This is a genomic window from Geodermatophilus sp. SYSU D00758, assembly GCF_054049955.1.
In genome coordinates, this window is the sequence record NZ_JBJGYK010000004.1 from 112,915 (window position 1) to 214,524 (window position 101,610).

Genomic DNA, 101,610 nt, shown 5'->3' on the forward strand with positions numbered 1-101,610 from the left:
TCAACGCCGCCGTCATGGCCGACGGCACCGTCGGCGGGCCGCTCAAGCAGATGGTCGCGACCGTCGTCTCGGGCGCCGCCGGGTGCGCCTACTGCCAGGCGCACACCGCGCACGTCGGCGAGCGGCGCGGTGCGGACCCCCGCAAGCTGGCGGCCGTCTGGGAGTTCGAGACGAGCCCGCTGTTCACCCCGGCCGAGCGGGCGGCGCTCCGGGTGGCCCGCGGCGCCGGCGTCACCCCGAACGCGGTCACCGACGAGGACGTCGAGGAGCTGCGCCGGCACTTCGACGACGACCAGGTCGTCGAGATCGTCGCCGTCGTCGCCAACTTCGGGTTCCTCAACCGGTGGAACGACACCCTGGCCACGCAGCTGGAACGCTCGCCCCTGGCCTGGGCGGGGCAGCACCTGCAGCCCGCGGGCTGGGACGCCGGCAAGCACGCCGCCCCCTGAGGACGGCGGGCTCCGGGCAGCGGCGGGACGGGTTCCCGTGGCCGCCTCGCCAACCGGGGGGACGCGTTTCGTGCCTCCTGGGAGCCGTGGCGGCGCCCGATGTCGACCGGGGGCGTCCGCCCAGCACCGCGGACGGACTTGTGCCGGAACCCGGCCGGCGGGACAGTGGTCCCATCGCCGCGGACGCCGGGGGAACCGTGCTCGCGCGGCGGCCTCAGGGGAGGGGCCGTCATGGGCTGGGCGATCACCACCGCTGTCGGGTTCGTGCTGGCCACGGCGCTGGTCGTGTGGTTGGGGCGGAGCGTGACCGCCCGCTGGGAGCTGGACCGCCGTGGCCGCGGGACCGCGAGGACCGGGGCGGGCGCCGAACCGTCGCCGGGGCGACCGGGCCGACTGCGGGCGCGGCTCCGCGGCGGCCTCCCCGAGGCCGCCCGGCGTCTCGTCGGGCCGGGCGCCACCGGGCGGCTCGTCCGCCCGCACGGGCCCGGGCGGCGGGTGCGCGTCCCGCACCTGCGCCGGCCGCGGCTCCGCGCACCCCGCCTCCACATGCGCCCCCTGCACATGCCCCACCTGCACATGCCCCACCTGCACATGCCCCACCTGTCCGCACCTCGTCTGGCGATGCCCCACCTGCACCTGCCGCGGGTCGCCGACCGCGCCGTGCACCGGTCCGGTGGACGCACGCGGCACGTGCCCGGGCTGCACGCGCTGCGCCCGCACGCGCCTCGCCGCAGCCGGCACCGGGACGACGAGGGCACCGCGACCGAGCCTCCCTCCTGAACTGCTCCCTCCAGGGGCCCGGGCGTCTCGTGCCTCATGTCGAGACAGGCTCGACAACGAGGAGGTGGCCGGCGAGGAGGCCGCGGTACCCCGGGTCGACCCCTCGGGTGGGCCTTCTCGTGCGTCCGTGACCGTCGGGTTTCCTTCGCCCACAGCCGATTCCCGTGACGCTCGTTCGAACGCATGATCGATGCATGCCATCCGTCGTCGACCCGGTCGCCGCACCTCCGGTCGCTCCGGTGGGCGGGGAGCTGGACCACACCCGCGCCTGGCCCGACGGGCCCACCGCCGCGGCCGACCTGGCCGGCTACTGCACCACCCACCACCGCGGCAAGCACCAGGCCCCGGGCTGGACCCACACCCAGCACCGGGACGGCACCCTCGCCGTCACCACCCCCAGCGGCCTGACCGCCACCACCGACCCCCCGCCCTGCTGACCGTGAGCGAGGCGCCAAGCGGGGGAGGACGACCGCGCGTACCGGTGCGGGGCGGGCTCAGCGCACCACCGGCCGCCGGTACCGGTGCGGGGCGGGGCGGGTTCAGCGCACCACCGACCGGAACAGCTCGACGAGGCGGTCGGCGTGCCCGTCGAAGGTGTGCCGCTCCCGGGCCGCGAGCGCGGCCGCGGCTCCCCGCCGGGTCGCCACCTCCCCGGCGAGGACGGCGGCCACCTCGTCGGCCGACCGGTAGAACAGCCCGGTCCCGTCACGGCGCAGCACCCGCTCCACCGACACCGCGTGCCCCGGGTTGGTCGGCTGCAGCAGCGGCAGCCCGGCGGCGAGGCACACCGGCAGCCGGGCGGGGGAGTTGAGGTCGTCCCAGACCGCCCGGCGCAGGTCCCCGCCGTTGCTGCTGGCGAAGCGGTGCAGCCAGCCGGCGTCGTAGCGGGAGAGCACCCGCACCCAGTCCTCCGGCCCCACCGCGGGGTGCACGTGCACGAACCCCGGCGCCGCGGCGAGAGCACGGTCCAGCCAGCCCGTCCACGACCCCTTCGGTCCCGGAGCACGCACCTGCCCGTGCAGGTGCGTGTGCACCCCGCACCGGGCGAGCTCCAGCACCCACTCCAGGTCCAGCCCGGAGGGGCGGCCCACGACCGCCGCGTGCGGCCGGCCGTCGCGGTCGGAGAGCTTCGCCGACAGCGGGGCGTCGAGCCACTCCCGCGCGGGGAGATCGCCGTCCAGGACGCCGAGCCGGGCGGGATCCACGCGACCGGCCAGCGCGAGCGCGAACCAGTCGCGCTCCTCCTCGGTGGCCAGCAGGCAGGCGTCGGCACCGCAGACCAGGTCCGCCAGCAGCGGCCACTCGCCCCGCACGACGCTGCGCTGCGGCGCCTCCTTGAACGTCCACACGAACGGCAGGTCCGGGAACGCCGACCGCACCGCGTGCGCGAACGGCACCGCCCGCCAGTTCAGCTGCGCCCACACCACGTCCGGGGCGAGCGCGGCCACCTCCTCCCGCCAGCGGTCCCGGTCCAGGTCCGGCACGTGCCCGAACGGCAGCGGCCCGACGGTGGCGTCGCCGAGGCCGTCCCGGGTCCACAGCCCGGTGAGCCGGTGCCCCCGCGCCGCCAGGGCCAGCACCCGCTCCGGGTTGAACGCCAGCTCCCCGACCAGCAGGACCGACAACCCGTCGTCCGCGGGCGGGTAGGAGCGCGCCCGGAACCGCGCGTAGCGCGCCACCTCGTCGACCTCGCCGCCGTCGCTCGAGGAGAACCGCAGCGGCCCGGCCACCCGGTACCGGCCGCGGAAGACGTTGAGCCCGCCGTCGAAGGCCTCGCGCAGCGCCCGGGACCGCTGCCCCGGGTGCCGCGTCCACGAGCAGGTGACCCGCCCGGTGCCGGCCGACCGGCCGCCCGCGCGCATCCGGTCCCACATCAGCCGGCCCAGGTCGTCGCTCTCCAGCTCCGCCCGCTCCGTCCACCGGTCCGCCGTCCGGCGGTGGGCGACCTGCACCAGCTGCTCGTACGGCGTGCCCGACGGCTCCGCCAGGTCCGAGCAGGCGAGCACCACACCCGGGTCGGCGAGGGCCTCCAGCAGCGCCCCCAGGTGGCCGGGGAACCAGACGTCGTCGGCGGGCAGGTAGGCCACCACCGGGACGTCGAGGGCATCGAGCCCGGCGTTGAGCGTGGCACCCAGCCCCCGGTTGACCGGCTCCCGCACCAGCCGCACCCGCGGGTCGTCGACCGCGGACACCACGGCGGCCACCGCGTCGCCGTCCCGCGAGCCGTCGTCGAGCACCAGGGCGGTCCAGTCCGCTCCCACCTGCGCGCGCAGCGACTCCAGCGCCCGCGGCAGGAACGCCGCCTGGTCGTGCACCGGGACGAGGACCCCGACCCTCATGCCGGGCCCCTCATGCCCGGCGCCTCATGCCACCGCCTCGACCGCCGGGAGCCCGCACACCCGCCCGTAGACCGCGGCGACCCGCGTGGCGAGCGCGGGCCACGCGTACGCCGCGGCCCGCTCCCGCGCCCCGGCCGCCAGCCGCGCCCGCAGCCGCGGGTCGCCCGCCAACCGGTCGAGCGCGGCGGCGAGGGCGTCGACGTCCCCGGGGGGCACCAGCAGCCCCGTCTCCCCGTCCCGCACCACCTCGGGGATGCCGCCCACCGCGCTGGCCACCACCGGCAGCCCGGCCGCCATGGCCTCGGTGAGCACGGAGCCCATCTCCTCGTACGCCGACGGCAGCGCCAGCACGTCGAGCGCGGCCAGCACCCCCGGCACCTGGTCGTGGGGCAGGAACCCGGCCAGGGTGACGCGATCGGACGCCGGGCTCTCCCGGACGGCCCGGCGGACCAGGTCGGCGTCCGGACCGTCCCCGACCACGACCAGCGCGGCGGGGCAGCGCATGCGCCCGAACGCCGCCACGAGCAGGTCGGCCCGCTTCTGCGGCGCCAGCCGCCCCACGTAGCCGATCCGCGGCCGCCCGGCCACCGGGAACGGGTCGGCGGCCACCCCGGTGAACAGCGCCGGCTCGAAGCCCGACGGGATGGTCGACACCCGCTCGGCGGGGACCCCGTCGGCCACCAGCGCCGCCGCGGCTCGCGTGGTGAGGACGACCACCGCGTCGGCGCGCCGCAGCGCCGAGCGCTCGACCAGCCCGCCGAGCCGGCGCAGCAGCCGGGCCCGCGGGGAGCCGCCGGTGAGCGTGTGCCCCACGCTGCAGTGCACGGTCACCACCAGCGGGCAGCGGTGCCGTCGCGCCGCGAGGCGGGCCAGGGGGAGGGCCGCGAGGTCCTCGCCCTGGTGGGCGTGCACCACGTCCACCGGCCGCCCGTTTCGGCGGAGCACGACCGGCAGCGCGGCCAGCGCCCACAGCTGCCGCAGCCGGCGCACCGGCACCCCGGTGCGGTGGACGGCGGCGGCCCGCCCGAGCCGGCTGGTCCCGCGCGGCGCCGCCAGCCGGGAGGTCACCACCGTCTGGGTGTGGCCCGCGGCGTCCAGGCACCGGGTGAGCGAGGCCGTGTGGTTCTGCATGCCGCCGATCGGGTCGAAGCGCGCCGCCCGCCCGTCGAGCCCCCCCGGCGCGGGCGGCGGCTCGAAGACGCTGCACAGCCGCAGCACGTGGAGGGGGCGCACACGGACCTCCCCTGGGGCGGGTGGCTGCCGGGACAAGGCGGGACCCGCAGTGAACCAGAGTTACGGAGCAGCGGCCGCCGGGAAGGAACCGCAGGTGGACGCCCCGCTCGCCGACCCCGCCACCCGCCGGGTGGCCCTCGTCCGGCTGCGGGTCGGGCTCGGCGACCTGCTCTGCTCGGCACCGGCGGTGCACCGGCTCCGGGCCGCCCGGCCGGACCTCACCGTCACCCTCGTCGGCTGGCCGGAGACGGCGCCGGTCGTGGAACGGCTCGGCGGCGTCGACGAGCTGCTGCCCTTCCCCGGTGCCGAGGGCATCCCCGAGCGGACGCCGGACCCCGCCGGGTGGGCCCCGTTCGTGGCCGCGGCCCGCGCCCGCCGCTTCGACCTCGCCCTGCAGGTCTACGGCGACCGCCCGGCGGCCAACCGGGTGACCGCCGTGCTCGGCGCCCGGCTCACCGGCGGGTTCGCCCCGACCGGCTGGACCCCGCCGCCCGGTACCGCGCCGCTGCACCTGCGCTACCCGGTGCACCTGCACGAGGCCGAGCGGCACCTGCGGCTGCTGGAGCACCTCGGGCTGCCGCGGCGCGAGCGCCTGCCCGCGGCCGGTCCCCCGGAGCTGGCCTTCCCGCTGAGCCCGGCCGACGAGGCCGGGCACCGGGCCACCCTCGCCGCGCACGGCCTGGTGCCCGGCCGCTACGTCGTCCTGCACCCGGGCGCCTCCTCCCCGACCCGCCGCTGGCCGGCCGGGTGCTACGCGGAGGTCGGGGACGCGCTGGCCGCCGAGGGGCTGGCCGTGGTCGTCACCGGCGTGCCCGCCGAACGGGAGGTCACCGCCGCCGTCGTCGCGGGCATGCGCGCGCCGGCCGTCGACCTCACCGGCACCACCGGCCTCGGCGGGCTGGCGGCGCTGCTGCGCGACAGCGCGCTGCTCATCGGCAACGACACCGGCTCGGCGCACCTGGCCGCCGCCGTCGGGGCCCGCAGCGTCACGGTGTTCCTCCCCGGCGACCCCGTCCGCTGGGCCCACCGCGGGCCCGGGCACCGCGCGGTGGTCGCCGACGTGCCCTGCGCCCCGTGCCCGCACCTCGAGTGCCCCATCGACTTCCGCTGCGCGGCCTCGGTGCGGCCCCCGGACGTCCTGGCCGCCGCGCGCGCCGTGGTCGGGGCCGCCGCGTGAGCGGGCGGGTGTCCCTCGTCTGCGACTCCGACGCCTGGGGCGGCGCCGAGGTCTACCTCACCCACCTGCTGCGCCGCGCCGCCGGGCTGGGGTGGACGGCGTCCCTGGTGGTGGCCGAGCCCGTGGCGGCCGGCTTCGAGCGCGTCGTGCCCGCGGAGCGGACGGCGGTCGTCCCGCTCTCCCGGCACCGCGGCTCCGCGCCCGCGACCCGTGCGGCCCTGGCCGGGCAGCGGCCCGACGTCGTCCTCGTCAACCTCGTCGACCCCGGCTCCAACGCCGCGGCCGTCGCCGCCGCGCTCACCGTCGCCCCCACCGTCGGGGTGCTGCACCTGGCCGGCGACACCGGCGAGGGGGAGCGGGGCCGGTACCTGGCCGGCCTGTACGGCGCCATGGCCGCGGTCCTCACGCCCGCTGCGGAGGCCCGCGACCAGCTGCGGGCCGACCACGGGGTGGGCCGGGTGCACGTCGTCCCCAACGGCGTCGACGTGCCGGCCGACCCGGCCGGGCCGGCCGGGCACGCGGTGCCGCGGATCGGCGCGCTCGGCCGGCTCACCGCGCAGAAGGGCTTCGACGTCCTCCTCGACGCCGTCGGGCGGCTGGTGGGCGAGGGGGTCGCCCTGGAGGTCGTCGTCGGCGGCGCGGGCCGGGACGGCGACCGGCTGCGGTCGGCGGCCCGCGGCCTGCCGGTCACGTTCGCCGGCTTCGTCACCGACGTCCGCGGCTTCCTCGCCGACCTGGACCTGTTCTGCCTGCCCTCGCGGCGGGAGGCGCTGCCGCTGGTGCTCCTCGAGGCGATGGCCGAGGGGCTGCCGTGCGTGGCGACCGACGTGGGGGACGTCGACATCGCGGTGGGGCGGGACGCCGTCGTGATCCCGCCCCGGGACCCCCTCGCCCTGGCCACCGCCCTGCGGGACCTGCTCGCCGACCCGGAGGGCCGGGCCGGGCTGGGCCGGCGGGCGCGGCGGCGGGCGGAGGCGTGCTTCGACGCCGCGCTCATGGTCGAGCGGACCTTCGCCGTCCTGGCCGCCGCCGCGGGTGTGCCGGGCGCGGTCGCGGGGAACGGCAGGGCCATGCCGAAGAAGACCGACCAGCAGGAGCACTCGGGCGCGCGGGACGAGGGCAAGAGCTAGATCCTGTCCCCACCGACGACGACCGCGCAGCGACCCCGGGAGGACCCCATGGCCATCGCCACCGTCAACCCCGCCACCGGCGAGACCCTGCAGACCTTCGACGAGCTCTCCGAGGAGGCCGTCGGGGAACGGATCGCCCGGGCCGCGGCCGCCTTCGCCGGCTACCGGCTGACCTCGCCCCAGGAGCGGGCCGGCTGGCTGCGCTCGGCCGCCGACGTCCTCGACGCCGACGCCAAGGCCGTCGCCGAGCTGATGACCACGGAGATGGGCAAGACGCTGGCCGCCGCCGAGGCCGAGGTGGCCAAGTGCGCCAAGGCGCTGCGCTACTACGCCGAGCACGGGCCGCGGATGCTCGAGCCGCAGCGCGCCGACGCCGAGGCGGTCGGCGCGACCGAGGCCTACCTCGTGCACCAGCCCCTCGGCGTCGTCCTCGCGGTCATGCCGTGGAACTTCCCGCTCTGGCAGGCCATGCGCTTCGCCGCGCCGGCCCTCATGGCCGGCAACGTCGGGCTGCTCAAGCACGCCAGCAACGTCCCGCAGACCGCCCTCTACCTCGAGGAGCTCTTCCGCAAGGCCGGCTTCCCGGACGACGTCTTCCAGACCCTGCTCATCGGGTCCTCGGCCGTCGAACGGGTGATCCGCGACGACCGGGTGGTCGCCGCCACCCTCACCGGGAGCAACGCGGCCGGGCAGGCGGTGGCGCGGGTCGCCGGCGACGTCATCAAGAAGACCGTGCTGGAGCTCGGCGGGAGCGACCCGTTCATCGTCATGCCCTCGGCCGACCTGGACAAGGCGGCCGAGGTCGCGGTCACCGCCCGCTGCCAGAACAACGGGCAGAGCTGCATCGCCGCCAAGCGGTTCCTCGTGCACGCCGACGTCGCCGAGGAGTTCACCCGCCTGTTCGCCGACAAGCTCGCCGCCCTCACCGTCGGCGACCCCATGGAGGAGGGCACCCAGGTGGGGCCGCTGGCCACCGAGTCCGGCCGCGACGACGTCGAGCGCTACGTGCAGGACGCCGTCGACAAGGGCGCCACCGTGGTCACCGGCGGCGCGCGGGTCGACCGGCCGGGCTGGTTCTACGAGCCGACCCTGGTCACCGGCGTGACCCCGGAGATGGACATGTACTCCGAGGAGGTGTTCGGACCCGTGGCGGCGCTGTTCACCGTCGCCGACCTCGACGAGGCGCTGCGCATCGCCAACGACCACGTCTACGGCCTCGGCGCCAACCTGTGGAGCGAGGACGCCGACGAGCGGGCGCGGTTCGTCCGGGACGTGCAGTCCGGCATGGCCTTCGTCAACGGGATGGTCACCAGCTACCCGGAGCTGCCCTTCGGCGGGGTCAAGCAGAGCGGCTACGGCCGCGAGCTGACCGAGCTGGGCATGTTCGAGTTCACCAACGCCAAGACCGTGTGGATCGGCCCGCCGAGCAGCCGGCAGGCCGAGGGCGACACCAGCACGGCCAGCGAGTGACCGGCGCGCACCGGGGGCGGCCGGCCCGGCCGGGTCCGGCGTGACGACGTTCGTGCAGGCGGTCCGCTACGGCGGGCCGGAGGTGCTCACCCTCGCCGAGGAGCCGGTGCGCGCGCCCGGCCCCGGCGAGGTGCGGGTGCGGGTCCGGGCGGCCGGGGTCAACCCGGCCGACTGGAAGACCTACAGCGGCGCCTTCGGGACCGACCCCGCCCGGCTGCCGCTGCGCCTGGGCTTCGAGGCCGCCGGCGTGGTCACCGCCGTGGGGGAGGACGCCGCGGGGCCGGCCGGCCCCGCTCGCGGTCGGCGACGAGGTCATCGGCTTCCGGCTCTCCGGGGCCTACGCGTCCGACGTCGTCGCCCCCGGGTCGGCGTTCCACCCGCGGCCGGGCACCCTCCCGCCCGAGCAGGCCGCCGGCCTGATGCTGGCCGGCGCCACGGCGGTGCACGCGCTGACCGCCACCGGCGTCGGGGCCGGCGACACCGTGCTGGTGCACGGCGCCGCCGGCGGGGTGGGCCAGATGGTGGTGCAGCTGGCCGGGGCCCGCGGCGCGCGGGTGATCGGCACCGGCGGCGCGGCGAGCGACGAGGTGGTCGAGCGGCTCGGCGGCGAGCCGGTCCGCTACGGCCCGGGGCTGGCCGACCGGGTGCGCGCCCTCGCGCCCGCCGGCGTCGACGCCGCGGTGGACACCGTCGGCGCCGACGAGGCCGTCGACGTCTCGCTCGCCCTGGTGCCCGACCGCGGCCGGATCGCCACCATCGCCGCCTTCGAGCGGGGCGCCGCGGAGGGGATCCGGCTGCTCGGCGGCGGCCCCGGTGCCGACCCCGGCACCGAGCTGCGCGACGCGGCCCGAGGCGAGCTCGCCCGGCTTGCCGGGGAGGGCCGGCTGGCGGTGGCGGTGGCGGCCACCTTCCCGCTCGCCGAGGCCGCCGAGGCGCACCGGCTCGGCATGCAGGGCCACACCCACGGCAAGATCGTGCTCGTGCCCTAGGTGCTCAGACCTCCTCGACGGGGAAGGTCCGGGAGGGGGCCACGACCTCCTCCTGCGCGTCGACCAGGAGGATCTCCCGCGACCCGGCGTCCTCGGTCGCCTTGAGCAGGCCGTACACCGAGGCCGCGGCCCGCCCCAGCGCGGTGCCGGCGTCGCGGGTCTCCAGCCAGTGCGCCAGGAAGAGGGCGGCGATCGCGTCGCCGGCGCCGTTGACCGAGACCCCCAGCCGCGGGGTCCGCACGCGGTGGTGCCGGCCGCCCTCGCTGGCGAGCAGGTCGACGGCCCCGTCCGGGGTGTCGTCGGTGACCAGCGAGGTGGTCAGCACGACCCGGGGGCCGAGCGCCTGGACGGCGGCCACCGCGTCGCGCACCGACGCCAGCGACCGGGTCTCCGCGCCGGCGAGCAGGTCGAGCTCGAAGTGGTTCGGGGTCACCACGTCGGCGGCGGGGACGGCGACCTCCCGCATGAACTCGGGGATCCCGGGCCGCACGAACACGCCCCGGCCGACGTCGCCGATGACCGGGTCGCAGCAGTACACCGCGCTCGGGTTGGCCTCCCGCACCCGCCGGACCGTGCCCACGACGGCGTGCCCGATGTCGGCCGAGCCGAGGTACCCCGACAGCACCGCGTCGGCGCTGCCGAGCACCCCGCGCTCGGCGATGCCGTCGACGACCTCCTCGATGGCGGGGCCGTCGAACACCCGGCCGCGCCAGGCGCCGTAGCCGGTGTGGTTGGAGAACTGCACGGTGTGCACCGGCCACACCTCGATGCCGAGGCGCTGCAGGGGGAAGACGGCCGAGGAGTTGCCGACGTGGCCGTAGGCGACGTGCGACTGGACGGAGAGGACGGCGACCATGCGCAGAACGGTCGCACAGCGGCGGCTCCCTCAGCCCAGCAGGGCGGCGAGGCTCGTCCCTCCCGTGTACAGCGCCACGGCGACGAGCAGGACGGCGAAGGCGCGGGTGAGCGCGCGGGCCGGCAGCCGGTCGGCGACCCGCGTGCCGGCCAGGGCACCGGCGATCGCGGCCAGGCTGAACGGCGCGATCACCGCCCAGTCGACCGCTCCGGCCCCCGCGCGGGCGAGCAGCGCGATCCCCGAGTTCGCCGAGATGACGACCAGCGAGGTGCCCACGGCCACCGGCATGGGCAGCCCGATGGCCAGGGTCAGCGCCGGGACGAGGACGAAACCGCCGCCGACGCCGAAGAAGCCGGTCAGGAGGCCCACGACCAACCCGGCCGCGGCCACCTCGGCGGCCCGGCGCCACCGGGACCGGCCGGGGCGCGGAGGTGGGGCACCGGCCCCGCCGACGGGGACCGGCTGCTGCGCCGCCGACCGGGTCTGGGCGAGCATGGCCGCGGCCGCCAGCAGGAGCACGCCGGAGAAGGCGAGCAGGAGGACGTCGCCGTCGGCCTGCCGGTTGAGCGCCGTGCCGGCGATCCCCGCCGGGACGCCGGCGGCGGCGAACCCCGCGGCCACCCGCCAGTCGACCCGGCCGCGGCGGGCGTGCCCCGCGGCCGCCGCGACCGCGCTGGTGCCGACGACGAGCAGGCTCCCGGTGGTGGCGGCCTGGGCGCTCTGCCCCAGGCCGTGGACGAGGGCGGGGACGGTCAGCACCGCACCGCCACCGCCCAGGGCGCCGAGCGTCAGGCCGACCAGCAGGCCGAGGCCGACCGCGATCACGCGACGGTGCCCGGCCGGCCCGCGTCGGTGACCACCGGGCGGCCGGAGGCGGCCCAGGCGCGCATCCCCCCGGTGAGGTTGTGCACCGGGATGCCGGCCGCCCCGAGGAGGTCGGCGGCACGCCCCGACCGGTTGCCGGAGCGGCAGACGGCCACGACCGCCCGCCCCGGGGGGACCGCGTCCGGCCGCAGCGCACCCAGCGGCACGTGGACCGCGCCCGGCGCGTGCCCGGCGGCCCACTCACCCGGCTCCCGCACGTCGAGCAGCAGGGCCCCGGCCACCACCAGGGCGGCGGCCTCGTCCGGTCCGACGTCGGGGCGGCGGGCCGGACGGCTGTCCGGGGGCACGGCGCCCGGGGGAACGGCGCCCGGGGGAACGGCGCCCGGGGGCACGGCGTCTGCGGTCATGGCGTCCCCTCGCTGGGTCGGCGCCGGGCCCGCCGCAGGGGACCCGGCCGTGCACCCCGAGGTGAGCACACGTACCCCCTGGGGTACAAGGGGCCTAGGGGACCGGCGCGGCGGGGACCCCTGGCCCGCACCCGGAGCCGGTCTAGAAGGGGACGCCGCTGCAGTGGGCCGCCGTCACCGCGGCCGACAGCCGGCGCCACAGAGGGGCGCGGGCGGCAGCGGGCGCGGCTGCCGCGGGCGGGGCGGCAGCGGGCGCGGCGGCCGGGGCGGTGGGGCGGGGCAGGGCAGCGGGCACGGTGCAGTCGGTCACGGTGGGGTCCTCGGGGCCGGGGAGCGGGCGGGCGGAGCCCGCGAGCGGCGCTCAGCGGGCGGGCGGACCCGTCGGACACAGCCGGTCGTCGACCGTCAGCGGGGTCACGGCGAACAGGCAGACGCAGAAGGCGTCGCGGCCCGCGCGGGATCCCGGGTTCACCCGTCGAGGGAAGCACGCCGTCCGTGCCCCCGGCAACCGCCGGGGCCGGCCGGGCAGGATGGGCGGCATGGCAGTGCCTCCCCTGACCTCCTCCGGTGTCGTCGGCGCGGCCGGCCGGGTCGGCGACCCGGTCGAGCTGCGCACCGGTGACCTGCGGCTGGCCGGGCGGCCGTTGCCGGTGACCGGCCCCGCCCGCGTCTACGTCTGCGGCATCACGCCCTACGACGTCACCCACCTCGGGCACGCGGCCACGTTCGTCTGGGCCGACGTCCTCGCGGCGGTGCTGCGACTGTCCGGCGTGGAGGTGGTCAGCAGCCGCAACGTCACCGACGTCGACGACGTCCTGACCCGCGCCGCGGACGCCCGGGGCCGGCACTACGACGAGTTCGCGCTGTCCCAGGAGTTCGCCTTCGAGCAGGACATGCGGGCGCTCGGCGTCCGCCCGCCGACGCACGCCCCGCGGGCGCGCCACCACGTCCCGCACGTCCAGCAGCTGGCCGCGGCGCTGCTGCGCACCGACCGCGCCTACGTCCGCGAGGGGCACGTGCTGTTCCGGGCCGGGGACGTCGTCGCCCGGGCCGGCCTCGACCCCGACCGGGCGCGGCAGCTGTCGGCGGAGTTCGGCGACACCCCCGAGGGCGACCCGGCCGACGGGCTGCGGGAGGACCCCTTCGACGTGCCGGTGTGGCGGCCGTCGGGCGAGCGCGACCCCGCGTGGCCGAGCCCCTGGGGTTGGGGGCGACCCGGGTGGCACGCCGAGTGCGCCGCGATGGCCACCGCCACGCTCGGCCACGGCGTGGACGTCCTCGTCGGCGGGGCGGACCTCGCCTTCCCCCACCACGCGCACCAGACGGCCATGGCCGAGGCCGCCTCGGGCATCGCTCCCTTCGCCCGGGCGCAGGTGCACGTCGGCGCCGTGCACCGGGACGGCGCGAAGATGGCGAAGTCCACGGGCAACCTCACCCTCGTCTCCGACCTGCTGCGGCAGACGACCGGCCCGGTGCTGCGGCTGCTGGTGCTCGACCGCCCGTGGCACGACCCCTGGGAGTACCGCCCCGGGCTGCTGGAGGGCGCGCAGGACCGGCTGGACGCGCTGTTCTCCGCAGCGGGCCGGCCGTCCTCCTCCCCGGCCGCCGCGCGGGCCGTGGCCGACCGGCTGCTCGACGACCTCGACGTCCCCGGCGCTCTCGACGTGGCCGTGACCGAGGGCGGTGACGCCGCCCGGCTGCTGGTCCGGGTGCTGGCGCTGGGCTGACGCCGCCGGGACCCCCGGCTCCCGAGGTCAGGACCTCCGACCCGGCCGGTGCGCATACCCCCCGGGGGTCAGCTCTCGTGTACGCGCGCCGCCGGAGGAGGTCCCCGTGATCTTCACCCAGTACTACCTGGACTGCCTGTCCCAGGCGTCCTACCTCGTCGCGGACGAGACGACGCGGCAGGCGGTCGTCGTCGACCCGAGGCGCGACGTCGGCGAGTACCTCGCCGACGCACACGCCCACGGGCTGGCGATCGTCGGCGTCATCGACACCCACTTCCACGCCGACTTCCTCGCCGGACCCCTGGAGCTGGCCGCCGCGACGGGCGCGTGGATCGGTTTCGGGCGGCGGGCGCAGGCGGACTTCCCGATCCGCCACCTGGCCGACGGCGAGCGCATCCCCCTCGGCGACGTCACCCTCGAGGTCCTCGAGACGCCGGGCCACACCCCGGAGTCGATCTCGGTCGCCGTCCACGAGCACGCCGACGACCCGGTGCCCTACGGGTGCTGACCGGCGACGCCCTGTTCATCGGGGACGTCGGCCGCCCCGACCTGCTGGCCTCCATCGGCGTACCGGCCGACGAGCTCGGCCGGATGCTGTACCACTCCGTGCGCAAGACCACTCCGTGCGCAAGCTGATGGCGCTGCCGGACCAGGTGCGGGTGTTCCCCGCCCACGGGGCCGGCTCGGCGTGCGGCAAGAACCTCTCCACCGAGCGCCGGTCGACCATCGGGGAGCAGCGGGTCACCAACTACGCGTGCCGGCCCATGACCGAGGACGAGTTCCTCGCGATCGTCACCGCCGGCCAGCCCTCGGCGCCGGACTACTTCGTGCACGACGCCCTGCTCAACCGGCGCGAGCACCCGGTGTTCGACCCCGCGGCCGCACCGGTGCCCCTCGACCTGGCCGAGGTGCTCGAGCGGCAGGCCGCCGGTGCGGTCGTCCTCGACGCCCGGGACCCGCAGGAGTTCGCCGCCGGCCACCTCGCCGGCTCGGTCAACGTGCCCGCCGACGGCCGGTTCGCCGAGACGGCCGGCAGCGTGGTGCGGCCGGACGGGGAGCTCGTCGTGGTCGTCCCGCAGGACCGCGAGGAGGAGGTCGTCGTCCGGCTGGCCCGGATCGGCTTCGACCGGGTCGCCGGTTACCTGCGCGAGCCGGAGGGCGCCTTCCTCGAGGCCCCCGACCGGGTGGTGCCGGCCAGCCGGCTCACCGTCGGCCGGCTCGACGAGGCGCTCCGGCGGGAGGTGCCGCCGGCGGTCGTCGACGTCCGCAACCGCGGGGAGCTGATCACCGGGACGATCCCCGGCGCGGTGAACATCCCGCTCGCCGAGCTGCCGCGCCGCATGGACGAGGTCCCCACCGACCGCCCCGTCGTCGTCCACTGCGCCGGCGGCTACCGGTCCAGCGTCGCCGCCTCGCTGCTGCGCACCGCCGGCCACACCGACGTCTCGGACCTGCTCGGCGGCTTCACCGCATGGGCGGCGGCCGACCGCCAGCCGGCCTGAGGGAGAGGAGCACCGCCATGCCTCCCACCGACGCCCACCACGACGTCCTCGTCGTCGGCGGCGGGACCGCCGGCATCACCGTCGCCGCGCGGCTGCGGCGGGCCGGGCTCGACGACGTCGGCGTGATCGAGCACTCGGCCACCCACGACTACCAGCCGCTGTGGACGCTGGTCGGCGGCGGTCGCGCACCGATCGCCGAGAGCCGCCGTCCCGAGGCGGGCGTGATGCCGAAGGGCGTGGACTGGATCCGGGACGCGGCCGCCGACATCGACCCGGGGAACCGGCGGGTCGGCCTCCGATCGGGGCGGCAGGTGACGTACGAGCAGCTGGTCGTCGCCCCGGGCATCCAGCTGGACTGGGGGCGGGTGCCCGGCATGTCGGAGGCGCTGGGCACCCCGATGGTGTCGAGCAACTACACCTACGGGCTGGCGCCGAAGACGTGGGCGCAGATCCGGGCGATGCGCCGGGGCACAGCCGTGTTCGCGATGCCGTCCGGGCCGATCAAGTGCGCCGGCGCCCCGCAGAGATCGCCTACCTGGCCGCCGACCACGGGCGGCGGGAGGGTGTGCTCGGCGACATCCGGGTCGTGCTGGTGCTGCCCACGCCGGCCATGTTCGGGGTCCCGGTGTTCGCCGCGGAGCTCGAGCGGGTCGCCGCCCGCTACGGCATCGAGGTCCGCCTCGACAGCGAGGTCACCGAGATCGACGGCGGGGGCCGGACCGCGATCATCACCGACCACGCGGCCGGCACCAAGGAGGCCGTCGGCTACGACTTCCTGCACGTCGTCCCGCCGCAGTCCGCGCCGGACTGGCTGAAGGCCACGCCGCTGGCCGACCCGGCCAACCCGAACGGGTACGTGGAGATCGACGAGCACACCATGCGCCACGTCCGGTTCCCCGACGTCTTCGCGCTCGGGGACGCCGGGTCGTCGCCGAACTCCAAGACCGGGGCGGCGATCCGCAAGCAGGCGCCCGTGGTGGTCGAGAACCTGCTGGCCGCCCGGACCGGCCGGGAGCCGACGGCCTCCTACGACGGCTACGCCTCCTGCCCGATCACCACCGCCCGGGACCGGATGCTGCTGTGCGAGTTCGACTACTCGCTGCAGCCGCACCCCACCTTCCCGCTCGTCGACACCACCCACGAGCGCTACGACATGTGGCTGCTCAAGTGCTACGGCCTGCCCTTCCTCTACTGGAACCTGATGCTGCGGGGCCTGGCCTGAGCGCCGGCCCGGCCGGGACCTCCGACCCGGCCGGGCCGGACGTCCGGCAGGGTCCGCCGCGGCGGCGGCGGGCCAGGATGGCGGGGTGCCCGGGACCTGCTCGCACCCCGTGTTCGCCCGCGTCTACGCCCGGCTGGTCCCGGCGATGGACCGCGCCGGAGCGGCCGGGCACCGCCGCCGGCTGCTGGCCGGCCTCTCCGGCCGGGTGCTCGAGGTCGGGGCCGGCTCCGGGGCGGACTTCCCGCACTACCCGGCGGCGGTGACCGAGGTCGTCGCCGTCGAGCCAGAGCCGCACCTGCGGGAGCTGGCCCGCCGGGCCGCGGCGTCCGCCCCGGTCCCGGTGACGGTCGTGGCCGGCACCGCCGAGCACCTGCCGGCCGCCGACGGCTCGTTCGACGCGGCCGTCTGCGCCCTCGTGCTCTGCAGCGTGCCCGACCAACGCGCGGCGCTCGCCGAGCTGCGCCGGGTGCTGCGGCCCGGCGGCCGGCTCGTCTTCTGGGAGCACGTCCGCGCCGGCACCCCGGGCGCGGCCCGGGTGCAGGACGTCCTCGACCGCACCCTGTGGCCGCGGCTGGCCGGCGGCTGCCACACCGGGCGGGACACCGCGGCCGCGGTGTCCGCGGCCGGGTTCCGCCTGGAGACCGTGGAGCGGTTCCGCTGGCCGGACACCCGGCTGCCGGGCCCCACGGCGCCCCACGTGCTGGGCAGCGCGGTGCGGCCGTGACCCTCGTCGAGCTCCCGCCCCGGCCGCCGACGCCGGCGACGGGGCTGGCCGCGGCCGCGGTGGCCGAGCGGGTCGCCGCCGGCCGGACGAACGCCACCACGGTGCGGACCAGCCGTACGGTCGGCCAGATCGTCCGGGCCAACGTGTTCACCTTCTTCAACGGCCTGCTCGCGGTGCTCTTCGTGCTGGTGCACCTCACCGGTCGCTGGCAGAACGGGCTCTTCGGCGGGGTCGTGGTCGCCAACGCGGTCATCGGCATCGTGCAGGAGCTGCGGGCCAAGCGGACCCTCGACCGGCTCGCGGTCGTGAACGCACCGCGCGCCCGGGTCCTGCGCGAGGGCACCGAGGCCGAGCTGCCGGTCGCCGACGTGGTCCTCGACGACCTGCTCCGGCTGGCGACCGGTGACCAGGTGCCCGCCGACGGGGTGGTCCGGGAGGCCGCGGGGCTGGCGGTGGACGAGTCGCTGCTCACCGGGGAGTCCGAGCCGGTGGCGAAGGCACCGGGCGACCCGGTCTGGTCGGGCTCGTTCGTCGTCGCCGGCCGGGGCCTGGTGCAGGCCACCGCGGTGGGCGACGAGGCCTACGCCGCCCGGCTGGCGACCGAGGCGCGGCGCTTCACCCGGACCTGGTCGGAGCTGGTGGCGGGGACCGACCGGCTGCTGCGCTGGATCGCCGTCGGGCTGCTCGTCGTGGGCCCGCTGGTGCTGTGGAGCCAGTTCCGCAGCCCCGACAACGACGGCTGGCGGGACGCCGTGACCGGCACCGTCGGCGCGCTGGTCGGCATGATCCCCGAGGGCCTGGTGCTGCTCACCACGCTGGCCTTCCTGCTCGCCACGGTGACCCTCGCCCGCCGGCAGACGCTCGTGCAGGAGCTGCCCGCCGTGGAGGGGCTGGCCCGCGTCGACGTGGTGTGCCTGGACAAGACCGGCACGCTCACCCACGGCGACGTCCGCTTCGACCGCCTGGTGCCGCTGCGCGAGGGGGGCGACGGCGAGGTGGCCGCGGCGCTGGGCACCCTGGCCGCCGCCGACCCCGCCAACGCGACCGCCGCCGCGCTCGCCGCCGCCTTCCCCGCGCCGGCCGGCCCGCCGCCGGTGGCCGGGGTGCCGTTCTCGTCGGCGCGCAAGTGGTCGGCGGTCACCACCGCGGGCGGGACGTGGGTGCTCGGTGCCCCCGAGATGGTGCTGCCCGCGCCCGCGGGGCCGGAGCAGGCAGCCGCACGGGCGCGCGCCGACGCGCTGGCCGCCGAGGGGCGGCGGGTGCTGCTGCTCGCCGCGGCCGGCGGACCCGCGGGGGAGGCCGGCGGGCCCGCGGGGGAGGCCTGCGGTGAGCCCGCTCTCCCCGCCGGCCTGCGACCCGCGGCGCTCGTCGTCCTCGCCGAGCGGCTGCGCGAGGACGCCGCCGACGTGCTGCGCTACTTCACCGAGCAGGGCGTGGCGCTCAAGGTGCTCTCGGGCGACAACCCCCGCACGGTGGGGGCGGTGGCCGCGGCCGTCGGCGTGCCGGGGGTGACCGGGGCCGCGGACGCCGTCGACGCGCGCGCCCTGCCCGAGGACCCCGACGCGCTCGGCGAGCTGCTGGAGTCGGTCGGCGTGGTGGGCCGGGTGACCCCGCACCAGAAGCGGGCCGTGGTGCAGGCGCTGCAGCGCCGGGGGCACGTGGTGGCGATGACCGGGGACGGGGTCAACGACGCGCTCGCGCTCAAGGACGCCGACATCGGGGTGGCCATGGGCAACGGCTCGCCGGCGACCCGAGCGGTGGCCCAGCTGGTGCTGCTCGACGGCCGGTTCGCGCACCTGCCGGTCGCCGTCGCCGAGGGGCGCCGGGTGATCGCCAACATCGAGCGGGCGGCCAACCTCTTCCTGGTCAAGAACGTCTACTCGCTGGTGCTCGCCCTGATCACCGTGGCCACGGCGGTGGCCTACCCGCTGGCCCCGGTGCAGCTGACCCTCATCTCGGCGCTGACCATCGGCATCCCCGGCTTCGTCCTGGCGCTGGCGCCGAACCGGCGGCGGTACGTGCCCGGGTTCCTCACCCGGGTCCTGTGGTTCTCGCTGCCCACCGGGGCGGTCACCGGGGCCGCCGCCTACGCCGGCTACGCCGCGGCCCGGTGGCTGGAGCCCGGCACGGGGGTGGCCGGCGCGCGGACGGCGGCGACCGTGGCGGTCCTCGTGGTGGCGCTCTGGACCGTGGTGGTGCTGTCGCGGCCGCTGACGGCGTGGAAGGTGGCGCTGGTCGCCGCCCTGGCCGGTGTCGCCGGGCTCGCGGTGGGCGTGCCGCTCGTGGCCGAGGACGTGCTGCTGCTGGTGGTCACCCCGGAGCTGGTGCTGCTGGGACTGGTCGCCGGGGCCGTCGGGACGGTGCTCGTCGAGGTCGTCTGGCGGGCGACGCGGGAGCTCCGTGCCGCCGCGGGGACCGCGCCGCGCGGGTCCGCCGGGACCGTGGGGACCGCGGGGGCCGCCGGGCGCCGGGCACCGGTCGCCGGGGTGCCGGTGCCGGGGCCCCGCCGGGCCCGGTGACGGCTGTCCCCGGGCAGGCCGGTGCAGCGGACGGGCAGGGCCCTCCGCGGTACCGGGTCGGTCGGGTCAGAAAGGTGGGGGGTCGTCGGCGGGGTCGGCCGGTGGCCCTGGTGCCCCCGCGCCGCAGCCGGGCCCGGCGGTGGTCGGTGCGGGGGGTCAGCGGAGCCTGCCGGACCAGCGCGGCTCGACCGCCGCCCAGCCCGCCGCCCACTGGTGGTCGCGGTGGCGGTGCAGGGCCCAGGTCACCAGGCCGTGCGCCCCACCTGCGGTTCCGACGACCAGGACGAACACCCCTGCCCCGGCCAGGGCCGCCGCCGCCACCCGGTCGCCGTCGCTCAGCGGTGCACGGGTCAGGGCGCCGTCCCGGTCGATCCAGACCGCTACGGGCTCACCGGCGTCCATGCCCGGCCGGGCGAGGACCTCCCCCTCGCGCCGGGCGCCGTCGGGCGCGGTCCAGGACGCCTCGGTCCGGGTGGAGGTGCCGGTGCCCGTGTCCGGCCGGGAGGCCGCGTCCTCGACCAGCTCGGCGAGCACCCGGGTGCGGGTGGCCGCCTCCTGCTCCGCGGTGGCTCGCAGGTCCGTGGCCGTCGTGGTGGCCACGGTCAGGGCGACGGGCGCGGCCAGCAGCAGGACGACGGCCAGGACCAGCCGCGACAGCACCTCGACCCGGTCCGACCCCCGCTTCAGGGGGCCGGACCCGAGCGTGAGCCGGCGCACCGCGCGGCGCACCGCACCCCCCGGAACCCGACCCCCGGGTCGCTGGCCGCCGGGCGAGGGTGCGGGGAGCGGGACCGTGCTCATGGGTCCGGCGCCGCACCGCTGCGCCGGGCGGGCCCCGGCCCGCGGTCGGCACCGGGCCGCCCGGTGGTGCCGACCGCGGGGGTCCGGCGACGCGGCGCCACGGCCACGGCCACGGTGACGGTCACAGCCACGTCGTCCCCCCGCGACCGTCGGAGACCGGCCGGCGGCCGGACGGCGCCGCCGGCCCGGACACCGGCCAGCCGCTCGGTCCGGCGTGGTGCGCTGCGGCGGGCGGACCGGGTGGGCGGGTGCTGTTCTCCACCACGTCGTCCCGGCGGCGCCGCGGACTTGGAGGCCCGGGAGGGGCGAGCCCGATGCGGAGCACGTTCTGCGGGTGGGCGCCGCAGGTGAGGGCCCGCAGCCGCTCGCGGGTGCGGGGCACCTCCACGGCCTGCGTCACGGGGCTCGCGGCCCAGCCGAGCCGGGTGAGCCAGAGCAGGACGCGCTCCAGCGCCTCACCGACCCGCAGCCAGGCGTGCTGGTCGTCGTCGCGGCCGGCGAGCAGCACGAGGGTCTGGTCGGAGGTGGACCGGGTGCCGACGGGCAGCGCCCCGGCGCCGGTGCTGTCGAAGTCGCGCAGCGGCAGGTCGTCGTGCTGCAGGTCGTCGTGCTGCCGGCCTTCGACGCGCGGGACCGCCGACGGGGGGACCCCGTCACCCTCGCCGGGACGGCGGGTGGTCCACCGCCGGATCTCGGCGCGGTAGGCCGGGTCGGCGTTCTGGAGGCGGTCGGCCTCCCGGGTGAGGCGGGCGAGGAGGCGCCGGTGGTCCTCCCGCACCACCGGGAGCAGCTCGGTGTCCTCCCGCGCGGCCTCGGCGGCGAGGTGCCGCAGGAGGTCGTCGGGCACCGGGGTGCCGCTGAACCGCCGGCGGTCGGTGTGCCGCTGCGGGACGGCGGCGGCCAGGGCGGCCAGGGCGGGGTCCGGGTCGCTCGCGACCGGGTGGACGACGGCCAGGAGGTCGGGGTCCTCCGGGTCGGGGAGCCGGTCCACCTCCACCGCCCACCCCCCGGCGGCCAGGGCCACCCGGGCGTTGAACAGGGCCGCGCCCACGCTCTGGGCCAGCTCCCGGCCGCCGGGGTCGACGGCGGTCAGCTGCCGGGCGCGGTCGGCCCGCAGGTCGAGCCGGTCGGCGTGCAGCACGATCCGCCAGGGCTGCGTGTTGTGGACCGACGGCGCCGCCATCGCGGCGTCGGCGGCCTCCTCCAGCAGGTCGGGCAGGGGACGCCGGGTGACGACGGGGGAGGGCGGGGGTGCGGGGGGAGGTGGGGGAGCCATGCGAGTCCCTCCTTGGTGGACCGGTCCGAGCCTCCGCCCGGCGGCCCGGACGCCGCACCGGGCGGCGGTCCCCGGCCGGGACGACCAACGACCCGGTCGCCCCAGGGACCCCCCGGGCGGAGCGGTGCAGCCGGGCGGTCGGGCGGCGCACCGAGGGTCCGAGGTCCCGCGACCGGTGACGATCGCCTCGGACGCGAGGACGCTGCCGGGGGGCGCTGCCGGACTGCGCTGTCAGCTCGGCGCCGTCACGTCGCCGGCCCGGGTCGGTGGGGGGAGTGCTGCTGCAGAGCTGCGCACCCCCAGCCGGCACCGGCCCCGGGCCCTGCGTGCACGGGTGGGCGGCCCGGCCGGTCCGCTCACCGCGCGGGCGGCGCCGTCGACGGGCCGGGGTGCACCACGACGGGGCAGGGGGCGTGCGCGGCGACGTGCCGGCTCACCGAGCCGAGCACCAGGCCGGCGAAGCCGCCGCGACCCCGGCGGCCGACCACCAGCAGGTCCGCGCCCTCGGCGGCGTCGAGCAGCGCGGCAGCCGGGTGGCCCTCTACGACGTCGCGTTCCACGCGGGCCGCGTCCTCCCCGTCGAGGGCACCGGCGACGCAGGCGGCCAGCGTCCGGCTGCCGTGCGCGGCCTGGTCGGGCTCGGCCTGCACGGTGAGGCCGTAGGTGACGGGCACGTGCCAGGCGAGGACCGCGTGCAGCGCGCCGCCGGTCAGCCGGGCCTGCCCGGCCGCCCAGCGCAGCGCCTCCCCGGACGCCGGTGACCCGTCCACCCCGACGACGATGCGGCCGGTCCCGCCCCGGTGCTCGCGCACGACGGCGACCGGGCAGGCGGCGGAGGCGACGAGGTGCTGGCCGACCGAGCCCAGGACCAGGCCCGCGAAGCCGCCGTGGCCGCGGGTGCCCACGACCAGCAGGTCGGCCCCGCCCGCGGCGTCGGCCAGCACCGCCGCGGGGTGGCCCCGGACCACGAGCCGCACGACCCGCTGCCCCCCGGCGCGGCCGAGCACGGCCTCGACGGTCCGGTCCAGCATCCCCGCGGCGGCCCCGCTCCCGGCGAGGTCGTCGGGAGGCGGCGGGCCGTAGGAGGCCGGGAGGTCCCAGGCGACGACGGCGGAGAGCTCCGAGCCGGTCAGCCCGGCCTGCTCCGCCGCCCAGCGCAGTGCCGGCCCGCACGAGGGGGACCCGCCGACGCCGACCACGACCCGGCCGGCGGGTCGACCGGCGGTGCCCGTGTCGTCCACGACGACCTCCCGGGGTGCTCGGCGGGTCCTCAGCGCGGGGTCGGGACGGGCGCCGGGCCGCCGACCCGCCCCTCGACCAGGCACGTCACCCCCGCCACCCGGGTCCGCGGGTCCTGCACGCGCCGGCGCGCCTGGGCGAGCACCGTGCCGCTGCGCCGCGGGACGCAGACCAGGACCGGGTGGTGCGGGCGGACGGCGGGCAGCGCGAAGGCCCGCGTCACGAGCTGCTCGCCGAGCTCGGCCGGCAGGCCGGGCTCGGCGGCCCAGAACTCGACGACGACCTGCTCGTCCTGCTCCGTCACGCGGGCCTCGGCGACGGTCCCCGTGGGCGTGACCGCCGTGACGGAGGTGGGTCCGCTGTGCAGCTCCCACGGGGGCCCGGGCGGCGGCTGCAGGGGTCGGCTGCGCGGGTGCCGGTTCACCCGTGCTCGACCGGGATCTTCCGGGGCTCGTTCCGGGCCTCCGGCGGCGCGACCGGGACGCGGATCTCGAGGACGCCGTCCTTGTAGCTGGCCCTGATGTCGTCCTCGGTCGCACCCTCGGCCAGCGGCAGGGTGCGGGTGAAGCTGCCGTAGCGCAGCTCGCGGCGGGTGTACCCCTTGTCCCCGGTCCGCTCCTCGACGCGGCGCTCGGCGTCGATGCGCAGCATCCCGCCGGAGACGGTCAGCCGGACGTCCTGGTCCGGGTCGATGCCGGGCAGCTCGGCGCGGATGACCTGGGTGTCGTCGTCGCGGTACTCGTCGACGCGGATGACGTCCTCGCCGGGCGCCTCGCCCAGCAGCCGGCGCATCGGCATGGTGCGCATCCACTCGTCGAAGAGGCGGTCCAGGCGGCTCCACGGCGACTCGAGGGTCGGCTTGTCGCGTTCCTGCAGGGCGGTCATCGGTCTCCTCCTCCGTGACGGTCCGGCCGGGGTACCTCCACCCTGGGCGGGCGCCGGGCCGGCGGAGCAGGGCAGGAAGTCCTGTCCCGGAGGCCCGTTGCACCCTCTCCCCGGGCGCTCACATCACCAGGTGCGCCGGCTCGCCGCTGACCTGCTCGAGGTCGCCGCCCGCGGTGTCGAGCAGGCGGCGGGCCAGGTCGGACAGCGCCCGTGCCCCCGCGATCTCGTCCCCGATCTCGGGGACGTCCGGGTCCGCCGGGTGGAGGCGGGCGAACCCGACGCCGACGAGCGCATCGGTGTCCTGGGTCTGCAGGTGGGCCACGGCGCGCGTCCGCCCGTCGTGCTCCCCGATGTCGATCCGGACCGTCCACTGCTTGGCCTCGTGCACGTCAGCCTCCTCGGGAGATCGGAGCGCTCCCGACCCTGCTCCCGCACCCGCGGGCGCGGCACGGCCGGAAGGCCGGACGCCGAGGGACTTCCGGCTCCTGCCCGGGCCTCCCCGCGGGCCGACGGTGGTGCCGTGACCGCACAGTCGCGGGACCTCCGCCCGGTGCCCCCGCTCCCGCGGGCACCGGTGCCCCCCGGAGTCCCCAGGGCCGACGGCGCCGGCGGTCGCCGGCGGGTCCGGGTGCTCCTGTCGGACGGGGTGCCCGCGCTGGTCCGGCCCCTGGGCCCGGAGGACTCCGGCCACCTCGAGCCAGGCCTCGCGGCCGGGAGCGGTGCCGTGTCCCCGGGTGCTGTGTCCCCGGGCGCTGTGTCCCCGGGTGCCGTGTCCCCGGGTGCCGTGTCCCCGGGCACTGTGTCCCTGGGGGCCGTGGTGCGCGGGCGGGTGGTGGGCACCGTGCGGATGGTCCCGGTCGGCGGGGACGTCGCCGAGGTCGGCGTGGCGGTGGCGCACGGGTGGCGGGACCACGGCGTGGCCACGGCGTTGCTGGAGGAGCTGGCCGCGGTGTGCCTGCGGGTCGGCATCCGCACGCTGGTGGCCGACGTCCCGGCGGAGGACGGCCGGACGGTGCGCGTCCTCAGCGACCTGGGGCTGCCGCTCGGGGTGACCCGCGAGGGCCCGTCGCTGCGCATCGAGGTGGCGCTGCACCGCGACGCGCGGTACGCCGCCGCCACCGAGGACCGCCACCGCCGGGCCGCGGCCGCCTCGCTCCGGCCGGTGCTCCGCCCGAGGAGCGTCGCGGTGGTGGGCGCCGGCTCCGGGGAGCACTCCGTCGGGCGGGCGGTGCTGCGCAGGCTGAAGGACGCCGGCTTCCCGGGCACCGTGCTGGCGGTCAACCCGCACGCCGCCGCCGTCGAGGGGGTGCCGTGCCGGCCGCGGGTCGCGGACCTGCCCTTCGGCACCGACCTCGCCGTCGTCGCCGTACCGGCCCGGGCGGTCGCCGAGGTCGTGCGGGAGTGCGGGGAGCGCGGGGTCCGGGGGATCGTCCTCCTCTCCTCGGGGCTGGTCGGCGTCCCGGAACTCGCCGACCGGGTGGCCCGGCTGGTCGACGAGCACGGGATGCGGCTGGTCGGCCCGAACACCGTGGGCGTCGTCGGCCCGGGCGGCGCCGGGCGGCTCGACACGACCTTCGCGGCGGGGACCGCCGAGCCCGGGGACGTCGGCCTGGTGGCGCAGTCCGGTGGCATCGCGATCGCCGCGACCACCGCCTGGCAGCGGCTCGGCCTGGGGATCTCGGCGATGGTCGCGATCGGGGACGCCCTCGACGTCGGCGTCCGCGACGTTCTGGCGTGGTTCGACGAGGACCCCGGCACCTCGCTGGTCGCCGTCTACGCCGAGTCCGAGCCGGACCTGCGCGGGCTGGTCCCGACCGCGACCCACCTGGCGGCCCGGGTGCCGGTCGTCGCCCTGACCTCGGGCACCTCGCCGGCGGGGCGGCGCGCCGCCACCTCGCACACGGCGGGGTCCGCGACGCCGGAGGTCGTCCGGGAGGCGGCCTACGCCGCGGCCGGCATCGCGTCGGTCGGCGATCCGGGCGACCTGGCGACGGTGGCGGCGCTGCTGCGCGGGCAGCCGCTCCCGGGCACGCGGGCGGTCGCCGTCCTCACCAACGTCGGCGGCGGGGGCGTGCTGGCCGCCGACGCCTGCGTCGCCGCCGGCTTGCGGGTCGACCCGCTGCCCGGAGCCGTGCAGGAGGGCCTGCGGGCGCTGCTGTCCCCGCTGGCGACGACGGGGAACCCCGTGGACACCGGTGCCGCGGTGGACGCGCCGGTCTTCGCCGGCGCGCTGCGGCTCCTCCTGGACAGCCCCGCCGTCGGCGCCGTCGTCACGGTGACCGCGCCGACGGCGGTGAGCGACCCGGCACCCGGCGTCGTCGCCGCGGCTGCGGCGGCCGCGGCCGCCGGCCGGGCCACCCCCGTGGTCGACGTCCGGCTCACCCGGGCCACCACCGTCGAGCGCCTGGAGCTGCCGGGCGCCCCGGAGGGCCGGTTCCTCGTGTCGGTCACCAGCCCGGCCGCGGCGGCGCGCGCCCTCGCCGTCGCCGCGCGACGCCGGGAGTGGCTGGCCCGGCCGGCGGCTCCCGCGCACGCGCCGGCCTCCGTCGACGTGCGGGCCGCCCGGGAGGTGCTCGCCGCGGTCCTGTCGCGCGCACCCGCGGGCGACTGGCTCCTGCCCCCCGAGGTGTCCGCGCTCTGCCGGGCCGCGGGTCTGCGGGCGGTGCCGTCCTCCTGGGTGCGCAGCGCCGACGAGGCGCGGGCCGCCGCGCGCACCCACCGGGGCCCGGTCGTGGTGAAGGGCCACGTCGCGGGTGTCGTGCACAAGGGGGACGCCGGCTACCTGCGCCTGCCGGTGGAGGGGCCCGCCGAGGCCGCCGCGGTGATCTCGGGGTTCCGGGCGCGGGCGGGGGAGGCCTGGCTGGGCGCCGTCGTGCAGCCGCTGGTGCCGCCGGGCGACGAACTGCTGGTCGGTGCGGTCCGGGACCCGTCCGCGGGGCCGGTGGTGGTGCTGGGTCCCGGTGGCCGGGCCACCGATGCGCTCGGGCACCGCGTCCACCGGCTCGCGCCCGTGGGCGACGCCGACGCCGAGGGGATGCTCGACGGCACGGGTCTGTTCGCCACGGCGCACGGCCGGGCGCTGGACCGGGCCGGCGTCACCGACTGCGTGCGCCGGGTCGGCTGGGTCGCCGACGTCCTGCCGGAGGTGGTCGAGATCGAGGTCAACCCGCTGGTGGTGACGGCGCGGCGGGCCACCGCCCTGGACGTCCGGGTCCGGGTCGGGCCGGCGGGCTGACCGGGCCCGCCGGCCCGGCGGGGACCCGACCGGGTCCCGGTCAGGTCCAGGGGGCGTCCAGGGCGTCGATGGTCTCGTCCACCGGCAGCCGGGCGCTGGCGGGCACCGGCTCGGCGGCGAGCGGTGCCCAGCCGAGCCGCACCAGCAGCTGCGGTTCGCCGTCGTCGCCCAGGCAGGTCGAGCGCAGCTCGGCCCGCGTGGCGGGCACCTCCAGCGGCTGGCTGACGGGGTCGGTGGCCAGCCCGGCGCGGGTGGCCGTCAGCAGGACCGCGCTGAGGGCCTCCCCGGCGCACAGCTGGTCGACCGGGTCGTCGGCGGCGGTGGCCAGCAGGGCCAGCACGGTGCCGTCGGACTCCCCCCGGCCCAGGGCGTTCTGCGCCTGCTCCCCGGCCGAGAAGTGCCGCACGGGCACGGCGCCCGCCGGGTCGGTGGGGACGTTGGCGGCCGGGACGCCGTCCGTGGCCGACCGGCTCCGCCCGGTCCAGGCGGCGGTCTCCCGCGACAGGTCCGGGGTGAGCGCCTGCTCGACGGCCGCCTCCCGCACCAGCCGGGCCACGGTCAGCCGGCGGCGCTCGTCGTCCAGCACCACGAGCCGCGCGCCCTCGGCCGCGGCGGCGGCGGCCAGGTCGGCCAGGAACCCCGGCGGCACGGGCCAGGTGGAGAACACCCGCCGGTCGCTGCGCCGCGTCTCGACGGCCCGGGCCAGGGCGAGGTCGTCGGCCGTCGGCCGGGCCGGCACGGTCTCCACCGCGGCGAGGTGGCCGGGGGAGCGCCGGTCGGGCAGCCGGTGCACGCGCGCGCCCAGCCCGGCGGCCATCAGCGCCACCCGCAGGTGGTGCAGCGCGGCGCCGCAGCTCAGCCGCAGGTCCCGTCCCTCCGGGTCGGTGGCCGGCAGCGCTCGGGACGGGTCGGCGAACAGGTGGAGGGACGACGGGCCGATGCGCCACCGCCACGGCTGCGAGTTGTGCACCGACGGGGCCCGGTTGGCCAGGGCGATCACCGTGCGGGCGGTGCTGCGGTCGAGGGAGGCGGTGAGCACGGCAGCTCCTCGGAGCGGTGGGGCGGGTGGGTCCCGGGCGTGGTCAGCGGCCGCGGGCGCGGGGAGCGGCCGAGGTCCCCCGGGCGGCGGGCCGCTCGTCCCCGGCGGGGGAGGCGACGCGGCGGGCGGTGGGCAGGGCCGCGGCGATCCCGTCGGCCCAGCGGTCGACGGCCGCCCAGTCCCGGTGGTCGCCGGGGCGCCCGCCCAGGGCCAGCCAGAACAGCCGGCCCCACAGCGGCATCCCCCGGAGCACGACGACGCCGCCGAAGAGGCGGTGGTCGCGCGGGGCGAGGCCGCTGGGGAAGCCCCGCTCCACCTGCTGCAGCTCGCGGTCGGTGACCAGGCGGCGCACCGGGTCGCGCGGGGCCACGCCGGCCACGCTGAAGCACCACAGCGGGCGGTCCCCGAGCGTGGCCCGGGCCCGCCGGAGGAGGTGCGTGGCGGCCGGCAACCACGCCATGCCGTGCACCGCGCTGCCCACCACGACCGCGTCGAAGGAGCTCACGTCGAGCTCCGGGTCGGCCGGGCGGACGACGACCTCGGCGACGTCCCGCAGCCGGTCGGCGATGCGTTCGGCGATCCCGCGCGTCGAGCCGGCCGCCGTGGCGTACGCGACGAGCACCCTGGTCCGCTCCATGACCGCACGCTGCCGGGCCGGTGCCGGGACCGGGAGGGGCCGGAGGTCGCGAGGGACCGGGCACTCCGTCACGCAGGACCTTGGACCCTGAGCACCGGCCGTCACCGACGCCCTAGCCTGGGCGCGTGTCTGAGAGCGACGGCGGTCGGGCGGGCGGCGCGGGGCAGGAGCAGATCCGGGTGTTCCTCCTCGACGACCACGAGGTGGTCCGGCGCGGGGTGGCCGACGTCCTGGAGAGCGACCCGGGCATCACGGTCGTCGGCGAGGCGAAGAACGCCGCCGAGGCCCTGGCCCGGGTCCCGGCCCTGCGGCCGGACGTCGCCGTCCTGGACGTGCGGCTGCCGGACGGGGACGGGGTGTCGGTGTGCCGCGAGCTGCGCTCGAAGATGCCCGACCTCAAGGTGATCATGCTGACCAGCTACAGCGACGACGAGGCGCTGTTCGAGGCGATCATGGCCGGCGCCTCGGGCTACCTGCTCAAGCAGATCCTGGGCTCGGACCTGGTCAGCGGGGTCCGCGCGGTGGCCGCCGGCGGCTCGCTGCTCGACCCCACGGCCACCACCGCCGTCCTGGAGCGGCTGCGCCGCGCCTCGGAGCCGGCCGGTCCGCTGGCCAAGCTCAGCGAGCAGGAGCGGACCGTGCTGGAGCTGATCGGCGAGGGCCTGACCAACCGGCAGATCGGCGAGCGCATGTTCCTCGCCGAGAAGACCGTCAAGAACTACGTCTCCCACCTGCTGGCCAAGCTCGGGCTCGAGCGGCGCACCCAGGCCGCGGTGCTGGCCACCGAGCTGCGCAACGCCCCGCGCACCCCCCGGTAGCGCCCGCCGAGGGGCCCTCGCTCAGCGCAGCGGCGCCCACCAGCGCAGCCGCGTCCCGGACTCCGGCAGCGCCTCGACCGTGCACCCGCCGCCCCGGCGCACGGCGCGGTCGGTCAGGTTGCGCAGGCCGCTGCGGGCGGCCCGCGCGTCGATGCCGCGGCCGTCGTCGGTCACCTCGAGCACCACCTCGTCGGCCACGTCGAGGGTGACGGTGACGTGCCGGCCCCCCGAGTGCCGGGCGGCGTTGCTCACCGCCTCCCGCGCCACCGCCTCCAGGTCGGCGACCAGGTCGCCGGTGACCAGGCTGTCGACCGCGCCGGACATCCGCACCGTCGGCCGCAGGACCTCACCGGCGGTCTCGGTGACGACGTCGAGCACCCGCCGCCGCGGGCTGGTGCCCGGATCGGCGCCATCGGCACCGTGCAGGTCGAAGATCGTGGTCCGGATGTCGCGGACCGTCTCGTCGAGCTGGTCGACCACCTGGCGGATCCGCCGCTGGGCGTCCGGGTCGGGCACCCGCGGGAGCACCGCCTGCAGGCTCAGGCCGGCGGCGAAGACCCGCTGGATGACCAGGTCGTGCAGGTCGCGGGCGATGCGGTCGCGGTCCTCGTAGACGTCGAGCTGGCGGGCCAGGCGCCGGCGGGCGGCCATGTCCAGCGCCGCGGCGATCTGGTCGCCGAAGGTGGACAGCTGCGCCCCGAGGGTGGCGGGGAACGGGGCGGCCCCGGCCCGTCGGGCGGCGATGACGACGGCGTCCTCCGCGTGGCTGGCGCGCAGCCGCACGCCGGTGCACGGACCCCAGGAGAGGTGGGCGTCGGGGCCCTCGTGGTCCAGCCCGCTGCCGTCCACGGCCACCACGGTGTCGGCCGCGGTGACCGCGTCGAGCACCGGGTTGGCGGCCGGGTGCAGGTGGACGCCGACCGACGGCTCGAGCCCGTCCCCGGCCTGGGCGCGGATGGTGTAGGTGCCGTCGTCCGGCGCCGGCCCCACGAGGACCCAGGCGCCGTCGGCGCGGGTCAGGTCGGCCACCCGGGCGGCGACGAGGGCCAGCGCCTCCTCCTCGCGGGCCTCGGAGAGCAGGCACGCCCGGACGTCGGAGACCGCGGTCATCCAGCGGCGCCGGGCCTCGCCCTCCTCGTAGAGGCGGGCGTTGTCGATCGCGATGCCGGCCGCGCCGGCGAGGGCGGTGAGCACGGCCTCGTCCTCGGCGGTGAACTCGCCGTGCCGCTTCTCGGTGATGTAGAGGTTGCCGAAGACCTCGCCGCGGACGAGGACGGGGACCCCGAGGAAGGAGTGCATCTCGGGGTGGTGCGGGGGGAAGCCGACCGAGGACGGGTGCTGGGCGAGGTCGGGGATGCGCAGCGGGTACGGCTCGGTGATCAGCTGCCCGAGGACGCCCTTGCCCTCGGGGAGGGAGCCCATGCGGGCGGCGCGCTCGTCGTCGATGCCGACGTGGATGAAGGCGGCCAGGCCGCCGCCGGGGGAGAGGACGCCGAGCGCGCCGTAGCGGGCGTCCACGAGGTCGACGGCCGCCTCGACGATGCGCCGCAGGGTGCTCTCCAGGTCCAGCCCGGTGGAGACGCTGAGGAAGGCGTCGAGCAGGTGCTGGACGCGGGCCTGGCTGCGGGCGACGGTCGCCAGCCGCTCCTGGACCTCCTCGAGCAGCTCGGTCAGGCGCATCCCGGCCAGGGGTGACCCGGCGGCCCGCTGGGGATCCGGGGGGCTCGTCATCGTCGGACCACCTCCTCGGCCCCCGAGCCTGGCACGGTCCCCGGACCGGGAGGAAGGGGTGCGCCCGGCGTCACCGGGCGTGACCGGCCCGCCGGAGCCGCCCCCCGTCGGGGGAGGGCTGGACGACGGCGACCGCCGGGTCGGGGACGGCGCGCCAGCCGCTGACCATGCCCAGCTCGACGCAGATGTAGCGGCGGTCCGGCCGGAGGGCGCCCGGCCAGGGCAGGTCGTCGAGGGCCGCCACGTCCGCCGGCTCGGTCACCGACCGGGCCGGGCCCACCACCGTGACCGTCCAGCCGGTGCGGGTCTCCTCGTCGAAGGTGTCGGCCTGGAACGCGACCACCGCACCCCGGGTGCCGGGGACCATCCGGCTGCCGGCGCGGGCGGGGATGACCACCCGGTCGCCGTGCAGCCGGAAGGTGACCGGCTGGATCGCCGGCAGCGCGTCGCAGGTGAAGCCGAGGCGGCCGATGCGGACGCCGGCCAGCAGGTCCCGGCACTCGGCCTCGTCGAGCAGCTCGACCAGGCGGTCGGGATCGGTCGTGGGCACCTGTTCTCCTCGCACCGCGGCCCGGCCGCGGAGGGCATGAGCACGGCACCGCTGCCTCTTCAACGGTGCCGCGGTTCCACCATCGGCCGGGACGGCCGGGGGCGGCAGGGGCCTAACGTCCCGGCCGGCCCGGCGTCGGTCCCGTCAGCCGCGCGGGTCCGGTGCGCCGACCGCGGCCGGCCGGCCGGCGAGCTCGCCGGCGACCTGCTCCGCCCAGGCCCGCACGGCCGCCCAGTCGCGGGCGTCCCCGACGGGGGCGCGCATGGCGGTGACCATCGCCCGCTCCCCGACCGAGAGCAGCGCCGGGTCCAGCCGGCCGGGGAGGACCCGGTGGCCGCGGGCCCGCACCAGCGCGGCGACGGGGACGGCGTCGTGCGGCTCGTCGGGCGGGTGCGGCGGGGGTCCGATGGGTCCGCTGGAGAACAGCCAGACCGGCCGGTCCCGCAGCGCCCCCGCCTGCTCGGAGACGTACTCCCGGGCCACCTCGAGCCACCGGCCGGCGTAGACGGCGCTGCCGAGGAGGACGGCGTCGTAGGGCGCCGGGTCGGGCCGGGACTCCAGCGTGGCCGGCACGGCGGTGAGCCCGGCGGCCCGCCCGGCGGGTGAACCCGCGAGGTCCCGGGCCAGGGCGCGGGCGATCTCGTGGGTCGCGCCGTGCCGGCTCGCCGCGGTGACCAGCACCCGGGGGCCGTGCGCCGCGCTCACCGCGACCCGCCCTGCGCCGCCGGGGCCAGGGGCACCACGACCACCGGGCAACCGGCCCGGTGCAGGACGCCGTAGGTGGTCGACCCCAGCCGGGCCAGCCGGTGGCGCCGGTGCCCGACGACCAGCAGCCGGGCGCCCAGCGCGGCGGCGACCAGCGCCCGCGCGGTGCGGTCGCGGACCACGATCTCGCGGACGGGGACGGCGGGGTCCTTGTCGTGCCAGCCGGCGAGCGCCTCGGCGAGCAGCCGTTCCTCGGCGTCGAGCACCCCGGCCCAGTCGGCGAGAGGGCCCAGGGACTGGAAGGCGGTGTCCAGGACGGCGTCCTGCCAGGCGTGCACGGCGACGAGATCGGTGCCGCGGGTCGCCGCCTCGGTGAAGGCGACGGCGAGCACCTCCTCGTCGCCGGGGCGCCCCTCGACGCCGACGACCACCGACCGGCGGTCCCGGGCGCGCACGGCGGTCTCGTCGGGGAGGACGACCACCGGGCACGGCGCGTCGAGGACCACCCCGCCGGCGGTGGACCCGAGCAGCAACCCGGACAGCCCGCCGCTGCCGCGGCTCCCGACCACCACCAGCTGGGCGCCGGCGCCCTCTGCGCGCAGCACCTCCACCGGGTGCCCGTCGCGGACCTCCCAGCCCACCCGGCCGGGGCCGAGCGCGGCCTCCGCCCCGGCGGCGGTCTCGGCGAGGAGGTCCTCCGCGGTGCGCCGGGCCGCACCGGCCAGGCGCCCCGCCGCCGTGGTGAGGTCCGCGGCCGGCCAGCTCAGGGCGTGCACGAGACGCAGGGGTGCACCGCGCAGCCCGGCCTCCTCGATCGCGAAGGCGACCGCGCGGGCCGCCTCGGGCGAGGCGTCGACACCGGCCACGACCGGCCGCTGGGGGACGCTCACGTCGGACCTCCTCAGGCCTGGCTCGGGACGGCGGTCGCCGGGGGCAGGACGCGCACGCCCACGACGCCGCTCACCGTGCGAGCGAGGGCCCGCAGGGCGTCCTCCTCGGTCTCCGCCGAGGTCTCCGGGACGCCGCGGGTCCGCTGGACCGTGGCGATGCCCTCGCTGACCTCCACGTGCCACGCGTCGGGCTCCCCGGTGTAGGCCTCGACGAGCCGCAGCAGGTCGCCGCGCAGCTGTGCGTCGTCGCGGACCAGGGTGCGCAGCAGGTCCCGGCGGCTGACGATGCCGACCAGGCGGCCGCCGTCGACCACGGGGGCGCTGCGCAGCTGCTCGTCGACGAAGAGGCGCGCCACGTCGGCGACGTCCGCCGTCGCCTCCACCGCGCGCACGCCGCGCGTCATGACGCCGTGGACCAGCACCGGCGGCGGGGGTGCCCCGGTGTCGTCCTGCCGCCGCAGGTGCAGCCGCGGGTCCTGCGGGAGGCGGTCGCGCAGGACGTCGGCCTCGGCGACGATGCCGACCAGCCGCTCCTCGTCGTCGACCACCGGCAGGGCGGCGAAGCCCCGGTCGGCGAGCACCTCGGCCGCGTACTTCGCCGAGGTCTCCGGCCCGACGGTGAGGACCTCGCGGGTCATGACGTCTCGAGCCTGCACGGGGCTCCTCCTCCGGGGTGGGTTGTCCTCGCCGCCGACGCTAGGCGCGGGCGGGTCGGCCGGCCCAGGGTCTCCGGGTGCCCGCGGCCGGGACCTCCGTCCCTGCCACCGGGAGCCGCCGGCGGCGGATCGTCGGGGCCTCCCGCCGGGGTGCCGACCCGGCGCGCCCCGAGGAGGCCCCGTGACCGATGCCGGCGCACCCCCCCGACCGGACGGCGCCCGCCCCCGCGTGGTGGTGGGCGTGGACGGCAGCCCGCCCGCCCGCGCCGCGCTGGTGACCGCGCTGGCGGAGGCCGCCGACCGCGGCGCGGCGCTGGAGGTCGTCGCCTGCTACGCCGGGGAGCTGTACCGGATGACCAGCACGGTGGCCACGGCCCCCGACCTCGCCGGCCTGCGCGAGGACACCGGGGCCCGGGCCCGCGAGCTCGTCGCCGACGCGCGCGGCGACGCGGCGCTGGAGGCGGTCCCGGGGGCCGGGGACGTCCTGGTGGACGTCGTCGCCTCCCCGGAGCCGGCCGCCGACGAGCTGGTGGCCCGGTCGGCCGGCGCCGACCTGCTGGTCGTCGGCAACCGGGGCCGCGGCGCCGTGCGCAGCGCCCTGCTGGGCTCGGTGGCGCTGCACTGCGTCACCGCGGCCCGCTGCCCCGTGCTCGTCGTGCACGGCACCCCCGTGCAGCGGACCGCACCCGGCCCCGTCGTGGTGGGCGTGGACGGCTCCCCGGCCTCGCGGGCGGCGCTGGCCGCCGCGGTGGACCAGGCGGCCCGGATCGGTGCCGCCGTCGAGGTGCTCGCCACCTTCTCCCTCGACGACGCCTGGAGCGACCTCTGGACCGTCGTCCTCCCTCCGGTCGACCAGGTGTACGGGCAGGTGCTCCGGCGCACGCGGGCCGTGGTCGACGAGGTCCTCTCCGGGCGCACCGACGTCCCGGACGTCCGCGTGCTGGCCGAGGAAGGACCGGCCGGCGAGCTGCTCGTGCGCCGGGCGCGGGAGGCGTCCGTCCTGGTCGTCGGCGGTCGCGGGCACAGCACCCTGCGCGGCCTGCTCGTGGGCTCGGTGGCGCTGCACTGCGCCCTCGCCGCACCCTGCCCGGTCCTCGTGGTGCACCCGCCGGACCGGGCGGCGGCGGCCCCGGACCGCGCGGGGGCGCTCGCGGCGGCGCGCTGAGCCGGCCTCACCCGGCGGCCGGCACCGGGCGGCCGCCGACGTCCGCCCGCCGGCCGGGGGACGGGACGTCGGCCGGGCCGCCGATCCGCAGCAGGGCCTGCGGGTGGGCGGCCCAGGACAGCGCCGAGCGCAGCCGGGTGCGGGTGAGGGGCACGTCGAGCACCCCCGGCAGCGGGGAGGCGGTCCAGCCGAGGTCGGCCAGCACCAGCCGGAGCCGCTCGAGGACCTCGCCGCAGCGCGCCCACGCCCGGCGGTCGTCCGTGGCGGTGGTGAGCATGAGCAGCACCCGGCCGGTGAGGTCGGCACCGGTCGGTCGCGTCACGAGCTCCCGGTGCTGCTCCCGCAGGACGGGCACCAGCCCGACGTCCCCGCCGGCGGCCAGGCCGGCCAGCCGGTCCAGGACGTCGTCCGGCACCGGCCGCCCCGGCAGCGGCGGCGCGGACCGCGCGCGGTCGAGCAGGGGGGCGCGGGTCGCCAGCTCCGGCTCCGCAGGGCCCGCGAGCGGCCGGACGGCGGCGACGAGGGCGGGGTCCTCCGCCCGGGGGAACCACCCGACCGCCGCCCCGCGGTCCGCGGCGGCCAGCGCGATCCGCAGGTCCAGCACGGCCGCGCCCGCGTCGATCACCGTCGCGCGGGGAGGTGGCACCGGTGCCCCCGGCCAGCCGTCGCCGGACCCGGCCCGGACCTCGAGGGCGCCGTCCCGGACCAGCACCGCCCAGGGCTGCCGACCCCGGGGAGACGGGGCCGGCCGGATCCGCCGGGCGATCTCCTCGAGCGGGGCCGGGCGGTCCGGTGGGCTGGGGTGCATGAGGGCTCCTCGGTGCGTGGTGCCCGGCCAGCGTTCCCCGGGCGGGTCGGCCGGGGCGCGAGCCGGGCGTCACCGGGCGCTGCGACCAACGTCCCGCCCCTCCGGGACCTCGTCCCGCACCGGCGGCACCGGCCCGGCGGCGACGATGCGGGGGACGACGGACCCGGGCGGCCGGGTCGACACCACCACAGCCGGGAGCCGACGTGGACGCCACCGCACCGACCGACCGGGGACGACGCATCGTCGTGGGGCTGGACGGCTCACCCGGTGCCGAGGCCGCGCTGGTCTGGGCGCTGCAGGCGGCGGCCCGCGCCTCCGCCCGGCTCGACGTGGTGACCGCCTTCCCGGTCGACGTCTTCTGGGCCGACGCCTACCTGCTCGACCAGCGGCGCATCGAGGTCATCCGGTCGGACACCGCGGCCCGGGCCCGCGACGTCGTGGCCCGCGTCCAGCACACCGACCCGGCCGTCCGCGAGGTGCCCGTCGAGCTCACCGTCGCGGCCGGCGCAGCCGCCCCGCACCTGGTCGCCCGGGCCGAGGGCGCCGAGCTGCTCGTCGTCGGCAGCCGGGGCCGGGGCGCGGTGCGCAGCGCGCTCCTTGGCTCGGTGGCGCTGCACTGCACCACCCACGCGCCGTGCCCGGTCGTGGTCGTGCACCCGTCGCGCGGCCCCGCCGAGCCCCGGGTGGTCGTCGGCGTGGACGACACCCCGGTCGCGCGGCACGCCCTGGCCCGCGCCGCGGTCGAGGCCGAGCGGCTGGGCGCGCGGCTGGAGCCGGTGGCCGTCCACCAGCCCCTCGACTTCTGGGGTGACCTGCCCCCGGCGAGCGCCCCCCTGGTGGCCGAGACCCAGGAGCAGGCCGCCCGGCACGCGCGCGCGGTGGTGACCGACGTCCTGGGCCCCGCGGCGACCGTGGAGGTGGTCGAGGGCGCCCCCGGCGACGTGCTGGTCGGCCGCGCCGAGGGCGCCGCCCTCCTCGTCGTCGGCAGCCGCAGCCGGCTCGGCCTGCCCGGGGTGCTGCTCGGCTCGGTGGCCCTGCACTGCGTGGTGCACGCCTCGGGACCGGTCATGGTCGTGCACCCGGCCGACCCCGAGGCGGCGCCGGTCAGCACCGTGGGCGCCGTCCCCGCCCGGGCCTGAGGAGCGCGGTGCGCGCCTGGGCCGTCGGGCGGCCGGGCCCGGTCGACACCGGCCCGCTGGTCCGCGTCGACCGGGACCTGCCCGATCCGGGGCCCGGGCAGCTCCGCGTGGACGTCGCCTGCTGCGGTGTCTGCCGCACCGACCTGCACCTGGCCGAGGGCGACCTCGCACCGCGCCGCCCGCTCGTGGTCCCGGGGCACGAGGTCGTCGGCCGGGTGGCCGCGCTCGGCCCGGGGGCGGGCCGGTTCGCCGTCGGGGACCGGGTGGGGGTGGCCTGGCTCGGCGGCACCGACGGCAGCTGCCGGTTCTGCCGGCGGGGCGACGAGAACCTGTGCACCGCCCCGGTCTTCACCGGGTGGGACGTCGACGGCGGCTACGCCGACGCCTGCCTGGTCGACGAGCGCTTCGCCCACCGGCTGCCCGACGGCGTCGACGACGAGCACGCCGCCCCGCTGCTGTGCGCCGGGCTCATCGGCTACCGGGCGCTGCGGCTGGCCGACGTCCCGCCCGGGGGCGCGCTGGGCGTGTACGGGTTCGGCGGCAGCGCGCACCTCACCGCCCAGGTCGCGCTCGCCCAGGGCCTCCGGGTGCACGTGCTCACCCGCGGCGAGCACAACCGGGCGCTGGCCCGGCGGCTCGGTGCCGACTCGGTCGGCGACGCCCGCGACGCCCCGCCCGAGCCGCTCGACGGCGCGGTCCTGTTCGCCCCGGCCGGGGACCTCGTCCCGGTCGCGCTGCGCGCGCTGGACCGGGGCGGCACCCTCGCCGTGGCCGGCATCTGGCTCTCCGACGTCCCGCCGCTGGTCTACGCCGACGAGCTGTTCCAGGAACGGCGGCTGCGCAGCGTCACGGCCAACACCCGCCGGGACGCCGAGCAGTTCCTCACCCTGGCCGCCCGGCTCGGCGTCCGGGCCACCACGGTGCCCTACCCGATGGACGAGGCACCGCGCGCGCTGGCCGACCTCGCGCACGGCCGCTTCGGCGGGGCCGCCGTCCTGCACGCCTGACCGGGGCGAGGCGCCGCCCCGGCGACCCCGGTCAGCGGGGCCGCCGGTGCGTCAGCGCCTTCGCCGCCCCGTCGGCGAGCAGGACCAGCGGCACGGCCGCCGCGGCGAGCAGCCGGCCCGGCAGCGGGGGCGGGGCCATGCCGAGCAGGTCGGCCACCGGCGGGACGAGCAGCAGGACGGCGAGGACGACGAGCTCGACGGCGACCGCCCCGACCAGCAGCCGGTTGCCCCGCCAGGGCACCCGCCAGGCCGGCCGGGACACCGGGCCGGTCCGGTCTCAGCGACGGGGGGAGGGGAGGGGCGCACGGCTCCCCGCCCCGGGACCCACGGCACCGCGGGGTCCGGCCGGCACGCCGAGCACCAGGTTCAGCGCGGCGCCGAGAGCGGCGCCGAGGGCCGCGCCGCCGACGACGTCGAGCGGGGCGTGGCCGCCGAGGTACACCCGGGCCACGGAGTTGAGCAGCGCCAGCGCCACCAGCAGCACCAGCCACCGGTGCCGCACGTAGGGGGCGAGCAGGACGACGATCCCGGCGGTGATCACCGCGTGCCCGGACGGGTAGGCGATGCCGGCCGAGGGGACGTCGCGCAGCACCGCGCCGGGGATGGTGCTCCCCGGCCGTTCCCGCTGCACCAGCCCCTTCACGACCTCGCCGTGGACCAGCAGCTTGAGCGGCACCAGCAGCACGAGCCCGGCGAGCAGCCGCCACCGGCGCAGCGCCAGGGCCCCGACGCCCACGAGCAGCGGCATGCCCAGGACACCCAGCAGCTGGAAGGCCCACAGCGGCCAGCGCACCGCCTCCGGCCAGCCGTTCACCCAGGCGAACACCGCCCGCTCGCGCGGGCCCACCTCGCCGGAGGCGACCAGCCACGAGCACAGCACCGCCACGGCGACCGCGACCAGCAGGGTCCACAGGTCCGCCGCCCGCCGGCGGGCCGGGGTCACCGGGGCACCCCGACGCCGCGCCGCCACAGCACGAACGTCACCGCGCCGACCGGGATGGGCAGGAACCAGGTGAGGAACCGGAACAGCAGCACCGTCCCGGCGGCGGCCGTGGCGCCCACCCCGGCCGCGGTCAGCCCGGCGACGTAGCTCAGCTCGGCCACGCCGAGCGCGCCCGGCGTGATGGGCACCAGCGTCACGAGCCGGGTGATCGAGAAGACCGCCAGCAGCTCCACCCAGGACAGCCCGGAACCGCCGCCCACCGTGCGCAGGCAGGTGAGCAGGACCAGGAACAGCGCGGTGTGGCTGGCGACCGCGGCGACGGTCAGGTGCGGCCAGCGGGCGCGCACCAGGTCCTCCGACCCGGCGCGGAACCGCTCGGCGCGCTCCGGCCAGCCCGTGGGCGCGCGGCGGCGCACCAGCGGCGCGGCCCGCCCGGCCAGCCGCTGGGCGGCGCCGGCGAGCAGACGGGTCGCCCGCTCGTGCGTCACCGCGAGGACCAGCCCGCCCACACCGGCCACCAGGACGGCGCTGCCGACCGCCGCGGCGATGTCCAGACCGCTGTCCACGTCGCCGACCAGGGCGACCCCGCCCAGCGCGAACGCCGGCATCCCGAGCTTCACCAGGTTGTTCCAGACGCCGGTCAGCGCCACCGCGCGGGTGATCGCAGCCGCCGAGAAGCCGAAGGAGTGGTACATCGCGGCGTTGGTGCCGACCCCGAAGGCGAAGCCCGCGGGCACCGTGTTGGAGACCGCCGTGGAGGCCTGGTCGCTCATCACCGCCCGTCCGAGGGTGAGGCCGGGCATCGCCGCCATCCACAGCGGTGCGTAGGAGAACAGGTTGACCAGCGCGATGCCGGCCACGGCGACGACCTCGGCGACGGTCATGGCGCGCACCAGGTCCCACGCCGCCGAGTAGTCGGCGATCCGCGGCAGGACGCCGGCGAAGACGGCCACCACGACGGCGACGGTGAGCAGCGTCCGGGCCCACGGCCCGGTGAGCACCCGCCGGAGCCGGCGGCCCCGCGCGGCCCGGGGCGGGGCCGCCGTCACGTGCCGAGCGGGTGCTCGGCGCGGGCGGTCAGCAGCGTGCCGGTGAGCGCCGGGCCCCAGAAGGTGACGACGCGGAAGACCAGGACCGCGGCGCAGGCCGCGGCCAGCGGGGCGCCCAGCGCGGTGAGCACCAGGAGCAGGGCGACGTCGGCGGCGCCCGGCACCCCGGTCTCGGGCACCAGCCACCACAGCATGTGCAGCGCGCCGTAGACCGAGGCGGTGACCAGCAGGGGCAGCGGGCCCCCCACCGCGTGCAGGGCCGCGACGAGGACGGCGGCCTCCAGGAGCACCCCCAGCACCGCCCAGCCCAGCTGCGCCCCGCGGCGCCACGCCGGGCCGCCGCCCCCGTCGGGGCTGCGGCGGGCCAGATCGCGGAGGGCGTCGCGGACGCGGTGCGGGGGCTCCTCGGCGGGGTCCCGCCGGCGGGCCAGCCACTGGCCGGTCAGCACCAGGACCCACGCGGCCAGCCCGACGGCCACGGCGGCGGCGAACGCGTCCGGCACCCGCCAGTCGGTCAGCACGCCCTCCACCAGCGCCATGACCGACGTCCCGACGGCCACGAGGACGGCGGCGACCACGGCGACGGCGACGAACCGGGCGACGGCGCGGGACGCGGCGTCCGGCAGCACCCCGGCCCGCTCCAGGTACCGGGCCGCCGAGCGCCGCCACCCCGGCCGGCCGTGCAGCAGCGAGGCCCCCTCCGCCGCCATCGAGGCGCCGAAGGTGCGGCCCAGCGCCAGCCGGCGCTCGACGGTCAGCAGGGCCGCCGTGGCGGTCGCCGCCCGGGCCAGGACGGCCAGCGCCAGGGCCGCCCCCACCCAGCGCCACCCGCCGCGCTCCACCGACTCCAGAAGGGGGGCGGCCCCGCCGAGCAGCGGGACGGCGACCAGGGCCAGCCCGGATCCCGCGGCGACGGCCAGCCGGGCCGCGACCCCGGGCCGGCCGAACTCGGGGCGGTCGGGGTCGGGCAGGTCGAGCCGCCGGCGCACCTCGCCGCGGAGCCGGTCCAGCCGGTCGCGGCGGCCACGCAGCTCCGCCCGGGTCGCCGCGGTCAGCGCCAGCGGGGCCAGCCGGGGCAGCGCCGCGGCCACCGCTTCCTGGCCGAGGGCCGCGATCGCCGCCCCGGCGACCACCGACGGGTCCAGGCGCACCGCCAGGGAGGCCATGAGCTCGGCGACGTCGCCGGCCAGGGCGTCGTCGTCGGCCCCGGTGAGCGCGTTGCCGAAGTCCACGAGCCACGCCCGGCCCTCGGCGTCGACCAGGACGCTGCCGGCCACGAGGTCGTGGTGGGCCACGCGCGCGGCCCGGAGCCGGGCCACCTGGGCCCAGACGCGGGCGAGCAGCTCCGGGGTCAGCTCCTCCGGGGGGAGCATGTCCAGCCCGCGGGCGGTCACCTGCTCCTGCACGACGACCGCCTCCCGCCCGGTGCCGCGCGCCAGCAGCACGCGCGGGGTGCGCACCCCCCGCTCGCGGGCGGTCATCGCGGCCACCGCCTCGTGCTCGGCCTGCTGCCCGAGCGGGGCGACGGCGTCGGCGTCCTTGACGTCCCGGGCGGCGAGCAGCCGCCACAGCCGGTGCAGCCAGTCCCGCTCGGCGCGGTCCGGCTCGAGGAACTTCACGTACAGCCGCTGCCCGTCGGCGTCCACCGCCTCGAAGGGGTGCGAGCTGCGGGCGACGACGGTGGCCGGGCGCAGGTCGCGGACCGGCAGGCCGAAGCGGTCGAGCAGCCGGAGCACGCGTTCCGGGTCGACCTGACGCCGTGGCACGCCGAACACCCAGTGGACCAGCGAGCCGATCGCCCAGCCGCCGGCCAGCCCGCCGACGACGTCCAGCGGCAGGTGCGCGCCGACGTAGATCCGCGCCAGGCCGACCGACCAGGCCAGCGCCCAGACCACCCGTCGGCCGCGGCGGGACAGGTACGGGACGGCGGCGGTGGCCAGGGCCGCGGCGACGGCGGAGTGGCCGGAGACGAAGCCGAGCCCGGCCACCGGGCCCTCGGGGAAGTTGATCTCCCCGACCAGCCCGACCGGTCGCTCCCGCTGCACGATGCTCTTGACCAGGTCTGCGGCGACGTAGGCGGCCAGGCCGGAGACCAGCAGGTCCCGGGCCAGGCGGAGGCGGTCGGGGAGCTCGAGGCGGCGGTAGGCCAGCGCGGCCGTCGCGACCACCGGGACGGCGACCACGTTGCCCAGCTGCATGACCACCCAGACCACCGGGAAGACGGTGGCCGGCAGCCCGTTGAGCAGCAGGAAGAGGTTGCGCTCGAAGACCGGGAGCTCACCGCGCCGGGCGATGAGGAAGCCGACGCCCAGGATCGCGAGCCCCAGCACCACGCGGACGAGGTCGACGGGGAGCCGCTGGACCGGCCGGGAGGCAGGCGACGGGGCGCGGCCGAGCCGCTGCTCCGGCCCGGGGGAGGTCACGACGTGCGCGGTCACGCCCCGAGTGGACACCTGCGCGCCGCCCTCCGCTCAGGGTCTTCCGGCCCGGGCGGGGGTGGCCGCCGTCCCGTCAGCCGACGACCGCGACCGGGCAGGGGGCGTAGTGGGCGACGGCGTGGCAGACGCTGCCCAGCGGAGCCGCCGCCGCACCCCGCCCGTGCCGCCCGACGGCGAGGAGCGCCGCCCCGGCCGCGCGGTCCAGCAGCGCGGCGGCGGGGTGGTCGACGACGGCGACCTGCCGCAGCGGCACGGCCGGGTGCTCGGGGTGGACGTCGGCCACGAGCGCGGCCAGGGCCGCGGCGGCCCGCTCCCGGACGGCCGCGCGGTCGAGGTCCACCCGGCCGGTGAGCGCCTCGGGCGGGAGGTCGGACCACGCGTGGACGGCGGTCACCTCCCAACCCCGCCGCGCGGCCGTCGCCAGGGCCGCCCGGAGCACCCGGGCGGATGCGGGGGACCCGTCGATCCCCGCGACGACCTGCTGGGCCACCCCGGCCCGGCGGACCGGCGTGTCCCGGACGACCACGACCGGTCCCGCCGTCCCGCGCAGCAGCTCGGCCGCGCTGGAGCCCAGCAGGACCGACGGGGCCGCGGTCTGCCCGCAGGCCCCCAGCACCAGGAGCTCCGCACCGGCGGCCAGCCGGGCGAGCACCTCGACCGCGTCCCCGGGAGCCACCTCGACCCGTGCCGCGAGGCCCGGCGCGTGCTGCCGGCAGCGCTCCGCCGCGAGCTCGATCCCGGCCGAGGCCGCGGCGCGGGCGCGCTCCGCGTCGAGGGCGGCCTCCGGGAGGCCGAGGCCGGCCAGCGCCCGCACCGGCCAGTGCAGCACGTGCACCAGGTGCAGCGGGCAGCCGCGGGCCACGGCCTCCTCCGCCGCCCAGTACGCGGCCTCGCGGGCCGCGACCGACCCGTCGAAGGCCACCACCACCGGCCGGGTCATCGCCGGCGACCCCACCGGAACCAGGCCAGCGGGCCGATCCAGTCCACCCCGATCACCACGGCCCACAGGCCGCGGCTGCCGTCGACCTCGGCCGGCCGGCGGCGTGCCAGGTCCGTCCAGGCGCCGACCGCGAGGGCGACCTGCACCGTGGCCAGGGCCACGAGAGCGGCGCGCTGCCGTCCCGACAGGTCGGTCCAGCGCCGTCGCGTCCGCCTGGTCATGTCGGTCCTCCCGTGGCCGGGGTGCGGTGGTCGGGGCGCGATGCGGTCAAGGCACGCGGCGCGGTCAGGGCACGCGGCGGGACCAGCCCGGCTCGACCGCCGCCCACTCGCGGGTCCACGTCCGGTCACGGTGCCGGTCCACCAGCCAGAGGACGACGGCGTGCACCACCACCAGCACGGCGACCGTCGCCACCCACCCCAGGGCGGTGAGCACCACGGCGCTGCGGGTGGTCTCCCAGGCGCTCATCGGCGGGCCGGACGGCTCCCCGTCCGCGGTCAGCCAGACGGTCAGGCGGTCGCCGGCGCGGACGGCGCCGGGTGCCGGGACGTCCCCCGCCGCCGGGCGGCCGTCCGGCGCGGTCCACTCCGCCGCGACCAGGAGCCGCCCGCCGTAGGCGGAGTCGACCCGCGCCGTGGCGTCCTGCGTGGCGACCGCCGTCACCGCGAGCCGGTCCCGCGCCTGCTCCTCGGCCACGGTGCGCATCTGTTCGTGGACGAGGGTGCCCGCGGTCAGCCCGACCGGGACGGAGAGGAGCACCAGCAGGGCCAGCAGCACCCACGACACCGCCTCCGCCCGGTCCGAGCCCCGCCGCAGCGGCCGGCGCCCCAGGCCGAGGCGCCGGCGGGCCCGGCGGGCGGGGCCTGGGGTCGGGGCGGTCACCGCCGTCTCCTCTCGCCGGTGCGGCGCCGGGTGCGCTGCCGCCAGCATCACCGTCGACGACGCCCGCCGGGAGGGGCCCAGGTCCCGGTGCCACCCCGCCGCAGGTCCCCGTCCGGAGCCGGCGGGCCGCTCGGCGCCCGGGGCGGAGGGCCCGGGGCGGGGAAGGCCGCCGAACACCGTGGACACGCCAGGGGCCGGTGCCCGGAGGCGTCGACACGGCCCGGACCGGCTGCCACGATGTCGCGTGCCCGAGCCGGCGGTACGGCCCGCGACGACGGCTCGACGACAGCTCGGCGGCGGCCCCTGTGCGACCCCGAGGGAGGCGGTCGGGATGGGCCCCCTGATCACCACCAAGCTGCACGCGCCGCACCGGCGCCGCGGCTTGGTACCCCGTGCCCGGCTGACCGAGCGGCTCGACCGGGGCGGGGAGGCGGCGCTGACGGTGGTCTCGGCGCCGGCCGGGTTCGGCAAGACCACGGCGCTCACCGAGTGGCTCACGGCCACCGCTCCTGAGGGCCGGTCGGTGGCCTGGTTGTCGCTCGACACGCGCGACAACGACCCGGCGCTGTTCTGGAGCTGCCTGGTCGCCGCGCTGCAGACGGTGGTGCCCGAGGTCGGCGCGGCCGCCCTCGCGGCCCTGCGGTCACCGCAGACGTCGACGGAGGCGGTCGTCGCGACCCTCGTCAACGAGCTGGCCGGCGTGCCGGGCGAGGTCGTGCTGGTGCTCGACGACTACCACGTCATCGACGCCCCGCAGGTGCACGAGGGGATGGTGTTCCTGCTCGACCACCTGCCGGGACAGGTGCACCTGGTGCTCGCCGGGCGCGCCGACCCACCGCTGCCGCTGGCTCGGCTGCGCGCCTGCGGGGAGCTGGTCGAGCTGCGCGCCGCCGACCTCCGGTTCACGCCGGAGGAGGCCGCGCGGTACCTCACCGACGCGATGGGGCTGACCGTGACCGCCGCGGACGTCGCGGCGCTGGACAGCCGCACCGAGGGCTGGATCGCGGCGCTGCAGCTGGCAGCCCTGTCGATGCAGGGCCGCCCGGACGTCGCCGGCTTCATCGCGGAGTTCGCCGGCGACGACCGCTACGTCCTCGACTACCTCGCCGAGGAGGTGCTGGCCCGCCAGCCGGAGCAGGTCCGCACCTTCCTGCTGCAGACCTCCGTCCTCGCCCGGCTGAGCGGCCCGCTGTGCGACGCGGTCACCGGCCGGGACGACGGCACGGACGTGCTGCGGGCCCTGGAACGGGCCAACCTCTTCCTGGTGCCGCTCGACGACCGGCGCCGCTGGTACCGCTACCACCACCTGTTCGGCGACGTGCTGCAGGTCCACCTGCTCGACGAGCAGCCCGACGCCGTCGCCGAGCTGCACCGGCGGGCCGGGATCTGGCACGCGGACCACGGTGACCGGGCCGAGGCGATCGGCCACGCCCTGGCCGGCGGTGACGTCGTCCGCGCCGCGGAGCTCGTCGAGCTGGGCCTGCCCGATCTGCAGCGGGACCGGCAGGAGGCCACGATGCGCCGCTGGCTGCAGGCGCTGCCGGACGAGGTGATCGGGAACCGGCCGGTGCTCGGTGTCGGGTACGCCGCGGCGCTCATGGCCGGCGGCGAGACCGAGGGCGTCGAGCTCCGGCTGCGCGGCGCCGAGCGGTGGCTGGCCTCCGGCGACGGGGACGACCAGGAGCCGGTCCCCTCCGGGCGGGGTGTCGTCGTGGACCGGGCGGCCTTCCGGCGGCTGCCCAGCGCGATCGCGCTGTACCGCGCCGGGCTGGCGCACCTCGCCGGGGACGTGCCCGCCACCGTGGCGCACGCCCGCCGGGCGCGCGAGCTCGCCGCCGCGGACGACCACGTCGCCCGCGGCGGGTCCGCCGGCCTGCTGGGCCTGGCGTACTGGACGACCGGGGACCTCGACCGCGGCTCCCGCTGGTACGCCGAGTGCGCGGCCGCCCTGGAGCGGGCGGGCCACTTCTCCGACGTCGCCGGCTGCGCTCTCGCCCTGGCCGACATGTGCCTCGCGCAGGGCCGGCTCGCGGAGGGGCTGAGCACCTACCAGCGGGCGCTGCGGGTGGTCACGCCCGGGACGGGGCCGCCGCTGCGGGGCGCGGCGGACATGCACGTCGGCATCGCCGGGGTGCTGGTCGAGCGCGGGGAGCTCGACGTCGCCCGCAGGCACCTCGCCTCCTGTGCCGAGCTGGGGGAGCGGGCCGGCCTGCCGCAGACCCCCTACCGCGACAGGGTCGTCAGGGCCCGCCTCGCCGAGATCGACGGGGACGCCGACGGCGCGCTCGTGCTGCTGGAGGACGCCGAGGCCCGCTACGCCGCCGACTACTTCCCCGAGGTCCGGCCGGTCGGTGCGCTGCGGGCACGCCTGCACGCCCGTACCGGCCGGTGGTCCGACGCGCTGACCTGGGCGCACCAGCGCGGGCTGTCGGTCGAGGACGACCTCTCGTACCTGCGGGAGTTCGACCACCTCGTCCTCGCCCGGGCGCTGGTGGCCCGGTACGCGGCCGACGGGGACGGGCCGTCGATGTCCGGGGCGCTGCGGCTGCTGCCGAGGCTGCTGCGGGCGGCGGAGGACGGCGGCCGGACCGGCACCGTCCTGGAGGTGCTGGTGGTGCAGGCCCTCGCCGCCTCCGCCCGCGGCGATGGGGCGGCCGCGCTCGTGGCCCTGCGGCGTGCGCTCGAGCTGGCCGAGCCGCGCGGCCACGTCCGCCTCTTCCTCGACGAGGGCCCGCTCCTGCTCCGGCCGCTGCGGACCGCCGCCGCGCACGGCTCCGCCGCCGGCCCTGCCGCCGACCACGCCCGCCGGCTGCTGGACGCCTCGGCCCCGCGGCCGGGCAGCGCACCGCTGCCGACCGGACCGGCGGGCGCCGGGCTGGTCGAGCCGCTCAGCGCCCGCGAGCTGGACGTGCTGCGGCTGCTCGGCACCGACCTCGACGGCCCGGGCATCGCCCGCCGGCTGTTCGTGTCGGTGAACACCGTCCGCACCCACACGAAGCACCTCTACGCCAAGCTCGGCGTGAACAACCGGCGCGCGGCGGTCCGCCGGGGCCAGGAGCTGGCCCTGCTCACCCGAGCCGACGACCGCCCCGCCCGCACGGCCGTCGTCCCGTAGCGCCTCGGCCGGAACCCGGCGCCGTGCGCGGCCTCCGCCCCTCTCCGGCGGCGGTCTCACCACCAGGATCACCACGTGTGGTGATCCGGGCTCACCACCCCCGTTCCTACCTTCCGTCCGTACCGAGCAGACACCGGAGCGGCGGCCGGGACCCTCCCGGCCGGCACCGGTCAGGGGGTCGGCGATGACGGAGGACCGGCGCGTGGGCGTCACCGACGCGGGTCGCTACGAGATCCGCCTCGGGAGCCGTCTCGACCGTCGCTGGGCCACCTGGTTCGACGGCTTGGTCCTCACCACCGCCGACGACGGCACCACCGTCCTGTCCGGCCGCCTCGCCGACCAGGCCGCCCTGCACGGCGTGCTGGCCCGGATCCGCGACCTGGGCCTGCCCCTGGTCTCGGTCCACCGGCTCGACGCCGATCGACCCCGTCCCACGAGCCGACCCCGCTGAACCCCTCCAGGAGACCGCCATGGCCACCACCAGCCCACCCGCCCCGTTCCCGACGGTCGCGGTGGACCCGATGCGGCGCACCTCCCTCGCCGCCGGGATCCTCTACCTGCTCACGTTCGTGTCCGTGCCCACGCTCATGGTGTTCCGACCGGTGCGGGACGGCGCCGAGTTCGTCCTCGGTGCCGGCAGCACCACCGGGGTGCTGTGGGGGTCCTTCTCCGAGGTCGTCGTCGCGCTGGCCGGCATCGGTACCGCGGTGGTGCTGTTCCCGGTCGCCAAGCGGGTGAACGAGACGGCCGCGGTGGGGTTCGTCGCCGCCCGGGTCGTCGAGGGCGCGCTGATCATCGTCGGCGTCGTCAGCATCCACACGCTGGTCACCCTGCGGGACGATCTCGCCGGCACCACCGGCGCCGACGAGAGCTCGCTGGTGACGGCCGGTCACGCCCTGGTCGCGACGTACGACTGGACGTTCCTGCTCAGCCAGAGCCTGATGCCGGTGTTCAACGCGCTGTGCCTGGGCTACGTGCTGTACCGGTCCGGGCTCGTGCCGCGCATCCTGCCCACGCTGGGGCTCATCGGGGCCCCGCTGCTCCTGGCTTCCGACATCGCGATCTTCTTCGGCGTCATCGACCGCGTGTCACCGTTCGCCGCAGTCGCCTTCATCCCCATCGCCGTGTGGGAGTTCTCCCTCGGGGTGTACCTGGTCGTCAGGGGCTTCCGGCCCTCCGCCGTCGCCGCCCTGCCGACCGCGCCGGCCGTCCGATGAGGGCCGCCGTGTACCACCGCTTCGGCGGACCGGACACCGTCACCGTGGAAGAACTGCCGCGCCCGACGATCGGCCCGGAGGACGTCCTGGTCCGCGTGCACGCCAGCACCGTCAGCGCCGCCGACCACCGCGCCCGCAGCCGCGACGTACCCCGCGGGCTCGGTCTGCTCGCCGCGACCGGGATCGGGTTGCTGCGCCCCAAGCGCCGCGTGCTGGGCATGGACGCCGGAGGTGTCGTCGAGGCCGTCGGGGCGGACGTCACCCGCTTCGTCCGCGGCGACGAGGTGATCGCCATGCTGGGGGCCCGCTTCGGCGGGCACGCCGAGCACGCCGTCGTGCGCCGGGGCGCTCCCATCGCCCGCAAGCCGCGGGACATGACCTTCGAGGACGCCGTGACGCTCGTCTTCGGCGGGCTGACGGCCCACGGCTTCCTGGAGCGGGCGGACCTCGCGCCGGGTGCGGCGGTCCTGGTCAACGGGGCGTCGGGCGCCGTGGGCACCGCGGCGGTGCAACTGGCGGCGTACGCCGGCGCGCGCGTGACCGGGGTGTGCAGCGGACCCAACCGGGAGTTGGTGACCTCACTGGGTGCCGACCGGGTGATCGACCACACCAGCGAGGACTTCACCGCCGGGACGTCCCGCTACGACGTGGTCGTCGACTGCGTCGGCAACGCGCCGTTCGAGCGCGTCCGGCACCTGCTCCGCCCGCGTGGCGTGCTGCTGCTCGTGATCACCGATCTGCCGGGGCTGCTGCTGGCGCCGCTGCGCAGCAGGCGCACCGGGCACCTGGTCACCGCGGACGTGGGCCAGCCCACCTCCGAGGACCTCGCGTTCCTCGTCGACCTCGCGGAGGCCGGCGCCTACCGGGCGGTGCGCGACCGCACCTACGACCTCGTCGACGTCGCCGAGGCGCACCGTCACGTCGACAGCGGGCGCAAGCGGGGCAACGTCGTGCTCCGCCTCGCCGGCGAGCAGCCGGCGCCGTCGGCCGCTGCGTGGCCGGGTGCAGGGGCGTCGCCGTGATGGAGGCGCGCGAGCCGGCAGAGCGCCCGGGCGACGAGGGGGCCGCCGGCGGTGTCGCCCCCACCGCCGCGGCCGCCGGCGCCCGCGGCTGAGGTCCCCCGTCACCGGGGGCGGCGGGACCTCCGCCCCCGGTGACCACCGACGTGCGGACGTGTCCCCGGCCGGCGCCGGCCCCCGAGGCTGGGAGAGCCCCGCCGGCGGCCGCGGCGACCGCACGGCCTGCGCGGGCGAGCGGAGGGAGACCGGAGTGACCGAGGACCGCACGCCGTACCCGGTGCGCGTGGACGCGGCACTGGACGCGCCCCTGTCGCGCTGGCTCTGGCTGGTCAAGTGGTTCCTGCTGATCCCGCACTACGTGGTCCTGGCGTTCCTCTGGATCGCCTTCACCGTGCTCACCGTGGTGGCCTGGGTGGCGATCCTGGTCACCGGCCGCTACCCGCGCGCGCTGTTCGACTTCAACGTCGGGGTGCTCCGCTGGAGCTGGCGGGTGCACTACTACGGCTACGCGGCGCTCGGCACCGACCGCTACCCGCCGTTCACCCTCGCCGACGTGCCGGACTACCCGGCGCGGCTGGACGTGCCCTACCCCGAGCGGCTCTCGCGCGGGCTGGTGCTGGTCAAGTCCTGGCTGCTGGCCATCCCGCACTGGCTGGTGCTCGCCGTGTTCGTCGGCGGCGGCCTGTGGTTCGGGGCCTCGGCCGCCGACGACGGTGCCTGGGACGGCGGCTGGGGAGCCGGCGGCCTGGTCGGCCTGCTGGTGCTCGTCGCCGGTGTGGTGCTGCTGTTCACCGACCGCTACCCGGCCCCGGTCTACGACTTCGTGATGGGCATGGACCGCTGGGTGCTGCGCGTGATCGCCTACGTGGCCCTCATGACCGACCGCTACCCGCCGTTCCGCCTGGACACCGGCGGTGCCGACCCCGGCACGCGGCCGGTGGGCCCCGGTCCCGGCCCGTTCCCGCAGGCCGCCCCGCCGGCAGCCGCCCCGGCGGCCGCTCCTCCGGCAGCCGGCCCGGCGGCCGCTCCCGCGCCCTCGTCGTGGACCGCGGGGCGGGTCGTCGCCGTCGTCGTCGGCGCCCTGCTGCTGATGACCTCGACCGGCCTGCTCGTGGGTGGGGGCAGCCTGGCGTGGGCCGACACCACCCAGCGCGAGGACGGCTTCGTCATGACCCAGCGCGAGGACCTGACCACGGCGCGGTACGCCCTCGTGTCCGGGTCGGTCACCCTGGACACCGCCGGCGACGAGTGGCTCATCGACGACGTCCTCGGCCGGGCCCAGCTGGAGGTCACCCCCACCGACCCCGGCACGGAGGTGTTCGTCGGCGTCGGCCGGACCGCCGACGTCCAGAGCTGGCTGCAGGGCGTGGGGTACCGCGAGCTCGACGACCTCGGGCCGACCGGGGAGCCGCGCGGGCGCGACGTGGCCGGGGGCGCTCCGCCCGGCCCGCCCGGGGAGCAGGACCTGTGGGTGGCCCAGGACGAGGGGACGGGGACCCGCACGCTCACCTGGCGGCCCGCGGACGGGGACTGGACGACGGTCGTCATGCGCGCCGACGGCACCGCGGGCGTGGACGTCACCGCGCGGGCCGGCCTCACCGCGCCGGGCCTGACGTGGCTGTGGGTCGGGTTGCTGGTGACGGGCGGCGCCCTGCTGCTCGCCGGTGCCCTGCTCGTGGCGCTGGCCGTCCGCGGCGCCCACCGCGGCCCGGCGGGAGCGGTCCCCGCCCCGCCCGGCCCGCCGGGACCGGTCTCCCCGCCCGCCCCGCGGGACGCCCCGTCGGCGGACCGGCCGGCCGGCACCGCACCGGGTGGTCCGCGGTGACGCGGCCGAGGTCCCGCGGCCGGGACGCGCGGCCGGGGTCCCGCGGCCGGGACGCGCGGCCGTCGTCCCGCGGCCGGGACGTGCCGCTGCGGGCGGTGGCCCTCCGCGCGGCCGCGACGGGTGCGGTGGCCACCGGCGGCCTTGCGGTCGGGGCGCTGGCCGTCGGTGCCCTGGCGGTCGGGGCGCTGGCCGTCGGGCGCCTGGCCCTCGGCAGCGGCGAGATCGGCGACCTCCGGATCGCCCGCCTGCACGTCGGGGAGCTGACCCTCGACCAGCCACTGCGCCTCGACCAGCCGCTGCGCCTCGACCAGCCGCTCCGCGGAGCCGGAGCCGGGGCCGCGGGCGGCGCGGCGGGGTGAGCCCCCCGGTCGAGCGGGCCGGCGCGGCGGACCTGGCGATGCGGGCCGTGAGCTCGCGCAGCCCGGTCCCCAACCAGCTGGGCGCCGTCCTGGTCCTCGACACCCGGCAGGAGCCCGACCCCGGCCGGCTGGGGCCGGAGGTGGCCCGTCGCCTCGCCGCGGTGCCCCGCCTCCGGCAGCGGCTGGTCCGGCTCCCGCCGGGGGCCGGGAGCCCGGCCTGGGTCGACGACCCGGCCTTCGACCCCGCCGCGCACGTCCGCGAGGTGCCCTGCCCCGAGCCGCGGGACGACCGGGCGCTGCTGGACCTCGCGACCGCGGTGGTGACCCGGCCCCTCCCCGCGGACCGCCCCGCGTGGGCCGTGGTCCTCGTGCCGGGCCTGGCCGGCGGGCGCACCGGTCTGGTCGTGGTCGCCTCCCACGTTGTCGTCGACGGCATCGGCGGCCTGGCGGTCCTGGCGCACCTGGCCGACGGCGCCGCGCCGCGACCCGGCGGCACCCCCGCCCCGCGTCCCCGGCCGCCCTACCCGGTCCTGGCCGCCGACGCCGCCCGGTCGAGGGCGCGGGCGGTGCTCCGGTGGCGGTCCTGGCTGGGCGCGCTGCGGCCGGCCCTCACGGCCGGCGGGGGTCTCTCCGCGGCAACCGCGGCGCCCTGCTCCCTGCTGGCACCCACCGGGTCGCGGCGGTGCGCCGCGGCGGTGCGGGTCGACCTGGCGGCCCTGCGGGCGGCGGCGCACGCGGCCGGCGGCACGGTCAACGACGCGCTGCTGGTCGCGGTCACCGGTGCCCTGTCGGCGCTCCTGGCCTCCCGGGGCGAGGCGGTGGACCCGGTGGTCGTCGTCGTGATGGTCACCGCCCGGCGGTCGGCGGGGCTGGCCGAGCTGGGCAACGCCGCGACGCCGCTGGTGGTCCCGGTGCCGGTGGCCGGGGAGCCGGCCGACCGGCTGCGGTCCTTCGCCGGGACGGTGCGGCGGGCGCGGGACCGGGCCACCGTGCCGCCGCTCCTCGCGCTCCTCGGCCCGCTGTTCCGGCTGCTCGCGGGGATGGGCGCCTACCACTGGTACCTCTCCCACCAACGCCGCTTCCACACCCTGGTCAGCGACGTGCCCGGTCCCGACCGGGCCGTCACCCTCGCCGGCGTGCCGGTGACCGCCGTCCTCCCGGTGGCGGTGGGCGAGGCCGGCAACGTGACGGTGTCCTTCGACGCCCTGTCCTACGCCGGGACCCTCACGGTGACGGCGGTCGCCGACCCGGAGCGGCTGCCCGACCTGCCGGTGCTCCTGGCGGCGCTCGAGCGCGAGCTCGCCGCGCTGGTCAGCCGGCCGGCGCCGGCAGCGTCGTCGTGAGGGACACCAGGACCTCGCCGCGCCAGTCCCGGCCGGTCAGCTCCACCCGCACCGCGTCGCCGCCGTCGTCGGTGACGGTCACGGTGCCGAACTGGCCGGCGCCCGGGAAGGCACCCTCGCTGTACGGGCCGCCCTTCACGTCGCCGGGCGAGTCCAGGGCGGCGGCGTGCAGGAGGGGGAAGCCGCCGCCCCCGGTGGTGCTGTAGTCGGTGTTGGTGCCGTCGTCGGCGGCGACCATGTGCGCGTCACCGCTGACCATGACCAGGTTCCGGATGCCCGCCGCGGCGATCGTGTCGGCCAGCTGCCGGCGCTCGTCGGCGTAGCCGCCCCAGTCGTCGCGCCCCGGCCCGGCCGGGGCGACCCAGGGATCGGGGTTGACCCAGATCACCGCCGCGTGGTCGCGGGCTGCGGTGACCAGCTCCTCCTCCAGCCAGGCCAGCTGCCGGGCCCCGAGCATGCTGGTGCCGGTCCGCTCCGACCGGGTGTCGGTGACGACGACCCGGACCCGCCCGACGGTGAAGGCGTGGTGGACGGCGCCGGTCCCGCCCTCGGCCAGCTCGTGGTGGGGCACGTGGCTGCGGTAGGCGGCCCGGGCCGCCTCCCGGGTGGGGGAGGAGGCGTCGGCGTCGTTCGGCCCGTAGTCGTGGTCGCCCCACACGTAGGCCACCGGCACGGTCCGGTACAGCGCGGCCTGGGCCGGGGCGGTGAGGACGTCGGCGTAGCGGTCGCCGAACTCGGTCACGTCGTCGGTCGCGATGTTGGCGTAGTGCAGGTCGCCCATGTGGACGAACACCAGCGGGTCGACGTCGCCGATCGCGTCGAAGACCGCCCCGCTGGAGCCGGTGCGGGCGCACGAGGCCAGCGCCAGGGTGAACGAGGCGGGGCCCTCGGGCATCGTGGTGAAGCGCCCGGCGCCGCGGGAGCCGTCGGGCTCGCCGTCCACCTCGACCGCCCACCGGTAGCCGGTGCCCGGGGTCAGCCCGTCGACCGGCAGCCGGACCACCCCCTCGTCCGAGGGGGCGACCGCGGCCGATCGCGTTCCCGGCCCGCCCTCCTCGGGCCGGACGACCAGCCGGACCTCCTCGGCCGGCCCCCGCAGCGAGGCGACCACCACCGCCGAGCGACCGGTCACCCCGCCGCTCCAGGCCCACTCGACCAGCTCCACGGGCAGCGCGAGCTGTGCCGAGCGGGGGTGCAGCGGGCCGTAGAAGGCGTCGTGGACGGCGGCCGAGGCGCCGACGGTGCCGGCCAGCAGCAGGGCGGTGGCCATCGCCAGGGTGACCACCGAGCGCATGCTGCGGCGGTGCTGCCACGCCAGCCAGAAGCCGACGGCGGGCAGCAGGAAGGCAACCGCGACCAGCAGGCTCACCCACGGCTGGTAGGCGATCGCGGCGAAGACGGCCAGGCCGGTGCCGGCGAGCGCGGCCAGCGCCGCGCCGACCGCCTCCCACCGCAGGGCCACCAGCAGCGCGACGGCGGCCAGCCCGAGCAGCGCCAGCTGGACGATGCGCTGCAGGCCCGGCCCCATGGCGACGCCCTCGGGGCTGGTCGGCAGGCCCTCGACCAGGGCGAGGCCGAGGAACAGGACGAGGACGGCCGCCAGCCAGCCGCGCGCCGTCCGGCGCACCGCCCGCTCCTCGTCCGGCCGCAGCCGCAGCAGGCCGGGCCCGGCGGCCGCGTCGCCCGGCAGCTCCCACGGGCAGCCCGTGCAGCGGCGGTGCCGTCGCGGGGCTTCCAGCACCCACCAGGTGGCGAGCACGAGGGCGGCACCGGCCAGCACCGCGGCCACGACGTCCGACGGCCAGCCCAGCCGGCCCCGCACGACCTCGACGGCGACCCCGGCCAGCCCGGTTGCGGTGAGGGCCAGGGTGACCAGGGCCGGGGCCCGCCTCCGGGTCCGGGCGTACACGGCCAGCGGGAGGAAGCCGGCGACCAGGGTGGCCTGCAGCACCGGTGCGCTCGGGAGCGACCCGGTGAGCCCGGCCATCGGCCCGTCCGGCGGGAACGCCCGCTCCAGCCGGTCGGCGACGACGGCCGAGCCGACGAGAGCGGCGGCCACGACGGCGAGCTGGCCCAGGGCGAGGACCACGCAGCGCCGGCCGACGAGGCCGACGACCACGGCCAGCGCCACGGCCACCGGGGCGCTGCCCAGGTGCTCCCACGGCAGCAGGGGATCGCTGCGGACGGCGACCTCGTCGTCGATCTCGGCGAGCAGCTGGGGCGCGCCCGCGGTGGTGAAGACGAACTGGACGGCGGCCACGGCGGTGAGCGCGGCGGCCCAGCCCAGCAGCAGCACGCCGCGGCCGCGCTGGGTCCCCGGCTCCTGACCCAGCGGCGTGCCCGCCAGCAGCAGCCGGACCCACCGGGGCGGCGCCGGCCACGTGGCGACGACGACGGCCGAGACCGCGGCGACCGCGGCCAGCCCCGCCACGACGACCAGCAGCGCGGCGTACACCCAGGCCAGCCCGGCGAACATGCCGGTGTCCGGCGCGTAGTTCTTGGTGGCGCCCCGGGCCCCGTAGCCGGCCAGCGCCCCCGCGGTCAGGGCCAGCAGCAGGTAGTGGACCCGCGGGCGCAGCCCGGCGGACAGGGCGGTGGCCGGCGGCTCGCCGGTGCGGACGAAGCCGGCGGCGGCCCGGCCCTGCAGCGCGGTGCGCCGGTCCCGGCCGCTCCGGCGCCGGCCGTGGAGCGCGTCGCGGACCAGGGTGAGGACGGAGACCAGCAGCCCGGCACCGACGATGGCCGGGACGAAGATCTGCGCCCCCTCGCCCTGGTCCCACCAGTCCTCGCGCACCCGCCGGCTCACGGCTCCTCCTCCGGGTGCAGGACGACCGTGCCGGTGTCCCCGTCCACGGTGACCCGGCGGCCGTCGAGGACCGCGGCGGCGCCCGGCAGGTTGAGCACGGCCGGCAGGCCCAGCTCGCGGGCCACGATCGCCGCGTGCGACAGCGGGCCGCCGCGCTCGACAACGACCGCGCCGGCGCGCAGGAACACCGGCGACCAGCCGGCGTCGGTGGCGACGGCGACCAGCACCTCACCGGGGGCCAGCAGCTCCGGTCGCGGCTCGGTGAGCACCCGGGCCCGGGCGGTGTGCCGGCCGGGCCCGGCGGCCCAGCCGGTGAGCCGGTCCCCGCGCGGGACCTCGACCGGCTGCGGCGCCGGCACGCCGCGGAACCGCAGCGGCAGCGGGGGGTCCTCCGCCCGCTGGTCCAGCCACCGCCGGCGGCGGGCCAGCTCGGCGGGGGGCGGTGGGTTCCCGGCCAGCGCCGGCCGCAGCTCGGCGTCGCGCAGCAGGTCGACGTCCTCCGCGCGCGCGAGCACGCCGGCGGCCACCAGCCGGCGGCCCAGCTCCAGGTGCACGCGGCGCACCTCGCCCCCCACGGCCAGCACGGCGGCCTTGACCTCCTCCCGGCGCGCCAGCCCCTCGGCCGCGTCGGCGATCCGCCGGCGCAGCACGTGCATGCGGACGTCGACGACCTGCCCGGTGAGCACGCGCACCCGCCGCCACCGGGGCCGGCTGCGCAGCTGCTCCTCGAGGTCCTCGCGCGCGGTGTCCCGGTCGGTGCGCCGCGAGGGGCGCGGGGGCAGCGCGACCTGCCCGGTCTCGGCCCAGGTCGGGCCGGCGAAGACCGCCCGGCAGGTGGCCGGCGAGCGGTCCCGCCGGGCCCCGGCCCCGGTGGTGACCCGCTGGGCGGCCGCGGCCGCCTCCTCCTCGCCGAGGTGTCCGGCCAGCGTCGCCTCCAGCTCCCGGTAGGCGGCGACCGCGGCCGCGGCCACCGCCAGCTCGACGGCCGTGCCGCGGGCGCCGAGGTCGACGAGCCGGCGGCGGGTGGCCAGCAGCGCGGCGTCGGGGACGTCCGCCGGCGGCGGGTCGGCCATCAGCGCCTCGGTGGCGGCCAGGACGACCCCGGCCTCGGTGGCCGCCCGGCGCCGGGCGGCCGCGGCCCGCAGCTGCAGCCGGGCGGCGCGCACCCGGTCGGCGGGGGAGAGCCGCCGGGCCGGGGCCTCCTCCCCGGCACCGGGGAGGGCGGCGCCGAACCACTGGCGCTCCAGCTCGGCCGCCGAGCCGCCGGGGACCGCGGCGGCCGCGGCCCGGAGCAGGTCCAGGTCGAGCGCGGCCCGGCCGCGCACCCGGCGCACGAGCTGGTGCGGCCCGCTCCGGTCGGCAGGCAGCCCCCACAGCCGGCCCAGGACCGAGCGCAGCGCCTCCTCCACGAGGAACGAGCCGACGTCCCAGACCAGCGGCGGCAGCAGGCCCGGCAGGGTCTCGCCGATGCCGGCGGTGGTGAGCTCGGCGCCGTCCACGGGCGTCTCGCAGCCGTCGTCGGCGCGGGCCGGGCCGGTGGTGATCGGCCGCGCCTGCACCACCCACGTGCGGTCGCCGTCCCAGGCCCACTCGACGTCCTGCGGCCGGCCGCCCTCGGCGGCCTCGATCCGCAGCGCCAGCGCGGCGGCCTCGCCGACCTGCGGCGGCACGCCTCCCACGCCGCCCTCGGGCGGGACCCCGGCCACCGGCCCGCCGTCGCGGGGCAGCAGGAAGACCTCGGGCGTGCGGGCACCGGAGACGAGGGCCTCGCCCAGCTCGGGCACCGCCTCCACGCGGACCCGGCCGGGCTCCCCACCGGGGTCGGCGGTGAAGACCACGCCGGCCGAGCGGGCCGGGACCATCCGCATCAGCACGGCGGGCATCGCGACGTCCTCGTCGGGGATGCCCCACGCCCGCCGGTAGGCGCACGGGGCCGGGTGCCACAGCGAGGCCCAGGTCAGCCGCACCGCGTCCACCACGTGCTCCGGGTCCACCCCCAGGCTCGAGCGGTACTGCCCGGCGAAGGAGGCGCCGGCCATGTCCTCCACGGTCGCAGAGGAACGCACCGCCAGGCACCCGCCCCCGGCGACCGCGCGGGCCGCCGTGACGACGTCCTCGGCGAGGGCGGCCGGCACCGGCACCGCGCGGAACGCGGCGTCGACCTCGCGGGCGGGCACCACGGCCCCGGCCCGGAGCCGGGTCAGCAGCGGTGCCAGGTCCGGGTGCGCGGCCACCGCCCGGTAGGTGTCCGCGGTGACCACCGCGGTCGGGGGGACCGGGAAGCCGCCCTGCACCAGCCGGTCCAGCGACGCGGCCTTGCCGCCCAGCTGCGCGGGGGGAGCCGGCCGGCCGGGCACCAGGGGGAGGACGGCGGTGACGGTGGCCGTCCCGCGCGGGGGAGCGCTCACCGCGGCGCGGCCGGCTCACCGGTGAGGCCGGCGCGGTAGGCCGCGACGCACCGGTCGGCCAGCCGCTCCCGGGGCTCGCCGGTGGCGGCCGACTGGTCGCGCAGCCAGGTGGCGAGGTCCGGCCGAAGGGGGACGCCGACCCGGCCGCGGACCACGGTGAGCAGGGCGGCCAGCTGCACGGCGGCCACCGCGGCGAGCAGCGCGGCGAGGTCGGGATCGGCCTCGCGCAGCGCGTCGACGAGGGCGACGGTGACGCCGAGGAGCGCCACGAGCTGGAGGATCGGGGAGCGCAGCACGGGGGCCGTCCAGGGGTGCGGGAGATCGGTACCCCGGACGCTAGGCGGCCGGTCCCGCGCCGCCCCGGGCCCACCGGCCCCTCCGTGCGGGACCTCCGTCTCGTGCTCGGTACCGGTCAGGCGCGGGCCGGGGCGCCGCCGGCCTCCCGCGTCACCGGCACCTGCGCGGGAACCCCCCGCAGCAGCCGCCGGAGCAGCTCCGCCCCGCCGAGCCCGAGGACGCCGAAGCCGGCGACCGGCCCGACCACCTCGGGGACGGTGAAGGAGATGCCGGCGGCCGCCTGCAGCGCGGTGCTCAGCCCGATGGTGGGCAGCAGCATCGCGATCAGGACGAGGAGGGGCGCGGCGAGCAGGTAGCCCCGCGGGTCCCGGCGGCGGACCAGGATCCCGGCCAGGGCCGCGGCCGGGGTGACGACGGCGAGGTCGAGGGCGTACGTCACCGGGGTGGTGCAGCCCTCCAGCAGGTCCGGCGGGCGGCCCTCCAGCAGGGCGGTGACCAGCGGCGGCGTCCAGACGGCGGCGGTCGTGGCCGCCGCGACGAGCAGGAACCACGACAGGGCCCGGTGCGGCACGGCGGGGTCCGCGGCCGCCGCGGCCAGCGCGGCCCGGTCGGTGGCGGCCGCCGCCGCGGCCAGCCCCCAGAGCCCGGTCGCCATCAGCGTCACGTAGACCAGGTAGAGGGGGTTGTAGGCCACGCCGACGGCATAGGTGGCGTAGACGTAGAGCAGGTAGCCGAACGCCCCGGTGAGCAGGAGCGAGCCGCGCGGTGACCCGGCCCGGTGCTGCAGCCACGCGGTGATCACCAGGGGCACCCCGAGCGCGAGCACGACCGCGTCGACGGCGGTGTTGCCGGCCGCGGTGAACACCGAGTCGTACCGGTAGAGCCCGCTGCCGGCCAGGCGCACGGTCTGCCCCCGCGGGGTCACGACGGGGACGGGGGCGCCCGAGGGCCGCCGCAGCAGGCCGGTCGCCGCGGCACCGGCCGCCAGCGCGGCGGCGGCACCGGCCGCCCGCGCGGCGGGTCCCCCGGACCTCCGGCGCAGCGCGGCGCGGGCCGCCGTCACCGGTCGGCCCCAGGGTGGGGCCCGGCCGGCGCGGCCGCCAGCCCGCTGCCGAGGACCACGAGGGAGAGGGCCACCGGGTAGACGATCCAGCGCTCGGTGCCACCCTCGCCCAGCGCGTCGAACACCGCCGAACCGCCGAGGAGCTCGTAGCCGAGCAGCGCGGCCAGCGCGACGGCGCCCAGCAGCACCGGCACGGGACGCAGCGGCCGCGGCACCAGCCGCGCGGCGAGGATCGCCGCGAGCCCGCCGCCGGCGAAGGCCACGAGCGACACCAGCTGGTGCACGGCCATGACCGTGTTGCCGGGGAACAGCCCGACGCCGACCATGCCCAGGCCCAGCGCGGCGAGCGGCAGCACGACCGACACCCCGGATCGCACCCGGGCCAGCAGGGCGGCGGCGGTCCCGATGAGCAGGCCGCCGACGACCATGGTGACGTTGAAGATCGCCGCCGAGGGCTGCCGGACGACGTCGTCGGGCCGCATGGCGGCCAGGTCGCTGACGGTGTTCACGCTGCTGCGGTAGTCGGCGGGGTAGAGCGCCTCCGCGGTGACGATCGCCAGCAGCACGCCGGCGCCGGCGGTGAGCAGCAGCAGCCCGGCGACGGCGCGGTCGCGGCGCCCGGCTGCGGTGGGTGCGGGGGTGCGGGTCGGGCTCGACGTCACGGGTCCTCCTCGGCGGGTCGTCCGGTGGGGTCGTCCGTGGCGGCCTGCGTGCGGTCGCCCGGAGCGGTCGTCCGGTCGGGTCCACGGTCGCGGGCGCCGGCGCCGCGCCGGAGGGGCCGGAGGTCCCGGTGGTGGAGGCGCTGGTCCCGGGGCCGGCGGGACGGGTCGCAGGGCTCACCGGGCAGGGACCTCCGGCCCGGGACCCGGGAGCGGACCGGCGGGGCACGATGGCCCGGTGAGCGGCGAGGGACCGGCCGGCCCCGGCCTGCGCGCGGGCGGCGACCTGCGCCCGGGCCACCCGCTGCCGCCCGCCGCCGACGGCCGGCGCCCGCCCGTGCCCGCCGCGCGGGCCCGCCGGCCGGTCCGGCCGGAGGGCGCCGTCCTGCGCCGCCCCTCGGGCCGGGACCGCACGACGCGCCTCCGGGTGCCGCGCGCGGCCTGGCTCGGCGCCGCGGGGACGGCCGTCGCCGTCACCCTCCTGGCGCTGTGGGCCGGCCGACCCGGCGGCCTGCCGGCGCTCGACCGCACCGTGCGGGAGTGGCTGGCCCCGTCGGGCGCGCCCCCGGGGTGGGGGGTCGACGCCGGCACCCTGGGCGAGACGCTGGGCTACCGCGTCCTGTGGCTGCCGACCGTCGTCGTCCTGGTCTGGACCGCGCGGTGGCGGCACCTGCTGGTCTACGGGGGCACCATCAGCGTCGTGGCGGCGACCGCGCAGGTCGTCTCCGGCGACGCCGCGCTCGTCCGCGTGGTGCGGGAGGAGGTCACCGGGTCACCCGGGCACCTCGGCCTGACGGCGTGGCCGGTGATCGTGCTGTCGACCGTGGCCACCGGCAGCCTGCTCGTGCTGGCGCCGCCGGGCCGGGCGCGGCGGTGGGGGTGGGGCGCGGTCGTCGCCCTGGTCGGCGGGCTGGTGGCCGTCCGGGTGGCCCTCGGCCTGGACACCGTCTCCGGCGCGGTCGCGGGCGCGCTGCTCGGGTGCAGCCTGACGGTCCTGGTCGTCGCCCTCCTCGCACCCGTGGAGCGGTTCCCGGTCACCTACCGGCGCGAGGTCAAGGCCCACCTGCGGCTCGACGCCGAGCGCACCGGGCGGGTGCGCACCGCCGTCCGCGACCAGCTCGGCCTCGTCCTGTCGGGGATCGAGCCGTACCGGCTGGACGGGTCGGCCGGCTCGACGCCCTGCCGGCTGCGGCTCGCCGACGGCCCACCCGAGCACCTCTTCGGCAAGCTCTACGCGACCACCCACCTGCGCTCCGACCGCTGGTACAAGTGGGCGCGCGTCCTGCGCTGGGGCCGGCTGGAGGACGAGGCCCCGTTCTCCTCCGTGCGCCGGCTGGTGGAGCACGAGGACTACATGCTGCGGCTGCTGCGGGACGGCGGCGTGCAGGTCCCCGAGCCGGTGGGCGTGGTCGAGGTCGTCCCCGGCCAGGAGTACCTGCTGGTGACCGAGCTGGTCCCGGGGGCGGTGGAGCTGCTCGACGCCCCGGTCGACGACGCGCTCGTCGACGACGCCCTCCGGCAGGTCCGCCGGCTCTGGGCGGCCGGCGCGGCGCACCGCGACATCAAGCCCTCCAACGTGCTCGCGCAGGGGCGCCGCGCCTACCTGGTCGACGTCTCCTTCGGGGAGCTGCGGCCCTCGCGCTGGCGCCAGGCGGCCGACCTGGCCGACATGCTGCTGGTCCTGGCGCTCGCCGTCGGGCCGGAGCGGGTCGTGGCCCGGGCCACGGCGTTCTTCGACCTCGACGAGCTCGCCGAGGCCCTCGCCGCGACCAGTTCGCTGACGATCCCCCGGCAGCTCGCCCGGCTCCTCGCCGAGCAGGACCGCGACCTGGTCGAGGACCTCCGGGCGCTGCTGCCCCCGCACCCGCGCATCCGGGTGCAGCGGTGGAGCCTGCGCCGGGTGCTGCTGGCGCTGGCGACCGTGGGCGGGGTGGTCCTGGCCGCCGTCCTCCTCACGCTGAACCTGGCCGCCGGCGGCCTGCTGTGACACCGGGCCCGGGGACCCCGTCACGGGCGTCCGCGGCCGGGACGGCCGGCGGGCCGGCGCAGGGGGACCGCCAGGCTGCCGCGCGGGTCGAGCCGGTGCTCCTGGTCGCGGACCCGCAGCGGCAGCATCGCGGCCCGGTGCGCGTCACCCCCGATGACGAGGGCGTCGTGGGTGATGGCGACCTCCACCTGGCGGTGCCCCCGGTAGCGCAGCCGGAACCGCATGCCGGTCAGCTGGTCGGGGAGGCACGGGTCCAGCCACAGCGCGTCCCTGCGGGTCTCCAGGCCGGTGAAGGCGCGCTGCAGGAGGTCGATCGTCCCCGCCATGGCGCCCAGGTGGATGCCCTCCCCGGTGGTGCCGCCCTGCACGTCGGCGATGTCGCTGTCCAGCGCCTCGAGGAAGTAGCCCCAGGCCCGGCGGCGGTCGCTGCGCGCCAGCACCCAGGAGTGGACGACCTTCGACAGCGTCGACCCGTGGGCGGTGCGGTCGAGGTAGTAGGCGACGGTGCGCGGGATCGTCCCCCGGTCGTGCCGGTAGCCCAGCCGGTCGAGGACGGCGTACAGCTCGTCGGCGGTCAGGAGCTGGAAGAGCATGAGGACGTCGGCCTGCTTGGACACCTGGTAGCGGTTGGTGCTGTCGCCCTCCGCCTCGAGGATGCGGTCCAGCCGGCTGATGTCGCCGTAGCGGCGGCGGTAGCCGGCCCAGTCGAACTCCGCCAGCCGGTCGTAGCCCCGGAACTGGGACAGCACTCCCTCGCCGTGCCAGCACAGCCGCAGCTTGCGGCTCACGTGGTCCCAGTGCTCGAGGTCGTGCTGGCGCAGGTCGACGAGGTCGAGCATCTCCCGCCGCCGCTCGGGCGGCAGGACGTCGAGGCACTCCAGGGCCCGCGTGAGGGTCCAGGCCGCCATGACGTTGGTGTAGGCGTTGTCGTCCACGCCGGGCTCGCCGCGCCAGGGCAGGGCGTCGTGGTACTCGTCGGGCCCCATGACCCCGCAGATGTCGTACCGGTCGTCGGCCGGGTCGTAGGTGGCCAGGTCGGCGAAGAACGACGCGACCTCGAGGATCATCTCGGCGCCGTACTGGGCCAGGAAGTCCACGTCGCCGGTGGCCTCGTGGTAGCGCCAGGTGTTGTAGGCCACCGCCAGCCCGATGTGCCGCTGCAGGTGGGAGTGGTCCGGCAGCCAGTGCCCCGACCGCGGGTTGAGGTGCACCGACTGGGACTCCTCGCGGCCGGTGGCACCGCTCTGCCACGGGAACATCGCCCCCCGGTGGCCGGCGGCCCGGGCGGCGGCGCGGGCCTGCGGCAGCCGACGCCACCGGTACAGCAGCATCGCCCGCGACACCTCCGGCAGCCGCAGGTCGAAGAACGGCAGCACGAAGACCTCGTCCCAGAACACGTGACCGCGGTAGGCCTCCCCGTGCAGCCCGCGGGCGGGGATGCCGACGTCGAGGTCGATGCTGTGGTGCGAGACCGACTGCAGCAGGTGGAAGACGTGCAGCCGCAGGGTGAGCGAGGCCCGCCCGGCCGGCTCCATCCGCACGTCGCACCGGTGCCAGAGGTGGCCCCACGCGAGCTCGTGGCGGCCCAGCGCGGTGGCGAACTCCCCGGCCCGGGCGACCTCGTCCACCGCGGCCTCCCCGGGCTCGCCGATGCCGGGGTCGCGGGAGGTGCACAGCCCGGCCAGCTTCTCGACGGTGAGGCGCCGGCCCGGGGCCATCGCCACCGTCAGGTCGACCGCCACCCAGCCCGGCTCCTCCACCGGCACCGGGGGCACCTCCCGCGGTGCGCCGTCGACCAGCACGCGGTGGCGCGCGGCCAGGCCGACCCGGATCCGGGACTGGCTGGTGTGCGCGGTCAGCGTGAGGACGCCGTCCCCACCCACGCCGCACTCCTCCAGCACCAGGTGCCGGCCGGCGAGGCCGCGGTAGCGGGCGACCCCGTCGTTGGTCACCCGCCCGTCGAGCCCCGAGCGCACGGTCAGCTCCCCGGACCAGTTCTCCGCCAGCACCGTGCACTCCAGCGCGGCCAGGCACGGGTCGGCCATCGAGACCAGCCGCCGCTGCGCGATCCGGGTGCGGCGGCCCTGCTCGTCCTCGATCCGGAACCGGCGGGTGAGGACCCCGCGGCGCAGGTCCAGCTCCTGCACGTGGTCGGAGACCGTGACCGCGGCGAGGTCCAGCCAGTCCCCGCCGTCGACGCGGACGGTGAGCGACTGCCAGTCGGGCAGGTTCACCACGCTCTCGTTGGCGACCTCGCGTCCGTCGACCCGGTCGACGAGCCGGTTGTGCACCCCGGCGGCGTAGGTGCCGGGGTAGTGGACGCCGTCGGCGCGGGACTCCGGCGCGGCGGCGCGGGTGGCGAACCGGCCGTTGCCCAGCGCGCAGAGGGACTCCCGCAGCCGCTCACCGTCCGGGTCGAGGCCCTCGTAGCGCAGCAGCCAGCCGGTCACGGCCCCGAGCCTGCACCGCGCCCGCCGTGCCGCACGGCGGCTGACCGGCCCTGCCCTCCGGGACGTCCGTCACTCCCGGCGGGCGGCGGGCCCGGCGGTGCACTGGAGGCCGTCCCCGGCCAGCGGTCGTGGGAGGACGTCGCGGACCCCCGCCTCGAGGACCCCGAGGACGCCGTCGTCCGCGTCGACGCGTTCACCATCTGCGGTACCGACCTGCACATCCTGCGCGGGGACGTGCCCGAGGTGACGCCCGGGACGATCCTCGGCCACGAGGCCCTCGGCACGGTGACCGAGGTGGGACCCGGCGTGCGCACCGTGCGCCCCGGGGACCGGGTGCTGCTGTCCTGCATCAGCTCCTGCTCAACGGCGGCGTCCGGCCCGGGGACACCGTCGTCATCGTCGGGGCGGGGCCGGTCGGGCTGGCGGCGGTCATGACCGCCGGGCTCGGCGCCGACGTGGCCATGGAGGCGGTCGGGGTGCCCGCGGCCTTCGACCTGGCCGTCGACGTCGTCCGGCCCGGCGGCCGGGTGGCCGGGTGGCCGGGTGGCCAACATCGGCGTCCACGGCAAGCCCACCACGCTGCACCTGGAGGACCTCTGGATCCGCGACGTCACCATCACCACCGGCCTGGTGGACACCTCCACCACCCCCGTGCTGCTGCGCATGCCGCGCGCCGGCCGGCTCGACGCCGGCCGGATCGTCACCCACCGGTTCGGCTTCGACCAGGTGCCCGAGGCCTACGACCTCTTCGACGACCCGGCCGCCTCCGGTGCCCTGGAGGTGGCCGTGCTGCGCTGACGGGTGCGGCGGCCGGCGCGCACTCCACGTCAGGCCCCGGCGGGCGTGGTGGCCCGGGCCGCGACGACCAGCTCGTCCAGCCCGGCCTCGATGCCGGCGGCGAGGACGGCGACGTCGGGCACCGCGGCGGCGTCGGCGGTGACCCCGACGGTGACCGCACCGCAGTAGCTGAAGACCGCCACCCCGGTGCGCAGCGTCGAGGCGATCGGCACGTACGGGACGATCTCGACGCACCGCCGGCCCAGGGCGTAGAGCGGCCGGCGGGGCCCGGGCACGTTCGTCGTCACGGTCACGACGGACCGCTGCCGCAGGTGCGCGGCGATCCGCACGGGCGAGGCGACCGCGGGGAACACGCCGTGGCCGGCGACCGCCACGACGGCGGCGCCCGCCTCGGCCTCCTGCCGGGCCTTCAGCTCGGCGAGGTGGGCCCGGACCGCGACCAGCCGCTCGACCGGGTCCGCCAGGTGCACCGGCGGCTCGGCGAGCAGCAGGGAGACCCGGTTGTCGCGGATGCTCTCGGCGCCCGGCGGGCGCACCGAGACCGGGACGAGCGTGCGCACCACGTGCGGGCGGGGCAGCTCCCCGCGGCGCAGCAGCAGCTGCCGGAACCCGGCGGTGATCGCGGCGAGGACGACGTCGTTGAAGGTGCCGCCCAGGGCGCGGCGGACCTCGCCCACCTGGGCCACCGAGCCGCGGGCGAAGGCGAACCGCCGTGACGCCGACAGCGGGCCGGTCAGGGAGGACCGCGCGGCGGGGACGAGGGCACCGGCCAGCCCGGCCAGCCCGCGCACGGTCCCGCGGGTGGCCCGGGCCAGGTCCCCCGGCCGCTGCAGCACCCCGGCGAGGGCCCGGGCCTGGTCGGCGGGCAGGGCGGCCAGCGACGCCGCCGCGGCGCCGGCCAGCCGCAACCGGGAGGGCATCGGGCCGGGATGCCAGTCGTCGGGGACCGGCGGCCGCGGCTCGGGTGTCTCGTCGAGGACGACCCGGTAGAGGTCGGTGCCGGAGATGCCGTCGGCCATGCAGTGGTGGATCTTCGAGATCAGCGCCCACCGGCCCTCCGCCAGGCCCTCCACCAGCCAGTACTCCCACAGCGGGCGGTCGCGGTCGAGCCGGCCGGACATGACCCGGCCCATGAGCGCGGCCAGCTCGGCGTCCCCGCCGGGCGCGGGCAGCGCCGTCCGCCGCAGGTGGTGGCCGAGGTCGAAGTCGGGGTCGTCCACCCACACCGGCGGGCCGAGGTCGAGGGGGACCTCCACGGCCCGCTGGCGGTACCGCGGGACCAGCGGCAGCCGGCCGGCGAGCATGGTGGCGAACTCCTGCTGGGCCGGCGCCGGGCCCTCGAAGACGGCGATGGAGGCGATGGCCAGGGAGACCCCGGCCTCCTCGTCCTCGCCCTGCAGGAACGCGGCGTCCAGCGGTCCCATCCGCTCCATCAGCCGACCAGCTCCCGCTTGAGGACCTTGCCGGTCGCGTTCAGCGGCAGATGGGCGCGGAAGTGCACCGAGCGGGGGTACTTGTACGAGGCGACCCGCTCCCGGACGTACCCGACGAGCTCGTCCTCGGTGGCCTCCTGCCCGGGCCGCAGCGCGACGAAGGCCGTGACCTCCTGGCCCAGGCGGTCGTCGGGGACGCCGACGACCGCGGCCTCGGCGACCGCCGGGTGCGTGTGGAGGACGTCCTCGACCTCGCGCGGGTAGACGTTGTAGCCACCGCGGATGATCAGGTCCTTCGCGCGGTCGACGACGAAGAAGTAGCCGTCCTCGTCGACGTAGCCGAGGTCGCCGGTGTGGAACCAGCCCCCGGCCATCGCCTCCGCGGTCGCCTCGGGGCGCCCGTGGTAGCCCTTCATGACGTTGAAGCCGCGCACGACGAGCTCGCCGATGTGCTCCCGGCCCGGGGGCAGCGGCCGGCCCTCGGGGTCCCAGACCTCGACCTCGACGCCGTAGACGGGCCTGCCGATGCTGTAGACCCGCCGGTCCTGCTCGCTGACGTTGAACGTCGTCGTCGACGCGGTCTCCGACAGCCCGTAGCCCTCGAGGACGACGGCGCCGACGGTGCGCTCGAACCGGTCGATGACCTCGGCCGGGATGGGGGCGCCGCCGGAGATGCCGACCCGCAGCGAGGAGAGGTCGTACCGCTCGCGGTGGGGGTGGTCGAGCACCGAGATGAACATCGTCGGCACGCCCTCGAAGACGGTGACGCGGTGCCGCTGGATCGCCTCCATGACGGCGGTGGCCTCGAAGCGGGGGACCAGGGCCAGCGTCGCGGCGAACCGGACCCCGCAGTTCAGGATGCTCGAAAGACCGAAGACGTGGAACAGCGGCAGCACGGCCAGGACGACGTCGTCGTCCCGGATGCCGAACAGCCGACCCGGGGTGTCGGCGTTCATGAACAGCTGGAAGTGGGTGAGCTCCGCGCCCTTGGGCCGGCCGGTGGTCCCCGCGGTGTAGACGATCACCGCCGTGTCGCCGGGGTCGGGCTGGTGCAGCGGGGGCCGGCCCAGGACCGGCGTCTCCAGGAGCTGCTCGAACGGCCGGCCGACGGTGGTGCGCGGGGCACCGGGGGTGGCGAGGACGACCACGTCGGTGACCCCGGCGTCCGCTGCGCCCTTCGCCGCCTCGTCGGCGACGCCGCTCCAGGTGACCAGCACGCGGGCACCGGAGTCCCCGAGCACGTAGCCGACCTCGCCGGCCTTGAACAGGACGTTCACGGGGACGGCGACGCACCCGGCCTTGAGGACGCCGAAGTAGGCGACGGCGAACTGCGGCACGTTGGGCAGCTGCAGCGCGACCGCGTCCCCGGGACCGAGCCCGCGCGCGGCGAGGCCGGTGGCGAAGCGGTCCGAGGCCGCGTCCAGCTCCGCGTAGCTGACCGCGCCGCCGTCGAAGAGCAGCGCGTCCTTCTCGGGGTGGGAGCGGGCGGCCTCGCGGAGGATGGTGGCGAGGTTCAGGCTCACGGCAGTGTCCTCCCGGGACGACACGGTCGGGGGCGGCCCCCGGGCGGGGCGCGGTCCCGTTCGACGTCACCGTGGCCCCCGGCGCACCCGGGCAGCACCGGTCCGAAGGCGGTAGGGGGAGGGACTTCGGGCCCCGGGCGGGCGCCGGGCGCCGTTCCTACGGTCCGGTCATGACCACCGTGCGCACCGTGCGCCGCCCGCCCGCGGGGCAGCGGAGGGCCGGCTACCTCGTGGGGGCCCTGGTCAACGGCGTCCTGCTGTGGCTCCTCCACGTGTGGCCGGGGTGGGAGGCGGTGCCCTTCCTCACCGACGCGACACCGCAGGCGCTGGGCCTGGTCGACGCCACGCTCGTGGCCGGCATCGTGGTCGCCGCCGTGGAGCTGGTGTGGGACCCCCGCCGGCTGGTCGCGCTGGGGGAGCTGGTCACCACCGCCCTGGGGCTGGCCGCGACGGTGCGGGTCCTGCAGGTCTTCCCGTTCGACCTCGCGGGCGCGTGGCCCGCCGTGGTCCGCGTCGTCCTCTGGATCGGGGTCGTGGGCGCCGCGATCGGGGTCCTGGTCGCGCTGGTCCGCCTGGTGCGACCCGCGGCCCGGTGACCGGGGGCGGCCCCGTTTGGACTGCTGCGGCGGAACCCACCAGGGTGGGCGGAGAACCGCGACCGCCCGGAGGCAGCCTTGGAGACCACCCTGGACATCACCGCGACGCCGGAGTGGGGCGCGCTGGCCGAGCACCACCGCGCCGTCGCCGGACGGCACCTGCGCGAGCTGTTCGCCGAGGACCCCGACCGCGGGCGGCGGATGACCGCGCGCGCCGGCGACCTGTACCTCGACTACTCGAAGCACCGGGTCACCGACGAGACGCTGCGGCTGCTCGTCGCGCTGGCCGAGCGGGCCGGCCTCCGGGAGCGGATCGACGCCATGTTCGGCGGCGAGCACGTCAACCCCACCGAGGACCGCGCCGTCCTGCACGTCGCGCTGCGCGCACCGGCCGACCGGCCGCTGAGCGTGGACGGCCAGGACGTGACCGCCGACGTGCACGAGGTGCTCGGCCGGATGCGGGACTTCGCCGGGCGGGTGCGGTCGGGGGAGTGGGTCGGCTCCACCGGCCGGCGGATCCGGGCGGTCGTGAACATCGGCATCGGCGGCTCCGACCTCGGCCCCGCGATGGCCTACACCGCGCTGCGCGCCTACAGCGACCGGGACCTCACCGCGCGGTTCGTCTCCAACGTCGACCCCACCGACTTCGCCGAGGCCACCCGCGACCTCGACCCGGCCGAGACGCTGTTCGTCGTCTGCTCCAAGACCTTCACCACGCTGGAGACGCTCACCAACGCGCAGGTCGCCCGCGACTGGCTGCTGTCCGGCCTCGGCGCCGACGGGTCGGCCGTGGCCAAGCACTTCGTCGCGGTGTCGACCAACACCGAGGCGGTCCGCGAGTTCGGCATCGACCCGGAGAACATGTTCGAGTTCTGGGACTGGGTCGGCGGCCGGTACTCCTACACCTCCGCCATCGGGCTGTCCCTCATGGTCGCGATCGGCCCGGAGGCCTACGACGAGATGCTCGCCGGCTTCCACACCGTCGACGAGCACTTCCGGACGGCGCCCTTCGAGTCGAACCTGCCGGTCCTGCAGGGCCTGCTCGGCGTCTGGTACACGGACTTCTTCGGCGCGCAGAGCCACGCCGTCCTGCCCTACAGCCAGTACCTCTCCCGGTTCCCGGCCTACCTGCAGCAGCTCACCATGGAGAGCAACGGCAAGTCGGTGCGCTGGGACGGGCAGCCGGTGACGACGGCGACCGGCGAGGTGTACTGGGGCGAGCCGGGCACCAACGGCCAGCACGCGTTCCACCAGCTGCTGCACCAGGGGACGACGCTGGTGCCGGCCGACTTCATCGGCTTCGGCGAGCCGGTGCACGACATCGGCGAGATGCACGACCTGCTGATGGCCAACATGTTCGCCCAGGCCGCCGCCCTGGCGTTCGGGAAGACCGCCGAGGAGGTGGCCGCCGACGGGACCCCCGAGGAGCTGGTGCCGCACAAGGTCATGCCCGGCAACCGGCCCTCGACGACGGTCCTGGCCCCGCGGCTCACCCCGTCCACCCTCGGCCAGCTGGTGGCCCTCTACGAGCACGCCGTCATGACCCAGGGCGTGATCTGGCAGATCGACTCCTTCGACCAGTGGGGCGTCGAGCTCGGCAAGGTCCTGGCCCGCGAGCTCGGGCCGGCGCTGAGCTCGCCCGAGGTGCCCGAGCTGGACCAGGACGCCTCCACCACCGCCCTCGTCGAGCACTACCGGGAGCTGCGCGGCCGCCGCGTGTGAGCCGCAACGGGGCCGTCACCCGATCGACACGTGCGGGGGCCTTGAGGTCGACCGGTGCCGGCGGGACGGTGAGGGCAGGGCACCGGCAGCCCCTCGGTGCCACGACCGGCGGGCACGCGAGGAGGCCGCCATGACCCGCACCACGCAGCTCCCCGTCGACCCGGGCCGGCTCCGCGACCAGGTCCGCGAGAAGTACCGGCAGGTCGCCGTCGACCCGTCCGGGGAGTACCACTTCCACACCGGCCGGGTGCTGGCCCGGCGGCTGGGCTACGACGAGGACGCCGTCGCCGCGCTCCCGGACCGCGCCGTGGAGTCCTTCGCCGGGGTCGCCGACCCCTTCGCGCTGCGCCGCCCGGAGCCGGGCGAGCGCGTGGTGGACGTCGGCTCGGGCGGCGGCCTCGACACCTTCCTCGCCGCGCGCCTGGTCGGTCCCGGCGGGCGCGTCGTCGGGGTCGACATGACGCCGGAGATGCTCGAGCGGTCCCGCGCCACCGCCCGGGAGCTGGGGCTCGACCACGTGGGGTTCCGCGAGGGCCTGGCCGAGGACCTCCCGGTGGAGGACGGCTGGGCCGACGTCGTCGTGTCCAACGGCGTGGTCAACCTGTGCGCCGACAAGCGCGCGGTGCTCGGGGAGGTCCGCCGCGTGCTGCGCCCCGGCGGCTGGTTCTCCTTCGCCGACATCGCCAACGGCCGGCCGGTGCCCGAGGCGGCGGTGCGCGACATCGACCTCTGGACCGGTTAGATAGCCGGCGGGCTGCCCCGTGCGGGCTGGCAGAGGATGCTCACCGAGGCCGGGTTCACCGACGTCGAGATCGGCGAGCCCTGCGACACCTTCGGCGAGGCCGGAGGGGAGGCGAACGCCCGCGCCTACGAGGTGTACGGGCACCCCTTCCTGGCCCGGAAGCCCGGCTGAGCCTCGCCCGTGGACCTCGCCGTGGATCTCGTCCGGGCCGGTGGTCTGTCGATCGCCTACCGCCGCGCGGGGGCGGGTGAGCCGCTGCTGCTGCTCCACGGCGGGTGGAGCGACGGCCGGGACTGGGGGCCGCAGCTCGACGACCTGTCCGACGAGTTCGACGTGGTGGCGTGGGACGCGCCCGGCTGCGGCGGCTCACCGGACCCGCCCGCCGACCTGACCATCGCCGGGTACGCCGACGCGGTCGCCGACCTCGCCGGGGCGCTGGACCTGGGCCCGGTGCACCTGTGCGGCCTCTCCTTCGGCGGCGGCCTGGCGCTCGCGGTGTACCGGCGCCACCCCGGGCTGGTCCGGTCGCTGGTGCTGGCGTCGGCCTACGCGGGGTGGAAGGGGTCGCTGCCGCCGGAGGAGGTCGAGGCCCGCCTGTCCCGGGTCCGGGCCGAGCTGGACCGCCCGCCGGCCGAGTGGGTCGACGGTTACCTGCCGGGGTTCTTCGCCGGGCCGGTGCCCCAGGAGACGCTCGACCTCGTGCGCACCGTCATGCTCGACGCCCGCCCGGCGGGGACGCGGTCGATGCTGACCGCGTTCGCCGACGCCGACCTCCGCGACGTGCTGCCGACCGTCGCCGTCCCCACCCTCCTGCTGTACGGCGCCGAGGACGTGCGGGCGCCCCGCCCCGTGGCCGAGGCGCTGCACGCGGCGATCCCCGGCTCCCGGCTGGTGCTGCTCCCGGGGGTCGGGCACGTGACCAACCTCGAGGCGCCGGAGGAGTTCGACGCCGAGGTCCGGCGCTTCCTGCAGGGGACGCGCCACCGCTGAGCGGGCGCAGCGCGACGGGAGGGGAGCGCGCGGTGACCCCCGGCGGGTGAGCGCCCCCCCGGCGTCCGGCGGGTGGGCCGGGCCGGGCTAGGGTCCGCCGACCGCGTGTCCACCGGGGGAGCCGACCCCGGGTCGCCTCGACCGCGGCCAGGGGGAACCCCGTGCCCGTCCTCTCCCGCGCCGGTGCCCGGCGCCCGGTCGCCGTCTCCGCCGTCCTGGCGGTGCTGCTGTCCCTGCTGGTGGTCGCCGGCGCCGGCGGGGCGGAGGCCGCCGTGCTGCCCCGCGGGTTCACCGAGGCGGCGGCGTTCAGCGGCCTGATGCAGCCGACCGCGGTCCGGTTCGCCCCCGACGGCCGGGTGTTCGCCGCGGAGAAGCGCGGCACGGTGCAGATGTACGACGGCCTCGACGACGCGACCCCGACCCAGGTCGCGGACCTGCGCACGGAGGTGCACAACTTCTGGGACCGGGGGCTCCTGGGCCTGGCGGTGGACCCGGCCTTCCCGGCCCGCCCGTACCTGTACGTGCTCTACACGTTCGACGGCCCGGTGGGCGGGACCGCGCCGCGGTGGGGGACGCCGGGAGCCGACAGCGACCCCTGCCCCGACCCGCCCGGCGCCACCGGCGCGGGGTGCGCGGTCAGCGGGGTGCTCGCCCGGCTCACCCTCGAAGACGGCAGCACCACCCAGCAGGTGCTCGTGCACGACTGGTGCCAGCAGTACCCGAGCCACGGCGTCGGCGACCTGCTCGTCGGCGCGGACGGCGCCCTCTACGTCTCCGCGGGCGACGGCGCGAGCTTCGACGTCGTCGACCACGGCCAGGCCGGCGGCAACCCCTGCGGGGACCCGCCCGGCGCGGTGGGCGAGGTGCTCAGCCCGCCCGCGGCCGAGGGCGGGGCGCTGCGGTCCCAGGACCTGCGCACCCCCGGTGACCCGGTGACGCTGGCCGGCACGGTCATCCGGGTCTCCCCGGACACGGGCGAGGCGCTGCCGGACAACCCGGCCGCCGGCGCGGCCGACCCCAACGCCCGGCGCATCGTCGCGCACGGCCTGCGCAACCCGTTCCGGATGGACCAGCGGCCGGGCACCGGCGAGATCTGGCTCGGCGACGTCGGCTGGCGCGCCGTCGAGGAGGTCAACCGGATCGCCGACCCGACGGCCGGCGTGCCGAACTTCGGCTGGCCCTGCTACGAGGGCGGCGAGCGGCAGCCCGGCTACGCGGCCGCGGGCCTGCCGATCTGCGCGGACCTCTACGCCGACGAGGCCGCGCACGCGGTGCCCTTCCTGACCTACGCCCACGGCGCGCCGGTCACCCCCGACGAGGACTGCGACCCCGCCCGGGGGTCCTCCCTCTCCGGGGCGGCGTTCTCCTTCTACGAGGGCGGCCCCTACCCGTCCCGGTACGACGGCGCGCTGTTCTTCTCCGACTACTCCCGCAACTGCATCTGGGCGGTCCCCCCGGGGGCCGACGGGCTGCCGGACCGATCGCGCGCCACGCCGTTCGTCACCGGCGCCGCGGGGCCGGTGGACCTGGAGATCTCGCCGGCCGGCGAGCTGTTCTACGTCGACCTCGTCGGCGGCACCGTGCGGCGGATCAGCCACGGCGCGGCCGGGCCGGTGTCCTGCCCCGCCGGCCAGTTCCTCGCCGAGTACTTCCCCGGCCGGGAGCCGGTGGGGGAGCCGGCCGTGCGGGCCTGCGAGGCCGCCCCGCTGGACCACGACTGGGGGACCGGTGCGCCGGGCGGGCTCGCCGCGGACGACGTCTCCGCCCGCTGGACGGGGGAGTTCGACTTCCCGGCCGAGGGCCCCTGGACGTTCACCGCGACGGCCGACGACGGGATCCGCGTGTGGGTCGACGGCGAGTTGCTCGTCGACGAGTGGCGCGACCAGCCGGCGTCGGTGTTCACCGCGACGCGGACGCTGACCGCCGGGACGCACGAGGTCCGCGTCGAGTGGTACGAGGGCGGGGAGGCGGCGCTGACCCGGGTGGGCTGGTCCGGCGGCACGGTGGACGCGCCACCGGAGCCGGTGATCGACGAGCCGGCGGGGGCGTGGGCCGTGGGCGGGACCATCTCCTTCACCGGGTCGGCGACCGACCCGGAGGACGGCGTCCTGCCGGCGAGCGACCTCACGTGGGAGGTCGTCCTGCAGCACTGCCCGGACGCCTGCCACGCCCACCCGCTCCGGACCTGGACGGGGGTGGCCGGGGCCTCGATCGCCGCCCCGGACCACGGGTTCCCGGCGCACCTGGAGCTGCGGCTCACCGCCACCGACTCCGCGGGTGCCACCACGACGGTCACGCGGCGCCTGGATCCGCGGACGGTCGAGCTCACCGTCGCCTCGGACCCGCCCGGGGTCGTGCTGGGCCTCGGTGGGCGGACCGGCCAGGCACCGATCACCGCCGCGGTGATCCAGGGCTCGTCCAACAGCCTGTCGGCGCCGTCACCGCAGACCTTCGGCGACGTGACGTGCGTGTTCGGCGGCTGGTCCGACGGCGGGGCGCAGGCGCACGACGTCACCGCCGACGGCACGGCCACCCACGTGGCCACGTTCGTCGGGACGGACGGCGGGCCCTGCACCGCAGTGCCCCTCGGCTGACCCGGCCGGCCGGGTGGGCTCCCCGCCCCCTCCGCGGTGATCACGGGGTCGTCGCCGCCGGACACGCCGGTGGTGGCGCGTCGGCGGGCCGCACCCCGTGATCACGGCGGGAGGGGATGCGGGGCGGGCGGCGAGGGCAGGGCGGCGGGGCGGTCAGCGGTAGCAGTACGAGTCGGACGACGCGTCACCGCCCTGCAGGCGCACCTGGTGCACCCGCAGCCCCCGGAACTCCTCGCCGTGCGGGAAGAACCGCTCGTCGAGGGTGAGGCCGCCCGAGACCGGATCGGTGTCCATCCTGGCCATCCAGGCGCCGACCCCGTCGGGGTAGAACTGGTCGTCCCAGGCCCCGTACAGCGAGTTGGTCACGTAGACCCGCCGCCCGTCCCGGCTGACCTCGACCATCTGCGGCCCGCCCGCGAGCCGCTCGGCCGGGGCGGCCGGGTGCGGGGCGCGCCGCACGATCCCGCCCAGGTGCACCGACCCGACCTCGCGCGGGGCGGCCGGGTCGGACACGTCGTACTGCTTGAGCTCACCGGTGCCCCAGCAGGAGACGTAGAGCATCCGGTCGTCCACCGACAGGTCGATGTCCGAGACCAGCGGGGGCACCGCGCCGAAGGGCTGCAGCGCCGGGGGGAGGTCGGCCGGGTCGGCGGGCTCGGCCGGGATGGTGATGACCTCGTCGACCTGCCAGGCGTCCCCCTCCCGGTGCCAGCGCCACACCGAGGCGGACAGGTCGGCCGTGGAGATGACGACGCCGACGAAGCCCCAGGTGGCGTCCGGGTCGTGCGAGGGGCGGATCTCGAGCACCATCTGGTGCTCGGCCCCGAGGTCGACGGTCTGCCGGTGCCTGCCCTCGGCGAGGTCCCAGAAGTGCAGGCGGTGCCCGTACTGCTGACCGAGCAGCAGGTCGGGGACGAGACCGTCCTCGATCATCGAGGGGGTGCCCCACTCGCTGGAGACGAGGGTGTTCTGGTTGAGGTGCCACCAGGCGTCGTAGGCCAGGTGCTGGTCGCCCCGGTCGGTCTCCCACGGCCCGATGACGTCGAAGGTGGCGTGGTCGAGCAGGGCGATGCCGCCGGGGCCGCCCCCGTCCTCCGACCCACCGAGGCAGGTGAGGAACACCCCGTCCGGCCCGCAGTGCAGCGTGTGCGGCCGGGAGTAGCCGGCCCTGGTGCGCAGCTCCTCGGCCTCGATCGTCTTGTGCAGCCGCGGGGACCGGGGATCGGGGTGGGTGTCGAAGACGTGCACCCGGGAGCTGCGGATGCCCGGCACCAGGAGGTACCGCCGCTGCAGCCCGTCGTCCCCCGTGTCGTGCCCGGCGTGCATGAGGGCACTGGAGCAGGCGTTCCAGCCGAAGTGGTGCAGCTCGTCCCCGGTGGTCGGCATGTCGACCCACCCGACGACCTGCCCGTAGGTGTCCGAGGCGGCGTCGGTGTCCACGACGGTCAGCGCATCCGGGCGCTGCCCGGACCGGTCGAAGGCCACCACGTAGGCCAGCCGTTCGGTCGGTGCGGCGATGGCCTCGGCGGCGCTGCGGTAGAAGGTGGGGTCGGTCGGGACGGCGGTGCCGGTCGGTCCGCTCATCGTCTTCTCTCCTCGACGGGGTGATCGTGGTGATCCGATGCTTCGCCGCCGCCGGGGGACGCGGCCAGGGACCTCGGGCCCGCCGATGGGGGACCCCGCGCCCCCCGGCCGCCGGCTCCGGCAGGATCGCGACCGGACCGGGGCACCTGCCCCGGCGGCGGGGAGGTGCGCGTGCGGGTACGACCGCGGGTCCTGGTGGTCCTGGTGGCCCTGGCGTCGGCGGTGGCGCAGGCCTTCGGCCGGTTCTCCTTCGCCATCCTGCTGCCGTCGATCAACGCGGACCTGCTCGGCTCCTACGCCGTCGCCGGCCTCGTGGGCACCGTCAACGTCGGGGCCTACCTGCTCGGCACCCTGCTGGTCAGCGTCGTCGCCGCCCGGGCCGCCCCGGCCACGCTGATCCGGGTCGGGCTGGCCGCGAGCACCGCCGGGCTGGGGATCGCGGCCTCCGCGGGCGGGGCGGGCCGGCTCGCCGCCGGCCTGGGCCTGACCGGCCTGGGCGGCGCGCTCATCTGGGTGCCGGCCCCGGGCCTGGCCGGGTCGGTCGTGCGCCCCTCCCGGCGCGGCGCCGCCATCGGCGTCGCCGGCTCCGGCATCGGGCTCGGCATCGTGGTCGCCAGCGCCCTGGCCGCGGCGCTGCACTCCGCCGGCGGGGACGCCTCCTGGCGCACGGTCTACCTGCTCGAGGCGGGCATCGCGGCGGTCACCCTCGCGCTGTGCCTGGCGTTCCTGCGCCCGGCACCGCACCGCGACGACGCGGCACCCGCGCGCCCCCGGGCGCTGCGCCGGGTGCCCGGCTGGCTGGGCCTGGCCGGTGGCTACGCCGCCTACGGCCTGGCCTACTCGGTCTACACGACCTACCTGGTGAGCGCGCTCGAGGACGACGCCGGGTTCTCCGACCGCCACGCCGCGGCCGTCTACACCCTGGTCGGCGTGGCGCTGGTCTTCGGGGGCCTGCTGCTCGGCCCGCTGTCGGACCGGTGGGGGCGGGGCCGCGCGCTGGTGGTGGGCTACCTGGGCATGGCGGCCGCCATCGCCGCCGTCCCGCTGGGGGTCGAGCCGTTCGCCGCCCTGTCGGCGCTGCTGTTCGGCCTCACGATGTCCGGGCTGCCGGCCGTCATCGCCGCCCACCTGTCGGACTCGCTCACCCCGCGGGAGTTCGCCGGTGCGTTCGGCCGCTGCACCCTCGCCTTCGGCGTCGCGCAGCTGTGCGGCCCGCCGCTGGGCGGGTTCCTCGCCGAGTCGGCGGGCACCTTCCTGCCGGCCTTCGCCCTCGCCGCGGGCGTGGCCCTGGCCGGCGCCGCCCTGAGCGTCGCGGTGGTGCGGGCCGCGGCCGGGCAGGGGGACCCGGTGGCCGGCTCCCGCCGCTGACCGCCGGGGCCGGTGGCCCGGCGGTCAGCGGCCGAGGTGCGCCCGCACCGCCGCCACGACCATGCGGTGGTCGGCGAGCTGCGGCAGCCCGGAGACCGCCACCGCCCCGACCGGCCCGACAGACCGGACCGAGATCGGGAAGGCGCCGCCGTGCGCCGCGTAGCGCAGCGGGTCGAGGCCGAACTCCGCCTCGAAGGTGGTCCCGCGCTCGACCGAGGCCTGCCGGACGTACAGGCTGCCGTGCCCGAACCGGTGCACGACCCGCAGCTTCCGCTCGATCCACGCGTCGTTGTCGGGCGTCGCCCCGGCCAGCGCGGCGGAGAACAGGCGGTGGCCGTTGCGGACGACGGCGACCGCCACCGGGGCGCCGTCCCGGCGGGCGGCGGCCACGAGCGCCGAGCCCAGGTCCCACGCGTCGTCGTTGGTGAAGCCGGTGAACTGCAGCTCCTCCTCCTCGGCGGCGAGCTCGGCGAGGGACGGGAAGTCGTCGGGCATGCGCCCTTCCTACCGGTCGCCGCGCCGGGGTCCCCTCGGGGCCGCCCGACGCCTCATCCCCGGCGGGGGAGGCGGCCGCGCCGTGCCGGGGCTGGGATGGCGGCATGTGCCGCTGGCTCGCCTACTCGGGGGATCCCGTCCTGCTCGAGGACCTGCTGTACCGGCCGGCGAACTCGCTGGTGATGCAGAGCCTGCACTCCCGGCTCGGTGCCGAGCCGACCAACGGCGACGGCTTCGGGGTGGGCTGGTACGACGGCCGGCCCCGGCCCGGGCTGTTCCGGAGCACCGACCCGGCCTGGAACGACCGCAACCTCCAGGAGCTCTCCGCGCACGTGGAGGCCCCCCTCGTGGTCGCCCACATCCGGGCCTCCACGGGGACGGCGGTCCAGCAGACCAACTGCCACCCGTTCCGCCACGACCGGTGGTTGTGGGCGCACAACGGCGTCCTCGCCGGGTTCCCCCTGGTCCGCCGCGACCTGGCCATCGCCGTCGCCCCGGAGCTGTTCCCGCTGATCGAGGGGTCCACCGACTCGGAGCTGTTCTTCTCCCTCGCGCTCACCCTCGGCCTGGAGGAGGACCCGCCGGCCGCGGTGGCCCGCGCCGTGGGGCTGATCGAGGAGACCGGCCGGCGGCACGGCATCGACTTCCCGGTGCAGATGACCGTGATCACCACCGACGGCGAGTCGCTGTGGGCCTTCCGGTACTCCAGCGAGGGGCGGTCGCGCTCGCTGTTCACCAGCACGGACGTCTCCACCCTGCGGGCCCAGTACCCCGACAACCCGCTGCTGCAGCGCGTGTCCGACCGGGCCCGGCTGGTGGTCTCCGAACCGCTCGGTGACCTCCGGGGTGCCTGGCACGAGGTGCCCGAGTCCAGCTGCGTGGTGGTGCGGGCGGGGGAGCAGCAGCTGCTGCCCTTCGCCCCCGCCGTCCCGGCGGCGGCCTGAGCCGGCCTCCGTGGAGGGAACACCCCGTGGCCCGGCGCCCTCCGGCGCAGCGGCGGCCGCGGTGACGCCCGGGCCCGTCCCGCCGGCCGGCAGCGGTGCCGTCCCCGTCCCGGCCGGCCCGCTCCCGGCTGCCCGGGTGACCACCGTGGGCGTCGAGGAGGAGTTCCTGCTGCTCCACCCGGACGGCGTGGCCGCGACCGTGGCCCCCGACCTGCTGCAGGCACTGCCGGGGGAGGCCGGCCTGCAGGCCGAGCTCATGCGGTTCCAGGTGGAGAGCACCTCCCAGGTGCGGACGGACCTGCGGGCGCTCGCCGGGGACCTGACCCGTGGCCGGCGGGCGCTGGCCGCCGCGGCGGGGGAGCTCGGCGTCCTGCTGGTGGCCGCGGGCACCCCGCCGTACCGCGTGCCCGGTCGGATCGCCGTCACCCCGTCGCCGCGGTACCGGCTGATGCTCGACCGGTGGAGCCCCGCAGGGGAGGACGTGTCGTGCGCGACGCACGTGCACGTCGGCGTGCCGTCCCGGGACCTCGGGGTGGCGGTGGTCGACCGGATCCGCGGCTGGCTGCCGGTGCTGCTGGCGCTGGGGGCCAACTCCCCGTTCTGGCGGGGCCGGGACACCGGCTGGGCCAGCTACCGGCACGCCGTCCTGCGGGCCTGGCCGACGGCCCTCCTGCCCCCGCGGTTCCGGGACGCCGCCGCCTGGGACGAGGGCGTCGCCGAGCGGATCGCCGAGGGGGCCGCGCTCGACCCGGCCAGCGTCTACTGGTTCGCCCGCCTCTCCCCGCGCTACCCGACCGTGGAGGTGCGGGTCGCCGACGCCGCGCTCACCGCGGCCGAGGCGGTGCTGCTGGCGGGTCTCTGCCGCGGCCTGGTGGTCACCGCCCTCCGGGAGGCGGTCGCCGGGGCCCCGCCGCCGGAGCTGCCGGACGCGGCGCTGGCGGCCTCCGTGGTGGCCGCCGCGCGCCGCGGGCTCGGCGGCCTCCTCCTGGACCCGGCCACCAGGCGGTGGCTGCCCGGGCGGGACGTGCTGCCCGGCCTGCTCGCGTACCTGGCGCCGGCCCTGGAGGAGTCGGGGGACGCCGTCCTGCTGCGCGGGCTGCTGAAGGCGCGGCTCGCCGCCCGCTCGGGCGCCGCCCGCCAGCGGGCCCTGCGCCGCCAGGTGGGACCGGGGGGTCTCGTGGCGGCCCTGGCCGCGGCGACCCTGGCCGACGGCGAGGTGGGCTACACGCCGCCCACCCCGCGGGTCCCGGAGGGCTGAGCCGGCCCGCCCCCGCGGGCCGACCCCCGCCGGCCCGCCCCCGCGGGCCGGTCAGCCCCGGGCGAGCTCGGCGAAGGTGTCGGCCACCCAGTCGGCGACGAACGTGCTCACGTGGGGGAGGTGGTCCAGGCCGATGTGCTCGGTGGCCCCCTCCTCGGGCGTGAAGACCCGCAGCTCCCGCTTGGGGGAGTTGACCGCCTGGTCGTAGGAGCGGTGCGCCATCTCCAGCGGGATCTGCCGGTCGTTCGCGCCGTGCGCCACCAGGAACGGCACGGTGATCCGCTCCACCACGCCCTCGAGGTGCACCGCGTCGGCGAACTCGATGAACTCGTCGAGGTCGGTGTGACCCCACACCCAGAGCACGTGCTCCCAGTAGTGCGGGACGGGGCGCTCGCCCTCCCGCTGCCGGCGGCGGCGCTGCACCGCGCCCCAGTCGTGGTTGGCGCCCCACGCCGCGCAGAGCGCGAACCGCTTCTCGAAGGCCGCGGCGCGCGGGGCGTAGTAGCCGCCCAGCGACCAGCCGACGATGCCGATGCGGGCGGCGTCGACGTCCTCGCGCCGCTCGAGCCAGTCCACCGCCGCGCCGGCCCAGGCCTCGGTGTCGATGCGGGCGGTCAGGCCCTGCAGCCGCAGCGCCTCGCCGGTGCCGGGCTGGTCGAGCATCAGGCAGGAGATGCCGCGCGCGGCGAGCTCCTCCCAGTGGTTCGAGGCGTACATGTGCTCCTTGGTGGAGTCCAGCCCGTTGACCAGCACGACGACCGGCGCGGGACCGTGCTCGGTGGCCGGCGCGGCGCTGAAGTAGGCCGGCAGCGTCGTCCCCTCGTAGGGGACGGCCACCCGGGACACCCGCGGGCTGTGCGTCTCGAACGCCTTCTGCGCGATCTCCAGCAACCGGCGGTAGGTCGGCACGCGGTCGGGGTCGGAGTGCGCCAGCATCCGCTCGGCCTGGGCGAGGTAGTTGCTGGCGCGGAACCACAGCTGCCCGGCGGTGCGGAGGTGCCCGGCCTTCTCCGCCTCCTCCGCCTGCTCGACGAGCTGGTCGGTGAGCGCGGTCCAGGCGCGCAGGAAGTCCGGCGTCCCGGCGTCCTCGCCGGCGTTCGCGGCGTCCTTGATCGGCCGGCAGGCGCGGTCGACCTCGTCGATCAGCCCCCCGGAGTTCAGCGTGGCGACGACGGACAGGTTCCAGGTGTAGGGGCCGGTCGGGAAGTACTCGAACACGCGGGTTCCTCTCAGGAGTTGCGGGTGCGGGCCCGCGAGCGGGGCCGGGCCGGCCGCACCGGGGGCAGCTGGACGCCCTCGACGACCCGGTTGCGGAGGGTGCCGATGCCCTCGACGGTCATCTCGACGACGTCGCCGGGCCGCAGCGGCGGGGGAGCGGCGTCACCGCGGGTTCCCCACAGCTCGGCCAGGCAGCCGCCGTTGCCGCAGGTGCCCGAGCCGAGGACGTCGCCGGCGCGCACCTCGGTCCCGCGGGAGGCGTAGGCGATGAGCTCCTCGAAGGGCCAGCCCATGTTGGACAGCAGGTCCTGGCCGACCTCCACGTCGTTGACCGACACCCGCAGGTCGAGGGCCAGGAAGCCGTCGTCGTCCCGGTAGGGCTCGAGCTCGTCGGCGGTGACCAGCCAGGGGCCCAGCGTGGTGGCGGAGTCCTTGCCCTTGGCCGGGCCCAGGTTGACCTTCATCTCCCGGGCCTGCAGGTCGCGGGCGGACCAGTCGTTGAGCACCGTGTAGCCGAACACGTGCTCGCGGGCCTGCTCCGGCGTCAGCGAGGCGCCGTCCGAGCCGCCGACAGAGCCGACGACGACGGCGACCTCGAGCTCGAAGTCGAACCGCTGCGATCCCGGCGGGACCGGGACGTCGTCGTGCGCGCCGACCAGCGCGTAGGGGTTGGTGAAGTAGAACGTCGGCGCCTGGTACCACTCCGGCGGCACCTCCGCGACCCCGTCGATCGCCTTGCGCACCCCCTCGACGTGCTCCTCGAAGGCGACGAAGTCGCGCACGGTCGGGGCCTGCAGCGGCGGCAGCAGCCGGACCTCCGCCAGCGGGACCGCGGGCGCGGACAGCGCCGCCAGCCCCGCGTCCCGCGCGGCCGGCAGCCCGGCGCGGACCAGGTCGAGCACGGTGACGTCGGGCGGCAGGGCGTGCAGCCCGTGCTGGCCGACGACGCCGGCGGTGACGATCCCGCCGTCGTCCCAGGTGGCGAAGCGCATCGGACGCCCCGCTCAGACCGGCGGGGCCACGAACAGGCCCTTGTCCGGGTCGTTGAACGACCGGGCCGCGACGAACTCGTTCATGGCGTTCGCCGTCCCCCACTGGTCGGAGACCTCGGGCTGGGTGAAGTCGTACAGGTGCGGGTGCCAGGTGTCCTCGTCGACCAGCTCGAGCTCCGTCGTGTACTCGACGGTGTTGCCGTGCGGGTCGAGGAAGTAGGAGAAGGTGTTGTTCCCGGCCATGTGGCGGCCGGGGCCCCAGATCTTCTCCACACCGGCGCGCAGCAGCCGCCCGGTGCCGCGCATGTACTCGTCGATGCCGCGCATCTCGAAGCTGGCGTGGTGCAGCGAGGGGTGCGGGCCGCGGGCGACGGCCATCGAGTGGTGCCAGGCGTTGGTGCGCAGGAACCACATCATGTCGCCCATCCGCGGGTGCATGAGGGTGTCGGAGAGCGCGAACCCGAGGTGCCGCTCGTAGAAGGCCACGGTGCCCTCGGGGTCGGCCGAGTTGACGACCACGTGGGACAGGCGCACCGGGATCGACTCGCCCTCCTCGACCGGCCGGTGCGTCCGGACGGCGACGTCCGAGCTGACCTCGACGGTGCGGCCCTCGTTGTCGAAGAAGCGGAAGCCGTAGCCGCCGCCGGGGGTCTGCAGGGTCCTCGGCTCGTGCACCAGCCGCACGCCCGCGGTGGCCATCCGCCCGGCCAGGGTGTCGACGTCGGCGGCGTCCTTCGCGCCGAAGGAGATCAGGTCGATCCGCTTGTCGGCGGACTCGCGCAGCCGGACGACGTACTGCTCGGGGCTGCCCTCGGCTGCGAGGAAGGTCAGGCCGGAGTCGGTGTGCTGCTCCGTCAGCCCCCAGGTGTTCGTGAAGAACTCGCGCTGCGTGGCGAGGTCGGGCACGGCGAGGTCGACGTGCCGCAGGTGGGTGATCAGGCGCTGGGTCATGGTGGTCCCTCGTCTCAAGCGGGCTGGCTGGTGAGCGCGGCGATCGAGCGCATGAGGCCCGGGATGTCGCCCTGCACGTGGTCGAGCTGCCACTGGGCGAGTGAGTTGGAGGCCTCGACGACGGTCCTCACCCGCTCGTACCTCCGGGCGGAGAAGGCGTCCCACAGGTCCTGGTCGAGCGCGGCCCGCCCGGTGAGCAGCTCGGCGAGGACGACGGCGTCCTCCAGGGCCATGGCGCCGCCCTGGGCGATGGTCGGCGGGCAGGTGTGCGCCGCGTCCCCGATCAGCACCACGCGGCCGCGGTTCCAGGGGACGTCGAGGACGTGCGTCTCGAACCAGGTGTAGTTGACCCGGGTCGGGTCGGTGAGCGTCGCGCGGATCTCGTCCCAGGGGCCGTGGTAGGCCTCCGACAGCCGCCGCATCGTGGCCAGCTGCTCCTCGGGGGTGAGGCCGCTGCGGTCCTGCGCGTCCTCGACGATGTAGGCGTAGAGGCTGTCGTCGCCGGTCGGGCAGTAGCCGGCGATGTAGGAGGGCCCGCCGTAGTAGAGGTCGGTGCGGGTGACCGACGCCGGGCGGGGGCCGAAGGCCCGCCAGATGCCCATGCCGACCGACCTGGTCTCCAGGTTGATGCCCAGCGCCCGGCGGGTCCAGGAGCGCAGGCCGTCGGCCCCGACGACGAGGTCGTAGCGGCCGCGCCGACCTCCGGTCGCCAGGCCTTCCGCGCCGTCGGAGAAGGTGACGTCGACGCCGGTGCCGTCCTGGGCCAGCTCGGTGAAGGTGGCGCCGAGCCGCACCTCGACGCCCACCTCGGCCGCGCGGTCGACCAGGATGCGGGCCAGCTCCGGGCGCGGCATGCCCATGGCGGCCGGCAGGTCGGGGCCGCCGGTCCTGGCGTCGGGGATCTCGGCGACGACGCTGCCGTGCGGGTCGGGCGCGCGGATGCCGGTGACGTCGAAGGCGTAGCCGGCGGCCTGCACCTGCTCCCACACGCCGAGGGAGCGCAGCTCGCGCAGCGCGTTGCCCTGGAGCGTGATGCCGGAGCCCAGGGCGGGGACCTCGGGCTTGATCTCGACCAGGTCGACGGCGACGCCCGCCGCCGCGAGGTGGATGGCGGTGGCGGTGCCGGCGAGGCCGGCCCCGACGACGAGGACGCTGGTCACGGCGGGCACGGGGGCGCTCCTCACTTGACGGCGATCGGGTTGACCGGGGCGCCGACGGCGCCGGTCACGGGCAGGGGGGCGGCGGTGAGGAAGAAGTCCCACACGCCGTCGGCGGCGCAGTCGGCGGCGAGGGCGTCGGCGTCCCACATCTCGCCGACGAACAGGCCCATGTTCGGGATGACCACCTGGTGCAGCGGTTGGAAGGCGTCGTCGAACTCGTTGGGCCGGACCTCGAAGCCCCAGGTGTCGGTGGCGACGCCGGCGATCTCGGTGGCGTGCAGCCAGTCGGCGGTGGTGAAGCTCAGCCCGGGGGCGGCGCCGCCGGCGTAGTCGCCCCAGCCGCGGCCGGCGGCGAGGTCGCGGCGGGCGCGGGCGAGCCGGCCGGTGCGGACCACCAGCAGGTCGCCGCGGCCCACCCGGGCGCTCTCCCCCTGGGCGGCGACGGTGGCCTCGAGGTGCTCGACGGTGATGGCGAAGCCGTCGGGGAGCTCGCCGTCGTCCCCGATCGCCCGCCCGACGTCGAGCAGCACGCCGCGGCCGGCGATCTGCGCCGCGGCGGTCTCGATCCCGGTGACCTTGTCACCGTCGCTGGTGACGACGTCGCCGGCACGGCGGCCGTTCCAGGCCATGCCGTGGTCGAAGATGTGGCCCAGGCCGTCCCACTGGGTGGAGGCCTGCAGCGGCATCGCGATGACGTCGTCGGCGCCGCCGATGCCGTGCGGGAAGCCCTGGACGCCGCGCTCGGCGTCGGTGCCGGTGTCGAGCATCGTGTGCACCGGGTTGGTGCGGCGGCGCCAGCCCTTCTGCGGGCCGTCCATGTCGAAGCGCTGGGCGAGGGAGAAGCTCACCCCGCGGCGGACCAGCCGGGCGCCCTCGACCCGCTTGGCCTCGGTGAGGAAGTTCAGCGTGCCCAGCACGTCGTCGTCCCCCCATCGGCCCCAGTTCGAGCAGCGCTTCGCTGCGGCTGCGATGGCGCCCTCGGGGTCGGTCCGGTCGAGCGGCGGGACGTCGGTGGCGCGGGTCACGTCGTCCACGGTCGGCGCTGCGGGCCCATCAGGGAAGTGCCAATGGGTGATGTGCCGCATCGACGTCGCTTATAGGCTGCGCGGCCGTGAACCTGGCCAACCTGGACCTCAACCTGCTGGTGTCCCTCGACGCCCTGCTCGAGCAGCGCAGCGTCACGCGGGCGGCGCAGCAGCTGGGGCTCAGCCAGCCGGCGCTGTCGGCGGCCCTGGCCCGGCTGCGCCGGCACTTCGGTGACGAGCTGCTCTCCCGGGTCGGCAACAGCTACCGGCTGACCCCGCTGGCCGCGCAGCTGGGGCCCCGGGTCCGGGTCGCCCTGGACGGCGTCGAGCGGGTGTTCACCGCGCAGCCGGAGTTCGACCCGGCCGAGTCGAGCCGCGAGTTCTCCGTGCTGGTGAGCGACTACGGCTGCGCGGTCCTCGGGGACGCCCTCGCCCGGCTCCTGGCCGCGGAGGCGCCCGGGGCCCGGCTGCGGCTGGCGCACAACACGCCGGAGGCGGTCGACCAGGCGGCGCAGACGCTGCTCGCCACCGACCTGCTCGTCCTGCCGCACGGGTTCGTCACCGACCTGCCGCACGCCGACCTGCACCGCGACCGGTGGGTGATCGTCGTGGCCGCGGACAACCCGCACGTCGGCGACGAGATCACGGTCGGGCAGCTGGAGACGATGCCGTGGGTGGCCACCTACTACGGGCCGACGGCGTCCACCCCGGCCGCGCGGCAGATGCGGATGCTCGGCATCGAGCCGCGGGTGCAGGTGGTCACCGAGAGCTTCCTGACCGTCCCGGGCCTGGTGGCCGGCAGCGACCGCATCGCGCTGCTGCAGGAGCGGCTGGTCCGGCGGCTGCCGCCGGACGCCGGCATCCGGGCGCTGCCGTGCCCGTTCGAGGCGGGGCCGCTGCTCGAGGCCGTGTGGTGGCACCCGGTGTACGACCGGGACCCGGAGCACGCCTTCTTCCGCGATCTCCTCGTCCGGGCGGCGCGGGAGATCGGGGACCCGGTGGGCTGACCGGCTCGCTCATCACCCGCGCTGATGGTGGGCATCAGCGATGGGACGTTCCCTGATGCCCGCGGGGGTGCGCACACTCCTCGGTTAGTGACGCCGGTCACCGGAGGCCGGCGCCCGTCCCTGGTGGGAGTCGCCCGTGTCCGAGAACGTCCTCGACCCCGCGCGGTCGCCGGCCGAGCCGCTCGCCGGCGAGGTCGCCGTCGACCCCGCGACCGGCCGGCCCGCCGGCCGCCCGCAGGCCCTGGTGCTGCTGTTCTCCAGCTGCCTGGCGGTGCTGGGCGCGGTCCTGCTGGCCCCGGTGCTGCCCCGCATCCGCGATGCCTTCGCCGGCACCCCGGGCGTCGAGGCGCTGACCCCGGTGGTGCTCACCGCCCCGGCGCTGGTCATCGGCCTGACCGCGATGATCGCCGGGCGGATCGTCGACCGGGTGGGCCGCAAGCGGCTGCTGGTCGGCGCGCTGGTCGTCTACGCCGTCGTCGGGACGGCGCCGGTGTGGCTGCCGTCGCTGCAGCTGGTCGTGGCCAGCCGGGTGCTGCTGGGGCTGACCGAGGCGGCGATCATGACCTGCTGCACCACGCTGCTGGCCGACTACTTCCACGGTTCCCAGCGGGAGCGCTACTTCGGCCTGCAGGTCCTCTTCACCACCGTGGCGGCGACGATCTTCTTCGGCCTGGGCGGGGCCCTGGGGGCCGCCGACTGGCGCACCCCGTTCTGGCTGTACGCGGTCAGCCTGCCGCTGGCCCTGCTCGCGGCGAGGTACGTGTGGCAGCCGGCGCCCACCGCCCGCGCCGGGGCGCTGCCGCCGCTGCCGTGGCGGCAGCTGCTGGCCCCGGTCGGGGTGAGCCTCCTCGGCGGGCTGGTGTTCTACGTGCTCATCGTCGAGCTGTCGTTCAAGCTGGACGCGATCGGCGTGGAGTCCACCGGCACCATCGGCGCGGTCAGCGCGATCGGCTCGCTGGGCACGGCCTGCGGCGCGTTCCTGTTCGGCCGGGTGGCCCGGCTCGGCCCGGCGGTCACCGTGCCGGCGGCGTTCGCCTTCTCCGGCGTCGGGCTGCTCGGGCTGTCGATCGCCGGCTCGGTCCCGGTGGTCGTGGCCTTCGCGGTGGTGACCGGGTTCGGCAACGGCCTCCTGCTGCCCTCGCTGCTCACCTGGGCGCTGGGGTCGCTGACCTTCGAGCAGCGCGGCCGCGGCACCGGCGTGTGGACGTCGGCGGTCTTCCTCGGCCAGTTCATCTGCCCGCTGCTGGTGCTGGGGCTGTCCGACGTCCTCAGCGGCCTGGACTCGGCGCTGCTGGTGCTCGGCGTGGTCGCCGCGCTGGCCGCGGTCGGGGTCCGGCTGGTCCGGCCGGTCGGCGCCGCGCACTGACCCCCGGCGGGCCGGGGTCGCCCCCGGCCCGCTCGCCCGTCGGTCGGCCCGCGGCCGGTCACCACTCCGCTCGCGGGGGGTGGCCGGCCGCGGTGCGTCCGGGGTCAGAAGGGCGGATCGTCGCCGGCGCCGGGGTGACCGGTGCCGGTCCGAGGTGGGCCGGTGGGTGGTGCGGTGTCGCGGTCGGTGCCCGGTGGGGTGCTGAGGCGGGTGACGCCGCTGGGGGTGCGCACCAGCACGCGGCCGTCGGCGAGCAGGGTGAAGGCCCAGCCGGGGGTGTGGGTCTTGATCCGGTGGTGGGTGCGGCACAGGCAGCAGAGATTCCAGCAGTCGGTGGGGCCGCCTTCGGCGTGGGGGGTGGCGTGGTCGAGGTCGTGGCGGGCCGGGGGTCGGGCGCAGCCGGGCCAGCGGCAGCGGCGATCGCGGGCGCGGACGAAGCGGCGCTAGGCGGCGGTGGGCCGGTAGCGCCGGGTGGCCGCCGGGCGGCGCAGCCCGGGCCCGGCGGAGGTCTGCTCGTCGACAGGTCCGGATGCCGATGAGTCGCCGCGGGGACATGTCGCCGTGTCGACGCCTCGATCCGGCGACCCGCCGGCCCGGCCGTGGTTCCGGTGTCGGTGGCGGCGGGTGCGGCCGGCGGCGCGGGCCAGCTCCTGCCGGGTGGCGACCGCGCGCAGCGCGCCGGTGGTCGGGCCGTGCACCGCCACGGTGACGCTGCCCCCGCGCGGGGCGGCGGCCACGCCGAGCACGCCCAGGCCGGTGAGCAGGGCCCGGCACTCGGTGGCGGGAACCACGACCCCGTCGATCTCGCAGGCGGGCTGGGTCGGGGCGGTGGGGCAAAGGGCGGGCAGGTCGGCGTGAACGGTCAGGTGGGCGGTGACCGGCGGGCGGGAGGTGTCCCAGGGGCGCAGCACCAGGTCGTGGACCACGCCGGCGCGGATGACGCCGATGGGGCGGTCGTCGCCGCCGGCGCGCTGCTGGTCGGCCAGCCGGCGCACCGCCTCCCGGCAGGCCAGCGCCTCGGCGGGAGGCAGCTCGGCGACGAGGGCGGACAGGCCCTCGGCGACCGGGCGGACGGTGACGTCGGCGCGGCGGGCGGCGCGCTGCCGGCGGGCGGCCAGCGCGTCGGGGTCGACCTGCGCCAGGGCGCGGCGGGTGCGCTCGCGCAGCCGGGCGGCGGTGCTCTCCCCGGCGGGGAGCAGCACCCGGGCCAGGACCGCGGCGGCGGTGGCGTCGCTGACCTCGCCGAGCAGGTCGGCCAGGACCGCGGCGCGGCGGCGGTCGATCCGCCCGGCGTAGAGCGCGCTCCACACCGCCGGAAGCCGCTCGACCAGGACCAGGGATCCCACCGCGAGCACCGCGGCCTCGGCCTCCGAGCAGCGGCGCAGCAGGGCCAGCTCGGGCACGAACCCCTCGCACACGTCGGTGAGCACCGGCGGGCGCCGGTCGAGGGTGTCGGTGCCCGGCCCGCCCCGGCCAGCGAGGGCGCACAGCTGGGCGTCGCGGGCGGCGCGGTCGAGGCGCCGGCGGCGGGCCAGCCGGGCGATCCAGACGGCGAGTCCGGCAGCGGCGCGGGCGGCGCGGGCGTCGGCGGCCCAGATGTCGGCGACCTCCTCCAGCTCGCTGCCGGCGTCCATCAGCTCGGCCGGGTCCACCTGGAGCAGGAGGCCGGGCTCGGGCGGTCGCGGGGGCTGCATCTCCAGCACGACCCCATCCTGACCTGCAGGTACGACACTTCCGGGTCCTCGGCAGCGGCCCCGTGGACGAGGAGAGGCGGGGGCGGTCACCACGACGGGCCGCTCGATGAGTTCCGGGTCCCGCGCGGGTCACAGCCTCCGGGACCACCCAGGGACCGACGCGCTCGTACCCGGAGGAGACGCATGGGCAAGCTCATCTACTCGATGATCACCTCGCTCGACGGCTACGCCGAGGCAGCCGAGGGTGACCTCGGCACCGGGCCGGCCGACGACCCGGAGGTGCACACCTTCATCGGCGACGTCTTCCGCTCCGTCGGCACGTACCTCTACGGCCGGCGGATGTACGAGACGATGGTCTTCTGGGAGACCGTGCACGAGGAGCCCGGCGTGCCTCCGCACGTCCTGCAGTACGCCGAGGACTGGCAGGCCGCCGAGAAGATCGTCCACTCCACGACGCTGGAGTCGGTGTCGAGCGAGCGGACCAGGATCGAGCGGACCTTCGACCCGGACGCGGTGCGCCGGCTCAAGGCCGAGGCCGATCACGACCTCACCGTCGACGGCCCGAACCTCGCTGCCCAGGCGATCGCGGCGGGCCTGGTGGACGAGTACCACCTCTTCGTCACCACGAGCGTGGTCGGCGGCGGCAAGCGCTTCTTCCCCGACGGCGTACGCCTCGATCTCGACCTGGTCGAGGAGCGGGCCTTCGACAGCGGGCTGATCTACGCGCGCTACCGGACCCGCTGAGCTCACGCCCCGGCGAAGCCCCGACCGCGCTCGGCCAGCTCCGCCCGCAGGAGCCGGACCGCCTTCGGGCCCACACCGTGCAGGGCGAGCAGCTCCTCCTCGCGGTGCCGGGCCACCTCGGACAGCCGGGTGATCCCAGCCGCGCGCAGCGCACCGAGCGCCGGGCGGCCGATGGACTCGGGCAGGTCGTCGTCGGTCATGCCAGGGCAGACCACGTCCGGCCCCGGGACTCATCGCGCCCGTCCCGTCGACGTCCTCCCCGGACCCGCCGACGCGGGGAGCCGGGGCGGGCGGGAGGGTGGCGGCATGCACGTCGGACGGGAGGCGGAACGCCGGGAGGAGGGGTACCCGGAGGAGGCGCCCTGGGCGATGCAGCTCGTGGCGCGCATCGAGCGGAGCGCCCCACCGACCCGGACGGCCGTCTGCGAGGCCGCGGCCGTCGCCGTCGTCCGGCTGCTCGCCGACGAGCGGGCGCGGCCGGGTGGGGAGTGGTCCCCGCAGGTCCGGCGGTGGGCCGACGGGCGGATCCGCAAGCACTGCCGGCGGGCCCGGGGCGTCACCTGGGAGCGGGTGCGGGCGCTGCCCGGCGTGACCGCCGAGGTGGCCGGCGCGCAGCTGCGGGCACTGGTGCCGACCGCGACCGACGGGATCCCCCGGGAGGTCGCCCGGCTCCCGCTGTCCGGCCGCGAGCTCGACGACCCGGACGCCCGCCGGGTGGCCGACCCCTCGCCGGGGGGCTCCGTCGTGGTGTCGATCTGCCCGGAGCCGCCCCTGCCGCTGGGCAAGGCCGCGGCGGCCGCGGGGCACGCCGCGCAGCTGACCGCGGCGCGGCTGCCCGGGGACCGGCTGGCCGCCTGGGCGGAGGCCGGGTTCCCGGTGGTCGTCGAGCACCCGGACCCGGCCCGGTGGGCGGAGCTGCGCGGGCACGCCCCCGTGCAGGTCGTCGACGCGGGGCTCACCGCGGTGGCGCCCGGGACGTGCACGGCGCTGGCCCGCTGGGCGTAGCAGCGGCGCGATCCCGGGGCGGCACCGGGATCGCGGGGTGGCGGCGTGGTGGCGCGTCCGGCCGGACCGCCCGGACCTGCGTGGCGGGGCGCCCGGCCGGGTACCGGTCGGCGATCCGCCGGGAGACCACCGGCGGCCTGCGCAACGACCCTCGAGGGGACATGAGCACCCACAGCGACAACCACTTCCTCGCCCAGTCCGTCCACGACCTCGGCTCGGCCCTCTGGCTGGGCGGTGCGGTCATGGGGATCGCGGGCGTCAACAAGTCCGGCAGCGACCTGACCCGCGGCATCGACCGCATCCGCGTGGCCGGCTCCGCCTGGAGCCGGTTCGCCCCCGCCCAGTGGGGCGGCATCGCCGCCACGCTGCTCGCCGGCCTGCGGCTGACCCAGGTCAGCAAGGGCCGGATCGCGCTGCAGCGCGGCTACGGCTCGATCGGCGCGCTGAAGGCCGGCCTCGCCGTCGCGGGGGCGGGCGCGACCGCGTTCGCCGCCTACTCGGGCGGGAAGATCGGCAAGCTCGCCGAGGAGGCCGAGCGCCAGGGCCGGACCGTCGAGGTCAAGGACGCCACCCTGCCGACGTCGGGCACCCCGGAGGAGATCGCCACCTGGCAGCGGCGGCAGCGGATCACCCAGTTCGCCGTCCCGGCGCTGGCCGGCGCGAACATCGTCTGCAGCTCCTGGCTGGTCCAGGCCCAGCGGCCGGTCGCGAGCGCGAGGGGGGTCCTGGGCCGGCTGTTCGGCGACTGAGCTCCCCTCTCGACCAGTGAGAGACCGCTGGGTCGCGGTGTGGCGGGGGTCGCATCCTCGTCGCACCGCGACCTGGAGGTGACATGTCCGACGCCGGCACCCTGCTCGCCCCGCCGGGGACCGCCCCGGCCGTCCCGGGCCGGGGCGCGAGCACGACCGTGGCGACCCTCGAGGTGGTCGCGAAGACCACCGTCGCCGAGGACGTCGTCGCCCTCACGCTCGCCGACCCCGAGGGACGACGGCTGCCGGACTGGACCCCCGGCGCGCACATCGACCTGGTGCTGCCCTCCGGCGACACCCGCCAGTACTCGCTGTGCGGCGACCGGTTCGACCCGCGCACCTTCCGCGTCGCCGTGCTGCGGGAGCCGGCCGGCCGCGGCGGGTCGGCCTACGTGCACGACACCCTGCGCGCCGGCGACCGCGTCGGCGTCGGCGGCCCGCGCAACAACTTCCCGCTCGTGCCCGGCGAGCGCTACCTGTTCGTCGCCGGCGGGATCGGCATCACGCCGCTGCTGCCGATGGTGGCCCAGGCCGAGATGCTCGGCGCGGACTGGCGGCTGCTCTACGGGGGACGCCGCCGTGCCTCCATGGCCTTCCTCGACGAGCTCACCCGCCACGGCGACCGCGTCCAGGTGATGCCGCAGGACGAGACCGGCCTGCTCGACCTCCCCGCCTTCCTCGGGCAGCCACGGGACGACACCAAGGTCTACTGCTGCGGGCCGGGCCCGCTGCTCGACGCCATGGGCGTCGCCTGCACCGACTGGCCCCCCACCGTGCTGCGCACCGAGCGGTTCGTCGCCGAGCAGCAGGCCGCCCCGGTGCGCTCGGCGCCCTTCGAGGTGGAGCTGGCCCGCACCGGGACCACGGTCACCGTCGAGCCGGGCACCTCGGTGCTGGAGGCCGTCGGCGCCGCCGGCGTCGAGGTGCTCTCCTCCTGCCGGCAGGGCACCTGCGGCACCTGCGAGACCACCGTGCTGGCCGGCGTCCCGGACCACCGCGACTCGATCCTCGACGACGCCGAGCGCGCCGCCGGCGACTGCATGTTCATCTGCGTCTCCCGGGCGGCCGGCGACCGCCTCGTCCTCGACCTGTAGAGAGGGATCGGCCGTGACCAGCACCGCAGCCCCCGCCCACCTGCCCACCACCGACGCCGACCCGTTCGCCCACGACGTCCTCGAGGACCCGCTGCCGCTGCACCGGCAGCTGCGCGAGGCCGGCCCGGTCGTCCACCTCGAGCGCTACGACGTCTTCGCCCTCGCCCGGTACGCCGAGGTGCGCGCGGCGCTGGTCGACTGGCAGGACTTCTCGTCCGGGGCGGGCGTCGGGCTGTCCAACTTCCGCTACGAGAAGCCGTGGCGGCCGCCGTCCCTGCTGCTGGAGGCCGACCCGCCGCGGCACGACGCCCCCCGCCGGGTGCTCGCCAAGGTGCTCGGCCCCCGCGCGCTGCACCGGCTGCGCGAGCGCTGGGCCGCGGACGCCGAGGCGCTGGTCGACGAGGTCCTCGACCGCGGCGAGTTCGACGCCGTCCCGCACCTCACCGAGGCCTTCCCGCTGCGCGTCTTCCCCGACGCGGTGGGCCTCCCGCAGGAGGGCCGGGAGAACCTGCTGCCCTACGGCAACCACGCCTTCAACGCCTTCGGCCCCGACAACGACCTCACGCAGGCCGGCGCGCCGCGGGTCGCCGAGCTCTCGGCCTGGGTGGCCGGGCAGTGCGCCCGCGACGTGCTGGCGCCCGAGGGCTTCGGCGCCGACATCTGGGCGCAGGCCGACCGCGGCGAGATCACCCACGAGCAGGCGCCGCTCGTCGTCCGCTCGCTGCTCACCGCCGGGGTCGACACCACGGTGCACGGGCTGTCGGCCGTCCTGTACGCCCTGGCGACCCACCCGGCGGAGTGGGCGCGGCTGCGCGCGCAGCCCGCGCTGGCCCGGGTGGCCTTCGACGAGGCGGTGCGCTGGGAGTCGCCGGTGCAGACCTTCTTCCGGACGGCGACCCGCGACGTCGCCGTCGGCGGCGCCGTCATCCCGGACGGGCGCAAGATCCTCATGTTCCTCGCCGCGGCCAACCGCGACCCGCGCCACTGGGCCGACCCGGACCGCTTCGACCTCACCCGCGACCCCTCGGGCCACGTCGGCTTCGGGTTCGGCATCCACCAGTGCGTCGGCCAGCACGTCGCCCGGCTGGAGGCCGAGTCGCTGCTCACCGCGCTGGCCCGGCGGGTGGCCCGCATCGAGCTCGCCGGCCCGACGACGCGGCACCACAACAACACCCTGCGCGCCTGGGGGAGCATCCCGGTCCGGCTGGTGCCGGCCTGACGCCGCGGCTCACAACCAGGTGATCAGCGAGGCGCCGACCGCCACGTGCAGCACCGAGCCGGGCACCACCCCGACCGCGGTCCCCAGCACGTACGGCCGCCAGCGCAGCCCGGTCAGCCCCGCGGCGTAGCTGGTCAGCACGAACGGCAGCGGGCTCACCCGGGCGGTGAGGACGGCGAGGAACCCGCGGTCGGCCAGCAGCCGCTCGGCCCGGTCCAGCCGCCGCCCGGCGACCCGCGCCACCGCGTCCCGGCCGAGCACCCGGGACAGCCCGAACCCCGCCACCCCGCCGAGGAAGCCGCCGGCCACCGCCACCGCCAGCCCGGCCGGGAAGCCCGCGGCGGCGCCGAGCAGCACCGACACCGCCGTCCGCGGCACCGGGACGAGCATCGCCAGCGACGTCGCGAGGACGAGCAGCGTCCAGCTGCCGGGCCCGGCGGCGTCCAGCCAGCCGCGCACCGCCGGCACCCCCGGGCGGTCCACGGTCAGCGCCAGCACCACCGCGACGGCGAGCAGGACCCCCAGCAGCGCCAGCCGGACCCACGGCCCCTGCAGGAGGCGGAGCGCCCGGTCGAGGTCGGGTCGGGCGGGGCTCACCCGCGCCAGGCTACGGCCGCCGGCCGCCCCGTCGCGGGCGCTGTGACGGGGTGCACGCCGAGCACCCGTGACCGGCCGGGCAGGATGGCCGCGTGGCCGACGGGCAGCAGGTGAGGGACGCGACGGCGGCCGACGCGCGGGCCTGCGCCGCCGTGTACGCGCCCTACGTCCGGGACACCGCGATCTCCTTCGAGGCCGAGCCGCCGTCGGCCGCCGAGATGGCCGGCCGCATCGACGCCGCCCTGGCCACGCACGCCTGGGTGGTGCTCGAGGACGGCGGTGAGGTCGCCGGCTACGCCTACGGGACGGCCTTCACGGCCCGCGAGGCCTACCGCTGGTCGACGACGGTGAGCGTCTACACCGACCCCGGCCGCCGGCGCCCCGGCGCCGGCCGGGCGCTCTACGGCGCGCTGCTGGACCGGCTGGCCGCGCGGGGCTACCGCCGCGCGCTCGCCGGCATCGTCCTGCCCAACCCGGCCAGCGAGGGGCTGCACCGGGCGCTGGGCTTCGAGCCGGTGGGCACCTACCGCCGGGTCGGCTGGAAGCTGGGTCGCTGGCACGACGTCGCCTGGTACCAGCGCCCGCTCGGGCCCGAGGGGGACGACGACGGCGATGACGACGGCGCTCCGGAGCCGCCGCGCTGAGGACGGGAGGTCCGCATGACCGCGCTGAGCGCCCAGGAGGAGGAGATGGTGGCCCTCACGGCCGCCTTCGTCGACGAGCGGGTGCGCCCACGGGTCCGGGAGTTCGAGGCCGACGACCGCTATCCCGAGCCGCTGATCGAGGAGATGAAGGCCCTCGGCGTCTTCGGCCTCCTGGTGCCCGAGGAGCACGGCGGCAGCGGGGTCAGCACCGCCTGCTTCGCCCGCGTCACCGAAGAGCTGGCGCGGGGCTGGATGAGCCTGGCCGGCGCGATCGGCGGCCACTCGGTCATCGCGCACCTGCTCCGGACCTTCGGCACGCCCGAGCAGCAGGCCGCCCACCTGCCGCGGATGGCCGACGGGTCGCTGCGGGCCACCATGGCGCTCACCGAGCCCTCCGGCGGCAGCGACCTGCAGGCCATGCGGACCACCGCCCGGCTGGACGGCGGGACCTACCGGGTCACCGGCAGCAAGACGTGGATCTCCAACGCCCGGCACGCCGGCCTCATCGGCCTGCTGTGCCGCACCGACCCCGACGCCGACCCGCCGCACCGCGGCATGGGCGTGCTCCTGGTCGAGCCGGGGGAGGGCCTCACCGTCGGCCCGAAGATCGACAAGCTGGGCTACCGGGGCGTGGAGGCCTGCGAGCTGGTCTTCGAGGACATGGCCGTGCCGGCCTCCGCGCTGCTCGGCGGCGAGCCGGGCCGCGGCTGGGTGCAGATGATGCGCGGCCTGGAGGTCGGCCGCGTCCAGGTCGCCGCCCGCGCGGTCGGGGTCGCCCAGGCCGCGCTGGCCGCGGCGACCCGCTACGCGCAGGAGCGGGAGTCCTTCGGGCAGCCCATCTGGCGGCACCAGTCGGTGGGCAACCTGCTCGCCGACATGGCCACCCGGGTGCAGGCCGCCCGGCTGCTCACCGCCGACGCCGCCGAGCGGCTCGACGCCGGGGGGCGCGCGGACATGGAAGCGGGCATGGCCAAGCTGTTCGCCTCCGAGACGGCCATGCAGGTGGCGATCGACGCGATGCGGGTGCACGGCGGCTACGGCTACAGCCGGGAGTACGACGTGGAGCGCTACTTCCGCGACGCCCCGCTGATGATCCTCGGCGAGGGCACCAACGAGATCCAGCGCTCGGTCATCGCCGCCCAGTGGATCGCCCGGCACCGGATCTGAGCGCGGCCCCGGCGTGCGCCGCCAGGTCGGCGACCACCTCGGCGGCCGGCCGCACCGCGGTGACCTCGGCCACGCCCTCCCCGGCGTACAGGGCCATGGCGGCCACGTCCCCGGACACGGTGGCCAGCGGCGGCAGCCCGGCCCCCGGCGGCAGCGGGACGGCGCGGTCCCCGGCGGTCAGCGTGCCGACGACGTCGCCGTCGAAGGAGCCGACCCGCTCGACGGCGCTGGTCAGCACCCGGGCCCGCGCGCTCGTCGCGCACAGCGGGCACCCGGTGGCGAACGCGCCGGTGACCTCGGTGGCGCCCGGGCCGGCCTCGACCACGGCCCGCTTGTAGCCCGGGTGCGCCCCGGACTCCTCGGTCGCGACGAACAGCGTGCCGATCCGGGCGCCGTCCGCGCCGTCGGCCAGCACCGCCGCCAGGGCCGGACCCGAGGAGATCCCGCCGGCGGCCAGGACCGGGACGGGCACCGCGCCGAGCACCTCGGCCAGCAGCGGGCGCAGCGGCCGCGAGCCCCGCACGTGCCCGCCCGCCTCCACCCCCTGCACGGCCAGCACGTCGCAGCCGGCGTCCGCCGCCGCGCGGGCCTCCTCCGCCGAACCGACCTGCCAGCTCGCCAGCGCGCCCGCGCGGTGCACCAGCTCCACCAGCCGGGGTCGCGGGGCCAGCCAGAAGAAGTCGACCAGCCGGACCCGCTCGGCGACGGCGACGACGAGGTCCTCGTCGACGTCCTCGGTGAGCACGTTGACCGCCAGCACCCCCGCGGTGCGCGCCCGGGCCTTCTCCACGGCGCGCAGGACCTGCTCGACCTCCAGGCCGAGGGCCGACAGCGTGCCGACCGCGCCCGCCGACGCGACGGCCGCGGCGAGCGCGGGGGTGGAGACCGCGCCCATCGGGGCCTGCTGGACCGGGACCGTGCAGCCGGTCAGCTCGGTGAACCGGGTGGCGGCCATGGCGCCTCCTCGATGCGCTGCCGGGGGCGGCCGTGGTGCCGCGCCCTGGACCGCGCCCAGTGTGGGGGTAGTGCGGGGGTCCTGTGGCTGCCGCCGTCCCGCCGCCGCCGACAGGCTCGTGCCCATGACCGAGACGACCTCCCGCCCCCTCACCGACGTCCACGACATGGTGGTGGTGCACCGCGCGTTCCGCCGCGAGTTCCGGCTGCTGCCCGGGCTGGTCCGCGCGGTCCCGGCCGGTGACACCGCGCGTGCCGCCGTCCTCGCCGCGCACGCCCGGCTCTGCCTCACCGGGCTGCACCTGCACCACACCGGCGAGGACGACCTGCTCTGGCCCGAGCTCCTCGAGCGGGCCGCCCCCTCCGCCGCCCTCGTGCACCGGATGGAGGCCCAGCACGGGCGGGTGGAGCAGGCCCTCGGCCGGCTCGGCCCGGCGCTGGACCGCTGGGAGGCCGAGGCCCGGCCGGCGGTCACCGCGGAGGTGGCCGGCGGCCTCGACGCCCTCGCCGACGCGCTGGTCGAGCACCTCGACGAGGAGGAGCGGGAGATCCTCCCGCTGGCCGCCCGGCACGTGACGCCGGAGGAGTGGGCGCAGCTCGGCGAGCACGGGATCTCCGGCATGTCCCGGTCCCAGCTGCCGATCATGTCCGGGATGGTCCTGGAGGAGTGCGACCCCGAGGAGCGGCGGGCGATGCTCTCCGTCGTCCCCGCCCCGGTGCGGCTGCTGGTGCGGACGGTCTTCGCCCGCCGGTACCGCCGCTACGTCAGCCGCGTCCGCCAGGGACGGTGACCTCCCCGGCGAGGCGGGGCACGTCGGCCGGGCGGATGCCCAGCCCCCGCTCCCACGCCCGGCCGAAGGCGGCCTCGCCCAGCCGGGCGCGCACCTCGGGCAGCCAGTACCGGGCGCTGTCGAGGTCCGGGGGGAAGCGGACCGCCACGGCGGCCGCCTCGGCGGTCGCCGCGCCGGCCCCGAACAGCTCCGCGGCGAGCTCCGGGCGACCACCCCGGGCGGCGAGCACGGCCAGCGCCGGCAGGGTGTGGGCGAGGGTCCACGTCGTCCCGACCGCCGCGGCCAGCCCGGCGGCCTCCCGCAGCCGGTCGAGGGCGGCGGCGTCGTCCTCCCGTGCCGAGGCGAGGCTGGCCTGCACGTTGAGGACCAGCGCGAGGGTGAAGGGGTTGCCGAGCGCCCGCGCCAGCGCCTCCGCGCGGTCCAGGACCGCCGCCGCGCCGTCGAGGTCCCCGGTCACCAGCGCGAGCTGGCCCCGGACGGTCTCGGCCAGCGCCGCGCACCAGCGGTCCCCGCGGGTGGCCGCCACCCGGGTCGCCTCGTCGAGCGCCGCCCCGGCGGCCGCCGCGTCGCCGCGGAACACGGCGGCCGCCCCGGCGAGCAGCAGCGCCTCGGCCCGCAGGTCCTCGGCGCCCGCAGCCCGGGCCGCGTCGACGGCCGCCGCCGCGGCGCGCAGCGTCGTCACCTCGTCGCCGGAGGCGAAGGCCAGCCCCGCCTCGGCGAGGTCGAGCGCCGCCCGGACGGCCGGCGTCGGCCCCCCCGCGGCCCGACGGGTGCGGGCGACCCGGTCCAGGCCCTCGCGGGTGGTGCCGCGCAGCGCGCGGTACGGCCAGGTGTCCGCACCGAGGACGGCGGCCCGGTCGGCCTGCCCGCGGGCCAGCAGCCGGGCCAGCGCCGCGTCGAGGTTGGCCTGCTCGCGGTCCAGCCGGTCCAGCCACGGGCCCTGGTCGGCGCCGCGCAGCCCCTCGCGGGCCCCGGAGGCGAGGTCGGCCAGCCAGGCGGCGGCCCGGTCGGCGGTCGCCTCCGCCTCGCCGGCCTCGGCCAGGCGGGCGGCGGCGTACTGCCGGACCGGCTCGAGCATCCGGTACCGCGGCCCGTCCGCGCCGCCGTCGACCGGCACCACGAGGGACTGCTCGACCAGGCCGCCGAGCAGGGCCACCACGTCGACGGCGGCGTCGGTGCCGGCCACCGCCTGCGCCGCGGGGATCCCGAAGCCGCCCGGGAACACGGCCAGCCGGCGCAGCAGCGCCTGCTCGTCGGCGGTGAGCAGGTCGTTGCTCCAGTCCAGCGCCGCCCGGAGGGTGCGCTGCCGGGGCGGCAGGTCCCGGGACCGCGCGGCGGCCACCGCCTCGTCCAGCCGGGCCAGCAGCGCGGCCGGGGGCAGGTGGCGCGCGTGCGCCGCGGCCAGCTCGATCGCCAGGGGCAGGCCGTCGAGCCGGCGGCAGATCGCCGCCACGTCGGCCGCCGTCGCCGCGTCGAGGTGCACCGCCCGCCCGGCGGCGCGGGCGCGGTCCAGGAAGACCCGGGCGGCGGGTGCGGCGGCCACCGCGGCGACGTCCGGGGACGCGGGCACGGCCAGAGGGCCCAGCGGGCGGTCGTGCTCGGCGCGCACCCGCAGCGGCGCCCGGCTCGTCGCCAGCACCGACAGGCCCGGGCAGCGGGCCAGCAGCGCGGCCACGTCGGGCGCGGCGTCGAGGACGTGCTCGACGTTGTCGAGGACGACGAGCACCCGGCGCCCGCCGACGAAGGCGGCCAGCCCCGCCACGGTCGGGTCGGCCGACTGCGGCACCCCCAGGGCCCGGGCCACCGCCGCCGGCACCAGGCCCGCCTCCCCGACCGGGGCCAGCTCGACGACCGCCACCCCGCCCGGGAAGCCGTCGGCCACGGCGGTCGCGACGGCCAGGGCCAGGCTCGTCTTGCCGACCCCGCCCGGGCCGGTGAGGGTCACCAGCCGCGCGGTTCCCGAGCGGAGCAGGCCGGCGACCTCGGCGCGCTCGGCGTCCCGGCCGACGAGGGGCACGGGGGGCAGCGGGACGGCGGGGGGCGGGGCGGGAGCCGGCCCCGCGTCGCCTCCCCGGCCCGCGGCGGCCAGGGCGGCGCGGTCGCCGGGCGCGAGGTCGAGCGCGTCGGCCAGGGCCCGCACGGTGTGGGGGTACGGACGTCGCCGTTCGCCGCGCTCGAGCGCGCTCACCGCCTTGGCGGTCAGCCCGGCCCGCGCGGCCAGCTCCTCCTGGCCGAGCGCCGCCGCCGTCCGCAGCCGGCGCAGCAGCCCGCCGAAGTCCCCGCGCTCGCCCACCGGCGGCGAAGGTAGCAGCGGTGGCCGGTCGGGCCGGATGCTCCTATCGTCGTCAAGTGGCGGTGGCCAGGTGGTCGAAGTCGGCCAGTAGCGACGTGTGGACTTCGCGGATGACGTAGCGCTTGAGGCAGCGCATGATCTCCTGCTTGCTCAGGCCTTGGGC

92 protein-coding genes and 4 pseudogenes (1 of these 96 only partly in view) are annotated in these 101,610 nt (G+C 77.7%); 49 read left to right on the top strand and 47 right to left on the bottom strand.

All coding sequences use genetic code 11. The annotated features are described in order from the left end of the window. The 3 genes from ACI8AC_RS04640 to ACI8AC_RS04650 all read left to right on the top strand — a co-directional run. Positions 1–449, top strand: partial view of a carboxymuconolactone decarboxylase family protein gene (locus ACI8AC_RS04640; RefSeq protein WP_456895659.1) — the 3' portion only. 145 nt of this gene lie to the left of the window's left edge; only the last 449 of its 594 coding nucleotides appear in the window; its start codon lies beyond the left edge, outside the window; the stop codon is at positions 447–449. A gap of 231 nt (positions 450–680) precedes the next feature. Beyond that, positions 681–1,229, top strand: coding sequence for a hypothetical protein (locus ACI8AC_RS04645; RefSeq protein ID WP_456895661.1), 549 nt, complete (start codon positions 681–683; stop codon positions 1,227–1,229). Between the two features lie 194 nt (positions 1,230–1,423). Continuing rightward, a complete protein-coding gene (locus ACI8AC_RS04650) occupies positions 1,424–1,666 on the top strand; it encodes a hypothetical protein (protein WP_456895663.1) in 243 nt (80 codons plus the stop codon). Positions 1,667–1,768: 102 nt separating this feature from the next. Here the strand turns inward: ACI8AC_RS04650 and ACI8AC_RS04655 are convergent, their stop codons facing one another. Both ACI8AC_RS04655 and ACI8AC_RS04660 read right to left on the bottom strand, forming a co-directional pair. Continuing rightward, on the bottom strand, positions 1,769–3,568 hold the full coding sequence (locus ACI8AC_RS04655; RefSeq protein WP_456895665.1) for a glycosyltransferase: 1,800 nt from the start codon (positions 3,566–3,568) through the stop codon (positions 1,769–1,771). Between the two features lie 24 nt (positions 3,569–3,592). Then, the gene (locus ACI8AC_RS04660; protein ID WP_456895667.1) at positions 3,593–4,801 is read right to left on the bottom strand and encodes a glycosyltransferase; all 1,209 of its coding nucleotides are present in this window, start codon (positions 4,799–4,801) and stop codon (positions 3,593–3,595) included. Positions 4,802–4,895: 94 nt separating this feature from the next. On the opposite strand from ACI8AC_RS04660, the gene ACI8AC_RS04665 reads away from it, so the two are divergent. From ACI8AC_RS04665 to ACI8AC_RS04685, 5 genes and pseudogenes are all read left to right on the top strand, one after another. Next, positions 4,896–5,978, top strand: a complete 1,083-nt coding sequence (locus tag ACI8AC_RS04665) for a glycosyltransferase family 9 protein (RefSeq protein WP_456895669.1) — start codon at positions 4,896–4,898, stop codon at positions 5,976–5,978. After that, positions 5,975–7,108, top strand: a complete 1,134-nt coding sequence (locus ACI8AC_RS04670) for a glycosyltransferase family 4 protein (protein ID WP_456895671.1) — start codon at positions 5,975–5,977, stop codon at positions 7,106–7,108. Before ACI8AC_RS04665 ends, ACI8AC_RS04670 begins: the two co-directional genes overlap by 4 nt. A gap of 48 nt (positions 7,109–7,156) precedes the next feature. Next, entirely contained in the window at positions 7,157–8,578 is a 1,422-nt protein-coding gene (locus tag ACI8AC_RS04675) for an NADP-dependent succinic semialdehyde dehydrogenase (RefSeq protein WP_456895673.1), read from the top strand. 136 nt (positions 8,579–8,714) lie between these two features. Continuing rightward, positions 8,715–8,792 (top strand): annotated as a pseudogene (locus ACI8AC_RS04680) (hypothetical protein); the annotation flags it as partial. Positions 8,793–8,997: 205 nt separating this feature from the next. Beyond that, the gene (locus ACI8AC_RS04685; protein WP_456895675.1) at positions 8,998–9,567 is read left to right on the top strand and encodes a zinc-binding dehydrogenase; all 570 of its coding nucleotides are present in this window, start codon (positions 8,998–9,000) and stop codon (positions 9,565–9,567) included. 4 nt (positions 9,568–9,571) lie between these two features. On the opposite strand, the gene pdxY is transcribed toward ACI8AC_RS04685, so the two are convergent. The 4 genes from pdxY to ACI8AC_RS04705 all read right to left on the bottom strand — a co-directional run bounded on the left by pdxY (position 9,572) and on the right by ACI8AC_RS04705 (position 11,965). Then, positions 9,572–10,423 carry a pyridoxal kinase PdxY gene (gene pdxY / locus ACI8AC_RS04690; protein ID WP_456895677.1) on the bottom strand — a complete coding sequence of 284 codons (852 nt, stop codon included), beginning with the start codon at positions 10,421–10,423 and terminating at the stop codon, positions 9,572–9,574. 30 nt (positions 10,424–10,453) lie between these two features. Beyond that, complete coding sequence (locus ACI8AC_RS04695) at positions 10,454–11,248, bottom strand: TSUP family transporter (protein ID WP_456895679.1); 795 nt, start codon at positions 11,246–11,248, stop codon at positions 10,454–10,456. Continuing rightward, entirely contained in the window at positions 11,245–11,655 is a 411-nt protein-coding gene (locus ACI8AC_RS04700) for a rhodanese-like domain-containing protein (RefSeq protein WP_456895681.1), read from the bottom strand. The genes ACI8AC_RS04695 and ACI8AC_RS04700 overlap by 4 nt, the downstream gene beginning before the upstream one ends. Before the next feature lie 142 nt (positions 11,656–11,797). Continuing rightward, a complete protein-coding gene (locus ACI8AC_RS04705) occupies positions 11,798–11,965 on the bottom strand; it encodes a hypothetical protein (protein ID WP_456895683.1) in 168 nt (55 codons plus the stop codon). A gap of 229 nt (positions 11,966–12,194) precedes the next feature. On the opposite strand from ACI8AC_RS04705, the gene ACI8AC_RS04710 reads away from it, so the two are divergent. From ACI8AC_RS04710 to ACI8AC_RS04745, 8 genes and pseudogenes are all read left to right on the top strand, one after another. Continuing rightward, positions 12,195–13,382, top strand: a complete 1,188-nt coding sequence (locus ACI8AC_RS04710; RefSeq protein WP_456895685.1) for a cysteine--tRNA ligase — start codon at positions 12,195–12,197, stop codon at positions 13,380–13,382. Positions 13,383–13,488: 106 nt separating this feature from the next. Beyond that, on the top strand, positions 13,489–13,890 hold the full coding sequence (locus ACI8AC_RS04715; RefSeq protein ID WP_456895687.1) for an MBL fold metallo-hydrolase: 402 nt from the start codon (positions 13,489–13,491) through the stop codon (positions 13,888–13,890). After that, positions 13,884–14,018 (top strand): hypothetical protein, encoded by a 135-nt coding sequence (locus ACI8AC_RS04720; protein WP_456895689.1) that lies wholly within the window; start codon positions 13,884–13,886, stop codon positions 14,016–14,018. The genes ACI8AC_RS04715 and ACI8AC_RS04720 overlap by 7 nt, the downstream gene beginning before the upstream one ends. After that, the gene (locus ACI8AC_RS04725) at positions 14,006–14,884 is read left to right on the top strand and encodes a rhodanese-like domain-containing protein (protein WP_456895691.1); all 879 of its coding nucleotides are present in this window, start codon (positions 14,006–14,008) and stop codon (positions 14,882–14,884) included. Before ACI8AC_RS04720 ends, ACI8AC_RS04725 begins: the two co-directional genes overlap by 13 nt. A gap of 17 nt (positions 14,885–14,901) precedes the next feature. Continuing rightward, positions 14,902–15,204: pseudogene (locus tag ACI8AC_RS04730) on the top strand (FAD-dependent oxidoreductase); the annotation flags it as partial. A 185-nt stretch (positions 15,205–15,389) separates the two neighbouring features. Beyond that, positions 15,390–16,106, top strand: coding sequence for an NAD(P)/FAD-dependent oxidoreductase (locus ACI8AC_RS04735; RefSeq protein ID WP_456895828.1), 717 nt, complete (start codon positions 15,390–15,392; stop codon positions 16,104–16,106). Positions 16,107–16,191: 85 nt separating this feature from the next. After that, a complete protein-coding gene (locus ACI8AC_RS04740) occupies positions 16,192–16,830 on the top strand; it encodes a methyltransferase domain-containing protein (RefSeq protein ID WP_456895692.1) in 639 nt (212 codons plus the stop codon). After that, positions 16,827–19,349, top strand: a complete 2,523-nt coding sequence (locus ACI8AC_RS04745; RefSeq protein ID WP_456895694.1) for an HAD-IC family P-type ATPase — start codon at positions 16,827–16,829, stop codon at positions 19,347–19,349. The genes ACI8AC_RS04740 and ACI8AC_RS04745 overlap by 4 nt, the downstream gene beginning before the upstream one ends. A gap of 156 nt (positions 19,350–19,505) precedes the next feature. On the opposite strand, the gene ACI8AC_RS04750 is transcribed toward ACI8AC_RS04745, so the two are convergent. The 6 genes from ACI8AC_RS04750 to ACI8AC_RS04775 all read right to left on the bottom strand — a co-directional run bounded on the left by ACI8AC_RS04750 (position 19,506) and on the right by ACI8AC_RS04775 (position 23,938). After that, the gene (locus ACI8AC_RS04750; protein WP_456895696.1) at positions 19,506–20,078 is read right to left on the bottom strand and encodes an Rv1733c family protein; all 573 of its coding nucleotides are present in this window, start codon (positions 20,076–20,078) and stop codon (positions 19,506–19,508) included. Between the two features lie 193 nt (positions 20,079–20,271). Further along, positions 20,272–21,426: an Acg family FMN-binding oxidoreductase gene (locus tag ACI8AC_RS04755; protein WP_456895698.1), complete on the bottom strand. Its 1,155-nt coding sequence runs from the start codon at positions 21,424–21,426 to the stop codon at positions 20,272–20,274. A gap of 356 nt (positions 21,427–21,782) precedes the next feature. Continuing rightward, the gene (locus ACI8AC_RS04760) at positions 21,783–22,667 is read right to left on the bottom strand and encodes a universal stress protein (protein ID WP_456895700.1); all 885 of its coding nucleotides are present in this window, start codon (positions 22,665–22,667) and stop codon (positions 21,783–21,785) included. Between the two features lie 29 nt (positions 22,668–22,696). Continuing rightward, positions 22,697–22,969 carry a hypothetical protein gene (locus ACI8AC_RS04765; protein ID WP_456895702.1) on the bottom strand — a complete coding sequence of 91 codons (273 nt, stop codon included), beginning with the start codon at positions 22,967–22,969 and terminating at the stop codon, positions 22,697–22,699. A gap of 116 nt (positions 22,970–23,085) precedes the next feature. Further along, positions 23,086–23,550: an Hsp20/alpha crystallin family protein gene (locus ACI8AC_RS04770; protein WP_456895704.1), complete on the bottom strand. Its 465-nt coding sequence runs from the start codon at positions 23,548–23,550 to the stop codon at positions 23,086–23,088. 118 nt (positions 23,551–23,668) lie between these two features. After that, a complete protein-coding gene (locus tag ACI8AC_RS04775; RefSeq protein WP_456895706.1) occupies positions 23,669–23,938 on the bottom strand; it encodes a DUF1876 domain-containing protein in 270 nt (89 codons plus the stop codon). 411 nt (positions 23,939–24,349) lie between these two features. On the opposite strand from ACI8AC_RS04775, the gene ACI8AC_RS04780 reads away from it, so the two are divergent. Further along, a complete protein-coding gene (locus ACI8AC_RS04780) occupies positions 24,350–26,785 on the top strand; it encodes a bifunctional acetate--CoA ligase family protein/GNAT family N-acetyltransferase (protein ID WP_456895708.1) in 2,436 nt (811 codons plus the stop codon). A 40-nt stretch (positions 26,786–26,825) separates the two neighbouring features. Here the strand turns inward: ACI8AC_RS04780 and ACI8AC_RS04785 are convergent, their stop codons facing one another. Beyond that, positions 26,826–27,824, bottom strand: coding sequence for an Acg family FMN-binding oxidoreductase (locus ACI8AC_RS04785; protein ID WP_456895710.1), 999 nt, complete (start codon positions 27,822–27,824; stop codon positions 26,826–26,828). Positions 27,825–27,867: 43 nt separating this feature from the next. Beyond that, positions 27,868–28,461, bottom strand: a complete 594-nt coding sequence (locus tag ACI8AC_RS04790) for a flavodoxin domain-containing protein (RefSeq protein WP_456895712.1) — start codon at positions 28,459–28,461, stop codon at positions 27,868–27,870. Between the two features lie 125 nt (positions 28,462–28,586). On the opposite strand from ACI8AC_RS04790, the gene ACI8AC_RS04795 reads away from it, so the two are divergent. Further along, positions 28,587–29,279 (top strand): response regulator, encoded by a 693-nt coding sequence (locus tag ACI8AC_RS04795; protein ID WP_456895714.1) that lies wholly within the window; start codon positions 28,587–28,589, stop codon positions 29,277–29,279. Positions 29,280–29,300: 21 nt separating this feature from the next. Here the strand turns inward: ACI8AC_RS04795 and ACI8AC_RS04800 are convergent, their stop codons facing one another. The 5 genes from ACI8AC_RS04800 to ACI8AC_RS04820 form a co-directional block, all read right to left on the bottom strand. After that, positions 29,301–31,010, bottom strand: coding sequence for a GAF domain-containing protein (locus ACI8AC_RS04800; protein WP_456895716.1), 1,710 nt, complete (start codon positions 31,008–31,010; stop codon positions 29,301–29,303). Between the two features lie 70 nt (positions 31,011–31,080). Further along, positions 31,081–31,560 carry a pyridoxamine 5'-phosphate oxidase family protein gene (locus ACI8AC_RS04805; protein WP_456895717.1) on the bottom strand — a complete coding sequence of 160 codons (480 nt, stop codon included), beginning with the start codon at positions 31,558–31,560 and terminating at the stop codon, positions 31,081–31,083. 144 nt (positions 31,561–31,704) lie between these two features. Next, a complete protein-coding gene (locus ACI8AC_RS04810) occupies positions 31,705–32,265 on the bottom strand; it encodes a flavodoxin domain-containing protein (protein WP_456895719.1) in 561 nt (186 codons plus the stop codon). After that, a complete protein-coding gene (locus ACI8AC_RS04815) occupies positions 32,262–33,155 on the bottom strand; it encodes a universal stress protein (protein WP_456895721.1) in 894 nt (297 codons plus the stop codon). Before ACI8AC_RS04815 ends, ACI8AC_RS04810 begins: the two co-directional genes overlap by 4 nt. Before the next feature lie 11 nt (positions 33,156–33,166). Continuing rightward, complete coding sequence (locus tag ACI8AC_RS04820; RefSeq protein ID WP_456895723.1) at positions 33,167–33,811, bottom strand: CBS domain-containing protein; 645 nt, start codon at positions 33,809–33,811, stop codon at positions 33,167–33,169. 181 nt (positions 33,812–33,992) lie between these two features. Between ACI8AC_RS04820 and ACI8AC_RS04825 the strand changes: the two genes are divergently transcribed. Then, the gene (locus ACI8AC_RS04825; RefSeq protein ID WP_456895724.1) at positions 33,993–34,976 is read left to right on the top strand and encodes a universal stress protein; all 984 of its coding nucleotides are present in this window, start codon (positions 33,993–33,995) and stop codon (positions 34,974–34,976) included. 7 nt (positions 34,977–34,983) lie between these two features. On the opposite strand, the gene ACI8AC_RS04830 is transcribed toward ACI8AC_RS04825, so the two are convergent. Further along, the gene (locus ACI8AC_RS04830; RefSeq protein WP_456895726.1) at positions 34,984–35,784 is read right to left on the bottom strand and encodes a hypothetical protein; all 801 of its coding nucleotides are present in this window, start codon (positions 35,782–35,784) and stop codon (positions 34,984–34,986) included. 203 nt (positions 35,785–35,987) lie between these two features. On the opposite strand from ACI8AC_RS04830, the gene ACI8AC_RS04835 reads away from it, so the two are divergent. Then, entirely contained in the window at positions 35,988–36,923 is a 936-nt protein-coding gene (locus ACI8AC_RS04835) for a universal stress protein (RefSeq protein WP_456895728.1), read from the top strand. Between the two features lie 8 nt (positions 36,924–36,931). Further along, entirely contained in the window at positions 36,932–37,930 is a 999-nt protein-coding gene (locus ACI8AC_RS04840; RefSeq protein ID WP_456895729.1) for a zinc-dependent alcohol dehydrogenase family protein, read from the top strand. Between the two features lie 31 nt (positions 37,931–37,961). Here ACI8AC_RS04840 and ACI8AC_RS04845 read toward each other — a convergent pair whose 3' ends face one another. The 7 genes from ACI8AC_RS04845 to ACI8AC_RS04875 form a co-directional block, all read right to left on the bottom strand. Next, on the bottom strand, positions 37,962–38,192 hold the full coding sequence (locus tag ACI8AC_RS04845; RefSeq protein WP_456895731.1) for a cation transporting ATPase C-terminal domain-containing protein: 231 nt from the start codon (positions 38,190–38,192) through the stop codon (positions 37,962–37,964). Between the two features lie 15 nt (positions 38,193–38,207). Continuing rightward, on the bottom strand, positions 38,208–38,873 hold the full coding sequence (locus ACI8AC_RS04850) for a phosphatase PAP2 family protein (RefSeq protein WP_456895733.1): 666 nt from the start codon (positions 38,871–38,873) through the stop codon (positions 38,208–38,210). Beyond that, the gene (locus ACI8AC_RS04855) at positions 38,870–39,922 is read right to left on the bottom strand and encodes a lysylphosphatidylglycerol synthase transmembrane domain-containing protein (protein WP_456895735.1); all 1,053 of its coding nucleotides are present in this window, start codon (positions 39,920–39,922) and stop codon (positions 38,870–38,872) included. The genes ACI8AC_RS04850 and ACI8AC_RS04855 overlap by 4 nt, the downstream gene beginning before the upstream one ends. After that, positions 39,919–42,360 carry a phosphatase PAP2 family protein gene (locus ACI8AC_RS04860; RefSeq protein WP_456895737.1) on the bottom strand — a complete coding sequence of 814 codons (2,442 nt, stop codon included), beginning with the start codon at positions 42,358–42,360 and terminating at the stop codon, positions 39,919–39,921. Before ACI8AC_RS04860 ends, ACI8AC_RS04855 begins: the two co-directional genes overlap by 4 nt. Before the next feature lie 73 nt (positions 42,361–42,433). Further along, entirely contained in the window at positions 42,434–43,300 is an 867-nt protein-coding gene (locus ACI8AC_RS04865; RefSeq protein WP_456895739.1) for a universal stress protein, read from the bottom strand. After that, positions 43,297–43,521 carry a hypothetical protein gene (locus tag ACI8AC_RS04870; protein WP_456895741.1) on the bottom strand — a complete coding sequence of 75 codons (225 nt, stop codon included), beginning with the start codon at positions 43,519–43,521 and terminating at the stop codon, positions 43,297–43,299. Before ACI8AC_RS04870 ends, ACI8AC_RS04865 begins: the two co-directional genes overlap by 4 nt. Positions 43,522–43,585: 64 nt before the next feature. Then, the gene (locus ACI8AC_RS04875) at positions 43,586–44,182 is read right to left on the bottom strand and encodes an Rv1733c family protein (protein WP_456895743.1); all 597 of its coding nucleotides are present in this window, start codon (positions 44,180–44,182) and stop codon (positions 43,586–43,588) included. Positions 44,183–44,513: 331 nt separating this feature from the next. On the opposite strand from ACI8AC_RS04875, the gene ACI8AC_RS04880 reads away from it, so the two are divergent. From ACI8AC_RS04880 to ACI8AC_RS04910, 7 genes are all read left to right on the top strand, one after another. Beyond that, on the top strand, positions 44,514–47,297 hold the full coding sequence (locus ACI8AC_RS04880; RefSeq protein WP_456895744.1) for a LuxR C-terminal-related transcriptional regulator: 2,784 nt from the start codon (positions 44,514–44,516) through the stop codon (positions 47,295–47,297). 202 nt (positions 47,298–47,499) lie between these two features. Next, positions 47,500–47,748, top strand: a complete 249-nt coding sequence (locus tag ACI8AC_RS04885) for a hypothetical protein (RefSeq protein WP_456895746.1) — start codon at positions 47,500–47,502, stop codon at positions 47,746–47,748. Between the two features lie 19 nt (positions 47,749–47,767). After that, a complete protein-coding gene (locus ACI8AC_RS04890; protein ID WP_456895748.1) occupies positions 47,768–48,514 on the top strand; it encodes a DUF4386 domain-containing protein in 747 nt (248 codons plus the stop codon). Positions 48,515–48,522: 8 nt separating this feature from the next. Further along, positions 48,523–49,536, top strand: a complete 1,014-nt coding sequence (locus tag ACI8AC_RS04895) for an NAD(P)-dependent alcohol dehydrogenase (protein ID WP_456895750.1) — start codon at positions 48,523–48,525, stop codon at positions 49,534–49,536. A 247-nt stretch (positions 49,537–49,783) separates the two neighbouring features. Continuing rightward, positions 49,784–51,358: a DUF4389 domain-containing protein gene (locus ACI8AC_RS04900; RefSeq protein ID WP_456895752.1), complete on the top strand. Its 1,575-nt coding sequence runs from the start codon at positions 49,784–49,786 to the stop codon at positions 51,356–51,358. Continuing rightward, entirely contained in the window at positions 51,355–51,717 is a 363-nt protein-coding gene (locus tag ACI8AC_RS04905; protein ID WP_456895754.1) for a hypothetical protein, read from the top strand. The genes ACI8AC_RS04900 and ACI8AC_RS04905 overlap by 4 nt, the downstream gene beginning before the upstream one ends. Beyond that, positions 51,714–53,060 (top strand): wax ester/triacylglycerol synthase domain-containing protein, encoded by a 1,347-nt coding sequence (locus tag ACI8AC_RS04910; protein ID WP_456895755.1) that lies wholly within the window; start codon positions 51,714–51,716, stop codon positions 53,058–53,060. Before ACI8AC_RS04905 ends, ACI8AC_RS04910 begins: the two co-directional genes overlap by 4 nt. Here ACI8AC_RS04910 and ACI8AC_RS04915 read toward each other — a convergent pair. From ACI8AC_RS04915 to ACI8AC_RS04935, 5 genes are all read right to left on the bottom strand, one after another. Further along, positions 53,029–55,866, bottom strand: a complete 2,838-nt coding sequence (locus ACI8AC_RS04915; protein ID WP_456895757.1) for an alkaline phosphatase D family protein — start codon at positions 55,864–55,866, stop codon at positions 53,029–53,031. The genes ACI8AC_RS04910 and ACI8AC_RS04915 overlap by 32 nt on opposite strands. Next, the gene (locus ACI8AC_RS04920; RefSeq protein WP_456895759.1) at positions 55,863–58,274 is read right to left on the bottom strand and encodes a PEP/pyruvate-binding domain-containing protein; all 2,412 of its coding nucleotides are present in this window, start codon (positions 58,272–58,274) and stop codon (positions 55,863–55,865) included. The genes ACI8AC_RS04915 and ACI8AC_RS04920 overlap by 4 nt, the downstream gene beginning before the upstream one ends. Further along, positions 58,271–58,570 carry a hypothetical protein gene (locus tag ACI8AC_RS04925; RefSeq protein ID WP_456895761.1) on the bottom strand — a complete coding sequence of 100 codons (300 nt, stop codon included), beginning with the start codon at positions 58,568–58,570 and terminating at the stop codon, positions 58,271–58,273. The genes ACI8AC_RS04920 and ACI8AC_RS04925 overlap by 4 nt, the downstream gene beginning before the upstream one ends. Before the next feature lie 116 nt (positions 58,571–58,686). Next, a complete protein-coding gene (locus tag ACI8AC_RS04930) occupies positions 58,687–59,634 on the bottom strand; it encodes a hypothetical protein (protein WP_456895763.1) in 948 nt (315 codons plus the stop codon). After that, positions 59,631–60,296, bottom strand: a complete 666-nt coding sequence (locus tag ACI8AC_RS04935; RefSeq protein ID WP_456895765.1) for a DUF998 domain-containing protein — start codon at positions 60,294–60,296, stop codon at positions 59,631–59,633. Before ACI8AC_RS04935 ends, ACI8AC_RS04930 begins: the two co-directional genes overlap by 4 nt. Positions 60,297–60,531: 235 nt before the next feature. Between ACI8AC_RS04935 and ACI8AC_RS04940 the strand changes: the two genes are divergently transcribed. Beyond that, positions 60,532–62,280 (top strand): lipopolysaccharide kinase InaA family protein, encoded by a 1,749-nt coding sequence (locus tag ACI8AC_RS04940; protein WP_456895767.1) that lies wholly within the window; start codon positions 60,532–60,534, stop codon positions 62,278–62,280. A gap of 20 nt (positions 62,281–62,300) precedes the next feature. Here the strand turns inward: ACI8AC_RS04940 and ACI8AC_RS04945 are convergent, their stop codons facing one another. Then, positions 62,301–64,730, bottom strand: coding sequence for a glycoside hydrolase family 65 protein (locus ACI8AC_RS04945; protein WP_456895769.1), 2,430 nt, complete (start codon positions 64,728–64,730; stop codon positions 62,301–62,303). Between the two features lie 102 nt (positions 64,731–64,832). On the opposite strand from ACI8AC_RS04945, the gene ACI8AC_RS04950 reads away from it, so the two are divergent. Together ACI8AC_RS04950 and ACI8AC_RS04955 are read left to right on the top strand one after the other, a co-directional pair. Then, positions 64,833–65,165 (top strand): alcohol dehydrogenase catalytic domain-containing protein, encoded by a 333-nt coding sequence (locus tag ACI8AC_RS04950; RefSeq protein ID WP_456895825.1) that lies wholly within the window; start codon positions 64,833–64,835, stop codon positions 65,163–65,165. A gap of 108 nt (positions 65,166–65,273) precedes the next feature. Continuing rightward, positions 65,274–65,528 (top strand): hypothetical protein, encoded by a 255-nt coding sequence (locus ACI8AC_RS04955; RefSeq protein ID WP_456895770.1) that lies wholly within the window; start codon positions 65,274–65,276, stop codon positions 65,526–65,528. A gap of 29 nt (positions 65,529–65,557) precedes the next feature. Here ACI8AC_RS04955 and ACI8AC_RS04960 read toward each other — a convergent pair whose 3' ends face one another. Beyond that, a complete protein-coding gene (locus ACI8AC_RS04960) occupies positions 65,558–66,961 on the bottom strand; it encodes a wax ester/triacylglycerol synthase family O-acyltransferase (RefSeq protein WP_456895772.1) in 1,404 nt (467 codons plus the stop codon). Next, positions 66,961–68,484 (bottom strand): long-chain-fatty-acid--CoA ligase, encoded by a 1,524-nt coding sequence (locus ACI8AC_RS04965; RefSeq protein ID WP_456895774.1) that lies wholly within the window; start codon positions 68,482–68,484, stop codon positions 66,961–66,963. Before ACI8AC_RS04965 ends, ACI8AC_RS04960 begins: the two co-directional genes overlap by 1 nt. Before the next feature lie 170 nt (positions 68,485–68,654). Here ACI8AC_RS04965 and ACI8AC_RS04970 point away from each other — a divergent pair, with 170 nt between their 5' ends. The 5 genes and pseudogenes from ACI8AC_RS04970 to ACI8AC_RS04990 all read left to right on the top strand — a co-directional run bounded on the left by ACI8AC_RS04970 (position 68,655) and on the right by ACI8AC_RS04990 (position 75,128). Then, positions 68,655–69,080: a hypothetical protein gene (locus ACI8AC_RS04970; protein ID WP_456895776.1), complete on the top strand. Its 426-nt coding sequence runs from the start codon at positions 68,655–68,657 to the stop codon at positions 69,078–69,080. Positions 69,081–69,158: 78 nt separating this feature from the next. Continuing rightward, positions 69,159–70,802, top strand: a complete 1,644-nt coding sequence (gene pgi, locus ACI8AC_RS04975; protein ID WP_456895778.1) for a glucose-6-phosphate isomerase — start codon at positions 69,159–69,161, stop codon at positions 70,800–70,802. A gap of 130 nt (positions 70,803–70,932) precedes the next feature. Further along, positions 70,933–71,715: pseudogene (locus ACI8AC_RS04980) on the top strand (methyltransferase domain-containing protein). Positions 71,716–71,736: 21 nt separating this feature from the next. Then, positions 71,737–72,534: an alpha/beta fold hydrolase gene (locus tag ACI8AC_RS04985; protein ID WP_456895780.1), complete on the top strand. Its 798-nt coding sequence runs from the start codon at positions 71,737–71,739 to the stop codon at positions 72,532–72,534. Positions 72,535–72,695: 161 nt separating this feature from the next. Further along, a complete protein-coding gene (locus tag ACI8AC_RS04990; protein ID WP_456895782.1) occupies positions 72,696–75,128 on the top strand; it encodes a PQQ-dependent sugar dehydrogenase in 2,433 nt (810 codons plus the stop codon). Between the two features lie 153 nt (positions 75,129–75,281). Here ACI8AC_RS04990 and ACI8AC_RS04995 read toward each other — a convergent pair whose 3' ends face one another. Continuing rightward, complete coding sequence (locus ACI8AC_RS04995; RefSeq protein WP_456895784.1) at positions 75,282–76,712, bottom strand: selenium-binding protein SBP56-related protein; 1,431 nt, start codon at positions 76,710–76,712, stop codon at positions 75,282–75,284. A 171-nt stretch (positions 76,713–76,883) separates the two neighbouring features. Between ACI8AC_RS04995 and ACI8AC_RS05000 the strand changes: the two genes are divergently transcribed. Further along, a complete protein-coding gene (locus tag ACI8AC_RS05000; protein WP_456895785.1) occupies positions 76,884–78,080 on the top strand; it encodes an MFS transporter in 1,197 nt (398 codons plus the stop codon). Positions 78,081–78,104: 24 nt separating this feature from the next. Here ACI8AC_RS05000 and ACI8AC_RS05005 read toward each other — a convergent pair whose 3' ends face one another. After that, positions 78,105–78,575 (bottom strand): heme-degrading domain-containing protein, encoded by a 471-nt coding sequence (locus tag ACI8AC_RS05005; RefSeq protein ID WP_456895787.1) that lies wholly within the window; start codon positions 78,573–78,575, stop codon positions 78,105–78,107. Between the two features lie 104 nt (positions 78,576–78,679). Here ACI8AC_RS05005 and ACI8AC_RS05010 point away from each other — a divergent pair, with 104 nt between their 5' ends. Next, a complete protein-coding gene (locus ACI8AC_RS05010; RefSeq protein ID WP_456895789.1) occupies positions 78,680–79,519 on the top strand; it encodes a class II glutamine amidotransferase in 840 nt (279 codons plus the stop codon). A gap of 136 nt (positions 79,520–79,655) precedes the next feature. Next, a complete protein-coding gene (locus ACI8AC_RS05015) occupies positions 79,656–80,777 on the top strand; it encodes a carboxylate-amine ligase (RefSeq protein WP_456895790.1) in 1,122 nt (373 codons plus the stop codon). Positions 80,778–80,828: 51 nt separating this feature from the next. Here ACI8AC_RS05015 and ACI8AC_RS05020 read toward each other — a convergent pair whose 3' ends face one another. Genes ACI8AC_RS05020 through ACI8AC_RS05040 form a run of 5 tightly spaced genes read right to left on the bottom strand, consistent with a single transcriptional unit; the run spans position 80,829 to position 86,123 of the window. Continuing rightward, positions 80,829–81,995, bottom strand: a complete 1,167-nt coding sequence (locus ACI8AC_RS05020; protein WP_456895792.1) for an alpha/beta hydrolase family protein — start codon at positions 81,993–81,995, stop codon at positions 80,829–80,831. Between the two features lie 11 nt (positions 81,996–82,006). After that, entirely contained in the window at positions 82,007–82,987 is a 981-nt protein-coding gene (locus tag ACI8AC_RS05025) for a fumarylacetoacetate hydrolase family protein (RefSeq protein ID WP_456895794.1), read from the bottom strand. A gap of 12 nt (positions 82,988–82,999) precedes the next feature. Beyond that, on the bottom strand, positions 83,000–83,938 hold the full coding sequence (locus tag ACI8AC_RS05030) for a VOC family protein (RefSeq protein ID WP_456895796.1): 939 nt from the start codon (positions 83,936–83,938) through the stop codon (positions 83,000–83,002). A 14-nt stretch (positions 83,939–83,952) separates the two neighbouring features. After that, on the bottom strand, positions 83,953–85,107 hold the full coding sequence (locus tag ACI8AC_RS05035; RefSeq protein ID WP_456895798.1) for an FAD-dependent oxidoreductase: 1,155 nt from the start codon (positions 85,105–85,107) through the stop codon (positions 83,953–83,955). Positions 85,108–85,118: 11 nt separating this feature from the next. Further along, a complete protein-coding gene (locus ACI8AC_RS05040) occupies positions 85,119–86,123 on the bottom strand; it encodes a cyclase family protein (RefSeq protein WP_456895800.1) in 1,005 nt (334 codons plus the stop codon). Positions 86,124–86,209: 86 nt separating this feature from the next. Here ACI8AC_RS05040 and ACI8AC_RS05045 point away from each other — a divergent pair, with 86 nt between their 5' ends. Next, a complete protein-coding gene (locus ACI8AC_RS05045; RefSeq protein ID WP_456895802.1) occupies positions 86,210–87,130 on the top strand; it encodes a LysR family transcriptional regulator in 921 nt (306 codons plus the stop codon). 136 nt (positions 87,131–87,266) lie between these two features. Next, positions 87,267–88,496, top strand: coding sequence for an MFS transporter (locus tag ACI8AC_RS05050; RefSeq protein WP_456895804.1), 1,230 nt, complete (start codon positions 87,267–87,269; stop codon positions 88,494–88,496). Between the two features lie 443 nt (positions 88,497–88,939). Here the strand turns inward: ACI8AC_RS05050 and ACI8AC_RS05055 are convergent, their stop codons facing one another. Then, positions 88,940–90,190 carry a DUF222 domain-containing protein gene (locus ACI8AC_RS05055; RefSeq protein ID WP_456895827.1) on the bottom strand — a complete coding sequence of 417 codons (1,251 nt, stop codon included), beginning with the start codon at positions 90,188–90,190 and terminating at the stop codon, positions 88,940–88,942. A 183-nt stretch (positions 90,191–90,373) separates the two neighbouring features. On the opposite strand from ACI8AC_RS05055, the gene ACI8AC_RS05060 reads away from it, so the two are divergent. Further along, entirely contained in the window at positions 90,374–90,934 is a 561-nt protein-coding gene (locus ACI8AC_RS05060; RefSeq protein ID WP_456895806.1) for a dihydrofolate reductase family protein, read from the top strand. A gap of 2 nt (positions 90,935–90,936) precedes the next feature. On the opposite strand, the gene ACI8AC_RS05065 is transcribed toward ACI8AC_RS05060, so the two are convergent. Further along, positions 90,937–91,134: a DNA-binding protein gene (locus tag ACI8AC_RS05065; protein WP_456895808.1), complete on the bottom strand. Its 198-nt coding sequence runs from the start codon at positions 91,132–91,134 to the stop codon at positions 90,937–90,939. A gap of 106 nt (positions 91,135–91,240) precedes the next feature. Here ACI8AC_RS05065 and ACI8AC_RS05070 point away from each other — a divergent pair, with 106 nt between their 5' ends. From ACI8AC_RS05070 to ACI8AC_RS05085, 4 genes and pseudogenes are all read left to right on the top strand, one after another. Then, a complete protein-coding gene (locus ACI8AC_RS05070) occupies positions 91,241–91,939 on the top strand; it encodes a hypothetical protein (RefSeq protein WP_456895809.1) in 699 nt (232 codons plus the stop codon). Positions 91,940–92,100: 161 nt separating this feature from the next. Further along, positions 92,101–92,688: a hypothetical protein gene (locus tag ACI8AC_RS05075; protein WP_456895811.1), complete on the top strand. Its 588-nt coding sequence runs from the start codon at positions 92,101–92,103 to the stop codon at positions 92,686–92,688. Between the two features lie 128 nt (positions 92,689–92,816). Continuing rightward, a pseudogene (locus ACI8AC_RS05080) lies at positions 92,817–93,782 on the top strand (PDR/VanB family oxidoreductase); the annotation flags it as partial. A 13-nt stretch (positions 93,783–93,795) separates the two neighbouring features. Further along, positions 93,796–95,001 (top strand): cytochrome P450, encoded by a 1,206-nt coding sequence (locus tag ACI8AC_RS05085; RefSeq protein ID WP_456895813.1) that lies wholly within the window; start codon positions 93,796–93,798, stop codon positions 94,999–95,001. Between the two features lie 9 nt (positions 95,002–95,010). On the opposite strand, the gene ACI8AC_RS05090 is transcribed toward ACI8AC_RS05085, so the two are convergent. Further along, on the bottom strand, positions 95,011–95,598 hold the full coding sequence (locus tag ACI8AC_RS05090) for a TVP38/TMEM64 family protein (protein ID WP_456895815.1): 588 nt from the start codon (positions 95,596–95,598) through the stop codon (positions 95,011–95,013). A gap of 92 nt (positions 95,599–95,690) precedes the next feature. On the opposite strand from ACI8AC_RS05090, the gene ACI8AC_RS05095 reads away from it, so the two are divergent. After that, on the top strand, positions 95,691–96,242 hold the full coding sequence (locus ACI8AC_RS05095) for an N-acetyltransferase family protein (RefSeq protein ID WP_456895817.1): 552 nt from the start codon (positions 95,691–95,693) through the stop codon (positions 96,240–96,242). A 15-nt stretch (positions 96,243–96,257) separates the two neighbouring features. Beyond that, a complete protein-coding gene (locus ACI8AC_RS05100) occupies positions 96,258–97,409 on the top strand; it encodes an acyl-CoA dehydrogenase family protein (RefSeq protein ID WP_456895818.1) in 1,152 nt (383 codons plus the stop codon). Here ACI8AC_RS05100 and ACI8AC_RS05105 read toward each other — a convergent pair. After that, complete coding sequence (locus ACI8AC_RS05105) at positions 97,372–98,364, bottom strand: NAD(P)H-dependent flavin oxidoreductase (protein ID WP_456895819.1); 993 nt, start codon at positions 98,362–98,364, stop codon at positions 97,372–97,374. The two genes, ACI8AC_RS05100 and ACI8AC_RS05105, sit on opposite strands and share 38 nt — an antisense overlap. Positions 98,365–98,488: 124 nt before the next feature. Between ACI8AC_RS05105 and ACI8AC_RS05110 the strand changes: the two genes are divergently transcribed. Beyond that, positions 98,489–99,154, top strand: coding sequence for a hemerythrin domain-containing protein (locus tag ACI8AC_RS05110; RefSeq protein ID WP_456895821.1), 666 nt, complete (start codon positions 98,489–98,491; stop codon positions 99,152–99,154). On the opposite strand, the gene ACI8AC_RS05115 is transcribed toward ACI8AC_RS05110, so the two are convergent. Beyond that, entirely contained in the window at positions 99,129–101,447 is a 2,319-nt protein-coding gene (locus ACI8AC_RS05115) for an ATP-binding protein (protein ID WP_456895823.1), read from the bottom strand. The two genes, ACI8AC_RS05110 and ACI8AC_RS05115, sit on opposite strands and share 26 nt — an antisense overlap. Between the last annotated feature and the right edge of the window lie 163 nt (positions 101,448–101,610).

Bases quoted from the DNA above. Each gene is read 5' to 3' on its own strand.
- ACI8AC_RS04755 (WP_456895698.1), bottom strand. From the start codon at position 21,426: ATGGCTCCCCCACCTCCCCCCGCACCCCCGCCCTCCCCCGTCGTCACC.
- ACI8AC_RS04650 (WP_456895663.1), top strand. From the start codon at position 1,424: ATGCCATCCGTCGTCGACCCGGTCGCCGCACCTCCGGTCGCTCCGGTG.
- ACI8AC_RS05075 (WP_456895811.1), top strand. From the start codon at position 92,101: ATGAGCACCCACAGCGACAACCACTTCCTCGCCCAGTCCGTCCACGAC.
- ACI8AC_RS04995 (WP_456895784.1), bottom strand. From the start codon at position 76,712: ATGAGCGGACCGACCGGCACCGCCGTCCCGACCGACCCCACCTTCTAC.
- ACI8AC_RS04645 (WP_456895661.1), top strand. From the start codon at position 681: ATGGGCTGGGCGATCACCACCGCTGTCGGGTTCGTGCTGGCCACGGCG.
- ACI8AC_RS04685 (WP_456895675.1), top strand. From the start codon at position 8,998: ATGCTGGCCGGCGCCACGGCGGTGCACGCGCTGACCGCCACCGGCGTC.
- ACI8AC_RS04870 (WP_456895741.1), bottom strand. From the start codon at position 43,521: ATGACCAGGCGGACGCGACGGCGCTGGACCGACCTGTCGGGACGGCAG.
- ACI8AC_RS04800 (WP_456895716.1), bottom strand. From the start codon at position 31,010: ATGACGAGCCCCCCGGATCCCCAGCGGGCCGCCGGGTCACCCCTGGCC.
- ACI8AC_RS05100 (WP_456895818.1), top strand. From the start codon at position 96,258: ATGACCGCGCTGAGCGCCCAGGAGGAGGAGATGGTGGCCCTCACGGCC.
- ACI8AC_RS05005 (WP_456895787.1), bottom strand. From the start codon at position 78,575: ATGCCCGACGACTTCCCGTCCCTCGCCGAGCTCGCCGCCGAGGAGGAG.
- ACI8AC_RS05030 (WP_456895796.1), bottom strand. From the start codon at position 83,938: ATGACCCAGCGCCTGATCACCCACCTGCGGCACGTCGACCTCGCCGTG.
- ACI8AC_RS05070 (WP_456895809.1), top strand. From the start codon at position 91,241: ATGCACGTCGGACGGGAGGCGGAACGCCGGGAGGAGGGGTACCCGGAG.
- ACI8AC_RS04880 (WP_456895744.1), top strand. From the start codon at position 44,514: ATGGGCCCCCTGATCACCACCAAGCTGCACGCGCCGCACCGGCGCCGC.
- ACI8AC_RS05110 (WP_456895821.1), top strand. From the start codon at position 98,489: ATGACCGAGACGACCTCCCGCCCCCTCACCGACGTCCACGACATGGTG.
- pdxY (WP_456895677.1), bottom strand. From the start codon at position 10,423: ATGGTCGCCGTCCTCTCCGTCCAGTCGCACGTCGCCTACGGCCACGTC.
- ACI8AC_RS05055 (WP_456895827.1), bottom strand. From the start codon at position 90,190: ATGCAGCCCCCGCGACCGCCCGAGCCCGGCCTCCTGCTCCAGGTGGAC.
- ACI8AC_RS04865 (WP_456895739.1), bottom strand. From the start codon at position 43,300: ATGACCCGGCCGGTGGTGGTGGCCTTCGACGGGTCGGTCGCGGCCCGC.
- ACI8AC_RS04790 (WP_456895712.1), bottom strand. From the start codon at position 28,461: ATGGAGCGGACCAGGGTGCTCGTCGCGTACGCCACGGCGGCCGGCTCG.
- ACI8AC_RS05060 (WP_456895806.1), top strand. From the start codon at position 90,374: ATGGGCAAGCTCATCTACTCGATGATCACCTCGCTCGACGGCTACGCC.
- ACI8AC_RS05010 (WP_456895789.1), top strand. From the start codon at position 78,680: ATGTGCCGCTGGCTCGCCTACTCGGGGGATCCCGTCCTGCTCGAGGAC.
- ACI8AC_RS04960 (WP_456895772.1), bottom strand. From the start codon at position 66,961: ATGGAGCGGATGGGACCGCTGGACGCCGCGTTCCTGCAGGGCGAGGAC.
- ACI8AC_RS04890 (WP_456895748.1), top strand. From the start codon at position 47,768: ATGGCCACCACCAGCCCACCCGCCCCGTTCCCGACGGTCGCGGTGGAC.
- ACI8AC_RS05105 (WP_456895819.1), bottom strand. From the start codon at position 98,364: ATGGCCGCCACCCGGTTCACCGAGCTGACCGGCTGCACGGTCCCGGTC.
- ACI8AC_RS05025 (WP_456895794.1), bottom strand. From the start codon at position 82,987: ATGCGCTTCGCCACCTGGGACGACGGCGGGATCGTCACCGCCGGCGTC.
- ACI8AC_RS05065 (WP_456895808.1), bottom strand. From the start codon at position 91,134: ATGACCGACGACGACCTGCCCGAGTCCATCGGCCGCCCGGCGCTCGGT.
- ACI8AC_RS04710 (WP_456895685.1), top strand. From the start codon at position 12,195: ATGGCAGTGCCTCCCCTGACCTCCTCCGGTGTCGTCGGCGCGGCCGGC.
- ACI8AC_RS04970 (WP_456895776.1), top strand. From the start codon at position 68,655: ATGACCACCGTGCGCACCGTGCGCCGCCCGCCCGCGGGGCAGCGGAGG.
- ACI8AC_RS04675 (WP_456895673.1), top strand. From the start codon at position 7,157: ATGGCCATCGCCACCGTCAACCCCGCCACCGGCGAGACCCTGCAGACC.
- ACI8AC_RS04655 (WP_456895665.1), bottom strand. From the start codon at position 3,568: ATGAGGGTCGGGGTCCTCGTCCCGGTGCACGACCAGGCGGCGTTCCTG.
- ACI8AC_RS04700 (WP_456895681.1), bottom strand. From the start codon at position 11,655: ATGACCGCAGACGCCGTGCCCCCGGGCGCCGTTCCCCCGGGCGCCGTT.
- ACI8AC_RS04830 (WP_456895726.1), bottom strand. From the start codon at position 35,784: ATGCACCCCAGCCCACCGGACCGCCCGGCCCCGCTCGAGGAGATCGCC.
- ACI8AC_RS04770 (WP_456895704.1), bottom strand. From the start codon at position 23,550: ATGACCGCCCTGCAGGAACGCGACAAGCCGACCCTCGAGTCGCCGTGG.